The 115,343-nt window shown below is 45.5% G+C and carries 105 protein-coding genes and 2 pseudogenes (2 of these 107 cut by a window edge); 52 read left to right on the forward strand and 55 right to left on the reverse strand.

All coding sequences use genetic code 11. The annotated features are described in order from the left end of the window. The 3 genes from AAA952_RS08455 to AAA952_RS08465 all read left to right on the forward strand — a co-directional run. Positions 1 to 2,316, forward strand: the 3' portion of a protein-coding gene (locus tag AAA952_RS08455; protein WP_173246595.1) for an efflux RND transporter permease subunit. Its footprint begins 876 nt before the window's first position; only the last 2,316 of its 3,192 coding nucleotides appear in the window; its start codon lies off the left edge, out of view; it ends in the stop codon at positions 2,314 to 2,316. A 228-nt stretch (positions 2,317 to 2,544) separates the two neighbouring features. Then, positions 2,545 to 3,252: a TatD family nuclease-associated radical SAM protein gene (locus AAA952_RS08460; protein WP_263254789.1), complete on the forward strand. Its 708-nt coding sequence runs from the start codon at positions 2,545 to 2,547 to the stop codon at positions 3,250 to 3,252. Between the two features lie 190 nt (positions 3,253 to 3,442). Beyond that, positions 3,443 to 5,680, forward strand: coding sequence for a PAS domain-containing protein (locus tag AAA952_RS08465; protein ID WP_338256073.1), 2,238 nt, complete (start codon positions 3,443 to 3,445; stop codon positions 5,678 to 5,680). On the opposite strand, the gene AAA952_RS08470 is transcribed toward AAA952_RS08465, so the two are convergent. From AAA952_RS08470 to AAA952_RS08480, 3 genes are all read right to left on the reverse strand, one after another. Then, complete coding sequence (locus tag AAA952_RS08470; protein WP_028761621.1) at positions 5,661 to 7,064, reverse strand: hypothetical protein; 1,404 nt, start codon at positions 7,062 to 7,064, stop codon at positions 5,661 to 5,663. The two genes, AAA952_RS08465 and AAA952_RS08470, sit on opposite strands and share 20 nt — an antisense overlap. A gap of 95 nt (positions 7,065 to 7,159) precedes the next feature. Beyond that, positions 7,160 to 7,714 (reverse strand): hypothetical protein, encoded by a 555-nt coding sequence (locus tag AAA952_RS08475; RefSeq protein ID WP_113939813.1) that lies wholly within the window; start codon positions 7,712 to 7,714, stop codon positions 7,160 to 7,162. Then, positions 7,707 to 8,456, reverse strand: coding sequence for a winged helix-turn-helix domain-containing protein (locus AAA952_RS08480; protein WP_105250092.1), 750 nt, complete (start codon positions 8,454 to 8,456; stop codon positions 7,707 to 7,709). The genes AAA952_RS08475 and AAA952_RS08480 overlap by 8 nt, the downstream gene beginning before the upstream one ends. Positions 8,457 to 8,885: 429 nt before the next feature. On the opposite strand from AAA952_RS08480, the gene AAA952_RS08485 reads away from it, so the two are divergent. Then, positions 8,886 to 9,707 (forward strand): cytochrome C, encoded by an 822-nt coding sequence (locus tag AAA952_RS08485; RefSeq protein ID WP_338256076.1) that lies wholly within the window; start codon positions 8,886 to 8,888, stop codon positions 9,705 to 9,707. A 10-nt stretch (positions 9,708 to 9,717) separates the two neighbouring features. Continuing rightward, complete coding sequence (locus tag AAA952_RS08490; RefSeq protein WP_338256078.1) at positions 9,718 to 10,242, forward strand: hypothetical protein; 525 nt, start codon at positions 9,718 to 9,720, stop codon at positions 10,240 to 10,242. A gap of 193 nt (positions 10,243 to 10,435) precedes the next feature. Here the strand turns inward: AAA952_RS08490 and nhaD are convergent, their stop codons facing one another. The 6 genes from nhaD to tkt form a co-directional block, all read right to left on the reverse strand. Beyond that, entirely contained in the window at positions 10,436 to 11,905 is a 1,470-nt protein-coding gene (gene nhaD / locus AAA952_RS08495) for a sodium:proton antiporter NhaD (RefSeq protein ID WP_173246601.1), read from the reverse strand. A 233-nt stretch (positions 11,906 to 12,138) separates the two neighbouring features. Continuing rightward, complete coding sequence (locus tag AAA952_RS08500) at positions 12,139 to 12,876, reverse strand: DUF481 domain-containing protein (protein ID WP_028761626.1); 738 nt, start codon at positions 12,874 to 12,876, stop codon at positions 12,139 to 12,141. A gap of 205 nt (positions 12,877 to 13,081) precedes the next feature. After that, positions 13,082 to 14,149: a class II fructose-bisphosphate aldolase gene (fba, locus tag AAA952_RS08505; protein ID WP_028761627.1), complete on the reverse strand. Its 1,068-nt coding sequence runs from the start codon at positions 14,147 to 14,149 to the stop codon at positions 13,082 to 13,084. 224 nt (positions 14,150 to 14,373) lie between these two features. Then, positions 14,374 to 15,549, reverse strand: a complete 1,176-nt coding sequence (locus AAA952_RS08510; protein WP_113939810.1) for a phosphoglycerate kinase — start codon at positions 15,547 to 15,549, stop codon at positions 14,374 to 14,376. A gap of 134 nt (positions 15,550 to 15,683) precedes the next feature. After that, positions 15,684 to 16,700, reverse strand: coding sequence for an erythrose-4-phosphate dehydrogenase (gene epd, locus AAA952_RS08515; protein ID WP_338256084.1), 1,017 nt, complete (start codon positions 16,698 to 16,700; stop codon positions 15,684 to 15,686). A 116-nt stretch (positions 16,701 to 16,816) separates the two neighbouring features. After that, positions 16,817 to 18,811, reverse strand: coding sequence for a transketolase (gene tkt / locus AAA952_RS08520; RefSeq protein WP_338256086.1), 1,995 nt, complete (start codon positions 18,809 to 18,811; stop codon positions 16,817 to 16,819). 445 nt (positions 18,812 to 19,256) lie between these two features. Here tkt and metK point away from each other — a divergent pair, with 445 nt between their 5' ends. From metK to AAA952_RS08535, 3 genes and pseudogenes are all read left to right on the forward strand, one after another. After that, positions 19,257 to 20,408 carry a methionine adenosyltransferase gene (gene metK / locus AAA952_RS08525; RefSeq protein WP_028761631.1) on the forward strand — a complete coding sequence of 384 codons (1,152 nt, stop codon included), beginning with the start codon at positions 19,257 to 19,259 and terminating at the stop codon, positions 20,406 to 20,408. Positions 20,409 to 20,562: 154 nt separating this feature from the next. After that, a complete protein-coding gene (locus AAA952_RS08530) occupies positions 20,563 to 21,048 on the forward strand; it encodes a hypothetical protein (RefSeq protein ID WP_338256088.1) in 486 nt (161 codons plus the stop codon). 77 nt (positions 21,049 to 21,125) lie between these two features. Then, positions 21,126 to 21,451, forward strand: a pseudogene (locus AAA952_RS08535) (transposase); the annotation flags it as partial. 116 nt (positions 21,452 to 21,567) lie between these two features. Here AAA952_RS08535 and AAA952_RS08540 read toward each other — a convergent pair. Next, on the reverse strand, positions 21,568 to 23,982 hold the full coding sequence (locus tag AAA952_RS08540; protein WP_338256090.1) for a TonB-dependent receptor domain-containing protein: 2,415 nt from the start codon (positions 23,980 to 23,982) through the stop codon (positions 21,568 to 21,570). Positions 23,983 to 24,140: 158 nt separating this feature from the next. On the opposite strand from AAA952_RS08540, the gene AAA952_RS08545 reads away from it, so the two are divergent. Further along, on the forward strand, positions 24,141 to 24,545 hold the full coding sequence (locus AAA952_RS08545; RefSeq protein ID WP_338256092.1) for a GNAT family N-acetyltransferase: 405 nt from the start codon (positions 24,141 to 24,143) through the stop codon (positions 24,543 to 24,545). Positions 24,546 to 24,583: 38 nt separating this feature from the next. Here AAA952_RS08545 and AAA952_RS08550 read toward each other — a convergent pair whose 3' ends face one another. Together AAA952_RS08550 and AAA952_RS08555 are read right to left on the reverse strand one after the other, a co-directional pair. After that, on the reverse strand, positions 24,584 to 24,934 hold the full coding sequence (locus AAA952_RS08550; protein WP_338256094.1) for a hypothetical protein: 351 nt from the start codon (positions 24,932 to 24,934) through the stop codon (positions 24,584 to 24,586). Between the two features lie 61 nt (positions 24,935 to 24,995). Continuing rightward, positions 24,996 to 25,538 carry a GNAT family N-acetyltransferase gene (locus tag AAA952_RS08555; protein ID WP_338256098.1) on the reverse strand — a complete coding sequence of 181 codons (543 nt, stop codon included), beginning with the start codon at positions 25,536 to 25,538 and terminating at the stop codon, positions 24,996 to 24,998. Between the two features lie 168 nt (positions 25,539 to 25,706). Here AAA952_RS08555 and AAA952_RS08560 point away from each other — a divergent pair, with 168 nt between their 5' ends. Continuing rightward, positions 25,707 to 26,723 (forward strand): GGDEF domain-containing protein, encoded by a 1,017-nt coding sequence (locus tag AAA952_RS08560; RefSeq protein ID WP_338256100.1) that lies wholly within the window; start codon positions 25,707 to 25,709, stop codon positions 26,721 to 26,723. A gap of 36 nt (positions 26,724 to 26,759) precedes the next feature. Here AAA952_RS08560 and AAA952_RS08565 read toward each other — a convergent pair whose 3' ends face one another. Beyond that, a complete protein-coding gene (locus AAA952_RS08565; RefSeq protein ID WP_028759411.1) occupies positions 26,760 to 26,990 on the reverse strand; it encodes a hypothetical protein in 231 nt (76 codons plus the stop codon). Between the two features lie 72 nt (positions 26,991 to 27,062). Between AAA952_RS08565 and AAA952_RS08570 the strand changes: the two genes are divergently transcribed. Further along, positions 27,063 to 27,479 carry an META domain-containing protein gene (locus AAA952_RS08570; protein WP_330147430.1) on the forward strand — a complete coding sequence of 139 codons (417 nt, stop codon included), beginning with the start codon at positions 27,063 to 27,065 and terminating at the stop codon, positions 27,477 to 27,479. 73 nt (positions 27,480 to 27,552) lie between these two features. On the opposite strand, the gene AAA952_RS08575 is transcribed toward AAA952_RS08570, so the two are convergent. Together AAA952_RS08575 and AAA952_RS08580 are read right to left on the reverse strand one after the other, a co-directional pair. Then, complete coding sequence (locus AAA952_RS08575) at positions 27,553 to 28,887, reverse strand: dicarboxylate/amino acid:cation symporter (protein ID WP_338256106.1); 1,335 nt, start codon at positions 28,885 to 28,887, stop codon at positions 27,553 to 27,555. 209 nt (positions 28,888 to 29,096) lie between these two features. Continuing rightward, positions 29,097 to 29,393 carry a hypothetical protein gene (locus AAA952_RS08580; protein WP_105250106.1) on the reverse strand — a complete coding sequence of 99 codons (297 nt, stop codon included), beginning with the start codon at positions 29,391 to 29,393 and terminating at the stop codon, positions 29,097 to 29,099. A 213-nt stretch (positions 29,394 to 29,606) separates the two neighbouring features. On the opposite strand from AAA952_RS08580, the gene AAA952_RS08585 reads away from it, so the two are divergent. Continuing rightward, positions 29,607 to 30,050, forward strand: coding sequence for a GNAT family N-acetyltransferase (locus tag AAA952_RS08585; RefSeq protein WP_105250107.1), 444 nt, complete (start codon positions 29,607 to 29,609; stop codon positions 30,048 to 30,050). A 109-nt stretch (positions 30,051 to 30,159) separates the two neighbouring features. Here the strand turns inward: AAA952_RS08585 and AAA952_RS08590 are convergent, their stop codons facing one another. Both AAA952_RS08590 and AAA952_RS08595 read right to left on the reverse strand, forming a co-directional pair. After that, positions 30,160 to 31,455, reverse strand: coding sequence for an aromatic amino acid transport family protein (locus tag AAA952_RS08590; RefSeq protein ID WP_028761640.1), 1,296 nt, complete (start codon positions 31,453 to 31,455; stop codon positions 30,160 to 30,162). A 451-nt stretch (positions 31,456 to 31,906) separates the two neighbouring features. Then, a complete protein-coding gene (locus AAA952_RS08595) occupies positions 31,907 to 34,471 on the reverse strand; it encodes an acylase (protein ID WP_338256110.1) in 2,565 nt (854 codons plus the stop codon). Positions 34,472 to 34,729: 258 nt separating this feature from the next. On the opposite strand from AAA952_RS08595, the gene yjjX reads away from it, so the two are divergent. From yjjX to AAA952_RS08615, 4 genes are all read left to right on the forward strand, one after another. Further along, positions 34,730 to 35,290, forward strand: a complete 561-nt coding sequence (gene yjjX / locus AAA952_RS08600; RefSeq protein WP_263192596.1) for an inosine/xanthosine triphosphatase — start codon at positions 34,730 to 34,732, stop codon at positions 35,288 to 35,290. A 4-nt stretch (positions 35,291 to 35,294) separates the two neighbouring features. Beyond that, complete coding sequence (locus AAA952_RS08605; RefSeq protein ID WP_263265624.1) at positions 35,295 to 36,344, forward strand: bifunctional helix-turn-helix transcriptional regulator/GNAT family N-acetyltransferase; 1,050 nt, start codon at positions 35,295 to 35,297, stop codon at positions 36,342 to 36,344. A 238-nt stretch (positions 36,345 to 36,582) separates the two neighbouring features. Then, positions 36,583 to 39,045: an ankyrin repeat domain-containing protein gene (locus tag AAA952_RS08610; protein ID WP_338256115.1), complete on the forward strand. Its 2,463-nt coding sequence runs from the start codon at positions 36,583 to 36,585 to the stop codon at positions 39,043 to 39,045. A gap of 161 nt (positions 39,046 to 39,206) precedes the next feature. Then, positions 39,207 to 39,626, forward strand: coding sequence for a hypothetical protein (locus AAA952_RS08615; protein ID WP_263265622.1), 420 nt, complete (start codon positions 39,207 to 39,209; stop codon positions 39,624 to 39,626). A 140-nt stretch (positions 39,627 to 39,766) separates the two neighbouring features. Here AAA952_RS08615 and AAA952_RS08620 read toward each other — a convergent pair whose 3' ends face one another. Together AAA952_RS08620 and AAA952_RS08625 are read right to left on the reverse strand one after the other, a co-directional pair. After that, positions 39,767 to 40,972, reverse strand: coding sequence for a serine hydrolase domain-containing protein (locus AAA952_RS08620; RefSeq protein WP_338256117.1), 1,206 nt, complete (start codon positions 40,970 to 40,972; stop codon positions 39,767 to 39,769). Positions 40,973 to 41,224: 252 nt separating this feature from the next. Further along, a complete protein-coding gene (locus AAA952_RS08625) occupies positions 41,225 to 41,542 on the reverse strand; it encodes a hypothetical protein (protein ID WP_105250113.1) in 318 nt (105 codons plus the stop codon). 167 nt (positions 41,543 to 41,709) lie between these two features. Here AAA952_RS08625 and AAA952_RS08630 point away from each other — a divergent pair, with 167 nt between their 5' ends. After that, on the forward strand, positions 41,710 to 42,027 hold the full coding sequence (locus tag AAA952_RS08630; RefSeq protein WP_263183272.1) for an ankyrin repeat domain-containing protein: 318 nt from the start codon (positions 41,710 to 41,712) through the stop codon (positions 42,025 to 42,027). Positions 42,028 to 42,146: 119 nt separating this feature from the next. Here AAA952_RS08630 and nqrF read toward each other — a convergent pair whose 3' ends face one another. The 6 genes from nqrF to AAA952_RS08660 form a co-directional block, all read right to left on the reverse strand. Then, on the reverse strand, positions 42,147 to 43,364 hold the full coding sequence (gene nqrF / locus AAA952_RS08635) for an NADH:ubiquinone reductase (Na(+)-transporting) subunit F (protein WP_105250115.1): 1,218 nt from the start codon (positions 43,362 to 43,364) through the stop codon (positions 42,147 to 42,149). 77 nt (positions 43,365 to 43,441) lie between these two features. Continuing rightward, entirely contained in the window at positions 43,442 to 44,050 is a 609-nt protein-coding gene (gene nqrE, locus AAA952_RS08640) for an NADH:ubiquinone reductase (Na(+)-transporting) subunit E (protein WP_338256126.1), read from the reverse strand. Positions 44,051 to 44,059: 9 nt separating this feature from the next. Beyond that, entirely contained in the window at positions 44,060 to 44,680 is a 621-nt protein-coding gene (locus tag AAA952_RS08645; RefSeq protein WP_006080314.1) for an NADH:ubiquinone reductase (Na(+)-transporting) subunit D, read from the reverse strand. Continuing rightward, positions 44,677 to 45,483, reverse strand: a complete 807-nt coding sequence (locus tag AAA952_RS08650) for a Na(+)-translocating NADH-quinone reductase subunit C (RefSeq protein WP_131523704.1) — start codon at positions 45,481 to 45,483, stop codon at positions 44,677 to 44,679. Before AAA952_RS08650 ends, AAA952_RS08645 begins: the two co-directional genes overlap by 4 nt. Beyond that, the gene (locus AAA952_RS08655; RefSeq protein ID WP_338256131.1) at positions 45,473 to 46,705 is read right to left on the reverse strand and encodes an NADH:ubiquinone reductase (Na(+)-transporting) subunit B; all 1,233 of its coding nucleotides are present in this window, start codon (positions 46,703 to 46,705) and stop codon (positions 45,473 to 45,475) included. The genes AAA952_RS08650 and AAA952_RS08655 overlap by 11 nt, the downstream gene beginning before the upstream one ends. Further along, positions 46,705 to 48,078 carry a Na(+)-translocating NADH-quinone reductase subunit A gene (locus tag AAA952_RS08660; RefSeq protein ID WP_338256133.1) on the reverse strand — a complete coding sequence of 458 codons (1,374 nt, stop codon included), beginning with the start codon at positions 48,076 to 48,078 and terminating at the stop codon, positions 46,705 to 46,707. Before AAA952_RS08660 ends, AAA952_RS08655 begins: the two co-directional genes overlap by 1 nt. Before the next feature lie 454 nt (positions 48,079 to 48,532). Here AAA952_RS08660 and AAA952_RS08665 point away from each other — a divergent pair, with 454 nt between their 5' ends. The 3 genes from AAA952_RS08665 (at position 48,533) to AAA952_RS08675 (ending at position 51,181) form a co-directional block, all read left to right on the forward strand. After that, positions 48,533 to 49,573, forward strand: a complete 1,041-nt coding sequence (locus tag AAA952_RS08665; protein ID WP_338256135.1) for an NADP(H)-dependent aldo-keto reductase — start codon at positions 48,533 to 48,535, stop codon at positions 49,571 to 49,573. A gap of 354 nt (positions 49,574 to 49,927) precedes the next feature. Then, complete coding sequence (gene ompV / locus AAA952_RS08670; protein WP_168824821.1) at positions 49,928 to 50,701, forward strand: outer membrane protein OmpV; 774 nt, start codon at positions 49,928 to 49,930, stop codon at positions 50,699 to 50,701. Between the two features lie 21 nt (positions 50,702 to 50,722). Beyond that, on the forward strand, positions 50,723 to 51,181 hold the full coding sequence (locus AAA952_RS08675) for a CC0125/CC1285 family lipoprotein (protein ID WP_028761861.1): 459 nt from the start codon (positions 50,723 to 50,725) through the stop codon (positions 51,179 to 51,181). Between the two features lie 261 nt (positions 51,182 to 51,442). Here AAA952_RS08675 and AAA952_RS08680 read toward each other — a convergent pair whose 3' ends face one another. The 5 genes from AAA952_RS08680 to AAA952_RS08700 form a co-directional block, all read right to left on the reverse strand. After that, positions 51,443 to 52,735 carry an ATP-binding protein gene (locus AAA952_RS08680; protein WP_263163808.1) on the reverse strand — a complete coding sequence of 431 codons (1,293 nt, stop codon included), beginning with the start codon at positions 52,733 to 52,735 and terminating at the stop codon, positions 51,443 to 51,445. After that, a complete protein-coding gene (locus AAA952_RS08685) occupies positions 52,732 to 53,436 on the reverse strand; it encodes a response regulator transcription factor (RefSeq protein WP_105250123.1) in 705 nt (234 codons plus the stop codon). Before AAA952_RS08685 ends, AAA952_RS08680 begins: the two co-directional genes overlap by 4 nt. Position 53,437: 1 nt before the next feature. Next, positions 53,438 to 53,827: a DUF3019 domain-containing protein gene (locus AAA952_RS08690; RefSeq protein WP_173497302.1), complete on the reverse strand. Its 390-nt coding sequence runs from the start codon at positions 53,825 to 53,827 to the stop codon at positions 53,438 to 53,440. A 9-nt stretch (positions 53,828 to 53,836) separates the two neighbouring features. Further along, positions 53,837 to 54,676: a MipA/OmpV family protein gene (locus AAA952_RS08695; protein WP_028761859.1), complete on the reverse strand. Its 840-nt coding sequence runs from the start codon at positions 54,674 to 54,676 to the stop codon at positions 53,837 to 53,839. Positions 54,677 to 54,955: 279 nt separating this feature from the next. After that, a complete protein-coding gene (locus AAA952_RS08700) occupies positions 54,956 to 56,656 on the reverse strand; it encodes a methyl-accepting chemotaxis protein (RefSeq protein WP_338256138.1) in 1,701 nt (566 codons plus the stop codon). A gap of 347 nt (positions 56,657 to 57,003) precedes the next feature. Between AAA952_RS08700 and AAA952_RS08705 the strand changes: the two genes are divergently transcribed. The 4 genes from AAA952_RS08705 (at position 57,004) to AAA952_RS08720 (ending at position 61,468) form a co-directional block, all read left to right on the forward strand. Next, the gene (locus AAA952_RS08705) at positions 57,004 to 58,353 is read left to right on the forward strand and encodes an aminotransferase class V-fold PLP-dependent enzyme (protein WP_338256140.1); all 1,350 of its coding nucleotides are present in this window, start codon (positions 57,004 to 57,006) and stop codon (positions 58,351 to 58,353) included. Positions 58,354 to 58,422: 69 nt separating this feature from the next. After that, the gene (locus tag AAA952_RS08710) at positions 58,423 to 58,869 is read left to right on the forward strand and encodes a SufE family protein (protein ID WP_338256142.1); all 447 of its coding nucleotides are present in this window, start codon (positions 58,423 to 58,425) and stop codon (positions 58,867 to 58,869) included. Positions 58,870 to 59,045: 176 nt separating this feature from the next. Beyond that, positions 59,046 to 60,212, forward strand: a complete 1,167-nt coding sequence (locus AAA952_RS08715) for a membrane dipeptidase (protein ID WP_338256144.1) — start codon at positions 59,046 to 59,048, stop codon at positions 60,210 to 60,212. A gap of 83 nt (positions 60,213 to 60,295) precedes the next feature. Continuing rightward, positions 60,296 to 61,468 carry an AAA family ATPase gene (locus AAA952_RS08720; protein ID WP_173497297.1) on the forward strand — a complete coding sequence of 391 codons (1,173 nt, stop codon included), beginning with the start codon at positions 60,296 to 60,298 and terminating at the stop codon, positions 61,466 to 61,468. Between the two features lie 19 nt (positions 61,469 to 61,487). On the opposite strand, the gene AAA952_RS08725 is transcribed toward AAA952_RS08720, so the two are convergent. Continuing rightward, complete coding sequence (locus AAA952_RS08725; protein ID WP_309247088.1) at positions 61,488 to 61,730, reverse strand: cupin domain-containing protein; 243 nt, start codon at positions 61,728 to 61,730, stop codon at positions 61,488 to 61,490. 515 nt (positions 61,731 to 62,245) lie between these two features. On the opposite strand from AAA952_RS08725, the gene AAA952_RS08730 reads away from it, so the two are divergent. Beyond that, on the forward strand, positions 62,246 to 64,690 hold the full coding sequence (locus AAA952_RS08730) for a toxin-antitoxin system YwqK family antitoxin (RefSeq protein ID WP_338256146.1): 2,445 nt from the start codon (positions 62,246 to 62,248) through the stop codon (positions 64,688 to 64,690). Positions 64,691 to 64,849: 159 nt separating this feature from the next. On the opposite strand, the gene AAA952_RS08735 is transcribed toward AAA952_RS08730, so the two are convergent. Together AAA952_RS08735 and AAA952_RS08740 are read right to left on the reverse strand one after the other, a co-directional pair. Continuing rightward, complete coding sequence (locus AAA952_RS08735) at positions 64,850 to 65,224, reverse strand: PH domain-containing protein (protein ID WP_105250128.1); 375 nt, start codon at positions 65,222 to 65,224, stop codon at positions 64,850 to 64,852. Between the two features lie 198 nt (positions 65,225 to 65,422). Beyond that, positions 65,423 to 67,339 (reverse strand): annotated as a pseudogene (locus AAA952_RS08740) (peptidase U32 family protein). A gap of 203 nt (positions 67,340 to 67,542) precedes the next feature. Here AAA952_RS08740 and rluA point away from each other — a divergent pair. The 3 genes from rluA to AAA952_RS08755 all read left to right on the forward strand — a co-directional run bounded on the left by rluA (position 67,543) and on the right by AAA952_RS08755 (position 72,846). Continuing rightward, positions 67,543 to 68,220 carry a bifunctional tRNA pseudouridine(32) synthase/23S rRNA pseudouridine(746) synthase RluA gene (gene rluA / locus AAA952_RS08745; RefSeq protein ID WP_028761728.1) on the forward strand — a complete coding sequence of 226 codons (678 nt, stop codon included), beginning with the start codon at positions 67,543 to 67,545 and terminating at the stop codon, positions 68,218 to 68,220. A gap of 95 nt (positions 68,221 to 68,315) precedes the next feature. Further along, positions 68,316 to 68,777 carry a transcriptional regulator AsnC gene (gene asnC, locus AAA952_RS08750; protein ID WP_006080290.1) on the forward strand — a complete coding sequence of 154 codons (462 nt, stop codon included), beginning with the start codon at positions 68,316 to 68,318 and terminating at the stop codon, positions 68,775 to 68,777. Between the two features lie 208 nt (positions 68,778 to 68,985). Further along, a complete protein-coding gene (locus AAA952_RS08755; RefSeq protein WP_113939931.1) occupies positions 68,986 to 72,846 on the forward strand; it encodes a S8 family serine peptidase in 3,861 nt (1,286 codons plus the stop codon). 68 nt (positions 72,847 to 72,914) lie between these two features. Here the strand turns inward: AAA952_RS08755 and AAA952_RS08760 are convergent, their stop codons facing one another. The 9 genes from AAA952_RS08760 to AAA952_RS08800 all read right to left on the reverse strand — a co-directional run bounded on the left by AAA952_RS08760 (position 72,915) and on the right by AAA952_RS08800 (position 81,177). Next, on the reverse strand, positions 72,915 to 73,685 hold the full coding sequence (locus tag AAA952_RS08760) for an ABC transporter permease (protein WP_338256155.1): 771 nt from the start codon (positions 73,683 to 73,685) through the stop codon (positions 72,915 to 72,917). Further along, positions 73,682 to 74,620: an ABC transporter ATP-binding protein gene (locus AAA952_RS08765; RefSeq protein ID WP_113939775.1), complete on the reverse strand. Its 939-nt coding sequence runs from the start codon at positions 74,618 to 74,620 to the stop codon at positions 73,682 to 73,684. The genes AAA952_RS08760 and AAA952_RS08765 overlap by 4 nt, the downstream gene beginning before the upstream one ends. A gap of 203 nt (positions 74,621 to 74,823) precedes the next feature. Then, the gene (gene hpt, locus AAA952_RS08770) at positions 74,824 to 75,354 is read right to left on the reverse strand and encodes a hypoxanthine phosphoribosyltransferase (protein ID WP_338256159.1); all 531 of its coding nucleotides are present in this window, start codon (positions 75,352 to 75,354) and stop codon (positions 74,824 to 74,826) included. 7 nt (positions 75,355 to 75,361) lie between these two features. Then, positions 75,362 to 76,021 (reverse strand): flavin prenyltransferase UbiX, encoded by a 660-nt coding sequence (locus AAA952_RS08775; RefSeq protein WP_338256161.1) that lies wholly within the window; start codon positions 76,019 to 76,021, stop codon positions 75,362 to 75,364. Between the two features lies 1 nt (position 76,022). Further along, on the reverse strand, positions 76,023 to 77,417 hold the full coding sequence (gene mpl / locus AAA952_RS08780; RefSeq protein WP_338256163.1) for a UDP-N-acetylmuramate:L-alanyl-gamma-D-glutamyl-meso-diaminopimelate ligase: 1,395 nt from the start codon (positions 77,415 to 77,417) through the stop codon (positions 76,023 to 76,025). 197 nt (positions 77,418 to 77,614) lie between these two features. Further along, the gene (locus tag AAA952_RS08785) at positions 77,615 to 78,238 is read right to left on the reverse strand and encodes a hypothetical protein (RefSeq protein WP_338256165.1); all 624 of its coding nucleotides are present in this window, start codon (positions 78,236 to 78,238) and stop codon (positions 77,615 to 77,617) included. Positions 78,239 to 78,407: 169 nt separating this feature from the next. Continuing rightward, positions 78,408 to 79,274, reverse strand: a complete 867-nt coding sequence (locus AAA952_RS08790; RefSeq protein WP_338256167.1) for a sterol desaturase family protein — start codon at positions 79,272 to 79,274, stop codon at positions 78,408 to 78,410. A 131-nt stretch (positions 79,275 to 79,405) separates the two neighbouring features. Beyond that, positions 79,406 to 80,437 (reverse strand): DUF2804 domain-containing protein, encoded by a 1,032-nt coding sequence (locus AAA952_RS08795; protein ID WP_338256169.1) that lies wholly within the window; start codon positions 80,435 to 80,437, stop codon positions 79,406 to 79,408. Positions 80,438 to 80,652: 215 nt separating this feature from the next. Next, the gene (locus tag AAA952_RS08800) at positions 80,653 to 81,177 is read right to left on the reverse strand and encodes a porin family protein (protein WP_409437975.1); all 525 of its coding nucleotides are present in this window, start codon (positions 81,175 to 81,177) and stop codon (positions 80,653 to 80,655) included. Between the two features lie 227 nt (positions 81,178 to 81,404). Between AAA952_RS08800 and AAA952_RS08805 the strand changes: the two genes are divergently transcribed. From AAA952_RS08805 to AAA952_RS08820, 4 genes are all read left to right on the forward strand, one after another. After that, complete coding sequence (locus AAA952_RS08805) at positions 81,405 to 81,971, forward strand: YajG family lipoprotein (protein WP_263203674.1); 567 nt, start codon at positions 81,405 to 81,407, stop codon at positions 81,969 to 81,971. 29 nt (positions 81,972 to 82,000) lie between these two features. Continuing rightward, positions 82,001 to 82,585 carry a peptidylprolyl isomerase gene (locus tag AAA952_RS08810; RefSeq protein ID WP_028761870.1) on the forward strand — a complete coding sequence of 195 codons (585 nt, stop codon included), beginning with the start codon at positions 82,001 to 82,003 and terminating at the stop codon, positions 82,583 to 82,585. Between the two features lie 73 nt (positions 82,586 to 82,658). Further along, entirely contained in the window at positions 82,659 to 82,979 is a 321-nt protein-coding gene (locus AAA952_RS08815; RefSeq protein ID WP_028761869.1) for a hypothetical protein, read from the forward strand. Positions 82,980 to 83,262: 283 nt separating this feature from the next. Further along, positions 83,263 to 84,678 carry an AmpG family muropeptide MFS transporter gene (locus tag AAA952_RS08820; protein ID WP_338256175.1) on the forward strand — a complete coding sequence of 472 codons (1,416 nt, stop codon included), beginning with the start codon at positions 83,263 to 83,265 and terminating at the stop codon, positions 84,676 to 84,678. Between the two features lie 121 nt (positions 84,679 to 84,799). Here the strand turns inward: AAA952_RS08820 and AAA952_RS08825 are convergent, their stop codons facing one another. Beyond that, on the reverse strand, positions 84,800 to 85,285 hold the full coding sequence (locus tag AAA952_RS08825) for a YajQ family cyclic di-GMP-binding protein (RefSeq protein ID WP_006080274.1): 486 nt from the start codon (positions 85,283 to 85,285) through the stop codon (positions 84,800 to 84,802). A 156-nt stretch (positions 85,286 to 85,441) separates the two neighbouring features. On the opposite strand from AAA952_RS08825, the gene AAA952_RS08830 reads away from it, so the two are divergent. The 4 genes from AAA952_RS08830 to AAA952_RS08845 all read left to right on the forward strand — a co-directional run bounded on the left by AAA952_RS08830 (position 85,442) and on the right by AAA952_RS08845 (position 88,811). Further along, positions 85,442 to 85,804 carry a VanZ family protein gene (locus tag AAA952_RS08830; protein WP_338256178.1) on the forward strand — a complete coding sequence of 121 codons (363 nt, stop codon included), beginning with the start codon at positions 85,442 to 85,444 and terminating at the stop codon, positions 85,802 to 85,804. A 50-nt stretch (positions 85,805 to 85,854) separates the two neighbouring features. Continuing rightward, positions 85,855 to 86,811: a ketopantoate reductase family protein gene (locus AAA952_RS08835; protein ID WP_338256181.1), complete on the forward strand. Its 957-nt coding sequence runs from the start codon at positions 85,855 to 85,857 to the stop codon at positions 86,809 to 86,811. Between the two features lie 351 nt (positions 86,812 to 87,162). Next, positions 87,163 to 87,501 (forward strand): P-II family nitrogen regulator, encoded by a 339-nt coding sequence (locus AAA952_RS08840; RefSeq protein ID WP_006080270.1) that lies wholly within the window; start codon positions 87,163 to 87,165, stop codon positions 87,499 to 87,501. Next, positions 87,498 to 88,811: an ammonium transporter gene (locus AAA952_RS08845; RefSeq protein WP_338256184.1), complete on the forward strand. Its 1,314-nt coding sequence runs from the start codon at positions 87,498 to 87,500 to the stop codon at positions 88,809 to 88,811. The genes AAA952_RS08840 and AAA952_RS08845 overlap by 4 nt, the downstream gene beginning before the upstream one ends. Before the next feature lie 89 nt (positions 88,812 to 88,900). Here AAA952_RS08845 and AAA952_RS08850 read toward each other — a convergent pair whose 3' ends face one another. The 6 genes from AAA952_RS08850 to AAA952_RS08875 all read right to left on the reverse strand — a co-directional run bounded on the left by AAA952_RS08850 (position 88,901) and on the right by AAA952_RS08875 (position 95,135). Further along, entirely contained in the window at positions 88,901 to 90,421 is a 1,521-nt protein-coding gene (locus AAA952_RS08850) for an EAL domain-containing protein (protein WP_338256186.1), read from the reverse strand. A 160-nt stretch (positions 90,422 to 90,581) separates the two neighbouring features. Beyond that, positions 90,582 to 91,454: a DMT family transporter gene (locus tag AAA952_RS08855; protein ID WP_338256188.1), complete on the reverse strand. Its 873-nt coding sequence runs from the start codon at positions 91,452 to 91,454 to the stop codon at positions 90,582 to 90,584. 186 nt (positions 91,455 to 91,640) lie between these two features. Beyond that, a complete protein-coding gene (gene kdsA, locus AAA952_RS08860) occupies positions 91,641 to 92,489 on the reverse strand; it encodes a 3-deoxy-8-phosphooctulonate synthase (RefSeq protein WP_105250144.1) in 849 nt (282 codons plus the stop codon). 58 nt (positions 92,490 to 92,547) lie between these two features. Continuing rightward, positions 92,548 to 93,795: a DUF819 family protein gene (locus tag AAA952_RS08865; protein WP_105250145.1), complete on the reverse strand. Its 1,248-nt coding sequence runs from the start codon at positions 93,793 to 93,795 to the stop codon at positions 92,548 to 92,550. A 156-nt stretch (positions 93,796 to 93,951) separates the two neighbouring features. Then, positions 93,952 to 94,740 (reverse strand): SirB1 family protein, encoded by a 789-nt coding sequence (locus AAA952_RS08870; RefSeq protein WP_113939759.1) that lies wholly within the window; start codon positions 94,738 to 94,740, stop codon positions 93,952 to 93,954. After that, complete coding sequence (locus AAA952_RS08875; RefSeq protein ID WP_006080263.1) at positions 94,740 to 95,135, reverse strand: SirB2 family protein; 396 nt, start codon at positions 95,133 to 95,135, stop codon at positions 94,740 to 94,742. The genes AAA952_RS08870 and AAA952_RS08875 overlap by 1 nt, the downstream gene beginning before the upstream one ends. 119 nt (positions 95,136 to 95,254) lie before the next feature. On the opposite strand from AAA952_RS08875, the gene AAA952_RS08880 reads away from it, so the two are divergent. Beyond that, on the forward strand, positions 95,255 to 95,668 hold the full coding sequence (locus tag AAA952_RS08880) for a GNAT family N-acetyltransferase (protein WP_168824765.1): 414 nt from the start codon (positions 95,255 to 95,257) through the stop codon (positions 95,666 to 95,668). A 201-nt stretch (positions 95,669 to 95,869) separates the two neighbouring features. Here AAA952_RS08880 and AAA952_RS08885 read toward each other — a convergent pair whose 3' ends face one another. After that, the gene (locus tag AAA952_RS08885) at positions 95,870 to 96,073 is read right to left on the reverse strand and encodes a YheV family putative zinc ribbon protein (protein ID WP_263183047.1); all 204 of its coding nucleotides are present in this window, start codon (positions 96,071 to 96,073) and stop codon (positions 95,870 to 95,872) included. Positions 96,074 to 96,326: 253 nt separating this feature from the next. Here AAA952_RS08885 and AAA952_RS08890 point away from each other — a divergent pair, with 253 nt between their 5' ends. Then, positions 96,327 to 98,240 carry an ABC transporter ATP-binding protein gene (locus AAA952_RS08890; protein ID WP_219255811.1) on the forward strand — a complete coding sequence of 638 codons (1,914 nt, stop codon included), beginning with the start codon at positions 96,327 to 96,329 and terminating at the stop codon, positions 98,238 to 98,240. A 51-nt stretch (positions 98,241 to 98,291) separates the two neighbouring features. Beyond that, positions 98,292 to 98,753, forward strand: a complete 462-nt coding sequence (locus tag AAA952_RS08895) for a TIGR02444 family protein (RefSeq protein ID WP_113939753.1) — start codon at positions 98,292 to 98,294, stop codon at positions 98,751 to 98,753. Positions 98,754 to 98,837: 84 nt separating this feature from the next. Here the strand turns inward: AAA952_RS08895 and AAA952_RS08900 are convergent, their stop codons facing one another. The 3 genes from AAA952_RS08900 to AAA952_RS08910 all read right to left on the reverse strand — a co-directional run bounded on the left by AAA952_RS08900 (position 98,838) and on the right by AAA952_RS08910 (position 101,471). After that, positions 98,838 to 99,248, reverse strand: a complete 411-nt coding sequence (locus AAA952_RS08900) for a GFA family protein (RefSeq protein ID WP_338256204.1) — start codon at positions 99,246 to 99,248, stop codon at positions 98,838 to 98,840. A gap of 51 nt (positions 99,249 to 99,299) precedes the next feature. Next, a complete protein-coding gene (locus tag AAA952_RS08905; protein ID WP_338256208.1) occupies positions 99,300 to 100,895 on the reverse strand; it encodes a GMC family oxidoreductase in 1,596 nt (531 codons plus the stop codon). A 69-nt stretch (positions 100,896 to 100,964) separates the two neighbouring features. Beyond that, a complete protein-coding gene (locus AAA952_RS08910; RefSeq protein WP_105251529.1) occupies positions 100,965 to 101,471 on the reverse strand; it encodes a TAT leader-containing periplasmic protein in 507 nt (168 codons plus the stop codon). A 188-nt stretch (positions 101,472 to 101,659) separates the two neighbouring features. Here AAA952_RS08910 and AAA952_RS08915 point away from each other — a divergent pair, with 188 nt between their 5' ends. The 3 genes from AAA952_RS08915 to AAA952_RS08925 all read left to right on the forward strand — a co-directional run bounded on the left by AAA952_RS08915 (position 101,660) and on the right by AAA952_RS08925 (position 103,910). Beyond that, on the forward strand, positions 101,660 to 102,703 hold the full coding sequence (locus AAA952_RS08915) for a hydrolase (protein WP_338256210.1): 1,044 nt from the start codon (positions 101,660 to 101,662) through the stop codon (positions 102,701 to 102,703). After that, positions 102,687 to 102,932: a YheU family protein gene (locus AAA952_RS08920; protein ID WP_105251527.1), complete on the forward strand. Its 246-nt coding sequence runs from the start codon at positions 102,687 to 102,689 to the stop codon at positions 102,930 to 102,932. Before AAA952_RS08915 ends, AAA952_RS08920 begins: the two co-directional genes overlap by 17 nt. Before the next feature lie 90 nt (positions 102,933 to 103,022). Beyond that, positions 103,023 to 103,910 carry a phosphoribulokinase gene (locus AAA952_RS08925; protein WP_011847692.1) on the forward strand — a complete coding sequence of 296 codons (888 nt, stop codon included), beginning with the start codon at positions 103,023 to 103,025 and terminating at the stop codon, positions 103,908 to 103,910. Between the two features lie 694 nt (positions 103,911 to 104,604). Here the strand turns inward: AAA952_RS08925 and AAA952_RS08930 are convergent. Together AAA952_RS08930 and pepB are read right to left on the reverse strand one after the other, a co-directional pair. Next, a complete protein-coding gene (locus AAA952_RS08930; protein WP_338256216.1) occupies positions 104,605 to 105,114 on the reverse strand; it encodes a GNAT family N-acetyltransferase in 510 nt (169 codons plus the stop codon). Between the two features lie 207 nt (positions 105,115 to 105,321). Continuing rightward, on the reverse strand, positions 105,322 to 106,614 hold the full coding sequence (pepB, locus tag AAA952_RS08935) for an aminopeptidase PepB (RefSeq protein WP_338256217.1): 1,293 nt from the start codon (positions 106,612 to 106,614) through the stop codon (positions 105,322 to 105,324). 201 nt (positions 106,615 to 106,815) lie between these two features. On the opposite strand from pepB, the gene sfsA reads away from it, so the two are divergent. The 10 genes from sfsA to AAA952_RS08985 form a co-directional block, all read left to right on the forward strand. After that, positions 106,816 to 107,520, forward strand: a complete 705-nt coding sequence (sfsA, locus tag AAA952_RS08940; RefSeq protein WP_306684662.1) for a DNA/RNA nuclease SfsA — start codon at positions 106,816 to 106,818, stop codon at positions 107,518 to 107,520. 163 nt (positions 107,521 to 107,683) lie between these two features. Next, complete coding sequence (gene dksA / locus AAA952_RS08945; protein WP_006082967.1) at positions 107,684 to 108,127, forward strand: RNA polymerase-binding protein DksA; 444 nt, start codon at positions 107,684 to 107,686, stop codon at positions 108,125 to 108,127. A 169-nt stretch (positions 108,128 to 108,296) separates the two neighbouring features. Beyond that, positions 108,297 to 109,211: a tRNA glutamyl-Q(34) synthetase GluQRS gene (gene gluQRS / locus AAA952_RS08950; protein WP_338256223.1), complete on the forward strand. Its 915-nt coding sequence runs from the start codon at positions 108,297 to 108,299 to the stop codon at positions 109,209 to 109,211. Positions 109,212 to 109,230: 19 nt separating this feature from the next. Continuing rightward, positions 109,231 to 110,772 (forward strand): polynucleotide adenylyltransferase PcnB, encoded by a 1,542-nt coding sequence (locus AAA952_RS08955; protein ID WP_173497280.1) that lies wholly within the window; start codon positions 109,231 to 109,233, stop codon positions 110,770 to 110,772. Further along, a complete protein-coding gene (folK, locus tag AAA952_RS08960; protein ID WP_338256225.1) occupies positions 110,772 to 111,260 on the forward strand; it encodes a 2-amino-4-hydroxy-6-hydroxymethyldihydropteridine diphosphokinase in 489 nt (162 codons plus the stop codon). Before AAA952_RS08955 ends, folK begins: the two co-directional genes overlap by 1 nt. Before the next feature lie 56 nt (positions 111,261 to 111,316). After that, entirely contained in the window at positions 111,317 to 112,114 is a 798-nt protein-coding gene (panB, locus tag AAA952_RS08965) for a 3-methyl-2-oxobutanoate hydroxymethyltransferase (RefSeq protein WP_028761774.1), read from the forward strand. 24 nt (positions 112,115 to 112,138) lie between these two features. Beyond that, positions 112,139 to 112,984, forward strand: a complete 846-nt coding sequence (gene panC, locus AAA952_RS08970) for a pantoate--beta-alanine ligase (RefSeq protein WP_338256229.1) — start codon at positions 112,139 to 112,141, stop codon at positions 112,982 to 112,984. 390 nt (positions 112,985 to 113,374) lie between these two features. Then, complete coding sequence (locus AAA952_RS08975; protein WP_287481364.1) at positions 113,375 to 113,902, forward strand: DUF4124 domain-containing protein; 528 nt, start codon at positions 113,375 to 113,377, stop codon at positions 113,900 to 113,902. 553 nt (positions 113,903 to 114,455) lie between these two features. Beyond that, entirely contained in the window at positions 114,456 to 114,875 is a 420-nt protein-coding gene (locus AAA952_RS08980; RefSeq protein WP_338256236.1) for a curlin, read from the forward strand. Positions 114,876 to 114,889: 14 nt separating this feature from the next. Next, positions 114,890 to 115,343, forward strand: the beginning of a protein-coding gene (locus AAA952_RS08985; RefSeq protein ID WP_338256238.1) for a curlin. Its footprint extends 1,052 nt past the window's final position; only the first 454 of its 1,506 coding nucleotides appear in the window; the start codon lies at positions 114,890 to 114,892; its stop codon lies off the right edge, out of view.

Consider the following 115,343-nt stretch of genomic DNA (forward strand, 5'->3'; position numbering starts at 1 on the left):
GCCTTAGACATTGCAGACCAAGTTAAACAGTACGTAGAACAGCGCCGCGCCACACTGCCAGCTAACGCTCAACTCGATACTTGGGGTGATATGACCCACTATCTCCAGGGCCGCTTAGACATGATGATGTCGAACATGTTTTACGGTGCCTTGTTGGTGTTTATCATCTTAGCCATGTTCCTCGATCTGAAGTTAGCATTTTGGGTCATGATGGGGATACCCGTGTGTTTCCTCGGCACTATGTTGGTCATGCCGCTCGAACCTTTCTCCATGACGATCAACATGTTGACCCTATTCGCTTTTATCTTGGTGCTCGGAATAGTGGTGGATGATGCTATTGTCATCGGCGAGAGTGCCTACACAGAGGTCGAACGCCACGGTCACTCGGTTGAGAACGTGATCCGCGGCGCGCAAAAAGTGGCGATGCCCGCGACCTTCGGGGTCTTAACTACAATTGCGGCATTTATTCCCATGTTAATGGTTTCTGGCCCTATGGGGATTATCTGGAAATCCATCGGTATGGTGGTCATCCTCTGTTTAGCCTTCTCACTGGTAGAGTCTAAGTTCATTCTGCCAGCGCATTTAGCGCACATGAAGTTTAAAAAACCTGGCGCACCAAAGGGATTCTTTGGCCACCTAAAAGCCAATTTTAACGACAGAGTGCAATACTTTATTCACCACAGCTATCGCAACTTCCTCGAGCGCTGTATCAAACACAGATACAACGTGGTCGCTGCCTTTATCGGTGTATTGATTCTGTCGATTGCCTTAGTCGCCAGTGGCAAAGTGCGCTGGGTATTTTTCCCAGACATTCCCTCAGACTTTATTCAAGTTGAACTTGAAATGGATGAAGGCAGCTCCGAAGGTAACACCTTAAAAGTGGTACAGAGCATAGAAGAAGCCCTGTACAAGATGAACGAAAAAATGGAGAAAGATAACGGCTATCAAGTGGTGAAGCATAGCTTTATCAATATGAGCTCCCGTACCTCTGCCTTCATTTTTGCCGAACTGACGAAAGGTGAAGACCGTGAAGTCGATGGCGTGACGATTGCTGCCGCGTGGCGTGAACAATTGCCTGAGCTTTTGTCGGTTAAAAAACTCAGCTTTAACGCGAGCACCAACGATGCCGGTGGCGATATTTCCTTCAGACTGACCTCGAGTGACCTCGATGAACTGTCCGCGGCCTCTAAAGAGTTGAAGCAAAAACTCGCCAGCTACGAAGGCGTGTACGATATTGCCGACAACTTCTCCTCGGGCAGTCATGAAATTCGCCTGAAGATACGCCCAGAGGCTGAAGCCCTTGGCCTGACCCTTTCCGATTTAGCTCGCCAAGTGCGTTACGGTTTCTATGGTTATGAAGCCCAACGTATTTTACGTAATAAAGAAGAAATCAAGGTGATGGTGCGCTACCCATTAGAGCAACGTCGTACTGTGGGTTATCTTGAAAATATGCTGATCCGCACGCCAACGGGCACCTCGGTTCCCTTCTCGACCGTGGCACAAATTGAGAAAGGCGAATCCTACGCCTCAATTACCCGTGTTGACGGTAAGCGAGCGATCACCATCACGGCAAATGCCAACAAAAACATCGTTGAACCTTCAAAAGTGGTACAGGAAATCCAAAAAGATTACCTGCCACAATTGCAGGCCAAGTACCCTAAAATCCAAACTGCACTGGACGGTGGCAGTTTGGATGAACAGAATGCCATGGTCGGTTTGATGCAAGGCTTCTTCTTTGCGCTGTTCACCATTTATGCTTTGATGGCCGTGCCACTTAAATCCTACAGTCAGCCGTTAATCATCATGTCTGTGATCCCCTTCGGGATTATCGGCGCTCTGTTTGGTCACTTAATTCAGGGACTCGCGATGAGCGTGTTAAGTCTCTGCGGCATAGTGGCATTAGCGGGAGTGGTGGTGAACGACTCCTTGATTTTGGTGGACTTTGTGAACCGTGCGCGGGAGCAAGGGCAGTCGGTCAGACAGGCTGCGGTCGATTCAGGCTGTTATCGTTTTAGGGCGATCATCCTGACGTCACTCACCACCTTCGTCGGCTTAGTGCCTATTATTCTCGAGCGTAGTTTGCAGGCGCAAATAGTGATCCCTATGGCGACATCCCTCGCCTTCGGTATCCTGTTCTCGACCCTTGTGACGCTAATTTTAGTGCCCTTGCTGTACATCATACTCGACGACATTAAGCGCACTAGCAGCCGCTTCTTCCATTGGTGGTGGCAGCCTAAAAAAGACCATGAAGTGGACTTTACACCTGAGCATTTAGAGCCGCCGGTCCCCACTGACTATAAAAAAGACTATCTATAGGAAGTTAACTAGAAGCAGTTAATCAATGTCTTGAACCTTAAAAAGAGAGCTTAGGCTCTCTTTTTAATCCTCTGTGCGAGTCAATAACCTCTTAATCATCTATGTCATTTTGAGTCTGCTGCGAGTGGCTTGAGCTTTCAAGTTGCGATCTAGTTGACAGTTATCGCATCAGGCTTTCGCTACACTGTGTTTAAATCGTCAGCTATCGTTAGAATGAAACCCATCATTATGTCTGAGCATCTGCACAAGCAAAATATTGATAAACCACAAGTTGTCACCACAGAAACCCTAGCAAACGGTCACATAACAGATGAAGTCTGCGCAAATGAAACCTGTGCGACTGAAACGCTTGTCTATGATATTCGTCGCAGTCGCTACCTTAATATTACAGGTCGCTGCACCCTGCGCTGCGCGTTTTGTCCAAAACATAATGGCAGTAAACAGATCCACGAATATCAACTGGCACTGTGTCACCAACCTAAGCCCGAAGAAATTATTCCACTGCTTGGCGATGTTAAAGACTTCGAAGAATATGTGTTTTGTGGCTATGGCGAACCGACCTTAAATCTTCCAACCTTGCTGGCGGTGGCGAAAGAAATTAAACAAAGAGGCGGACGGGTACGTATTAATACCGATGGTTTAGGTAATTTAGTCCATAGGCGCAATATTTTGCCGGAACTAGCCAACTGCGTTGATAGTTTATCCATTTCCCTCAATGCGGATAATGAAGCCGCCTATATGGAACATTGTCGCCCCAAACTCGCCGGTTCTTATGCCGCCGTACATGCCTTCATCGCATTAGCGCCACACTATATTGAAACGGTACAAGTTTCGGCCATCGAAGGATTAGCGGGTGTTGATATCGACATCTGTCGTGAACAAGTTGAGTCCTACGGCTGCGAATTCAAGCATCGCATATTAGGCGCCTTAGGCTAAACGGCATTCTAATACAGCCAAAATCGACTGAAATACCCAAGCAGATAACACTGTCGATTACGTGAGTGGTACATGTGTGAATCGTCTTAACTTTTACTCAAGAAATCTTGCTGAGTAACTTGGCACTGTCGTAACAATTCTTTCGTGTTAACATAGCGAAATTAACAGTTCACCCACTCATAATCGGTTCATGCTGAAGAATAACCCAAGCACGTATCCCGCTGCGCCACTGCTCTCTTTAACCCAAGGGATCTATTGGTCGCATCAACGCTTACTCGCTATTGCAAGCCAGCTTTCTATGCTGGTGATTGGCATGATTATTTTAACTCACTTAATCATTACGTTAGGTGAACGACGCCTGCAAGAAGAGTGGGCAACGCAAAGATACAGTGAACTGCAAACCATAGGCTCATTGATCGCAGATAAAGTGTCTTTTCAGCAATTTCGAACCCAAATTTTCGCCAATGGGGAACTGCTAAAACAATACTTAAGCAATCCTACCGCCAAGCAACAACTTAAATTGCAGGAAAACTGGCAAGATCTAGTAAAACATATTCCTGAGTTACTCGGCATTGCACTGTACGATCCCCAAGGTAACTATAAATTCTCAACTCCCCCTAATTTCAATAAAGATGCCTTACCACCGACCTTACTTGGAGCGAGTCGGAGCATGGGTGGCAAGGAGGTCTATACCTCGCCCCTGGAATTTGTTCCGATAGACGGCATGCTTGAACCTTATATGTATCAAATGGCGTGGCTCGAGAAGCCCGATCAGAGTTCTATCGGTTATCTGGTGACATACAACTCTATGGTAAAAATGCTGGAGGCCATAAAACCAGCCTTTTCGAGCAATAAGTCCCCTATGTTAGTGCTAGATACTCAAGGATTACTCTATGCTGGCGCGAGCGATCTCGCCCCTCTAAGCAATATGCCAGAGACCTTAGGAGCAAGTTTAAGACAGAGCTATCCGGCCCTGTGGCGCGATATGTCCATGAGCAACTTTGGGCAATTCCACGGTGAAGAAGCCACTTTTGTTTACCTTAAAATCGAACTCACAGCCCAACCTGAGACCCACAGAGAATATTTTTTACTCTCCTATGTGCGCAACTCAGACATAGCTGCTCGTTTCTCACAATGGCAAAACATTGTCATTGTGGCATCGTTAATATTAACGGTTTTAGCCGCTTGGGTTGTACTACTCAGCCACATGTATCGCTTACAACAGCGTTCACGCCAATACAGTATTGATGTTGCTAATGGCTTATTTAATAGTGACATCGGCTTTATGATGGTCAACGAAAATGCCAGAGTCATCAGCGCCAATACTAAAGCGGCACAAGCGACCTTAGTACCATTAGATGAACTGACAGACCGAAGCCTACAGCGTACCTTATGCCTCGATGATAAAACCTACACGGAGTTAATGGAGCAGGTACATAAAACAGGTCAATGGTCTGGTGAAATCAGTCTAGAGAGTATCGATGGCCCTACTTTACGCGTTCATATCCGCCAAGCACCAAGGGCGAGCCGAGGCTCACCACATCTATTAATCACCCTTGAGGACATCAGTGAGTTAATCAGCAGCAAACAAAATGCTTTTCTCAGTGAGCTTTTATGCGATAACACAGTCGCGACAGCCCTCACAGATGCTAACGGTAAACTGATTAAAATCAATCCTGTATTCGATGCGTTAATGCAACTCAATGGCGATTTAAATCAAGATTTAGCGTCATTACTCGCGAATGATTTAGGCAATCAATGGCAGAGGATCAGCGCCCAAATTGCCATGCAAGGTCAGTGGCAAGGGCAAATTCTATGCTCACCTAAACAGGCGCATTCCAATTGTTTGCAAGCCACATTGAAGGGCCATGTGGCTGCCGATGGTGAGATTGATTATATCGTCTGCACTTTAGAGCAAGCCGCCGAGCGTGGCCGAGGCACAGAGAAGCGTAACCTTGTACCCCATCGCAGTACTATTCTGCTGAATTTGGCAGATTTAGAACGTTACTTTAACTCTCTGCCGCCACCAAGCCGTCTCAGTTCAAGCTTACTGTTAATGGATATCAATCCAGAGGGCATGCTAAGCCACATGAGTGATATCGACCAACTGGCAAATCGTCAGCAAGAAATAGAAGTGCAATTATTGCTTGAAATTCCAGCTAATTATCAAATTCTGCATTGGCAGCTAGGGAAGCTCATTGTGATGTTACCTGACACAGACGCCACCCATGCGCACAACTTTGCCCTCAATATGATGGAAAAGCTCAATGGTAATGGCTTAGGGGAAGGTATTAGTATTGGTATTGCGGGTTATCAAGAAGGCCAGACATTAGAGCAATATTTGAATAATGCCGAAGTCGCCCTAAAACGGGCGAAGCAAAATAACGATCAGAATATCGGTCAAGCCTTTACTCGTCATCAATCGTAGATTCGGGTGCATTAACTGAGTCAGGCAACTGACTCTGGGTAATTTCTATAATTGCCGAGCGGTTCATGGTGATTTTATAGCGGATATACTGCGGGGCTTCGCGCCCATCACGCAACACTAAAATCAGGTTGACTTGATAGCGCCGCTCAACCGATTCATAACTAATTTTGCCTTCAACTTCCTTATAAATCTTCGCTTTACCCCGTTCTAAATAACGGGCAAAAGGCACTAAGCTAAAGCTCACTTGCTCTTGAATAGTCGAATATCCCGCTTGGAACTCACTCTGATTCACCTTAGTGGCGATTTTATAGTGCAGAATTTCCGCATCGACCTTATTTTGGCTATGTCTGTGCTTTAGAATGTCACTGACTTTTTCGGGTAGATCTTGCTGACGCATAAACTCAAGCCATACCAACTGCTTAGCGATAACCGCCTGACTCGTAGTATCCCGTAAAATGCGGCTCCAACGTGGTCGACCCCGCTGAATAAATCGCCACATGGCATTGCGCACATCGTCCTTAAAGATTTCCCTGAAACCATAGATCACGGCCAAGGTCAGCACTAGCGCAATAGTAAAACCACTAAAGGCGCCCTGAGCTTGAATTATCAACGCAGACACGACCAACATCACTAATGCGGTCGCCAGTCCTGTCGTAAACTTTTTAAGGCCAATTCCTAAAGGCTTTAACTCTTCTTTGAGTACCACACCTTGTTGGATTAAACGGCGCAACAACAACATCTTGTTAGAGATACGGTTAGGATCTTGCTTAGTTTGCGCTGAGTTGTACTTATGCTCATCACGATAGGCACATTCATTACGGCAGAGCGTGAGTACCCGCTCTAAAATATCGTTGAAATCACTGGTACGAGTGGCATAAGCGAGCACTTTGAGTAACTGCTGCTCACAAAACCAAGACAAGTAGTTATCAGCATTTTCAAAGTAAGATTTCCATTTGGGATCACCTGGTTCGTTACGACGAAACTTTTTCAGCAACTGGGCAATTTGTTCGCGTAATTCGTCGAGGGCAAAATAAAAATGGGTTACATCTGTGATTTGATTGAGTTCTTTAACATCGTTTTCAACCGCAACCGCAAACTGATAGGCGAAGAGATTTAGGTACAACCTGAACTCTTCAACAGTACGGCGATTTAAACTGGCAAAACGCCCCTGCACCAGAGGTAAGTGCAAGCCTTCTGAATAGTATGAGCGACGTCCAACTATTGAGCTGTAGTAGTACTCTTCTTCATTGAGCGTGCGCGAGCCTATGCCCATTTCCTTAGGTAAAAAGAAATAGAGATCAAGCTGACGATTATCGCCCTTTTCCATCTGATGGCTGAACTTAATCGACAGGGATTCTTCTTGCTTTACACGTATCTTAGACACAACACCCTTTTCATGAATCCCTCACTGGAGACTCACCACAGTAATCACAAATCAATGAGCACTAATCTTAACTGAAATAAACTCAAATTCACTGATTAAATTCGACTATTTACGATTCTGCATCCACAAATGGTATTGCTAGGCTGAAAAAGGACCACGGCATAATCTTTGGTGTCATCCATATCTAACACCTCGATACTGAGATTGTGCATTTCCGAGTCATTAAAATGTAAGCTGCTGATATAGGATAGATATTTCATATGTTCTGGCCAATTTTTTTGCTTTTCAATTTCAGATTCCGTTTTCGTTTTAACGGTAACTTTATAGGTCATGCTATTGGCCTCAATACTGTCGACTTTGCCTTGCATTAAAATATTGCCCGCACTCGTACCGTCAATATTAAAGTAACGATAATTGATCTGCGTATTGTCAGCGGCAATCAAAACATCCACGAGTAGGTAAAATTTACCGTCACTGCTAACACTCGAGCTGCCGCTGGGATTGGCACTAGAATGGCGGTCGAATAATTCAGAGCTGCAATTTAGAATCATCGTCTGATTAGTAGCCGACTGTTTGTATATCACACCGCAAGCCATAATCAATGCCGACAAGATAACAATATTAATCGTCCACTTTAGCCATTTAGCCACAGATGTTAACCTCCTGCAGCCAAGCAGCATCGATGAAGGTTTTCGGTCGAGTGAAATCACTGATTTTAATATTACGGATCACTGACTGACCGAGTTTTTCGCCTCGAAAAGTAATATTAAGCACTTGTTTATCATGGGACAAAGAAGCATAAACATCAGCCCAATCACTTTGACCGCAGGCGATTAATCCTGCACTTAAGCGCTCACCTAATTCGAAGAGTAAAGTGTTATTAGTATTGGAATCAGCAAATAAGTGTAATCGTACTTGCTGGCCTGAAGCCAAAGGTAATATTGAAGTCATAAGTGCTTGGGTTGGCTTGCTGTGATCCGTATGATTCAAATAAAACACCGAAAACGCTAACATAAACCCGAATAACACTAAGGCACTCCACAAAGGCACTGTGTGCAATCTGAGGTAATTAACACCTCTAAACTCAGTCCCATTAGATGGTTGGAGTAAATAACCTTGGCCTTTCACGGTTTCAATCAAGCCCTCATATTGAGGTCCAAGAAAGCTGCGAAGCATAAAAACAGCACGGGCCACAGAGGTATCAGTTAGCGGCGGATGTTTTCCATCACCCGTCTTCAGCATGTGCTTAGAAACCAACTTACCTTGATGCTCAACAAGCAAATTAAGTACTTGTAACTCGGCTCGAGGAAGATGCCAAGATTCATCGCGAGACAACTCAATCAGTATGCCTCGTTCCCGATCAAACCTGCAGTCTCCCAATTGCATCAACATCCACTCAACTCCATAAAAACACAAAGTTAAGTCTATGCAAACTAACTAATGATTAATGTGATCTTGCTAACCCAAGTCAGCAAATAGTTAATTTTCGTGAGACGACCCCCACGTTCAGCGCTATTAGGTAAAAACATGCGTTAACTCACAGGAATAAATGCCATTTAGCACATGGGAAATTCGGCATAAATTTACATAAATATAATAAATATCGGGACGATGAGCACCTTGCAATCTGTTTAGTTAATTAAAATGCAGAATTTAAGTCGGTTAATTCTATTGTAGTAACGCTATTTACCGCTCATGTAAAAGGCAAATATCCTCCGGCGTAAATCACAATATTTATCTCAAGCATGCTTAGAATTTACGTCATCAATTTATCTTTAGCATTTGATAAATAGAAGTAATCCTACATAGAGGAAATACATAATGAGCATAAATAGACGTCAAGCATTAACCCGTATTATTGGTATTAGCACCGCTGCGGCAGGGGCAACACTCATGGGGACATCGGTTCTCGCGGCAACGAATGCCAATGGTCAATATCAATTAGCGATAGGAGAGAAACTTAAATACGTTCCACTTGATGCAATGGCAACAGCAAAACTGGCCTATGAAACGGGTGGTGGTTGTATGCACCAAGTTTTTCATGCCGTTGTGACTATGCTAGCCCAATCTAATAGTGCCGATGCAGACAAGTTCAAAACAATTCCAACGGCATTAGCCGCCTATGGTTTTGCAGGGGTAACGGGTCAAGGCACGCTCTGCGGTAATCTTAATGCGATAGGCATGTTAGTGAATATTTTAGATGACATTAATGGTCACAATAACGCCGTGATAGCTAATACCTTCCGCTACTACGAAAATACAACGCTCCCTTTATCTTCACCTGAATTTGTTACTGGTATTGGCTCGACAGCAGAAAAAACGGCTCTTGTGGGCAGTTCATCAAAAGCCAAGAGCGTATTATGTCACTCATCTATCAGTAACTGGTCAAAGTCTTCTGGCTTACCATTCGCGAAAAAAGGTGAACGCTGTTACCGCTTATCCGCGTCTATGGCTTATTACTTAGTCGATGTATTAAATCGTGCCTATCAAGGGGAGAATATCGGCGCCCTTGTTGGTAGTAAGCCAACACCAGATGCACAAGATTGCCAAACTTGTCACGGTAGTACTAGCACATTAGGCTCAGCGGCAAGTGTAAAAACAGACATGGAATGCACCACTTGCCATACAGGGCATTTCAATTAAGGAGACTGTGATGAAATACCCATTACTCACATTGACCCTCGCGACATTAATGCTCGTAGGATGTGGCAGTGACAGCAATAACACTGAGCCTGAAGATCCGCCGACACCGCCACCTCCCGTCGAAAATGCAATAAACATTGATGAAGCAACGCAGATAAATCTCAAGCTTGAGCAATTTGACTCGAGTACAGGGACAATTCAATTTTCACTGACGGATGCGCAACAAGAAGCGATCACTGCGGCGAAAACCTATGATATTTACTATTTTGGGTTCCCCGACAAAGCCAAGGAATCCTCGAATCCGAAGGCATGGAAACACTGGCATGTTACCCAAAATTATCGTTGCCAAAGTCTTGGAGAATGCAGCGGTAAATTAACCGAAGTCACAAGCGGTCAATACCAATTTGAGATAGCAGGCTTAGATTGGGCTCTGCAGGATCCAAGTGGTTCAGTGGCACAAATTAAAGTCGCGATTCAGATCTACGGCGCAAAAGCCAATAACGAGCTGGATTTAATTCAAGTGCTACCGCAATAATCCTTCCAATGACATATCCAAACAAATAGAGGCATCCATCGGATGCCTCTATTTTATTCATTGATATCTAGACGTTATGCGATTGAATTTTGTTAGATCGACGTTGTTCGCTAAATAATTCGCGATATTATCCGCTACAAAACGACTCACAAACGTCAATACAGTCCAAAAAGTGAATGAGCAGTACTTTTATTTAGAACATCGCAGCATTGAGCCACATATGTACTAAAATGCTCGCGATATAACCCAGCGCAATGACAGGTGTCCAACGCAAATGGGCACCAAAGGTGTAAATCCCCCTAGCTTGTCCCATTAACGCGACCCCTGCAGCACTGCCAATTGACAATAAACTGCCCCCAACTCCTGCGGTTAATGTTACTAGTAACCATTGGCCTAAGGCCATCTCAGGGTTCATCGTCAACACAGCAAACATCACCGGAATATTATCAACAACCGAAGACAACAGACCGATAGCCACGTTGGCATAGGTCGTATCCCAATTGGAATACAAAGCCTCAGATACTAAGCTCAAGTACCCCATAAAGCCAAGGCCACCCACACATAGCACTACACCATAAAAGAACAACAGGGTATCCCATTCAGCGCGGGAGATCCTGCTAAACACATCGAAGGGCACCACACTACCAAGCTGCTGAAGACGCTGCTCGTCCTGACGCAATTCAGCCTTTGCACGTTCGCGGGCAACGGAACGATTGAAGGTTTTACGCAGATAAAAACCAAAGAATTGTAAGAAACCTAATCCCGTCATCATACCCAATACAGGCGGCATACCTAAGAAGGAATGAGCACACACTGCCGTAGCGATTGTGAGTAAAAACAACGCAACAATTCGCTTAGCACCCGGCTTAGTATAAACATGCTCTTTTTCTGGCTCTGGCACGAAATGTGGGATAAACACACTCATAATGGCAGCGGGTAATGCAAAGTTCACTAAAGCAGGAATAAACAGATGGAAGAAATCGCTAAAGTGCACTAATCCTTTTTGCCACACCATTAAGGTCGTGATATCACCAAACGGACTAAACGCACCACCCGCATTAGCCGCAACAACAATGTTGATACAGGCTAGGGTGATAAACTTGCGTTGCCCTGCCCCCACCTTCATCACCACGGCACACATCAATAGCGCAGTCGTTAAATTATCTGCCACGGGTGAGATAAAGAACGCCATAAACCCTGTCAACCAAAATACGGTTCTTAGACTAAAACCACGGCCGACAAGCCAACCACGAATGGCATCAAACAAATTTCGCTCTTCCATAGCATTGATATAAGTCATCGCCACGAGTAAGAAGAGTAGAAGCTCAGCATATTCAAGCAAGTTATGTTTGAATGCCGCTTCCGACACTTCAGACATACCATTTTGTACATACACAAAACCTATCATGCCCCAGATAATCCCTGCCGCGACCAGCACAGGTTTCGACTTGCGTAAATGTAACGACTCCTCAGCCATCACCATTATGTATGCAAGTACAAACACAAAGACGGCAACATAACCCACACTCGAGGCGGTTAAATTAAGCCGTTCTATCCCTTCTGTCATAGCCCATGCTGCAGGTGAGAATCCGCTCAATATTGCAACGCAGAATAGACTCCATAACGCCATTCCACTGCCTTTAAACAACCGCTGTAATTTCATTAAAGTTCATCTCTACGTAGGAAATTACGTCGAAAATTACCATAGCTTCAGCATAGTAAATGTTGATAAAACGCAACTTTCTATGCATTACCCTATAACCAAAGGCATTTAAAACATTAATTTTTGTATAACTACAGCGATAACTAATAAAGAAACATTTAACTTAGTCTAAAAAGAGCCAATAAAAAAGCACCTCAAAGGTGCTTTTTAGTTTCTAAATCAGTGTCACAGCATTAGAAGGAATATAACAAGGTCATATTGGTTTCTGTATCTGTACTTTTCTTATTATCCAACGGCTCGCTGTTGTAGCGCACAATAATGGCAAACTTCATTGCTAATGCGCCGATAATATTCGCCGTTAACGAAGTTTCAGAGCGGGCATCGAGCTTATCACCGTAATCGGCAACGAAACGTTGTTGGAATTTAGAGGTGTCAGTGATTTCGGTTTCAAAGTTGATCACACCGTGAGCAACGACGCTGTCATTGGTGTCATGGCCTTCGATAAGTGCTTGCTCTGTATCAAGACGCTGATAGATATAACCTGGACCGACTTCGACATCTAAAAAGGTCTTACTAGTATCATAGAATCTATAACCATAACCCGCTGCGCCAGATAGCGTGTAATCATAACCTGTGAACGGATCAACTTCATAATTACCATTAGCAAACAAGTAGCTACGATCTGTCATCTTGTAGTTACCTTGTGCGCCCGCTAAATAGCGTTTCGCGGTAACAGAACCTGTATCCTCTTTATATAAACCTTCGAGTAAGTACTGATTCTCCCAATCGCCAAGCTCATGCTTAAGATTTAAACGTCCTTTGAATGATGAGGTTTCAGTGTTACCTGTGGTTAAGGTTGCACCAAGCTCAGCTTCACCTGCGAATGTCTCATCGCCTTTTACAAAATCGGCCCCAGCTGTCGCCATAAAAGGTGCAGTCATTAATAGTGCGGCGGTCAGTACTTTCTTCATGTTTATCCGTTCCTGTTCCGTTAAATCCAATCCCTATAAATATCTGTTCGTCCCAGCGATGCTGAATAAGCACATATTAATAAGGGTTAGTATTTTCCCCTGAAAATCTGCGCGATATTAACATTTACGATTAAAAAATGAAAATTGCAGCTATTTTAAGTATAAAAAAACCCGCTTTAGCGGGTTTTTATCTCAGCGATAACGCTTACATATTGATCTTAGGATCTAACGCGCCAGACTGATACGCTTTATACATTGCTTGTAAAGACAATGGCTTAATCTTAGATGCTTGACCTGCACAGCCGAAAGCTTCATAGCGAACCGTACAGATATCGGCCATGGCTTCCATTGATGCTTTCAGGAATTTACGTGGATCAAATTCACTTGGGTGTTCAGCTAAGAATTTACGAACGGCCCCCGTTGATGCTAAACGTAAGTCGGTATCAATGTTGACTTTACGTACACCGTGTTTGATACCTTCTACAATTTCTTCTAATGGTACACCGTAGGTTTCTGGGATCTGACCACCATATTGGTTGATGATCTTTAGCCACTCTTGTGGCACAGAAGATGAACCGTGCATCACTAAGTGAGTATTAGGAATACGCGCATGAATTTCTTTGATGCGGTCGATACGCAGTACATCGCCCGTCGGTTTACGACTGAACTTATATGCACCATGGCTAGTACCGATAGCAATCGCGAGTGCATCAACATGGGTATCGGCAACGAAACGCGCCGCTTCTTCAGGGCTAGTCAGCATTTGATCGTGACTTAAAATACCAGATGCACCAACACCATCTTCTTCGCCAGCTTGGCCAGTTTCTAAGCTGCCTAAACAGCCGATTTCACCTTCAACTGACACACCACACGCATGGGCAAATGCCACTGTACGACGGGTAACATCAACATTGTACTCGTACGATGCAGGCGTTTTGCCGTCAGCCATCAAAGAACCGTCCATCATGACTGATGACATGCCTAATTGAATAGAACGCTGACAAATATCAGGATCGGTACCGTGGTCTTGGTGAATACACACAGGAATATCTGGGTACTGCTCAAGAGCCGCTGCCATCAAATATTTTAAGAACTGTGGTCGAGCGTATTTACGCGCGCCAGCAGAAGCTTGCACTATCACAGGGCTGTCTGTTGCTTCAGCGGCCTGCATGATGGCACGCATCTGCTCTAAGTTGTTAACGTTAAACGCAGGCACACCGTATCCATGTTCTGCTGCGTGATCAAGTAGTTGTCGTAGGGAAATTAACGCCATTTTTTAACTCCAATAATAGGGTGATATCTATCACCGAGGTCGCTATCGTTTGGATGGATTTTTATACCCGCATTCAACTCTGTACCTTAAATAAACAACTTAAATTAAGTACCTTAGATGAATACGGGCGGTTTTTTTTATAATTTTTTACTTTTTATCAAAGCTTTGATGTTATCAGAGCTTATCGCGGCGTCTTATGCGCCGCGTTTTTTAAAACTTAATGATTAAGCGCCGCGCTTTTCTAACATAGCCACAGCCGGTAATTCTTTACCTTCGAGGAACTCGAGGAAAGCACCGCCACCAGTCGAAATGTAAGACACTTTATCGGCAATGCCGTACTTATCAACCGCAGCCAAAGTGTCACCACCGCCTGCGATAGAGAACGCTTTTGAATCAGCAATCGCTTGGGCGATACGCTTAGTACCTTCACCGAATTGGTCGAATTCGAACACGCCCACAGGGCCGTTCCACACGATAGTGCCAGCAGATTCGATGATTTTAGCCAGTGCTTCAGCGCTATCTGGACCAATATCGAAAATCATTTCGCCATCAGCGACTTCGCTAACCGATTTTAACGTTGCCGCTGCTGTTGGGCTAAACTCGCCCGCAACGACCACATCAGTCGGCACAGGAATATCGGCGCCACGGCTCTTAGCATTAGCCACTAAACGCTTAGCTTCGTCGATCAAATCCGCCTCATACAGCGATTTACCGACATTGTAGCCTGCCGCCGCAATGAAAGTATTGGCAATACCGCCGCCAACCACTAACTGATCAACGATACCCGAAAGACTTTCTAGCACGGTCAGCTTAGTTGACACTTTAGAGCCACCGACAATCGCCACCATAGGACGCGCAGGGTTATCTAACGCTTTGCCTAAGGCATCTAATTCTTGCGCCAGTAATGGACCTGCACAGGCGATTGGGGCAAACATGCCCACTCCATGGGTCGATGCTTGGGCACGATGTGCAGTACCGAAGGCGTCCATCACATAGACATCACACAGCGCCGCCATTTTTTTCGATAAGGCTTCGTTGTTCTTACCTTCACCCACGTTGAAACGCACGTTTTCGAACACAACCACTTCACCCACGGCAACGTCGACGCCGTCTAAATAGTCGGTCGCTAAACGCACAGGACAAGACAGGGCTTTTGCCAAATAATCGACCACAGGTTGCAGAGAATATTCAGCATTGTATTCGCCTTCGGTCGGACGACCTAAATGCGACATCACCATCACAGCCGCACCTTTTTCAAGGGCCAACTCGATAGTCGGTAGAGAGGCGCGCAGACGTGCATCACTGGTGACGACGCCATTGCTGACAGGGACATTGAGATCTTCGCGGATAAGCACGCGCTTACCTTGTAGATCCAGATCTGACATATTGATAATTGCCATGGTAACGCTTCCTTTTATAATCAAAAAACAAACTGTTTCACACATAGCCGGTATGAATTGACTGCCGCTCGGCGCTCGACATCCCGTCGAATTGGCATAAATTCAGTGACCCACAAGTGAATAATCTACTTTTATCAGCCTCGCTTGGCCGCGATCATCGCCAAACTCGTATCTAACATACGATTGGCAAAACCCCACTCGTTATCGCACCACAGGAGTAACTTCACCAACTGACCGGCGCTCACGCGGGTCTGGGTACCATCGACAATACTGGAGCGCGGATCATGGTTGAAATCACATGAGACTAAGGGCTCATCAGTATAGCCTAAGATGCCGTTAAATCGCCCATTGGCGGCTGATTCCAGCACCTGATTGACTGTGGCAATATCGACGGTTTTTTCTAAGGTCACGGACAAATCGATGGCGGTCACGTTGATGGTGGGCACGCGCACCGAAATCGCTTCAAACTTATTTTTCATGTGCGGCAAGATCCGCTCAATGCCGCGGGCAAGTTTAGTGTCGACAGGGATAATCGATTGGCCAGCGGCGCGGGTACGACGCAAATCATCATGATAAGCATCGATCACTTGTTGATCATTCATCGCCGAATGGATAGTGGTAATGGCACCGCTTTTAACGCCAAAGTGGCGATCAAGCACATCGATCACTGGCACGATACAGTTTGTGGTGCAAGAAGCGTTGGACACCACAGTATGTTCGGCGCGGAGTAAATCGTGGTTTACACCATAGACAATCGTGCCATCGACATCGGCTGAGGATGGATGACTTATCAGCACTTGTTTAGCGCCGGCGTGAATATGGGCTTCGCAGCTTTGACGATCGACTAATACGCCTGTGGCTTCATAGACAATATCTATGTCCATCTCGTGCCAAGGGAGTTTTGTGGGATCGGGCTCGTGGAGAATTTTTATCGCATCGTCGCCAATCAGCATATGATCATCAACAAGCTTCACTTTATGCGCAAACCGACCGTGGGTGGTGTCGTACTGGGTCAGATGAATAATGGCTTCAGGTTTAGCTAATTCATTAATCGCGACAATCTGCATTTGCTGCCGTTTTCCAGACTCATATAAAGCTCGGAGAATAGAGCGGCCGATACGGCCATAACCATTGATAGCGACTCGGATCATTGAGGTCTCAATTTCCTCTTAATACAAAAACGGCCTGCAAACGATTGCAGGCCGCATTATACAGATTAACACTTAAAAAGTTTAACCTTTTGTATTGAATCTAATCCCTTGAGCGATTAGCCCAATGATTTTGCAGCATTCAGCACATTTTCAACGGTGAAACCGAAGTGATTCAATAGCACGTTACCCGGCGCAGACTCACCAAATGTGGTCATGCCCACAACTGTGCCTTCAAACCCGACGTACTTGTACCAGAAATCGGTATGCGCCGCTTCAATAGCCACACGTTTAGTCACAGCACGTGGTAATACAGATTCTTTATACGCGGCATCTTGCTTATCGAACTCAGTCGTCGATGGCATAGAGACTACGCGAACGTGTTTACCTTGCTCAGTCAGTGCAGCGGCTGCATCCATTGCCAATTGTACTTCGCTACCAGTTGCGATCAGGATCAGTTCTGGTGTGCCCGCACAGTCTTGCAGTACATAAGCACCTTTAGCCACATTAGCTAATTGCTCAGCGGTACGCGCTTGAGCTTTCAGGTTTTGACGGCTGAAGATCAGTGACGTAGGTGCATTACGGCGCTCAATCGCAGCTTTCCAAGAAACTGCCGTTTCTGCCGCATCACATGGACGCCATACGGCCATATTTGGCGTCATACGCAGGTTAGCTAATTGCTCAACTGGTTGATGCGTTGGGCCATCTTCACCTTGACCGATAGAGTCATGGGTATAAACGAAGATGTTTTGAATACCCATCAGCGCCGACATACGGACTGCGTTACGAGCATATTCCATGAACATCATGAAAGTTGCGCCGTAGTTGATGAAACCACCATGCAGCGAAGCACCGTTCATAATGCCGCTCATGCCGAATTCACGCACGCCGTAGTAAATGTAGTTACCAGCTGGATCGTCTTGAATACCTTTAGAACCTGACCACAGTGTCAAGTTAGAACCCGCTAAGTCAGCAGAGCCGCCTAACAGTTCAGGCAACATAGCGCCAAATGCACCGATGGCATTTTGTGAGGCTTTACGGCTCGCAATACCTTCGGCTTTGTCCTGTGATGCTTGCACGAATGCCTGCGCTTTTTCTTCGAAATCAGCCGGTAATTCACCTTTCAGAACGCGACGCTCATATTCAGCAGCCAGTTCTGGGTGAGCAGCGCGATATGCTGCAAACTTCTCGTTCCACGCTGCTTCACGGGCCGCACCGGCTTCTTTGGCATCCCAACCGGCATAAACGTCAGCAGGGATTTCAAATGGTGCATGTGGCCAGCCAAGGAATTCACGGGCGGCTGCGATTTCTGCATCGCCTAGTGGCGCGCCGTGACAATCGTGGCTGCCAGATTTGTTGGGTGAACCAAAACCGATAATGGTTTTGCAGCAAATCATTGTTGGTTTATCGGTCACCGCTTTCGCCGCTTCGATAGCAGCACGGATTGCCGCGCTATCGTGACCGTCAACACCGGCAATCACATGCCAGCCGTAAGCTTCAAAACGTTTTGGCGTATCATCGGTGAACCAGCCTTCAACATGGCCATCGATAGAAATACCGTTGTCATCCCAAAATGCGACCAGTTTACCTAAACCTAAAGTACCGGCTAATGAACAGGCTTCGTGGGAAATACCTTCCATCAAACAGCCATCGCCGAGGAAGCAGTAAGTGTAGTGATCAACGATATCGTGACCATCACGGTTAAACTGTGCCGCTAAGGTTCTCTCAGCAATCGCCATACCGACAGCGTTGCTGATGCCCGCACCGAGTGGACCCGTTGTGGTTTCAACACCTGGGGTGTAACCGTATTCTGGGTGACCCGGGGTTTTAGAATGCAATTGACGGAACTGTTTTAGCTCTTCAATTGGTAATTCATAACCAGTCAGGTGAAGTAAAGAGTAAATCAGCATTGAACCGTGACCGTTAGAGAGGATAAAACGATCTCTATCTACCCATTTCGGATTGTTCGGGTTGTGCTTAAGGAAATCATTCCACAGCACTTCAGCAATATCTGCCATACCCATTGGGGCGCCGGGATGGCCTGAATTTGCTTTTTGAACTGCATCCATACTTAACGCACGGATTGCGTTTGCGAGTACTTTACGGGAAGACATGCTCTCTCCTGCTTGTTTGTGGGGTCTAGCGGGCAATTTGGATGCATATTTTCCCCTACATGCCAGTGTGACGCAAACTAAAATTACCATTCACTCAGCAAAAGATGGGCGAATATGTACCCAAACAACCTGAAGATGCAGGATTCAGGTCGCTTGAGTATACAAGTCGCAGAAACAAGCCAGTCACTCTACTGGCGTTTACTTAAGAGGGCATAGCAAGGATCACTTGTAATAGAGAAATAAATTCCTCAAAAACATAGTAAACTTAATGCTATGAAATATAAGTAAAATAACCTATTTATGACTGAGCGTAGTCGTTTTCAGGTCACAATCTGAGAGGATTTTTTATTATCGGGGGTGATCGGCAATCGGATTTAAACTAAAATAGCCGTCTAGATGTAGATGCTTCTACACGTTTGAATGCTAACGACGAGATTTTCCTACTATGGCAAAGCACTTGTTTACTTCTGAGTCGGTCTCAGAAGGTCATCCCGATAAGATTGCAGATCAGATTTCTGATGCTGTGCTAGATGCAATTCTGGCTCAAGATCCAAAAGCACGCGTAGCGTGTGAAACTTATGTCAAAACAGGCATGGTATTAGTGGGTGGTGAAGTCACTACCTCTGCCTGGGTTGATATTGAAGAAATCACCCGTAAAACGGTGCGTGAAATTGGTTATACCCATTCAGATATGGGGTTTGATGCGGACTCGTGCGCAGTATTAAACGCCATTGGTAAGCAATCACCCGACATTAATCAAGGTGTAGACCGCGCAGACCCTGCAGAGCAAGGTGCTGGCGATCAAGGGTTAATGTTTGGCTATGCCAACAACGAAACCGACATTCTGATGCCTGCACCTATCACCTATGCTCACGCATTAGTGAAACGTCAGTCTGAAGTGCGTAAAAATGGCACGCTACCTTGGTTACGCCCAGATGCGAAAAGCCAAGTCACTTTTGCCTATGATGATGGCAAAATTGTCGGTATCGATGCAGTCGTGTTATCGACTCAGCACAGAGATGACGTTTCACAAGCCGACTTAATTGAAGGCGTGATGGAAACCATTATCAAGCCAGTATTACCGGCTCAATGGTTAAACAAAGATACTAAGTTCTTTATCAACCCAACTGGCCGTTTTGTTATCGGTGGTCCAGTAGGCGATTGCGGCTTAACGGGTCGTAAGATCATCGTTGACACCTACGGCGGCATGGCCCGTCATGGTGGTGGCGCATTCTCTGGTAAAGATCCATCAAAAGTGGACCGTAGCGCAGCATACGCTGCCCGTTATGTGGCAAAAAACATCGTTGCAGCAGGTCTTGCTGATCGCTGTGAAATCCAAGTGTCTTACGCTATTGGTGTGGCAGAGCCTACCTCTATCAGCATCGAGACCTTCGGTACCGGTAAAGTGTCTGAAGAAGTGCTGATCAAGTTAGTACGTCAACACTTTGAACTGCGCCCATACGGTTTAACGGCCATGCTAGATTTAGCACGTCCAATTTATCAAGCGACCGCCGCTTATGGCCACTTTGGTCGCAGCGAATTCCCATGGGAAGCAACTGATAAAGCCGAAATATTGCGCGCTGACGCGGGTCTATAGTCTTAATTCATTTCAATTCTTACACTTAAGACCCATAAAAAACCGCTACCCAGCGGTTTTTTTATGTCTGACATTTAGTTAGATTAATAATGCTAAGACAAATATGGCAAAATAAAAGCAGTATATACACAGACCATTAGAGTGCACAGACCCCATGACCGATAACGCCATCTTATTACAGCAACTTCAATCTTGTGCATGGGCAGCCAATGTAGGTCAGCCAGAGGAAATAGCAAAGACATACGGTACATTAGAGGAGATCGCCGCTTTTCTTGAATCCGATCCTGAGGCCTTTTTTGAAACACCTTACGAAATCCACTATGAAAGCCTGTGTGTAACAGATCATGACTTGGCAAATTCGTTAAAAACAATGGCAGTAGTAAATGATGTGCATGCTTGGATTTCTGACAGCGAAGTCGATGAAATTGCTAAGTCAGCTTACCTCTCCACTTGGAAAATTATTCCAGTTGCAGAAATATGCGCGCTGACATCCGATGACGCTAATACGCTCGCAACACTGCTCCTAGCTGACGTTAAACTTTCAGCCTTTACGAGTGAACGCCTATCTTGGTATCTCTGTGGAAGAATCCCCTTTGGTTATATTGGTACTTACCCAAACGGGCAATGGCTGATTCTTTAGGCTTATACGCTAGCACCTTTAATGTTTCTGACTTCATCTAGGATCTATTGAGCTTTCGAGAATGATTTTTAGAGAGCATGCCAAGATTGATACTAACCAATGCACGCAGGGAAACGCTATTTCATTTAATGAACAGCACAGGCCATGTTTATGATAAACCTGAACATAGACAAATATTCGAAGGCATTCTTTAACGCCTTCTAACAGGTATCCCTTGACAAGATTTACCCAAAGAGTTGGGCCATTGGAGTACGGTCTTTAGACGGTTTTATTTATAGTCTAAAAAGACATTCAGGCCTATTTACTCAAAACCTTAGCGAACCTTGCTGACACGGAATGGTTTTTTATTGATGGCTCGATAGTGCGGACTCACCAGCACAGTGCAGGTGCACTGAGTAATGAGTAATGAGAGTTACCCTATTGTTTAATTGATAGTGGATACCTTTATCAAACGGGTAACTCTCAGTTTTATCTATCGCCCATGAATATCAAATAATGGCTAATGCACAGGGTATTCGTTTAGAAACGTACATTCATACCAACCCAGAAGTTACGGGCCTTATCTTTGTTATTAAAATCATCAACGTAAGATGCTGTGTATCCATTTTGGCCATTATCGTCAGAGACACAAGTGGTGCTAGTGTCACTACATTCGGTGAAGACAATATCGTATGAAGTAAAATCTTTATCAAACAAGTTATTTACTCGCATGTTGAAGGTGACAAACTCACTCGCCTGATAAGAACCACCAAGATGGAACACGTTATAACCCTTATAGTAAAGTGCAGCATCATTAATGATATCCCAAGAGCGATAACGTTTAGCACGGTATTCTGAGGTCAAGAATACGTTTAATGAGTCGGTCAACTCCCATTTTAATGTCGCGTTTGCCATATGCTTGGCACTGTTGCCGAGTGGACGACCTTGCTCTGCACCGCTTTTCTGCTCGCTATCTGTGTAGGTATAATTAGCATTTAACGTTAAGGCATCTAGAATTTCCCAACGTCCCGCGAGCTCAGCACCTTGAATAGTAACTTTATCTATGTTGACTGTTTTGCTACTGACTGCATAACCTAAATCAGCATATTCACCCGCATCGGAACATTCTATGCTCGTACCTTTACCACAGGGTTGTGAAGCAATCTTATCGTCAAAGTCATTTTTAAAGATAGTGACGTTAAAATTATGGCCATCTGGATGAGACCAATACAGGGCGACTTCGCTGGACACACTGGTTTCAGCTTCGAGATCTGGGTTACCAAATTGCGGTGAGGTTCCTTGGCCACCAAAGCCAACGACACCATCATACAATTGTGTGGTTTTAGGTGTTTTAAAACCTGTGCTCACCCCACCTTTTACTGTCCACTCATTATTAATGGTGTAAACACCGTATAGACGTGGGCTGAGTTGGTTGCCAAATATTTCATGATCATCATGACGTAAACCCGCAGTAACAGATAAATCAGAAGTCATGCTCCATGTATCTTCAGCAAAAACAGACCACATATTATGTTCTTGTACTGCACCCGGCGTACCTTCTTCCATACCAAATACACCGTCTTTCAACTCACCACGAATCACCTGCGCACCCGTCACTGCGACATGATTTCCTGCAGCTTCAAATGGAATATCGAGTTTCATATCAAGCGTATATTGATTACTTGCCATTTCGCGTTTAGGTCTAGGCAGGAAAGTGGATTCAGCAATCGCTTTACGTTCGGCTTCAGTCATGCCGGTGTAATCCCCTTTACCATCAATCATCTGCAGTAGTAATACTCGTTCAGCAGTGGTAAATGGCAGTGTGCGGCCATTATTTTGTGTGTCTACATAGGATAGTGACACAAAGCTTGTACCAAAATCCCAAGCACCTTCATGGGTTAACGCCCAAGCATCACGGGTAAATTTTTGAGTCTCGCTGTAACCCGCTCGCGGATTTGATCGTCTTGCCCATTCACCACCGCTGGCTAGACAAGCAGCCTCACGGGAACCTACGCCGCCTTTACAGAAGTTACTGGCAATCCAGAGACTATCGATATTATCAACAGTACCAAGCGGATACTCGCGTTCACCGTTATCATTGATCAGTGGCGTATTATCATAATCTTGAGATGAGGAATCTAAATCAAACCAAATTTTGTGATGTTCATTTAGCGTCCAACTTAAACTCCCACCTAACATATGATTTTCGTTATCGACGGTTTTACCGCCACCACCAAAACCGAGTGAACGAGTGCGTACTTCTCCATTGGGATAATCTACTGGTGCATACTCTGGTGTAGACCCCATTCGATCATAAATACTGCCATGAATCGATAACCCAAGAACGCCTTTAATGAGGGGACCCATCACGCTGAAATCGGTAGTGATATCTTCGCCATAGGCATCATTGGTTTGATGAGTTCGGCTGTGAGTGATAGAGCCAGACCATTCGTCGCCCACTTTTTTAGTGATGATGTTCACCACACCACCTAGAGCATCTGCACCGTATAACGTTGATGCTGGCCCACGAATAACTTCAATTCGATCAATAGCATCAAGTGGTGGTACATGACCAAATTGATTGCCACCAAAACTGTTTGGATAAATATCACCATGGTTATTCTGACGCTTACCATCGACAAGGATTAAGGTATAGTCAGATCCCATACCGCGTAGACTGATGGTACCTTGCCCTGTTTTATCACGGGTTTCACCAATATCAACCCCTTCCAAGTCACGCACTGCATCTAGGAGAGTGGTATAAGGTTTTATCATCAAATCTTCTTGGGTGATAACAGAAATACTGGCAGGTGCATCAACCAATTTCTGTTCATATCCAGAGGCAGTAACAACCATAACTTCCATTTTTCTGTCGGGAGCCTCTTCGGCTTGGACAAAATTACCCGCAAATACAGCGGTAATGGCAACTGCCAAGCAAGTTTGACGAAATAACATAAACCTCTCCTGTTTAGTAAACTTAGTTTACAAATGTAACCCACAAATGATTTCGCGAATGATAATGATTAACATTAGTGAGATCAATCAAAAGTTGAATACAACAGAAATAACATTTACGTTTATAAAGTAATCACATTCCAGAAAGAGTTTTTGACATGAACTTTGAAGTTATGAGTGAAGAAAATATCGCGATTGTGGATGCGCTGGTAGACGGCGTTCGGCAATATAATACTGGGCTCTTAGGACCAGAGAAATCAGTGCCTTTGACTGTCATAGCACGCGATGAAACTGGCAAGTTGATTAGGGGTGTGGGTGGACAGACTATCTATAAAAACTTCTTAATCAATGTTGTCTGGGTTGATGACCAAACCAGAGGCACAGGGCTTGGGCGTAAACTGATGGCACTTGCAGAAGCAGAGGCGAAACAACGCGGTTGCCTAGTAGCCCAAGTGGATACCTTATCGATTCAAGCCCCAGTATTCTATGAGAAACAAGGTGTTGAGATCATAGGCATAGTCACCACAACCCCTGAGCGCTACTTTCTAATGAAGAAATATTAATCAAAAAAGCGATTGAGAAACAGGCTGAATAAGCGCACTTAGCAATGATCGAAATGGGCATTTTGCATGCAGAGTAGACCGATCTGCTCTTGGGATAAAATGGCGCACTCTAGCGCCTTTTTCGTATTAATGCGGCTGACTTGCGCATCGCTCAGTTGCGTTATCGTCGCAGAATAGGCATTGATTCGGCCACAATCGAGCCAAATATCTCCCACTTGTACCCAATAATGTTGCAATGCCCCTAAGTCAGATAAAAACTCGACTTCAAATCCCCTCGCCTCGTACTCATGGTGAGCGCATTCTGATAAGACTAACCTCAAGCTGTCCCAAGCCGATAAATTGACCTTGGCATAAGTCGCTAATAATGACTCAACAAATTGCACATGCATGTATTTATCTCCGTTATTGATATCAGTAGAGATTTAACCCTTTATTCTTATCGTCGAACAACTAAGCTTGGGTCTTTGCCACCATTAAATAATAATCTCTTGCCGAAACGGTAAAAAAATCCACAACCTGCATGTGCGCTTTACCCGAGTGAGCGGCAAAGGAACGTTCATTATCTTCAGCAATAAAGGTCAACATATAGCTAAAATGCGGAGCAACTTGGCGACGAATTTCATGGACTAATGCCTCGAAAATCCCTTGCCCACGGTAGGCTTGCTGCACCCATATCGGCCCGTATTGGCAAGAATTGACCTTAGTTAATTTAGGTCCATCCCAATCGAGTTGCCCTAAACGATTCAACAAAGTGCGGTAAATGGGCCAATGTTCGAAAAATCCCCAACGGCCTGCAATCACATAACCGACGATCTGCTGTTCTACCAGTGCCACTACGACCCAATGATGCTGCACTAATTCGCTCAATTCACTGTGGGAAAAAGCTTGCCCTTGTAACCCCATACTGGCGGAAGCTAATTCATCATTAAGATGTTTTTTCTCTAGCATCGCTAATAAATCAACATCTTGAGGTAAGGCTAGTCTAATTTTCACAGTATTCTCACAGCATTCTTTCGGCTTTTGGCCCAATTTCAGCCCGCCAGTATACTCGGTTGGGTTAATAGGCACAGCTAGAACAGGGTATTATTTAGTGCCTTGATTTGCTAAATCCCCTTTTATTTCCCAAACTTAATGAATATTTAGCCCTAGTTAGGCGTTTGTATGTTGCCCGAAACCATTAATCCCAACTTGAGTTTACTTGATAGCGACAATCAACAAGTGAATCTCACTCGCTGGATGCACCAATGTGAGCTCATCAAAAGCTATTACAACGCCAACACGGTTTTCATATTCCAAAAAATCAGTGCAGGGTTTGAGATCATCGTCAGTTCAATCACTGAAACACCGCAATTTACCGCAGGCACTTTATATCCACCAGCACTCGAACTCTTCAAACAGATACAAAACAGCCAACCTGATGGTTTATATCAAAACCTCGGCAGCTTTATGTTAGAGGATTTACCAAGGGATTTTGATGGTATTCAGCATATTCTCTCGCGCCCTATCGCTTGGCCGGATGGTAGCCAATTTGGTGCCCTGTGTGTACTCAACCCGCATATAACAGAGCCACTAGTCAATGCCGCTATGCTCGAACCATTTCAGATTTTACTGCAACAGGAATTATCCCTTCTGTGTCAGAACCATAGAATTGAATCCCTTTCGATGCGCGATCAAGAAACGGGCATGCTCAACCATTACGGCTTCTTGATGATGGCACCAAGGCAGCTCAATTTAGGCCGCCGCTTTGGCGCCCATGCAGGTATCATCTTCTTTGAATTACTGAGCACGGATAACACTCCAATACCACTCGAAAATAATCACCACAGACTGTTAGGCAAGTTAATCCAAGATACGATAAGAACCGCTGACGTTGCCGCCCATTACAACAGCACTCAATTTGTGGTACTTGCTTTTGTGGATGGTGAACGGGATGTTCTACATATTATGAAGCGAGTAGAAAAGCAGCTAGAACAACAAAACCATCAGCTAAAACTCGATGTGAGTTACAGTTTTTTTACCCCAGAATCCAGCGCCAAACTTGCACCTATGATGGAACTCGCACGGGGTAAACTCGATTCAATGCGCCCACCTGTATCCCAAGCCGCAGACACGCCAGTAGAACCCGCCATTGACTCAAGCTTGTACGATAATCCCGCCGCAGATTCGGCAGAGCTTTGATTTAATGAAATTTAGGCTTAATTAGGCAGTACAAAATTACTTGGAATGCTCATCTTGGCGCTTCGCCCATTGGATAAACAGCACCACAGGATAGGGCGACATTAAGACCAACCCTAAACCAATCAGACTTGAGATTAATAACATGCCGCTTATCTCTAGACTCCATTGCGTCAACATATAAAAACCAAGTCCACAAACTAGCATCAATACACCTAACCAATGTAAAAACTTCAACAAATTCAGAGTACTTTTAAATGAGCCTGTCATATAAACCCCTTTAGATCTTACGAAAAACTTGTCACACTATGGCCATAATCATGGAAAAAAGGAACCGCAACGATGTTAAAACAAACATTCATCTTAGGTGCATTACTCTTAGGCATCACAGCCTGCCAAAGTGCCGATATCACCCAAAATGAGACCATTCCATTAGAAGGCAACTGGCACATTGAAATGGTCCAAGGCCAACCGACTATCGATTACAGCCCAGCGCAAATCACCTTTGAGGCCGAAGGTAAATTACATGGCAACAACAGCTGCAATAACTTTTTCGGTCAATATACTCAGCAAGGCGAAGAGCTTAAGCTATCTCCTGCCGGTAGCACAATGAAAGCCTGCGTGGATGCCCTAATGCAGCAAGAGCACAAAGTGATGCAAGCTATGCCATTAGTTACCAAAGCAAAATTAGTGCAAGGCCGACTTACCTTACTTAACAGCGACGACAAGCCAGTGTTAGTGTTAAGCCAAATGAAGTAACCATAAAACTTGTCAGCATAAAAAAACCGCCAATGGCGGTTTTTTTAGTTAACGAACCAGCAATAAAAGCTCCCTATGCTTTGACACTCTTAGCCGCTGCAATTTCGAGGGCAATATTCTGTTCGGCTATTACGGCGCTTTGATCTATGTCGGCATTATAATGCGCCATATCCAACTCATCTTCAGACTTTGCAATGACAGTCGTCGCCACTAAGTCACCGGAGACGTTTACCACAGTACGCACCATATCTAAAATACGGTCAATTCCCGCAATCAATGCCACCCCTTCTAAGGGAAGCCCTACGGTTGTGAGTACTAAAGTCAACATCACTAAACCCGCACCGGGCACACCCGCAGTACCAATAGAGGCCAACGTCGCCGTTAAAATAATGGTGAGATAATCGACGACAGTCAGGTCGATACCAAACGCCTGTGCCACAAACAGCACTGTGACCCCTTGGTATAATGCTGTGCCATCCATATTGATTGTGGTGCCTAGCGGTAATACGAAGCTAGAGATCTTCTTATGAACCCCCAAATTTTCACTCGCACACTTCATACTCACAGGAAGCGTGCCCGCAGAACTCGATGTGGTAAACGCCACTAACATGGCATTGCTAATCCCTTTAAAAAACTGCAGCGGGCTTAACTTCGCAAATCCGCGCAGTAAAAAACTATAGAATCCAATCACATGAATAATACAGCCAAGGTACACAGCAATAATGACTTTGATCAGTGGCCAGAGCATATCAATCCCATACTCCCCCGCTACCCAAGCCATTAGCCCAAATACACCGTAGGGTGCGAGCTTCATCACCATGTCGGCCATTTTATACATGGCCTCAGCTAAACTTTCGAACACTTTAATTGCAGGTTTTCCATGCTCGCCAATCAGCACTAAGGCGATACCTAAAACAATCGCAAATACTATAACTTGCAAAATTTGCCCGCTTGCTAAAGCCGCAATAGGGTTCGTCGGCACTATGTCGATCAAAGTATCGACTAAAGAAGGTATTTCTTTGGCAGTTTGAGCCGCGCCATCTGCCAATGACAAACCTAAACCAGCACCGGGTTGAAGAACATAACCGACAATTAAACCGATAGTGATCGCGATAGCCGTGGTAAAGAGATAAAACGCAAAAGATTTAAAACCAATACGCCCCATCTTGTTCGTATCTTGCATCGAAGTGACGCCCACAATCAGTGAGCAAAACACCAATGGCACAATCAGCATCTTAATGGAATTAACAAACAAGGTGCCTATCGGCTTTAAGTGAGTCGCTTGCTCGCCGAAGATGATGCCCACTAAAATACCTAGCACCATACCGATAACAATTTGCAGCCACAGCGGCACTGACATCCAGCGAGACCAAATACGGCCTAATGCTGACGACTTTTGTTTTGTCATATTGATAACCTTGAATTCGAAACTATGATGGGGCAAAGACCAAAACTAGCGCGCTAGTTTCTCAGTCTAAATGGGGCAATCGCCGAGTCTAGCAGAGGGGTTTTAATCGAGGGATGATCTGGGTCACGTTGAGCTAAACCGCCTTAAAATCAGTAATATTAACCAAACCAACTTTGTTAAATTGGCTGCTGAGATGTTAGTTTTCCTGCTTAAGCATCAAAATATTCTGTGACTTTTTTTGGTGCTATTTGCTGACGATAAAGCGACGCAGGCGGTTGCTCACGCTCAATCAAATAACTCCAATAATCGTCATCAAAACCACTGAAAATAAAGTCGGACTTACCGTTAGCTTTTAAGACCAACCACCACCAAACTAAACCCCATAAACCGAAGCTCAACAGCGTTAAAATAAAATGCAGAAGATGATTTATCTGTTCATCAGCAGCAATATCATAGACGGGTAAAATTTTAAGTTTATAGCGGCGAGTAGACTTAATAAATCCCATCATTAACTCACTTAGTTCAGCGAAAGGACACTAAAGATAAGCCTAGCAGATAAGACTTTAGTCGTACAAATATCCACAGCAATAAATAATATCAGTGCCTAACTTGCCACAGCCAAACTCGTTATCCCTCGTCGTTCCATGATAAAGTGAATCACAAAATGTTGTTTACTAAGCAAGAGCGGTATTGCCAAATAACCGCCTAGGAGTTGTAGTATGTTGATTCGTAAAGCTAAGGCTCAAGACCTAATCGCCTTAGTGCAGTTTAATCAGGCCATGGCCCAAGAAACCGAAGGCCTAGCCTTAGATGAAGCGACACTGACTCGAGGTGTGGGAACGCTACTTGAGAGCCCGCAAAAAGGGTTTTACCTGGTCGCTGAAATCGCAGGTGAGCTAGTCGGCTCGCTCATGGTGACATTTGAATGGAGCGATTGGCGTGCGAAGGATTATTACTGGATCCAGAGTGTGTATATTCGCCCGAAAAATCGTCGCCAAGGCATCTATGCCAAACTCTACAGCGAAGTCAAACAACTGGCCGAAGCCAATGGTGGTGCCGCAAGCTTCCGTTTATATGTCGAGCAAGAAAATCTCGCCGCACAGCAGACCTATCAAGCGTTAGGGATGAAGCAGAGTTACTACTTAATGTACGAAGAAAAATAAGCGATTCAAATGTTATACGTAATAAAAAAGGATCGGGCCAATGGCACGATCCTTTTCTTTTTACGACTCACGATTCACATTCAAACCGCGTTTCTACTAAGATTAAAACTTAACGAAAGAAGCCAAACAGAATAGCCGTCATTGCCAATAAACCCGCTATAACCACGAAGATATTGCTGATGCGACCACGGTGCGCTTTTAATGCTGGCACTTTGTATACAGCGTACATAGGCATCAAGTACAGGATAGCCGCGATAATTGGGCCACCTAAAGCTTCAATCATATTCAAAATACTTGGGTTTTTGATTGCCACGGCCCAAATCGTCACAAACATAAACACCAGAATAAATTTGTTGATTTTTTGCTCTGAAATGCCTTTTTTATTCGTGTCTAACTGCTTAACAATAATCCCCTTCATGCCTTCTGTCGCGCCCATGTAATGGCCAAAGAAAGAAGACACAATCGCGATAAAGGCAATTAATGGACCAAAGTAGCTCACAAAACCACTTGAATGCACGTTGGCGAGATAAGACAAAATCGGTAGATTCTGAGCTTTCGCTTCGGCCAATTGTGCTGGCGATAATGACAGCACACAAGAGAACACAAACAACATCACAAAGCCCACTAACATCATGGAAGTATTACGTAAAATAACATCAGCTTTGCGAGAAGCATTCGCGCCATGGTCACGTTTCAATGACACAGAAAACTGTGAAATCGCTGGAGAATGGTTAAAGGCAAACACTAAAACTGGAATCGTTAACCAAACTGTGCCTAAAAATGCACCCGCTTCTGGTACAACGAGTAAAGCATCCATTTTCCATTCAGGGATCAGGTAGATAGACATAAAGGCCAAAATACCCACCAGCGGATACACCAGCAATTGTGTCACTTTGAGCATGAATTTCTCACCTGCGACCATTACAGCCATCATACCGAGGATCAATACACCCGATAGAATGAAGCGTGGTGGCGATGCCATGCCTAACTGATTGACGATAAAGCTATCAACAGTGTTGGTAATACCCACACCGTAAATTAATACAATCGGGTAGATAGCAAAGAAATACAGTACGGTAATGGCTTTACCCGCGCCAACACCAAAATGCTCTTCAACTACTTGAGTAATGTCGCTACCAGGAATGCTTGATGAACAAACAAAACGAGATAAACCACGGTGGGCAAGATAGGTCATAGGACCAATGATCACTGCCATTAACACAAGAGGCCAAAAGCCGCCCATGCCCGCATTGATAGGTAAAAATAAAATTCCAGCGCCAACGGCAGTGCCGAACAAACTCAACATCCAAGTCGTGTCTTGGCGAGTCCAAGGTAAGTGTTTCGTTGAATCTAGATTCTGTGTGCTTTGAGGTGTTCCAAGAACACTGGTCGCATCTTTTTGCATATAAAAGTTACCTTACGGTGTGACTAGCATAATAAATTCGCGCTAAGGATAACCAAAAAAAGCCCATAAAAGTTGATCTGACACGGCTTTATGTAAGGGAATTTCATAATAAACTGATATTGAGATCTAGATCGCTGATTTAATGTAATAAGTTTTCAATACAGCATCAAAACATATACATAAAAAGCCACTTAAAAACACAAGATATTCACCTCAAGCCAAATCCAGTGACATTGCATAAGCGCCGAGAAAAACAGCTAACCGGGCATATGTCACAAAAATCAATAAAACGAGACTAGTCGACGCATACTCACACCTAAGGTAGATCGAGATCACAGTCGTTAATGTTAAATTTTTACAAATCGCTATCAGTCGCAAACACGCATAAAAAACGGCTCATCCAGATTCAACTCCGAAGTGAGCCGCTAACGATTAAAGCGCAAAATCTGACTTATGGTTTTTGTAGTGTCAGCTCAGTTGTCGACACTACAGCAGGGGCTATGTCAGCCTCTTTGAACAACAAAGGACGGAAGCTTTTAGCACTCGAGTACAAGATACTTTGATCAGCAAACGCAGGCGTTAAGATATTACTAGACTCAGAGTAAGTTAAAATCCCCCGCGCCACAGGCCCCTCGTCGGTAAAGTTCACCGCCATCATCCAACTTGACCCGTAACGCACTTGGTATCCTTTCGCCGTTAAGCCAGAACTCATCGCCTTGCCAGTGACCACATCCATCACAGCAGCGTATTTGTGCTGCGGGATCAAAGTGTCATCACCCGACAAACTGGTTGAAAACACGTTGAATCCACCTTCAGCATTATGGCTACCCGGCCAAGGTAAACGCGACCCGCTTGGCGTTCCATCTGGCAGAGATTTCTCCACAAATTGCACATCCCCCAATGGCGCATCTAAGGCAAAGCCTGCGGCCTCAAGGTTAAGCGCACTGTGAGCCAAGGCCTTTAAGGCACTACCATCCGTAGTCAAGGTTTTAGGTGTCGTTGCCGCATTAGCGGGATCGAATCCTTGGGTCAACATAGTTGTTTGGCTGAATAGATGGGCAAATTCACGTAGTAAAGCACCACCTTTACTATCGTTATCTTGCTTACCGTTCCACGCCTTTAATGCCGTACAAGCCGAAGAGATATCCTTAGATAAACTCGCCGACACTACCACAGGTGTACTGCCTTGGGCATCACACTGAGCAATCAAGTCAGGCAGCACTAACTCGGCGAGATAACTGCGATTCGACAGCACAGCCGCTTCGAGTTCTTCCAAGCTGAACTTGCCATCAGCCCCCGCGGCGTCCTGCATTAAACTCAAGCCCATCCGTGTACGTAGTGATAGCTGTCCAGCCTCTGCGCCGTACATAGGCGAGAAGTAAGTCAGCGGTTCATTCAAGTTAGTCGACCAAAAGGAGTCATTGGAGTTTTGCACAAAGTCGCTGCGCTCAAGCTTGGGCGCACGCTCATAGGGCGTAGGACCATCGAAGCTAAACAACGAAGTGTTACCGGGTAAAATCGTAAATCCGGCTTTTGCCTTAGCCGCTTTAATATCCGGTGAGGTTTTTAACAACACAACTGCAGATTCGGATAATCCTGGTACTGTTGAGTCGTCGATATAGAAAGCATTGCCCTCTTTATCGGCGTACATAGTGTTATTGAAGATGACGCCATCGTAGTCCTTAAATGCCTGTTGGAACTCTTCTTTGTTCGTGGCCATGTTCATGGCTAACCAATGGTCAACAGGATCCATAGTCCCCATATTGGCATCTTGGATCATAAAGGCACTGCCATCATCCCAACCGAAAGGCGCTAAAGCGGGAGGAGCTTCGACCATAGGGCCTTTGGCCGTAGTATAAATATCTTTCTCGGCGACCAGCATGCCCGCAGGACCTGCATTCACTAGAACCGATACTGTCTCTTTGGTGATCGGCATAGGTTTACCATCAAACAAATACTGCATCCGATCACCCGAGACTAACTCAAGGTTATACATCACAAAATGCTCAGCGGTAGAGAAGGTATGAGTCCAAGCGAGATCTTTATTGAAACCAATATTAATCGGTCCTGGCATACCCACTAACGAGCCGCCCATCATATCTAAATGCCCTGGGATCGTAATATGGGATTGCCAAAAGCGCAGGTTACCCGTATGCGGGAAATGCGGATTACCTAGCACCATGCCCTTACCATTTTCAGTTTTATCCTTGCCTAAACCCCAACCATTTGAACCTAAATCGCGGGGATTGGTTTCTGGTGTCGTGATACGAGCCGCGCGGGCAATCAACTTAGACTGCATATCGGCCACAAATGTAGTTTGGTCTTGGCTAGGCGCGGGCCCAACGATACGCGGCATGTATTCCTGTGCATCTCCTGGGTTAGCATAAAAAATCAGATCGAGAAAGTTAGCTGCGCCCGGTAATAAGGCGATAGAAAACAAATAAGTCACCACATCTTCTGGCACTATGGGTTTCACCCAAGGCTGACCGCCACAGAAAGGTTCTGCCGTTTGTGTTCCCGCTTCGACATCAGCAAGATATTGGTTATAACCAGAGGTAAAACCTTGGATAAGTGCCCGAGAGTTTTCACTAAATTTCGGCCATTTTTCTTCGGCTTGTGCTCTGATCTTTAACGCTTTATAGGCAAAATCTGAGATAAGGTTACCGTTATCTTCCGCCGTGGGTTGACCAGTAGTGAAGTCAATCGACGCATGGGGACCAAAGTACATAGAACGCTGTGAGTTCGCCTTGATAAAACCATCGGCTAATACACATAAGTTGTCCTGTGCCTGCGCATAACCGCTACCAAAACCTAAACTTTCTAAGTTGTCAGCTTGGATATGCGGCACGCCATAGGTCGTACGGCGAATACTGGCTTTGAGTAAACCATTGGGGGCAAAAGCTTGCAGTTGAGTTTCAGGTTCGGTAGGCGTAGTGCTATCTTCGCTATCGTTACAGCCGGTCAGTATTACACCGCAGGCCATTCCCATAGCAATCACGAGTTTGTTGAATTTCATTATTATTATCTCTTGGTTTTGGTTCCTTCAATGACATAGCCTTACTGCCTATTCCAGCCCAAATTACTGAAGGAGCAATAGTTGCATGTCGCTTCCTAGTCCCTAAGGCTGGCTATTGCCTCCCCTACTGTTGGCTTTTTTACTGAGCTTCGCCGACGACTGTGGCAGAATAGAAAACCCAAACGCTTAGACACCTCAGACCATTTAAGCAATGATTCAAACGAGCGTCCACATTAAAATCCAAAATAAATAACTTATATGCAACAAAACATTATTAAGATAAAAGTGGGTTCTAAAAACCCAGTAAAAATCAACGCGGCAACTAACGCCATAGCACAGCTGTTCCCTGAGAGCATCATAGAAGCCAGCGGTATGGATGCCCCTTCTGGTGTTGCGGCGCAGCCAATGACAGATCTCGACACTCGCCAAGGGGCGATCAATCGGGTGCGCTATTGTCAACAGCAGGACCCGCAAGAGACTAAAGCCGATTACTATTTTGCGATGGAAGGCGGTGTCGATTGTTTCGACTTTGGCCCTGCCACATTCGCCTATATCGCGATTGGCCATAAAGACCAGCTTGCCATTGGCCGCAGTGCGATTTTACCTTTACCAATGCAAGTTTATCGGGCATTAGAAGCGGGGGAAGAACTCGGGGATGTCATGGATAGGTTGTTCAATACAATCAATATTAAGCAAAAAGGCGGTGCCATAGGTTTACTCACCCACGGCCATGCGACCCGTGAAAGTAATTACACCCAAGCGATTATTCTCGCCATGGCGCCATTATTGAATCCTGATATTTACACAGTCGATTGTTAGTAATATGTTGCAAGAGGAATTAAAGCCCGCTAACTTAGTTGTGACATGCAACCAAACCTATTCGACTATGGCTCAAACAGACGCACCATTGGCTCAAGATCCCGCGAAGCCTGTGACTCAAACTAAGCAAACGACTGAGTCAGGCTCATCCGCCCAACTCAGGCATTTGTCTCGCTATCTGGTGAGAAATTTAGGCATGCTCAACGCCGCCTTTGGGGATTTACCCCTTTCGCCCGTGCAAGCCCATGCCCTGTTTGAGATAGGCAAGCAGCCCCTGACCATCAAAGAGCTTGCAAGCAAACTCAGCATTGATAAGTCCAATGCGAGCCGCGCTATCAAGCATTTGATCGATAAACATCTTGCCCAGAGTCAGGTGCACCCACGGGACAGTCGCTGCTTAGTTGTGCAACTGACACCTGCGGGTAAGAAGTTACTCGTTAAATTGGATACTCAACAAAATCAATTGTTCCAAGGGATCTTAGCCCAACTGACTCCATTGCAAACTTCACAAATCGAAGAGGCCCTCGTGTTATATAATCAAGCCGTACATAACGCCAAGCAGCAAAGTGGTTGCCACATTCGCCAAGCCACAGCCCAAGATGATGCCGCAATTGCCAAAGTCATCCGCGATGTTTCGGCCGAATACGGCTTAACCGCGGATAAAGGCTATAGCGTGGCGGACCCGACCTTAGATTGCCTAAGCCAGATTTACTCCCAAGCGGGCGCCAACTATTGGATTATTGAATTAGAGGGCCGCATTTTAGGCGGCGCCGGTATTGCGCCTTTAGCTAACAATGATGGCGTCTGCGAACTGCAAAAAATGTACTTTATGCCAGAAATCCGCGGCAAAGGACTCGCAAAACGCGTAGCGTTAATGGCACTCGATTTCGCCCGCGAAACGGGTTATCAAAGCTGCTATTTAGAAACCACCGCTGTACTAAATGAAGCCGTAAAACTCTATGAGAAATTAGGCTTTGTACATCTGTCAGCTCCCCTAGGGAACACAGGCCACGACGCCTGCGAAATGCCGATGCAGCTAGATCTTAATCAATAGGATATGAAGCAGAATTCCAATCAAAGTAACAATGCCAAACTGCCATGATTAAACTTGTTTGGCATTATCAATTTGTATCAGCAAATGTTATTCAGCAAGATGATTTTAATTATCAGTCTTAGGGCATAGTTTTTCTTAACTTAAATGCATTAAAATATGGCAATTTACCTCACTCAATTTTTAATAAATTGAAAGGCGTTTGATACCATTTTGTTAACGGCATTAAATAGGGAACATTATGCTCAGTTGGATTTTTAGTGATAAGAAACTCACACTTCGGGAAATATGCCTAGATAACACGCTTTCGACCTCGGCTAAAATAAAGAAAGTTGATCAATTTCTTGCCGATAGTGGAGATCTCAACTTTATTGATCTCAATATTTCGCCCTGCAATATATTAGTTCCACTATCTTGCAGTCCTCAGTCCGATTTAGTGCTTATAAAATACTTGCTTAGCAAAGGCGCTAAAATTGAATGTAATGGTTTCAGTGCCTTGCATTCGGCTATTGAATATAACAACTCAGAACTCGTTACCCTATACCTAGACTCTAGTGCCAATCTTTACTTTCAAAATCAATATAGTAATTGCTGGCTCAACTATCTATTTCATCCTAATCCGCAATATATCTATCAAGACCATCAACGTAGAGACATGATCGACCTTCTACTTGCAGCTAACTTAGATATCAATAAACCGGTGAGCTTTTGGACTAATGGTGAATTAAATCACCCACTAGAAATATTATATGATGAACGCAATAAAGATCTGTTCCTGCATATCATTAATAAAGATATCCCATTAGACATTGGCAAATTAAGCCTAATTGAAAACATTATTTCTTCGAGCGAATTTTGGGGAGTAGAAACATTTTCTCCCTTAGTTAAACGCTTCCCTGCATTTAAAAAGTCACGCTATATTATGGCCAACGATAGCAGCTTCTGGGATGATGCTAATCTATTAGAACTGTGCGTTTACGCCAAAGCGCAAGACTACACTGAATACCTGTTAGACCATTATCCGCAGCTCAAAGCCGATTCTCACGCCAAAAGTTTGGTCTATGCGGCATTGACCTCGGAATTTGACCTTAGGATTATCGAAAAACTGATTAAGGCCACCGTCGATATCAATCGCATCTATAGAATGACACCGCCTGATGCCGACCATTCACCCTTGCTCAACCAATATATTAATAATGCCCAATTTACCGATCCGAATAAACGGAGTTACATCTACCAAGCCCTTGAACTGTTGCTCAAATATGGCGCTAATCCAAATGCCGAATTTGTGAATACGGGTAAACCCTATGAGATGTTAGTCTGGTCGAATTTACGACTATTGGTTTATCCAATGGTCGAAAAGAAAACCTTTCTGCCCGAGTTTTTCGATCTGTTCCTGCAATATGGTATGGATATCAATAAAAAATTTGGGGCGGTGGATGAACCAACCTTACTCACTATCTGCCAGCGTGGTTCAGGGAAAGAAGATCAAGCAACGCTTATCCAAGTGATGGAATATCTGCTCACCAAGGGGCTAGATTTAAGCCTCACCAATATCTACAACACTAACTATGTGTCCGCGGCGGCTATCTCCTGTCGAAGCCAACTACTTGAATGGCTCATTCACCAAGGCGGGGATATTTTTACCCATTGCGGTCACGATAACTCGCCCATTCTACACAAGGCGATTTCGACCTACTGGTGGGATGAAATTACCGGCCCTATGCGGCGAAAAACCGTAGAACTCTTACTGCGCCATGGAGCAAAGTTAGAAGAATTCTCGGTGGATGAGCAATTTACGCCATTAATGTGCGCCAGTTACTACGGCGCACAGTCCTGCGTAGAGGCGCTACTCGAACATGGCGCCAACCCCAATGCCATCAATGCCGAAGACACCACTCCTGCCCTTTGCGCTGTGATAGGTGGCAGTTCAATCGAGTTCCCCCGCTTTGAATCAACAGCTGTGCGGATCTTAAGACTTTTGCAGCAATATGGCGCCGACTTAACCGTGACCAATAGCTTAGGCAATAGCCCGCTACTAGCAGCTATTGAGCAAGAATATAAAGAGATTTTCGAAGCGCTGCTGCAGATAGCCTCCTACAGTGAAACTCAGCTTGAGCAAGCACTCAGCAAAGCCCTGCCGCAAAGCTATTTCCAGCGCCGCCTGCTACAAACACTGGGGCGCGAGATACCGCCAGCCCCCACAACCATAGCCCACAATCGCGCAATACCAGCAACTGCTTCGAGCAATGCCGATCCTATGACGGCCAATCCGCAAGCATCTGAGGGGAATGTGACACCTGCCTCCGTCAAGCAAACCAAATTAGAGGTGAGTAATGCGGCGGCAAATCGAGATAAAATCCCAACGCTATTCGATCTCAAAACCAAAGTGCAGAGCTTTTTTAAACTGATCGCCACCGATCCCACGATCACAGTTGAGCAACTCAATTCGGTGAGAGTCCTTATTGATCAATTGATAGAAAAGCTCGATAACTTTAGCTTTTTCCGCAATCAAGCGACAAAGGCCGAATTTGAGGAAGGTGTTCAAGAATATATCGATGAAACAGTCGAAGAAATTAACGGAATTATCGAGGATGATTATCCAGCGCTTACCGAAGCCTTAGTCGATTCAGTTTGGACTATTTTGCAGTACTTTAGGGTTGATATTGATATCGAGACCGCACTTAGAAAGCGCTTTTGGTAACTGTAAGTCACAGATTAACGTCTCTTTGTTAGGGACGTTAATCATTAAAATAGAGTTTGAATTCTCTGTTAGCTAACAAACTTACACCCTTAACTAAAGAAAATGGCTCTTTAAAAGACACCAGTGCCGATAAAATCTATTCAATGAGGAGATTCAACCATATGAAACATCAAGTACTATTTGGTATAAAGTCAACAAGTAAAGATGAAAAAACAATTCATAATAAACTCAAAGAATTTCTAGTATTAATAGATAGAAAAACATCTACAGCTAAGAACCCTACTATGCTTGAGAGTTTTTTACCATTCAGGATAAAACATTACCATTGGAATCTAAATAAAGAGACAGGCACATTCATTAAATTATTTCCCAATGTAGATCTTGATGCAAATACTTTCGCACCATCAAAACCAGAATGCAGCTGGTTATTGAGTATCATTTTCCACAAAGATTTTCCTGGATACGAAAGAATTAAATCCGAAGATTATATAATTAGCTTGTTAGACTCATTGAACTATGAATATGAAATGATATATGAAACAGATAGTCGTGATTCAATTAAATATGGCGACATTAAGTAGTAAAAGACTATATTTATTCCCTTAACGCGGGAGATAGTAGCCATTATCTCCCGCAGAAACTATATCTTAGAAATCTTTTAAGTACTAAAGTACCATGCTTAATATCAGCATAAGGGCACTTATGTCAGTAGTCAGTTTACTCAAATCACTGGTGCAAGTGATGTTTTAACAAGCAGTAACTGGCTACGAATGATTTGACGTATCTGATTATGCAGTTCAAATACTCGAGCGCGATCATTAAGATTTAGCGATAGATTTTCCAGCATCACCAGATCCAAATTAAATTCAGGATAATGAAGTGTCATCGACATATAGCCAGATAAATAGCCCGTATGACTGTATTCGACGAGACCATCGTCCTTATTGATCCTCACCCCATAGCCATAGCGCATATTCGGCCATAAGAATTGGATCTCGGTATACGCCGTTGTCATCCGTTGATAACTCTCTGCGCTCATCAACTTGCCAGAATGTAATAGATGCTGAAAGGCGGCATAAGCTGGCGCTGAGGCAATAAGTCCGCCAGCGGGCAACAAAGCTTCATCAAGCACTAAGTCAGAGGGGGAAATCACCTCGCTTTCCTGTAAACCTACGGCGAGTAAAGGCACTTTAGCGCGAATAGTCTCAATACTGCCAAGCTCAGCACTCAGGCCATTAAGCTGGTATCGCGTTGCAAACTGCGCCACTTGCTCGGCAAAGGATTGGTGATTGACCTTCTCAAGCACTTGCCCAAGCAGTGAATAACCAAAGTTGGAGTATTCAAATTGGCTACCCGGCTCGAATCGATTAGCCTTACCCAGTTTATCGACACCCGATGTATGAGTTAGCAGTTGGTGCAGCGTAATCCGCGCATCATATCGACTGGTATTCAATGCATCCGCACTTGGATTTACACCTGCATCCATGCCTTTTAGCGCCTTATTATTCCCTTCAGCATCACCAAAAAGATAATGATTAAGCGAACGGTTTACCTCGAGTTTCCCCGCATCGACCGCCTGCAATATCAAGGTTGCAGTGATTTGTTTAGAGAGCGATGCCATCACAAAGCGCGAATCTTGACTAATGCCTTCGCCCTTTTGTAGTTCAAGCTGCGGCTTGCCCTGCTCAAGCAGGATAACACTGCCACTAAATGGCTGCGGCGAATCCTTTATTGCGGTTTGGATTAAGGTCTTGATCTCCGCCACCTTCGATACTGAAGATGCGGTTTGGCTTTCAACGGCAATCGAGTTACTGCCTTGCCCGATTTGCTCTTGTTCAGCACCTGTTTCTAATAACAGACCAAAACTATTGGCACTTGGGAATAATAAAAAACCAGTCAACAGGGTACTGATAACACTCAAGCGCATGGGTTATCCTTAACGTAATTAACAAATAATGCTGCCTGCTAGAAAAAAGCAAGCTTATCACAAGCGCTTTTTATGGATAATACAATTTAATCTTTACAATTGAATTATAAAGGAAATATTCCATATAAAAATGACACAACAAAGTGATACCTAGGGCGACGAAGCTAATCCGAGCCGTATAAACCAAGTGGCAGTCTGCCCCAGTTTGTAGACTGAATATCTCAAGTTGAAGCTAATACACATTCAAAATGGCTATAAAACGACAATAGTAATAATTATCGCACCTAACATATATAAGCCTGCAGAAAGTGATATCGATTTTAGCGGGCTAAACTCCTCAACTTCCAACGTCTGTATATCTTCAATTTTGACTAGTTGCCCTTCTCCCTCGATCTGCTGTTCCGTTGCACTTTCGACTTGAAATTCCATTTGTTCGCCAGATATTGTGGTGACTTTGACCTTTTCACCTATGTAGCTGGATACCGATTGAGAATCCAATTTAACTTCATTGAGTGAAGAGCATGCGCTGAGGGAGAAACAGATAAGTGATACTACTGCTAACTTTTTCAAACAAGCCTCCTAATCCTACAACTATTACATCCATGATAAGTTATACCTGTAGACATAAGCATTTAGGTATAAGCTATTCAGCTTACGGAGTTTCGCCCACAAGTTAAAGAAACCTAGGCTAAATCCACTTAAATTAAATCCTTTGGATGAGGTTAAATAGCTATCAAATGAGCACTGAACTCATCGATGCGGTTAAAGCCAAAGATACGCTTGCTGTAAAGCGTATTATTGCCAATGGCGCTAATCTTGAAGGCGTGGACAATGGCGGGATGACGGCACTCTTGCATGCCTGTGAGTTGCAGTCTTTTGAACTGCTCAAATTATTGGTGGATGCGGGGGCCAATGTGAATCATCCAAACTCGCAGGGGTATCATCCGCTCGATATTGCTTACTGGCAGGGTGAGTTTCGCATGGGACGCTATACCGCTGAGAGTGAGCGCATGGTGAGCTATTTAACCCGCCACGGCGGCAAATCCTTTAGCTAGGTGAGGTGCTAAATAGCATCAAGATGCGAAAGCTAAAAACTGCGAAATGATAAAAAGCCCTATAAACAAAAATCGCGTTAAGCTGGGCCTAACGCGATTTTTTATTACTCACTTACAACCTAATCACCAAAGTCATCGAGTAGGATATTTTCTGGCTCAACGCCTAGGCTTTCAAGCATCTTAATCACTGAAGAGTTCATGATTGGAGGACCACACATGTAGTACTCGCAGTCTTCTGGTGCCTTATGATTTTTAAGATAATTCTCATAAATCACATTATGAATAAAGCCAGTGTAGCCAGTCCAATTATCCTCAGGCAATGGCTCAGATAACGCCACATGCCAGACGAAGTTGTCATTCTCTGCCGCTAGAGCATCGAAATCCGCTTGATAAAACACTTCACGGGTCGAACGAGCACCGTACCAGAAGCTCATTTTACGTGTGGTTTTCTTACTCTTAAGCTGATCGAAAATGTGTGAACGCATTGGTGCCATGCCGGCACCGCCGCCGATAAACACCATTTCTGCATCGGTTTCCTTCACAAAGAACTCACCGAATGGCCCTGAAATGGTCACTGTATCGCCCGCTTTCAAGTTGAAGATGTAAGATGACATCTTGCCCGCTGGCACATTGGCCGATGGTGGCGTCGCAATCCGCACGTTCAGCATAATGCGGCCCTTTTCATCGGGATAGTTGGCCATAGAGTAAGCGCGCAACACTTCTTCATTAACGGTAGAGACAATGTCAAACAGACCGTATTTGTCCCAATCGCCACGGTATTTTTCAGGAATATCAAAGTCAGCGTATTTCACCACATGGGCTGGCGCTTCAATTTGAATATAACCCCCCGCTTTAAAGCGAACATCTTCACCTTCGGGTAACTCAAGCAATAACTCCTTGATAAAAGTTGCCTTGTTATCATTAGAGATCACCTGACATTGCCACTTCTTCACCCCAAAGATTTCTTCGTCGAGCTCAAGTTCCATATCGGTTTTCACTGAGACTTGGCAGGCGAGACGACAACCTTCTTTAGCCTCTTTCTTGGTGATATGGCCCATTTCAGTCGGCAGAATGTCACCGCCGCCCGATTTGATTTTCACTCGGCACTGACCACAGGTTCCGCCGCCACCACAGGCAGACGGAATAAAAATACTCTGACTCGCCAAAGCGCCGAGTAACTTGTCACCCGCGGCAACTTGAATGCTTTTTTCGGCATCTTCGTTGATGCTGATCGTCACTTCACCCGTAGCCACTAATTTCTTTTTGGCGATTAGAATCACTATCACCAATAGACAGACCACTAGCGTGAACATGCCTATGCCAATTGCCATTTCCATCGTATTACCCTTTTCTAGCTCTTTTCTAAAAAGAATCTGGTTTCACTTTCTCAATTCTTGGCTCGCCTACTGTAGCGTTACAGCGAGATCCCTGAGAAAGACATAAAGCCCAGCGCCATCAAGCCTGTAGTAATAAAGGTGATACCAATACCTTGTAAGCCTTCGGGAATCGCGTTGAATTTCATTCTTTCGCGCAGTCCCGCCAGCAGTACAATCGCCACCGCCCAACCAAGACCCGAGCCCATCGCAAACACCACTGACTCACCGAAGTTGTAATCACGGTTCGCCATAAAGATCACCCCAGCAAAAATCGCGCAGTTCACTGTGAGCAAAGGTAAAAAGATCCCAAGGGAGTCATACAGGCTAGGAATGTACTTATCCAAAAACATTTCAAGGATTTGCACTAACGCCGCAATCACACCAATGAAAGTGATCAGTTGCAGGTAACTTAAATCGATACCGGGTAATCCCGCCCAAGACAGTGCGCCAGGTGCGAGCACTTTGGCGTAAATCAGCTGGTTTAACGGCACGGCTAAGGTCATCACCACAATCACAGCGACACCTAGACCAAAGGCGGTTGACACCTTTTTAGACACGGCCAAGAAAGTACACATGCCCAAGAAGAACGACAGCGCCATGTTGTCGATAAAAGTGGCCTGCAAAAATAGATTTATATAGTGTTCCATATCTGCTCCTTAACCCCGTTTCCGCTGGATCACATTGATAGTCCAGATCAACACACCAATCAGGAAGAAGGCGCTCGGTGGTAACTTGAACATCTCGTTTGGTAAGTACCAGCCGCCGTTTTCAATGGTGGTAAACACGCTATGACCGAATAAATTACCCGTCCCTAACAGCTCGCGTACAAAGGCGACGCTGATCAAAATCAAGCCATAACCTGTCGCATTACCAAGCGCATCGACGACCGCTAAATGCGGTGGATACTTCATGGCGAAGGCTTCTGCGCGGCCCATGATGATACAGTTAGTGATAATTAACCCAACGAATACAGAAAGTTGCTTAGATAACTCATAGGCTACATCCTGCAGAACCATGTCGACGATAATCACCAAGGAGGCGATAACCGTCATCTGCGCGATAATCCGCACACTGGTCGGGATAAAGTTACGGATGGCAGAGATAATCAGGTTAGAAAACACCAACACAAAGGTCACTGCCAGTGTCATCACCACAGCGGTTTGCATTGAGTTACTGACCGCCAGTGCCGAACATACGCCCAGCACTTGCATTGCGACGGGGTTATTGGCAAACACTGGCCCCGTTAACATGTCACGCATGGATAAAGTGTTGCTCATTTTGCCTCTCCCAACTCACCTTGCAATTCACCCTGCGCTGCCGACGCTTTCAGCTGGTTGAAGAAGGTTTGAAAACCTTCAACGCCAAACCAAAACTCCATTGCGCGCTGCACGCCGCGGCCCGTCATGGTCGCGCCACTCACCGCATCCACACCGTGAAGATCGCCTTCTTTAACGCCACCCTTTACAAGACGTATCGCAAATTTGCCTTTTTCATCAAATAATTGCTTCCCCTTCCACAACGATAACCAATGGGGATCGGTCACAAAGTCGCCGATACCAGGGGTTTCACCGTGTTCGTACACAACTAGCCCTTTAATGGTGTTGAAATCGGGTTCAACCGCCACATAACCGTAGATCATCGACCACAGACCTTTACCGTAGAAAGGCACAACCACGCTGTCTAACTTGCCGTTGGCATCGAGCACTTTAAACACGCGGGCATCGTTCGCACGGGTTTTAATCTTGGCAATATCTTTTTTCGGCGCACTTGAAGTCTCAGGATTAATTGCCGCCATACGCTCATCGAAATCGAGGACGTTAGCGTCTGAGTCCACCTTGCCTGTGTCTAGGTTGATCAATAATGGCTTAACAGATTTAGCAAAAATCTCTCTAAACTCATTGCCCTGACCTAAGTTCACATCGGCGGCCATCAACACATAGCGCTGCACTTCGTCACGTTTTTTGGCGACTTTACGTTCTTTCAATATGCCTGCTGTGCCTGTGATCATAAAAGAGCACAGGAGGCAGAGCGTGATGGTGAAGATCATGGTCCCCACCACAGTATCTTTCTTAAATACCATGACGTTTTAATCTCCGTTTGATGTTGGCGCGGGCCACCAGATAATCGAACAGCGGCGCCCAAAGGTTGGCGAACAGAATGGCTAACATCACGCCCTCAGGCATTTTGGGGTTAGCAACACGGATAAGCACAGTCATAAAACCAATCAAAGCACCGTAGGCAAACTTGCCTTGACGAGTGTACGAAGTGGTCACAGGATCGGTGGCCATAAACATCATTGCTAGCGCAAAACCGCCAGTGACAAGATGCCAAGTCCACGGCATTGCCATCATTTGATTGCTGCTAGAACCGATGTAATTACAAAGCGTTGCTGTCGCTATCATGCCCAGCAACACACCGAGCACAATGCGCCAATCCGCTAAGCGGCTGATCAGCAATAATGAACCGCCGATCAAAATCGCTAAGGTGCTGGTTTCGCCAATCGCGCCCACGGTAAAGCCAAAAAAGTTGTTCCACCAGTTAGGATCGCTAAAGGCGCTAAACCAAGAGTAATCGGCAAAACTCAACTTGCCCGCTGCGGTTTGTGCCAGCGCCGTTGCACCAGAGAAACCATCAACGGCAACGAGCTGTTTAATGGTTGAAACTTCAGATGGATAGGCGAAGTAGATAAAAGCCAAGCCCGCCAGCGCAGGGTTAAGGAAGTTATATCCCATGCCGCCAAACAGCTCTTTAGCCACGACCACACCAAAGGAAATCCCCATGGCCACCAGCCACAACGGTGTCGATACTGGCAAGATTAAGGTAAACAGCAGGGCCGTCACGAAGAAGCCTTCGTGCAACTCTTGACCACGAACCCGCGCAAACACCACTTCCCAAAACAAGCTGGTGAGCAGTGCTGTCAGGTAAATCGGCAGATAAAAACTAAGACCATAGAGGAATAAACCTAATATCCCAGTGTCTTGGCTAAGGCTGCCAAACAGGGTATTAAAGATTTCTAACTTCCAAATATCTGGCGTCGATAATCCTCCCGCGAGCGCAAGCTGTGCCTGTAGGCCAATGTTATATAGACCGAATAAAATGGCGGGCAGTAAACACAAACCGACTAGCGTCATGGTACGTTTCACGTCAATCGCGTCACGCACATGCACTTGGCCCTTAGTGCTACGACCATTGGTAATGACGAGTGAGCGCAAAAAGCCCTTCATCGACTTACCCGTTGCGTAGTACTCTTGTTGTAAATCAGAGGCGTCCTGTAAATCAGGTTTTTTCACTTGTTTGGTCATTAACCTTCCCTCTCAATAACATCTAGACAGGCACGTAATTCTTTACCAAAGTCATATTTGCCGGGACATACGAAGGTACACAGCGCCAGATCTTCTTCATCTAACTCCAATGCACCTAAGGCCTGCGCCTCGTCGGTATCACGCACCACTAAGTCTCGAACAAGCAAGGTGGGTAAAATATCCAGTGGCATCACGCGATCTAACTGACCAAAAGCCATCATGGCGCGAGCTGAACCGCCCTGATGAGTCGTAAACTCGAACAATTTAGTTGCACCAAACAGACGTGATGTTACGGCACGAGTGATGGAGAATTTGTTAGAACCACCGCGTACCCAAGGGAGAACATGGTGCTGCGAATCTTCGCTCAACACTGATACTTGGTTGTGGAATCGGCCTAAAAAATCATGTACGCCCGCCGCGGTATGGCCAGATAACACAGATCCCGATACCACGCGGTTATGGCCAGGTTTGATTTCATCACTCACTAAGGCACTTAGCTCAGCGCCCAACTGAGTGCGCAGTAAACGCGGGTTCAGCACGCTCGGGCCACCTAAGGCGACGATGCGGTCGGTATACAACTCACCGGTTTGGAATAACTTGCCGTAGGCAATCACGTCTTGATAGCCGATATGCCATACCTGACGTTCTAAACTCACTGGCAAAGTAAAGTGAATATGAGTGCCCACTAAACCCGCAGGATGAACACCATCAAAGCGGCGCACCTCAAGTTGTGGTAATGCTTCTTTAACAATCGCTTCGCCCTTATCCTGGCACAGGTAAACCTTGCCTTCGGTTAAGCGGCTCAACACCAGCAAGCCAGCTTTAAAAGCCTCGGTTTGCTCGGCGATAATCAAACGGGGATCTGCGGCCAGTGGATTAGTATCGATAGCGGTGACGAAAATACCTGCTGGCATGCTATCGAGCGCAGGCACGCGCGAGAAAGGCCGAGTACGCAGGGCAGTCCATAGACCGCTTTTCACTAATTGCGCCTGAACGGTTGACCTTGCTAAAGCGGCGATGTCTTGATGGATATCGAAGGAAATCTGCCCATCGCGGTTTTCACCGTCATCACAACGAATGACGACTGATTGTAGAATTCGACGCTCGCCGCGGTTAATCGCTACGACTTGGCCACTAGCGGGTGCAGTGAACAAGACTCCAGGCGTTTTTTTGTCTTCAAATAGGGCTTGGCCCTTTTGAACAAAATCACCCTCTTCGACCAACATCGTCGGCTTAAGCCCAACGAACTCTTCTCCCAGAACAGCCACTTGGGATGGCTTAGCACCGAGTTCAATGACCTGTCGCGGCTCACCAACAATCGGCAAGTCGAGGCCTTTTTTGATCGTTACAATTTGGTTTGAAAAATCTGCCATCACAAATATCAACCATGAAAAATTTTTAGATAAATTTAGGGTAGAGATTTGTTAACGCAGATTCCGATATTGGCGTCACATTCCGCCGCAAATTCGTAAGTTAGATACGTAAATTTACGCAATTTTGTGACACAGATTCACATCCTTACTTACTGTAATCTGCAAATGTAGTTTTATAACAATTTATTCATAAATACGTCATTACTGATTTAGCCATACCTAAGGTTTACAAAAATAAGCAAAAATCTCCATTTCAGTGTAGTAAAGCGCTAAAACCGTTAAAAGAGCAACTCAGCGAACAAACCTCAACCAATGGCATGCCTCAAAATGGGGCAGGATGGCTAAACTTGCTGGCTATTTTTAGCGCACTAACATTTCAACCTATGGTTTAACCTTTGCTTTACAGCAAAAGCTTGGTAGCCTCAAACTAAGAGAGTTTCCGTAGGAGAAATAGATGGAATACAGACGCATACCGCATTCTAATCTTGAGGTCAGTAAAATTTGTTTGGGCACTATGACTTGGGGCGAACAAAATACCCAAGCCGAAGCGTTTGCACAGCTGGACTACGCCATAGGCAATGGCATCAACTTTATCGATACGGCGGAAATGTATCCCGTACCACCTAAGCCGGAGACCCAAGGGGAAACCGAGCGTATCCTAGGGCAATATATTAAGGCCCGCGGTAACCGAGACGACTTAGTGATCGCCACTAAAATTGCCGCACCGGGGGGTAAAAGTGATTACATTCGCAAAAATATGGCGCTGGACTGGAACAACATCCACCAAGCGGTCGATGCGTCTTTAGCACGTCTCCAAATAGACACTATCGACCTTTATCAAATCCATTGGCCTGACCGTAATACCAACTTCTTTGGTGAACTGTTTTACGATCAACAAGAGCATGAACATCAAACACCGATACTTGAAACCCTAGAAGCGCTCGCCGAAGTGATCCGCCAAGGTAAAGTGCGCTATATCGGGGTGTCGAACGAAACGCCTTGGGGCTTGATGAAATACCTGCAACTCGCCGAAAAACATGGCTTGCCGCGTATTGTGAGTGTGCAAAATCCCTATAACTTGCTTAATCGCAGTTTCGAAGTCGGCATGAGCGAAATCAGTCACCGCGAAAACTTGCCATTACTGGCCTATTCGCCACTGGCCTTTGGCGTCTTGACGGGAAAATATTGCAACGACCAATGGCCTGAAGGCGCGCGCCTGACCTTGTTTAAGCGTTTCGCCCGCTATACAGGTTCGCAAATGGCTCTGGAGGCTACAAAAGCCTATGTCGATTTGGCCCGCGAGTTCAAACTCACACCCGCACAAATGGCGTTAGCTTTTGTTAACTCACGTAAGTTTGTCGGCTCCAATATCATAGGCGCCACCGACTTATATCAACTGAAAGAAAACATCGACAGTTTAAAAGTCACCTTATCACCAGAGCTATTAGTGCGATTAAACCAACTGTCCGATCAATTTAGATTACCTTGTCCTTAGTCTCTAGGCTTAGTCGGCGAGTTGTTTGAATGACTGACCAATAGCATCGGGTCAAATCCCCCTGATGCTATTGATTTCAAATAGCTTTAGAGGCATAACTTTTTACCTTTATATCACCTCATCAATGCGCTCTCTCCTCCATTCAATCAAAAGCTACCTATTACTTAGTCTTCTTTATCTTATCCCTCCGGCTTAGCAAAAGGTCATCGTCTTCAGCTCCACGAGCTCACCAGCGCCAGGCTATGCGAGAAGGCTGCGATACATGGTCTAGGTTACATTCGGATACAGAGTCCTTTTAAGAAGTGAAATATAGTGGCATCACAGTCACTAGACAGATGTCTTAAGGATAAAAAAATGAAAAAACTTTGCTTTGTAATCACAAGTGTTTTGATGTCGAGCCACGCGCTTGCTGAAAGCAATACCTACATTCGTAACGGTAATATCTATAGTCATCAAGATCAGTTCTTTGCTGGCGCAGGTGTTGCTACTGGTAGTCAGTTTTATAAGGGTCAAGATCACCAGACAGGTGCCTACCTCAATGGCGGCTACCACGGTGAAGACTTCAACGCCGATCTGTCCGGCATCAACTACCGCTTTTTAGGCACGAACGATAGTGCCGTTAATTTCAGTATCTTTGCCGTTGCCAATCCAGGCTTTGATGCCGATGATGCGGATATTTTAACGGGCATGAAGGATCGCAAATTCAGTGGTGATCTGGGTTTAAACGCCGACATTCATTTAGGAAATGGCACGCTATCAACCAAATTCCAACACGATGTCACCAATATTTATGATGGTTTTCAGGCTGATATCACCTATTACCATCCAATAAATGTAGGCTTCGGTGATCTGGTGCCTTATGCGGGTGTGCACTACTTCAGTAAAGACTTTGCAAACTACTACACAGGTGTGACGTCATCTGAAGCTACGGCGCAGCGCCCTGCCTATCAAGCCGACGGCACCTTTGCATATAAGCTAGGCTACGCTTTGGTTATTCCAGTCACTAAGCATTTAGATATTACTCAAGCCACAGGTTACTCGCACATAGGTGCCAACATGGCAGACTCTCCGCTAATAGACAGTAACAACCAGTGGGTGACTACCCTTGGCGTGAACTATAGCTTCTAAACAACCTGACGAGACAAGACCATGACACTTATCAGAAAAACGTTTTTATGTGCTGGATTAGCTCTGATGCTTTCAGCTTGTGCCACTTCCTACGATACCGAAAAGCAATTTTGGTCTTTCGGTAAAGGATTTGAAACCGCACAGATTGCACCCGATAGCTGGCAGATAAGCTTTGTTGGCAATACCAACACTGACCGCGCATTGGCCCGAAAGTACGTCATGCGTAAGTCAGCAGAGTTATGCAAACAAGCGGGTTATAACTACTTCACTTTTACTCACGAACAAACCGATCGTGATGCAATTGGCCAGTTTGGAGTAGGAGCGAGCGCGAGTAAGGATATCTTGTGGGGGAGTTCAACGATGAATCAAGAAACCTCTGTCATGGTCGAAGTCACAGGTTTACATAGCAAGCCAGAAAATGCGAGTTCCCGCATCTATGAAACAGATTACATACTTAACAATGTCAATGTGAAAAGTTAATTGCTCATCAAAAATGCACCAGTCTAGATTCTCGTTAGGTATCAAGGCTGGTGCGTTTTATTTATAAATCCCCCCTGTTTAGCACCAATTCGTTAGGTACTCATTCGTATAGTGAGTTGAGTCATTCTGCCTCTGTCTCTAAATCAACTCAGCAGATTAGATGACGCAGGCCTAACCGCATTGCTCGCTTCAGCTCATGTTAAAGAAACAGACAAAAACGACTCAAACCTCGCATTACACCAATCGTATTAAACCCCAACTTTAAACTTCAGCCTTGAATTTTAGTGACATGCGAGCCCCACCCAAGTCAGGAGCACGGCCAATACGTAATGGCGAACCCATCCAACAACCAATTCTATCGACAATCGCCAGACCCATGCCATGACCGGAATTTCCGCGGCTATGCTGACCACGCACAAAAGGTTTAATCACTTGAGCAGATTCCTGTTCATCTATGCCAGGGCCATCATCGTCAACGTGTAACCACGCAATCCCATCTTCCGATGCCAACATCAGCCGGATATTGGCACGGCCAAAACGCAGCGCATTACTGAGCAAGTTATTCACCTGCATTGACAAGTACTTAGGATCTGTTTTGATGTTCAACGGTATTGGGCAGGTGATGAGTTCCACTGAAAACCCTGAGTATACTTGGCCTTGATACTTTTCCAGCAACCAAGTATTAAGCTCAATAGGTTGCCAATCAGGTTGGATATTCGCCTCATCGAGACGGGCATAGCTGAGCAGTGTCATGACCAACTCTTCCATAGTGTCCAGATCGCGGTTCAATCGCTGAAAATACTTCACCCTAAGTTGTTCGCTTTGGGTTTCTTCTAACGCCGCAATACCAAATCGCAGCCGCGCAATCGGAGTTTTTAAATCATGGGAAACTGCCCGACTAAGCAATTTATTGTCATCGATCAATTGCTGGATGCGATCTGCCATGCGATTGAATTCGCTTTCTATTGTGCCTATATAGGACGCTTTACTGACCACAATTCGCTGCTGTAATTCTCCCATACCAAATGCTTGAGTCACCTTACTGAGATTAACCAGTTGGCGGATTAAAGGAGACACCCACACCAACAAAATCACCACCACACCGCCATAAAAAAGCATGGTATACAGCTTATTCGCGTTAAAACTCACATCGGCTGGCGTCACTATCTGGGTATTGATATTCAGCACCTGACCCGTTTTAGGCAATAAATAGTGCAAAGAGATGCCATCATCGGACTCCAGCAGTAATGATTCCCCTGAATAAAACTCTGTTTTTAGTGCTGAGGGTAAGACAAAATCCGCTTCATTCACCAAAGACAATTGATCTGCATTTCGCTGATTCCAGTTGTCTATAAACGCATTATTGGGGGCGGGATCGTTATCTAACGTTTGCGCCAGTGAGCCGCCCAGCAGTTTTAATGCCGCGAGGTGAGTTGCTGGGCTAGGCGTTTCATTATCAGGATCAATAAGTGTTGCAAACTCACTTATCGACCAGCCTAGGCTGGCAATGGCCACCAGCACGACCAACACCAGAGAAGTCATTAACTTCTTCATAAAGCTTGCTCGGCCTCATCGCGGCAAAACAAATATCCCTTGCCACGAATGGTTTTGACTTTATAGGGCTGACTCAACGCTTCCTGCAACTTCTTGCGTAAGCGCGATATGCGAATATCCACCGAGCGGTCTAGGCCATCGTATTCAATGCCCCGCAGTTGAGCCACCAATTCATTGCGACTCACTATCGTGCCCGCCTTCAATGCCAGCAGCCACAAGACATCAAACTCATTGGCATTCAAATCCAGCGGCTGTTTATCAATAGTGACTGATTTTGCCGTCGCATTTAACACTAAAGAATCAAACACTAATTGCTGCTTTTGCTCCTCATCACTCACTCTGCGTAACAGAGCTTTTATCCGCGCTAACAGCACCTGTGGTCGAATCGGCTTAGTGAGGTAATCATCAGCCCCGGCATCTAACCCGCGGATTTCATCGCCGTCCTCAACGCAGGCCGTCATAAATAAAATGGGCCCAGTATAAAATGCCCTGGCCTCCTTACACACATCAAAGCCATTCTTAACGGGCATCATCACGTCGAGTAGCACTAAGTCAGGCATCTCATCGGCTATCATCTCTAAGGCAAAATCACCTTGGCTGGCCACTGTGACTCCGTAACCGTGATCCAGTAAATAATCACTGATCCACTCTGCCAGTGAGGTATCGTCTTCTACGACTAAGATATGCTTTGCAACTGACATATTAGAATAACCTCCAACCGGACTGACTCTGTTTAGGGGCCTTATAAACCCATGTCACGACCACTTTAACTTGCGCGAGCGGTTGCACATCATCATTACGGATAAGACTAAAAGTCGCCGTTTTATCCCCTTCAAAACTATATTGATATTCTTGCAAAGCTTTGCCAGTCCAGCAGGTTAACTGGTGCTGACGGTCTGTCAGTATGAGGCAGTACTCGCCGCTCGCGGGTGTCTGCCATCGGAACAATACATCTTGATAGCAAGTTTGCCCTTTATGCAGTGCAATGCAGCGTTCTGGGGTTGCGGTAAAAATAACGGCATCATCCTGACTCCAAGCCAAAAAAGGCGCGCTCAGCATCACTACCGCTAACAATGGATTAAATCGGTTCATGCCCTCCTCCTAAAATACATAGCTAAGAGAAGCATTAAAATACGATGTATAACTCGCTTGATTGAAGGGACTGTCGGTCACTTCTTGGGATAACACATTGAAGCGATACATAGCCCGAAAGACAAAATTTTCACTCAGCGGATAAGCAACTCCTAACTCCATGCCGTAACTGAAAGAGCTATCCGGCCGATACTCAGGAAAGCGTTCAGTGGCTTCTTCCTTACTGATCCCAAAAAGATAGCGATTCAAGGTGGCAGATGAGTAACCTACGCTCCCCAATACGTGAAAATTCCAATTACGAACCTGCCAGGACTTACCCAATCTGGCAGAACTTTGAATACCTTGATCATCATAATAATCAGATACTAACCTATACTGAAAAACATAGTTATCGCCCCAATAACGTGTGGCACGAAAACCGGCACCAACATAGAGAGAATCTTCCGATAGTAGATAAGCATTGCGGCCAGCTTCATCCAGCGTACTGGGATCCACATCAGGACGGGACCAAGAACCTTGTAAGTTAGCCAATAGCAGTTCTAATGACCAATCCTCTGAGCTCCAAAGATTAAATCCCAGGTTAATGCCATCTTGAGATTGATGGATCATCTCAACAAACAGCCCTTTGTACTGGTACATGCCACTGACTAACAGCGACAACTGTGCAGAACCAGAATCCGTTTGCCGAACATCGACTTGATTAATCCCGTAAACACTCATGCCCAGCTCAAAATCACCGCCGTCGGCAAGGCGATTAGTTCCTCCAGTAACACTGCTCGCAATATCTGATGCTGCAGCGGTTCGAGGAAGAATGCTCAGCGTTAACACAAGAAGCCAAAGAATACGCATGCCCATTTAATTCACATTTTTAGTCGTTATTTAGCGCTACATATTACAACAGTTTGTTGCAAGCCACTGCACAACCAGTATCATTTTTACGGCAATTGTGTGTCGGATAACAAGATAGACCTATATCCCAAACAACTTGAATCCTGCATCTTCAAATTGTTTGAGGATATACTCACCTCACATTGAGTTAAGGCACAAATGAGGCTCAAGCTAAGATGAAGTGGCGCAGTTAAGTTAACCGCTGTCGTCGTTAGCACACTGAATTATGGGCTAATACATTTAAACAACTCGCACCTTAAACTGCTGCATCGTTTCCCTCAATGAATTCGCCTGCTTAGACAGTGACTCACTGGCTTTCGCGGTTTCGTTAGCGCTGCTGAGTACCAACTCACCCGAATCACGAATCGCATTAATGCGCTCACTAATATCTTCGGCGGTCACGGCTTGCTCCTCACTGGCGGTCGCGACTTGAGTATTAGCCTGAGTCAGTTCAGTCAACGCATCTAAAATCTCAAATAAGTGCTGCTTGGCTTGATTAACGAGCAGTGATGACTCACTGATTTGCTTATCGTTATCGGCGAAGGATTCGACTGAGGATTTGGCGTCTTTCACAAGTGTTTGGATAAGATCGCTGATCTCCTGCGTGGCCGTTTGACTGCGCGTTGCCAATGCCCGCACTTCTTCGGCAACGACAGCAAAACCACGACCTTGATCTCCCGCCCGCGCCGCTTCAATCGATGCATTCAAAGCTAATAAGTTCGTCTGCCCCGCAATCGCATCGACCACTGAAACAAAGTTGAGGATTTTTCCCGTACTCGCCTGAACCTGTTGAATAAGTTGATTTGAATACTGGGCGCGGGCAACCAACTGCTTCGAGATTTTTTCGCTCGCATCGACAACCTCACAACTTTCTTTCACTTTATGCTCAGCTTGTCCCGCTGAGTAAGAAGCGGTTTCTGCACTACTCGCCACTTCAGTGATCGTTGCTGCCATTTGGGTCATAGAGGCGGCGACTTGGTCAGTGTTATCCTGCTGCCTCAACATAGCCTCACGATTATTCTCGGCCACCGCATTAAGCTCAGTCACCATAGATGCAATTTCTTCACTTCGAGCAATCACTTGGCCAACAGTTTTACTTAAAGTCCACGCCATTTGATTCATACTGACGGTAAGTTCGCCTAATTCATCCTTGGAATCGACGCGCAGCTCTTGGTTAAAGTTGCCCTTTTCCATCATGGCGGCAGAATTACGTAACCGATTGATAGATTTGACCATGTATTGACTGCAAGCAATACCAATCAATAATCCTATGACTAAAGACACTATCGAAATAATCGTTAAGCCATAAATCGCCCTGAGTTCTTCTTCCTCTGTTACTGAAACCGCAGCTTGAGTCATCAGCGCTAAACGTTCTACGAATTGACTTAGCTCAGCATTAAACACATTTTGCGCTTCCTCTAAAGATTCAACCCGCTTAGCTAAAGCGGTATGGTCTTCTTTTTGCTGAATACCCGAAATAACGGTGCCAAGCAGGACTTTATAATCTGCAAAATGTTGAATGATCGTGTCAATATCTTGATTTAGCTGCTGTGTTTTCTCACGTACTTGAGGAGTTTTAGCGTTTTTTAATGCCTCTCCAAGCATGGTTTGAGTCGAGAGCAACTCCGTGCTAATGTCTTCATTGTGCTGAACAACATCCGCAATAAAAGCCGCTAGAATGAGTGGACTGGATACGGCGTCAACATCCGCGGCACGAAACGCTTTTTCTAGAATGACAGAGCTTTCAAGCTGCTTAATGGTGATGTCAGTCGATAGCCTGACTAATGGAATATTCTCTTCTGCAATGCCATGAATTTCCTCCGATACACGCTGCATTTTCAACAGACTAAATCCAGACAAAATCAAGATCAGCACTAACATCACCCCAACGAGGGCGATCATCTTATGTTTAATCCGTAAGTCTTTTAAAAGCTTCACCATAAAACTACTCTCCAGCAAAACACTGACAACGAAGGACGTCCAATTTAGGATAGTCGGAGTTTTAACTTTCGGTGGATGAATTAAGCGTAAAGTATTAGCTGAATTTAAAAGAAAAACTTAAACATTAGAAAAATCGCATCATAGCTAAGCTCAATGATGCGTTAGAGTCTAAAACCGTTTAAGGCGTGCGAAATATCTATTAGGCAACAGTTTGAACAGACCTTGGTGAAATTAGGTGTTCAATACCACTGTCCAATACCAACGCCTCAACAAACCGCTAAAACTTGCATTCACATGGCAGATCACAGAAGATCCCTTGGCCTTTTTCATTGCCTTTAGCCTCATCTATGACTCAACCTGCATCGCCTACGCCAAATACTGTGACTAACACAGCGACGAATACAATGGCTGACATTGAAACATCCCATGCCTCGGCGAATGCTATGCCTGATACCACAGTGACACTTGGCTCATCTGAAGCATATCAGCAAAATGCTCAGATTCGGTCGCAATTCCCAGCGTTAAATCAAATGCTTGATGGTTATCCCCTATGTTATCTCGACACAGCAGCCACCAGCCAGAAGCCGCAAATGGTGTTAGATGCCATGGCACAGTTTTACACCAACGACAATGCCAATGTGCACCGTGCAGCGCATCAGTTATCAGCGCGTTCGACCTTAAGCTATGAGAAAGTGCGCGATCAGTTGCAGCAATTTTTGAAGGCAAAACGCCGCGAAGAAATCATTTTTACCCACGGCACCACAGAATCAATCAACTTAGTCGCCTTTGGGCTGACACCCCAATTAAATGCTGGCGATGTGATATTAATCGACGCCGCCGCTCACCACGCCAATATCGTGCCTTGGCAGGAACTGGCGAAACGCACAGGGGCAATCATTAAACCAATCCCGCTCTGTCAGGATTGCCGCTTAGATATCAACGCCTATAAAACCTTGCTCGAGTTAAAGCCTAAAATCGTCGCCCTGTGCCATGTTTCCAACGCCCTAGGTACAGTCAATCCCGTGGCTCAGCTAGTGCAGTTAGCGAAAAAACAAGGTGCTATCACCTTAGTTGATGGCGCACAGGCAGTTGCGCATTTAACGTTGAATGTGACTGAAATCGATTGTGATTTTTACGTCTTCTCAGGGCATAAAATGTATGGTCCCACTGGTGTTGGCGTGCTTTACGGCCGTTTCGACGCGTTAGATAGTCTCGCGCCACTATTAACTGGCGGCGAGATGATTAAACGCGTGAGTTTTGAAGCGACAGAATTTGGCAACCTGCCGAATCGCTTAGAAGCGGGCACGCCGCCGATTGCTGAAGTCATAGGTTTGGGTGCGGCCATTACATTTTTACAAACCGAACTCATGCCGCAGGTTCAAGCTTATGAAGCTGAACTAGTTAACTATTTACAAAGCCAATTGCGCGCGCTCGGTGAAGTGCATTTATACGGCGCCTTTGATGACAATATCGGCGTCGTCGCCTTTAATCTTGCCGGTGAACATCACCAAGATGTAGGCATTTTGCTGGACCAACAAGGGGTTGCCGTTCGTTGTGGCCATCATTGTGCCATGCCATTAATGCAGAGCCTGAATCTTAAGGGCTGTTGCCGTGCCTCTATCGGTATCTACACCAATAAAGACGATATCGACCGCTTTATTGCCGCGTTAGCCTCGGTAAAAGACTTGCTGCTGTAATCCAGCATTTAGCCACTGCTCTACCCAACTCATACGATGCTCAAAATAAGTGAGACAGGATTTAGCCCTATGACAGATTCAATCATGCCTATGCCAAATGAGGCCGATTTTCACTATTTAGTGCAAGATGCCGAAACCTTACTGGCGCGTTTTACCAATGCCCCTAACTGGCAGGAAAGATATCGCCAAATTATGTTGTTAGGGAAAGACTTACCAAGCTTAAGCCCTGAGCTTCGCATCGAGGCCGCTCAAGTAAAAGGCTGCGAGAGTGATGCGTGGATTTACCATCTAGAACAGGCTGGCAAACACTATTATTTAGCCGACAGCGATGCCCGCATCGTTAAGGGATTGATTGGATTATTACTTGGTGCCTGCCATGGCAAAAGCCGCGCTGAAATCCAAGCATTTGATCCTACAGCTTACTTCAAACAATTGGGCCTAGAAGGTCAGCTCAGCCCATCGCGCACTAACGGCCTTAACTCACTGGCAAAAGCAATGCTTGAAGCCACTCGATAATCATAACCCGAGGGTTTTCATTTACTGCGACAAGCGATAACTGAAACCACTCGGCAACAACAAATAATCACAACTCTTGCTCAGGGGCAAAGGCCAAAAAAGGGATTTAATCAAAGACTTCTACGCCCTAAAAAGGTATAAAGAAGTTACATTTGCGTTATTGATAGGAACCGAGCATGCCCATCAAGGCAGTCAATCACTACCGTCGTACACTCCTTAAAGGTCTTGGCGCAGCAACTCTGTTAAGTCCACTCGCCAGTTTACCTAGCTTTGCCGCCGCACAGAGGCGGATATATGTCGATGGTTTATCCTTCCTACCCGATGACTTAAGTGATGTAACCGCCGCTAAACTCGATGCCTATCTTTGCGATATTTCGGCTATTGAGACCATAGAACAAGCCGATGGCACTCAAAACTACAAACGCACTTATAAAGCTTGCATGGAAAGCATTAAACAGGCCGCTAAACGGGTGAGTGATCATCCCGATATTTTGTTGCAAGGCCTGAGGGGACGAGATATTCAACGTGCACGCGACAGCCAGCGCACTGCGGTATACTTTCAAATCCAAGGCGCAGATTGTGTCGAAGAAGACAGTGAAGCTAACCAGTGGGCGCGGGTAAATGAGTTTCATCAACAAGGGCTACGCGTACTGCAGCTCACCCACCATTACGGCAATACCTTTGCTGGTGGCGCCTTAGACAGTGATGCCAGTGGCGGACTCAATAAACCACTCACGGCCCACGGGCACGAGCTTATCGCCAAACTCAATCACGCCAATATCTTGATCGATGTGAGTCACTCCAGCGCTCAAACCGCTTTAGATGTCGCAAAAATCACTAAATCACCCATAGTTCAAAGCCACGGCGCAGCGCGCGGTATAGTCAACCATGCCCGTTGTTCCCCCGATGAAGTGATCCGCGCCATCGGCGATAGCGGCGGCGTATTCGGCGTATTTATGATGAGTTTCTGGCTTACCAATAATGCCGTGCCCACGATTGATGATTATATTCGACAACTGGAATACGTTATGCGTGTTGGTGGAGTGGACTGCGTGGCAATCGCTAATGACTTCCCGCTCCGAGGCCAAGAAAACCTACTGGCACTCGGCAATGACAACGCCAAAGGCATTAAAGAATATCAAGAATGGTGGTACAGCCTGAGGGCGAAAGGCGTGCTAGGTTTTGATGCAGAGCCCAGACATGTAGTGATCCCCGAGCTGAATCATATCGATCGCATGAGCCGTATCGACGATGCCTTAGCCAAGGCGCGCTTTAAATCTACTGATCGCGACCGTTTTATGGGTGGTAACTGGCAAAGAGTGCTCAACAAAGTGCTACTGTAAATGCCATTGTTTTATCGCCCTATTTGATTTACGTTGTCGAAAAATTTACTGGCTTATCAGCTTGTTTCAGTCTTGGATATTCTATGCTGACCACACTTGCTATTTTCAATTATCGCTCTCTGCGTGAAATCGTCTTACCCCTAGGGCAACTCAATTTGATCACTGGGGCGAATGGCAGTGGTAAATCGAATCTATACAAGGCACTACGTTTACTCGCACAAACGGCGCAAGGCGGCGTTGTCAATGCTTTAGCCCAAGAAGGCGGACTCGACTCCAGCTTTTGGGCGGGACCAGAAAACCCCACCAAAAGTATGCTAGCGGGCGACACCGCCATTGAAGCCACCGTCAGGCAAGCGCCAAAACGCTTAAAGCTCGGCTTTGCTGGCGAGGACTTTAGCTATCTTATTGAACTCGGTTTACCTAAACCCGACGCCACCACGCTGTTTGGCTTAGATCCACAAATCAAGCGCGAAGCCATTTGGAACGGACCTAAGTATCGACCCTCAACTGTATTGGTTGAGCGCCGTGGTCCTATGGTAAAGAGTCGCAGTGCTGACGGACAAGGCTGGATAACCTTAGGCGCACACCTGCAAAGCGGCGATAGTATTTTTACCGAACTTGCCGATCCAGAGCGCAGCCCTGAAGTGCTAAAACTTCGCGATAGTATCCGCGCATGGCGCTTTTACGATCACTTCAGAACCGATGCAGAAGCGCCAGCCCGTCGTCCACAATTAGGTACAGCCACGCCAGTATTGCACCACGATGGGCGCGACCTTGCATCAGCAATTCAAACCATTTTTGAGATAGGTGATAAAACGGCTTTTGACCATGCGGTCAGCGATGCGTTTCCCGGTGCTGAGGTTCGCATTGAACCTCAAGAGGGCGGCATTTTAGTGCTCGCATTTCATCAGCATGGTTTATTAAGGCCACTCAATGCCAGTGAATTGTCGGATGGCACCCTGCGCTATTTGCTGTTAATCGCCGCCCTACTCACCCCAAGACCGCCAGAGCTTATGGTGTTAAATGAGCCAGAAACTAGCCTACATCCCGACTTATTACCTGCGCTTGCACGCTTAATCGCTAAGGTATCGGAAGAGTGCCAGTTGTGGGTGGTTTCCCATGCTAATCGGCTTATTAATGCCTTAAGCCAATTTGAACACTGCAATACCTTGGCCTTAGACAAAACCTTAGGCCAAACGCAGATCCAAGGCCAAGACTTACTCAATACACCCAGTTGGCTATGGCAGAATCGTTAACCTGTAGCCTTAGCCTTAATCAATCGTAAAATACCGCAAGCCATAGGGTTTCTGAACTTATAGAAGTCGAAGCGACTCGATGTTTTTGATGGGGCGGAATCGTTAAGTAATCACCAGGAGTTAGCGTAACGGGTTCACCTTGTTCAAATTCAAGCGTCGCCTCGCCTTTGAGCAGCATCACCCATTCATGCTGAGTTTGATCGTACCATTGACCTTCGGGTAGATACCCAAACCACCTGAAGATGCAGGATTCAGCGGGAATTTAACGCACTTTAGGCAAGGCGGCTATTTGCAGACCTAGTGGACTAAGTTAAAAATAGCCAACACGGCATAAAGTGCGTTAAAACCCGCCGGGACGGAGCGCTTAGGGCACTCCACTTCCGTGTTGCATCAATTCAGAAGGTGACCGACATTCTGTCATTGATGCGCCTTGAATTGAAGCACCCTAAGCGCTCTGAAACTCGTATCTTCAGGTAGCTTGGGTATATTGCCCATTGGAAACGATGCGCTCAATGGTCACAGTGTTATTGCCGCCAGTTTTTCAAACACTTCGGCCGATAAATCTGTGGGTAATTTTGCAAAAAAGTTATCAAGCATTTTGTCTTTATTCCTCTGCTTTTATTAATGTGCCACTCTGATTAAACGGTATTTTGAGCAATCAAGCATTGAGAAACGAATCCATAAACCGCTATGATATGCGCACAGAAATACTCAGTTGCCATGAGTATCCCTCAGATAAGCCTATCGTTTTACATATGGATATGGAGATTTCCCCCAATGTCGTTGTTTCGCGCACTCAAAGCCAAGTTATTTCCCTCAAACCAAACTAGCCGCGATCCAAAAGACATTCATCTTCAAACTGAATCACAAACACTCAGCCAAGAACAAGATTTAACGCAGGAGCCGTCAGTCGCTGCGCCGCTATTCCAGCGTCATTTCAGCTTAAAAATCCATGCGACAAAGGCAGACGCAGCTTCTTGCGAAGAAAATGCCGACCACGGCTTAACTCTCTATCACTACGATACGCCCCAAGTCATAGAACTCTTAGGCTGGGAAAACGCCAATGAATGCTGCGACTTCCACCATACCGAATTCGACCGCCTCGAAATCAGCAATCAATTCCCTTTCCCCGAGCAGCACTTTTGGCTCGACAAGGTAAAAGTGTGCAGTATCACCCCCAAAAAGAACTGCCAAATAAAGGCGTTGTGGCAAGTTGAGCTTAACAATCTCGATGCATTATTGATAAGCCACTTTACCCTAGATGCAGACAATATAGTGCAAGGCGATATTCAAGATTACGCCAGCCTAACAGGCCAACTGCACCGCACTTTTCACCAACTCAATACTGAAGATGGTGCGGGTATACTTAGAATCATCACCCAAAGCCCAGGGCTTACCCAAGCCGTCGATTCAAACTATTTTGGCGAACGTAATGGCGTGACCCGCCAATTCAATGCCCTAGGTACCCTGTTATTTGAAGGCAACTTTATTAATGATCAGCAACTTGGAACACAAACGTGGTATGACCATGATGGCAAGATCAACCAAATAGAAGATCGCCATCCCCAAGGTCAATTTATTCAATACTTTTATGGCAATGGTCAGCTTAAAGAAACCGCCGAACAAGATGGCAATGGCTATTATATCAATACGTTAACTCGCTACTATGAATCTGGACAAATACAGCTGATCCGGCCCTTAGTGCAAGATGTTATCCACGGAATTGAAAAACAATATTACCCTGATGGTTCACTAGAAGCTGAAAGATATTACAACCAAGGCTATGAATATGAAGCCGTTTGGTATCATCCCAATGGAGCGATTAAACAAAAAGTGTTTAACGATGTGACGGGCAAAGTCATTGAAGAATTTTACGACTCAGGTAAGCCTGCATGGCGTGAACCCTTCAATACCGAAGGCCAATTACATGGCGAACATGCAAAATGGTATCCCAATGGTCAAATTGAAGAAAAAATCTATTTTGAGGATGGTAAAGAACAAGGCATGGCCCTTTGGTATCATGACAATGGTCAACTCGCCCTTGAGATCTATCTTGAAAAGGGACTCAGGGAAGGTCTATTTAGAAGCTATTATAAAAGTGGCGTGCTTTCGGCCGAAGGCCAATATAAAAATAACCTCTCGGTAGCCCCTTTTATTGAATACCACGAAAACCAGCAAATTCAGATGTACCTACCGCACACACAGGGCAACCGTGATGGCACTGCTCGCTGGTTTTATGAAGATGGCACGATACGTACAATTTCTGAATATGAAGTTCGTGATGGCCAAGGCTACCTCAGAGAATCCAGTTTTTATAACAAAAAAGGGGTCCTCGAATCCTATCAAAGTCACTCAAATACCCGCTGTGGCTATCATCTTGAGAATAATCAAAGGGAATACTATCAAGAAGGTATTGCCGATACTCGCATCGAATACTATGAAGATGGTGCCATTCGCTGGTTGCTCACACGAACTCAAGGGGATTTATTTAGCTCTAAATCCTTGTCCCCTCAAGGTTTAATTCTAGAAACTGGCACAATTCAAATTATCGATGGCCGTTACCTCGATGTCGGCCATTGGCAACGGTTTACGCCCCAAGGACAAGTGTATCGCGAAGTCTGGCTAGATGAACAAGGCCAGCTTATAGAAAGCCGTCACTACTTTGATGCTAATCAGCCTCTATCGACTCAAGAAGATGACGAAGCAGAATGGGATAACGCAGAGCCCCGTAATTATGGCTATGATAATTGCGACATCAGTGACTATGATGAAAGCGAAGACGAGGGTGATGACTTTGATTATGATCGTGCTGATTGGGAAAATGACGGGCTAAACCAGCGTTCAGACAACAGTGAACACAGTGCTAGCCATAGTAGCAATAGCGCATATTTGTCCCGCAACAAGTATCACAGACTCAATGGCGATGCCACAGCGAAACAAGCACAAACACAAGCCGCAGCGGATGTTGACGCCAAAGAGCCGATATTGTCTTACCACTTAAAATTTGACGACGAAAGTAAGCTTTATTCAATGAAGCGCTATCATCCCAATAGCCACATTGCCGAAGAAGGTAATTTACAGATCCAAGGAGAAGAGCAATTCTGGGTCGGCATCCACAATCAATACGATGAGCAAGGCAAACTCAAGCTTTCCGAAACCTATACTATGGCCGGCGAACCGATAGAGCACTCCACTAGCGCAAGTAGGATAGTGTTAAATTAATCAAGCAGATTTGAATCACACTCGATAGCGAGGATAGGTAAGCCCTGATAAAACTTGGCTTACCTTACTCACATTAACCGTCAGCTTGCGATAACAATTCCAAGCTTGATAGCACTAAATGAATCTAAGTCGCAGCACTAAAACTAAAGTGCAAAAAAACTAAAGTGCAAAAGTGGCAATAGTCTTTTGAATACCCACGACATCCGTGCCACGCTTGAGTTCTTTGACTAAAGGTTCACTCTGGCCTGAGATCCAAATTTTAAGCTCTGCATCCATATCAAAATGCCCTGTCGTTTCCACTTCAAAATGGGTAATAGATTTATAAGGTATTGAATGGTAAGTAACCTTCTTGCCTGTAAGTCCCTGCTTATCAATTAAGATCAGGCGTTTATTGGTGAAAATAAACAAATCACGGATCACTTTGTAGGCGAGTTTTAATTCTTCTTGAATGCCCATGATAGGCCTTAATTCCTCGGCTAATTCCTGTAAATCAACCTCAGCAGCATTACCGAGTAAACCGTCTAACAATCCCATTTTAACATCCCTTATTATTGATATTATTTTCAATAAGATATCTGCTCATTACCGAATGTGCAATATTGGGCTTTGATGAAAATATGGGAGTAGCTATGGTGAGGGCAACATAGATATAGGTAGGCAAATTAAGCGCGCGGATGCAGGCTGAATGGGTGTGAGGAGCATTACACTCTGCAATGCTCCTAATAACAAATATTAAAGGTGCTTCTGGCCTCGCACTTGACGGTTTTCGCCGACCACCATCATTTCGCATTTAGGGCAGTCGAATACCAACTTGAGCACATCATTGCCGATTTCAAGCACCATAGGATCGGCCTTGATCCCCGGCACTTCCTTCGGACACAGATTGAAGTTAAAGCGTAGGCAATGCTTAGTGATCATTAATGGCACATCTTCGGTAACGCCATTTTTCTCATAGGTATCTTGAATTTCAATCACGCCGTGGCGTTGATAAAAATCCTTGGCCTTTTCGTTGGCAACGTTGCCTAAGTAACTCAAATGCTTGACGGGATAGACTGCATCTTAATTATGTTTCCACGGCAGTGGACGCACGTAGCCTTGCACACGAGCAGCCTCTAGAGCGGCCACACCATCACGGCGCAGACCATTGAGCACAGACGCAGGCAAGAACCAAGCTTGGGCCGTATCGATACTAATGCTACGAGCAACAAAGTCGGTACTGCCGAGCTTACCCAGCTGAGTACGGGTATTTTGTAAGGTCTTATCGACATCAGTCGCAGGCGTCTTCTCGACCGTTAAATTGACTGTGGCGCTTAGGCCATAGATATCCGTCAATGTCAGTGCGAGTCCTTCTTGGGTGTCGCTCAACCGTAAATCGACGCCGATAATCCGTTTAGAAGATTCTTTAGATAACAGGGCTTCGAAGGCTTGGTTATGGTTACGGTACAAAGTCATGCCGACTTTTAAATCCTTTGGCACCTGCAATATATGCAGTTTTAACCCTTCGGCACGGTTAACCCGCAGGCCTTGCAGCTTGTCATCGGACTGCTTTGCCATGGCAAAATTCGCGGGGAAAAACGCTAAGCCATCGCCGTTATTAAACTCATGGCTAGAGCTCACTTGGATAAAGTCTTTACCTATGCTGACCACTTTACCGACTTCTTCGCCTATGTATTTGGGCGAGCGGAAATCTTTAATTCCTTGGCTACGTTCGTTAACAAAGTAATCTGTGCTGCCACGGTTAAAGGTCTTTTCTGGATCGGGGATAAAAGAATGTTCACAGCGGCCGTGGGACGAAGCCTTAAACTCAGGGCGACGCGCCATAATCGCATCCAGCTTTTGGCGATAATGCGCGGTGACGTTTTTAACGTAACTTAAATCTTTTAAGCGACCTTCAATCTTAAACGAGCGAATGCCCGCATCGATGAGCGCTTCAAGGTTTTCGGTTTGGTTATTGTCTTTTAAAGACAATAAATGTTCGTTCTGCGCTAACACATCGCCTTGACGGGTTTTAAGATTGCCCGGCAGACGGCACATTTGCGAGCATTCACCGCGGTTAGCACTGCGGTTACTAAAGGAATGGCTCAAATTACACAAACCACTGTAAGCCACGCACAAAGCACCGTGGATAAAGAATTCGAGCTGCATATTAGTATGCGCGGCGACATCACGGATTTGGCTTAAGCCTAATTCACGGGCGAGCACCACCTGAGAAAAACCAACTTGCTCTAAGAACGACACTTTTTCTGGGCTGCGGTTATCCATTTGGGTACTGGCATGCAGGGCAATCGGCGGCAAATTGAGCTGCAATACACCCATGTCCTGCACAATCAGCGCGTCAGCACCCGCTTCGTACAATTGCCAAATGAGTTTTTCGGCGTCGGCCAGTTCGTTATCCATCAAAATGGTATTGAGGGCGACGAATACCTGAGCATGGTATTGATGAGCATAAGTACACAGGCGCGCGATATCTTCAACACTGTTACCCGCCGTTGCCCGCGCACCAAATGCAGGACCACCTATGTATACCGCATCGGCACCATGGCGTATGGCTTCGATACCGTAGTCAGCATTTTTTGCAGGCGCCAATAACTCAAGACGGTTATGGACGTGAGAAAGATTCTCGGGAGTGTATATCTCTGGCTGGCTCATGGCTTCACAGACTCAAAATGATCGTTAACGAAAAGGACGGGAGTATAACAAAAACTCAAATACAGCTCTATCAGCAAATCATCAACTAATCCGCTTTACTTTTGTCAGCGAGGATAATGGCACAGCCGATCTTTGGGCCTCACACTTGCACCCTCAAGCCGAGCAGAGTATCTTTGCCCCGCATTGACGAATAGGCACTATTTATGACTGATTTTATTTACCAACCACCGACCACTCCTTGGCTCGATATTCTTTATCAAGATAAAGACATTATCGTCATCAACAAACCTTCAGGATTGTTGTCTGTGCCCGGTCGCGACCCCGCCCATTACGACAGTGTCTATGCCCGGGTAAAAGCAGAGCATCCACATTGCCAAATCGTCCATCGCCTCGATATGGCGACCTCTGGTGTGATAGTTGTCGCCCTTATTCGTAGCGCCGAGCGGGAATTAAAACGTCAGTTCCACGATAGAGAAACCAGCAAGACCTATTATGCAAGGGTCGCAGGCCATGTCAAAAATGACACTGGCAGCGTTGATTATCCACTGATCTGCGACTGGCCAAATCGCCCTAAACAGAAAGTCGATCATCTTGTTGGCAAACCGTCTTTGACTCACTACCAAGTAATGAGCCGCGCCAAACGCTCAACGCTGGTTAAACTGATGCCAATCACAGGCCGCTCACACCAATTACGGGTGCATATGATGGCGCTAGGACATCCGATCTTAGGTGATGGTTTTTATGCCGACTCACTGGCAAAATCCTTAGCGCCTCGACTATTGCTGCATGCAGCAGAGCTCACCATCAAACATCCCTACTCGGGTGTCAGCATGACTTTTAGCGCAGAAGTGCCTTTTTGTGAGCCTTTGGGCGAACAATGATCACTAAAATCAAATAATACGGGCAAAATTGGTAGCAATTCCCCATAAAAAAACGTAACTTTATGACAATTCACTACGTTATAGAGAGTTTATTTATGGATACCGCATTTCAGCGCGATCAACTCGATAATCATATCCTCGAAGCCCTAATGCAGGATGCCCGCACACCCTTTGCCGAACTCGCTAAACGCTTTAGCGTTAGCGCCGGCACTATCCATGTTCGGGTAGAAAAAATGAAGCAAGCGGGGATCATTACAGGTGCGCAAATCACGGTAAACCCTAAAGCCCTAGGCTATGACGTTTGCTGTTTTATCGGTATCAACCTTAAAAGTGCTGGCGATTACCCCGCCGCTATCGCCAAACTCAACGCTCTCGAAGAAGTCGTTGAAGCCTATTACACCACAGGCAACTACAGCATTTTCGTAAAGGTCATGTGCCAATCCATCGACGGCTTGCAACACGTGCTCATCAATCGCATCCAATCTATCGATGAAATCCAATCAACAGAAACCTTGATCAGCCTACAAAACCCAATCGTCAGAGCGGTTAAGCCTTAAACAGAAAAAAACAGCAAACTACCTGCAAACAACATAACAAACCGCAAAGTGTGATTAACATCTTTTTTATCGCAAAAGTGTTAACCATACGATATATTTGTGTTACAACTTCATTGCTGCCGCCAAAGAGCGCAGCATAAACTATAACAATTCAGCTACAAGCACATTTAGTAAAGTGCTGAAAGCATTAATTGACAAGGAAGAAGTTGTGAAGACAAAACTATCGATCGCTATCTCTGCTGCACTACTCTCAAGCGCAGCTATTGCTAACAGTGAATTTACATTTAAACCTTACTCACCCGAGATCACATCTCACGATAAATTTAGCAAACCTAAAGTGGCAACAACAAATTTAGGTGCACCACAACGTTTTATTGTTGAAATGGAATCTCCTGCACTCGCTAAATACCAAGGTGGTATTGGCTCGTTTGCTGCAACAGCTTCAGCAAAAAAAGGTCAAAAAATCAACGTACAGTCAGCTGAAGTAAAAAGCTACACCAATCATCTTACAAAAGAGCAGAACAATTTTTCTTCTGCTCTAGCTAAAACAGTACCTAATGCAAAAATAGAACGCCATTTTCAAACATTATTTAATGGTGTCACTGTTGTTGGCCAAGGATTAACCGCTGAAAAACTGGCTCAAATGCCAGGTGTTAAATCAGTCTATCCAGAAACCATGTATGAAATAAACATGGATGCTTCTCACCAAGTTATTAATTCCCAAGCAATGTGGGAAGCAGTTTCTGGGATGGAAAATGCAGGTAAAGGAATTAAAGTCGCAATCATTGATGGTGGCATTCGTCCTGAAAACCCCATGTTTACTGACGCAGGCTTTACCGCACCAAGTGGAAATTTACCATCGGATGACTATTGCTCGACTGTTGATGCATCTTTCTGTAATAACAAACTAATCGTTGCGCGTTGGTCACAACCTACATTCCCTGTTTGCGCTGATGAATACATGAGCCCACTCGGTTTTGGTGGCCATGGTACTCACGTAGCAGGAACCGCCGTTGGTAATAAAGTATCAACAACCTTCAAAGAAATCCCTGTTGAGTTATCAGGCGTTGCTCCAGCTGCATACTTAATGGTTTATAAAGCTCTTTATAGTAAAGCTGACTGTACTGGTGGTAGTGGTTCAAACATCATGTTAATGGAAGCCTTAGAACATGCTGTTAATGATGGCGCAGATGTAATCAACAACTCATGGGGGGGGAGTGCTGGTAGTGATCCAGCTAGCAGCCCATACAAAACCATGTTTGAAGCTGCAGAAGCTGCGGGTGTTGTTGTAGTTAGCGCTGCCGGTAACGATGGTAATGGTCCTCAAACTATCGGCTGCCCTGCTTGTATTGAATCAGGAATAACTGTTGCTAACACTACAACAGGGCGTTTTTTCGCTAATAGCTTTAATACCGGTGGTGATGATTTACTTGCTATCCCAAGTTCTGATGCAGTGCTCTCAGAAGATATTACCGCTCCAGTGATTGCGGCCGTTAATTTAGATGCTGAAAATGCCAATGGTTGTGATGCCTTTGCTGCTGATTCGTTCAAAGATGGCATTGCATTGATTTCTCGCGGAACATGTAACTTTTCATTGAAAGCAACAAACGCAAAAGCTGCAGGCGCTAAAGCCCTTGTAGTTTATAACAATGCGGCAGGTGCGCCGACGACTATGTCTATGCCTGGCGAACCATTCCCTGCAGTTATGATTACGAAAGATGCAGGTTTAGCTGTAATCGAAGCAATGGGAGATACTGCAACAACTGGTACTATAGTTGCAAAAACTAAACGCATCATGGTTACTGAACTTGCTGATAATCTAAATAGCACCAGTTCACGCGGTCCTGATGGCAACCAAAATATTCTTAAACCGGATATCGCAGCACCTGGTACCAACATTCTGTCAGCTTTTTCTCCTGATGATGGTGGTGAAGACTTTAATATGATCTCTGGCACCAGTATGGCAAGCCCTCATGTTGCAGGTGCAGCAGCTCTTATGAGCCAACTGCACCCAGAGTGGAGCGCAAATGATATAAAAACGGCTCTCACTTCTACGGCTAAATATGAAGACATTCTCGATGATGATGCAACAACCCCAGCAACTCCATTTGACATGGGTGCAGGTCGCATGGATTTAGATGCTGCAGCCAAGGCAGTATTAACCTTTGACAAACCTTCAATTGCTTCAGACTCTTGCGTTGGTCCATGCACCTTCACTCGTACTGTCTATAACAAAAGCGATGCAACGACATCTTGGAGCTTATCAACTTCATCAGATAGCACAGGCATCACAGTATCCCCCTCTACCTTAGAACTTGCCGCAGGAGCCTCTGCCACGTTTACTGTAACCGTTGACTCAACTTTCGCTGAATATGGCGAGTGGATCTTCGGAAACATATTAATCAACAGCACGGAAGGGTTACAAAATGCTCATTTACCTCTAGCTGTTTTAGCTAAAGAATCAAGTAATGCATCCTTAATTTCTACACTTACAACCAAAACAGATATTACTGCGAGTGATGTGATCCCATTGGTTGCAACTGTGAACAATAATGTATTTGCAAATACAGTCACAGTAACAGCGCAAGCGCCTAAAGGTACTAAACTAACCTCAAAAGATGATGTAAAAGTCACTTTAGCAGGTGCAACACAAAATGGATTGCAGGTAAATGAAGATTTAGGGGTTGTCACATGGGTAGGCCAACTAGATTTACCTAAAATGGCAACAACAAAAGGTGCTCAAAGATTTCCAAGTATCGTTGGCTTAGGTGTTGTCCCCGTTACTTGCCCTGAAGGCTGTGATGAACAAGCCTTTACTTTTACAGTTCCAAGCTTTAAATACAACGGTGTGAGCTACAGCAAAATAACAATCTCAGACAATGGATTAGCGATTGTTGGCGGCGGAAGTGCAAGTGGTACTTTTGCAAATAAACAATTACCAGATAGTGGTAACCCAAATAATATCCTTGCTCCATTCTGGTCTGATTTCGACTTATCAGATAAGTCTGTCGGCGATACTGGTGGTGGTGATTTAGCCGTTGGTGTATTCACTGATGGCGCTGGGGTGAAATGGTTAGCTTTAGAGTGGAATAAGGGCAAACTCTATGGCGATACATCAGGTAACGCTTATACATTTAGTATTTGGATTAGGACAGGTGATACTGAAGAGGTTGTCTTTAACTATATCAATATTCCAAATATACCTGCAAACGTCACTATTGGTGCTGAGAACGTAGGCGGTACTATTGGGACGACTTATAACTTTAATGGTACAGGTGGCAGCATTGCAACTGGTGATGCACTAACCTTAAAAAATACAACAGCAGGAAATGTCACTATTAACTACGATGTTAAAGCAACAACTCTCAATGTTGGACAAGCCGATGTAATTGAAACCAACGAAGAAGCTTTAGTCTCAATTGATGTCTTACAAAATGATACCAAACCAGATATGAAAGTTGCTCGAGTATCAATTACAGGTGATGGCATTACGGCAAACGCCCAACGCATTATTGATATCATGCCAAAAGGTGTATTAGGCAGCTTAGCTATTGTACAAGCACCTTCACACGGCACTGCTTCAATCAATTCCGCAGGTGGAATTGATTACACTCCAGCGAAAGATTATTTCGGTTCAGATATGCTTAGCTATACATCTGCAGACGAAGATGGCAATACTGGCGAAGCTACCACCGTAACGATCGACGTAAAAAATGTGAATGATGCTCCAGTTGTTGCACCACAGCCTCAAAGCGGTGTTGCAGGAAATGCAATCACACTAAAACCCAATCCGTTAGACGTTGATGGAGATGTTTTAAGTTATGTTTGGGCTCAAACAGGAGGAAAGACCTTAGACTTTACTCCAACAAACGAAAACATAACTGTTACTCCATCTGAAGCAGGAACTTACACGTTTACCGTAATAGCGAATGACGGAAAGCTCCAAAGTAATCCAGGAGAACTAGTACTAACAGTTAAAAGTAAACCTGATAGTTCAGGTGGCGGTGCTCTAGGTTGGCTAACCGCCTTATTGTTACCACTGGCGGCAATGCGTCGTCGTATGAAGTAACGAGTTGTTGACACTAAAAAGGGAGCCTTAATGGCTCCCTTTTTCTATTACGCTCTAAAGAAATATGTCTAGGAACGCAGGCCGATTCCGCGCGAGACTAAGTAATACGCTAAGGTCCAAAGTGTGACACAGAAACCGATCATAATGGCGATGGACAATGACACGCTGATGTCGGCGAAGCCTAAAAAGCCATAGCGGAACACGTTGATCATATAGACCACAGGATTGAGTGCCGACACACCTTGCCAGAAAGGGGGCAAGAGTGACAGGGAGTAAAATACACCGCCAAGGTAGGTTAATGGGGTGAGCACAAAGGTAGGGATGATACTGATATCATCAAAACTCTTTGCAAAAACAGCGTTGATTAATCCACCCAGTGAAAATAACACTGAGGTTAAAAACACTGTCATTACCACTAAACCGGCATGATGCAAGCTAATGTCGACGAAGAACATGGCCACAAGCGTCACTATTAGGCCGACACACAAACCGCGCGCCACGCCGCCACCAACATAGCCAGCAATCAACACATAATGGGGCACAGGAGCCACCATCAGCTCTTCTAAATTGCGTTGAAACTTGGCACTGTAAAATGAGCTCGCCACGTTCGAGTAAGAGTTAGTGATCACCGACATCATGATCAAACCTGGGGCGATAAACTCCATATAAGATACGCCGCCCATCTCTCCAATTCGGCTGCCGACTAAGTTACCAAAAATCAAAAAATACAAAGTCATGGTAATCGCAGGCGGCACTAAAGTCTGGATCCAAATTCGCGTAAAACGATTGATCTCTTTACTTAAAATACTTTTAAAGGCAATAAAGTAGAGCTGATTCATGCGGAGGCTCCTTGAGTTTTCTTCACGAGTTCAACGAAGAGTTCTTCTAACCGATTAGACTTGTTACGCATCGATAGCACTTCAATATTGGCTGCGCTCAATTGGCTAAAGACATCGTTAAGATTATGCTCTTTCGCTACATCCACCTCTAAGGTATGAGAGTCGGTTAAGCGACAAGCCATGCCATCGAGCACGGGGGCCGTTCCAGTATCGCGACGAAGATCGAGAATAAAAGTCTCCATATTCAGCTTACTCAGCAACGCCTTCATGCTAGTGCATTCCACTAAAATACCTTTATCGATAATGCCGATATTACGGCAAAGCATTTCCGCTTCTTCAAGGTAATGAGTGGTCAGGATGATCGTCACGCCCTGCTGGTTTATTTGTTTAAGAAACTCCCACATAGAGCGGCGCAGTTCAATATCCACACCTGCGGTAGGTTCATCTAAAATCAATAATTTAGGTTCGTGCATCAGAGCGCGCGCAATCATTAACCGTCGCTTCATCCCGCCGGATAATTCCCGCGAAGGGCTATTGCGCTTTTCCCACAGATCCAGTTGGCTTAAGTATTTTTGGGCACGCTCAAGGGCGATAGGTTTTGGCACACCATAGTAACCCGCTTGATTCACCACAATTTGCAGCACGGTTTCAAACTGGTTGAAGTTAAACTCTTGTGGCACTAAACCAATGCAGAGTTTGGCGTGTTCTAGCTGCTTATCGATATCATAATCAAAGACTTTGACCGTACCTGAACTCTTCTGCACTAAGGAGCTAATAATACCAATCGTGGTGGATTTACCCGCACCATTGGGGCCGAGCAAGGCAAAGAAATCCCCTTGATTGACGGTGAGGCTGATGCCTTTAACCGCTTCGACGCCGCCTTTATAGGTTTTTTTAAGCCCTTCGAGTACCAGAGCATGGGTAATATTCGCCATATTTGTACCGATCCTTACACATTAGAAAGTAATAAGATGGTGCTAAAAAACACAATTACAATGATAGGTTGCAGAACTAAAGCAAAAAATTAGCTAATTGATTGAAAAGAAAATCTTTAATGATTCAATCATTAATACTTTTTATATTGCCGCAAAAAGCAAAACTCCCGCCTGTTGCGGGAGTTTTAAACTGTATCGGACACTTAATCGAGTGATACGACTTTGGCGATATAAGGTAGATTGCGATACTGCTCGGCATAATCAATACCATAACCTACGATAAACTCATCAGGGATAGTAAAACCGATAAAATCGACCTTCACATCCACTTCTCGACGCTCAGGTTTATCCAACAGGGTGCACAGTGCAAGACTCTTAGGCTCCCGCAGTAACAACATCTCGCGCACTTTGCTTAACGTATTACCTGAGTCAATCAAGTCTTCCACAATCAATACATCGCGACCGGCGATATCTGATTGCACATCTTTCAGCACTTTCACATCCCGTGAGCTGGTCATAGCATTGCCATAACTGGAAACCGACATAAAATCGATTTCAACATGGCCTTTAATGCGGCGACACAGGTCAGCCATAAAGACCACTGAGCCTTTTAACAAGCCTACCATCAGCAGACGTTCGCTGTGGGCATAATGGGCATTGATTAGCTCTGCCATTTGATCCAATTTCTGGCTTATCTCTTCTGCAGAGATCATCACTTCGGTGGTGTGTTTCATATAAGTCTCAATTGTCGAGGTCGCGGTTAGACTGTTTGTCATAACCCCAGCGACTCGTTAATGCATGGTCAACGCCCAAATGATCGAGAATTCGAGCGACCATGAAGTCTACCAGATCTTCTACCGATTTGGGATTGTGATAAAAGCCGGGTGCAGCGGGCATAATGGTCGCGCCGAGGCGAGAAAGGCTTAACATATGCTCTAAGTGTATGGCACTAAAAGGAGTTTCCCTAGGTACTAGGATAAGTTGGCCACGCTCTTTAATCACCACATCAGCGGCGCGTTCGAGTAAATTATTACTCATTCCGGTAGCAACTGCCGCTAATGTCCCCGTTGAGCAAGGACAAATCACCATTTGTTTAGGTGCAGCGCTACCCGATGCTGGCGGCGAAAACCACTCATCTTTGCCTAATACCACTAACTCGCCAGCAATAATCACGCCTTTTTCGTGCAGCAAAGCCAACAGTTGGGCATGGGCTTTGTCACTGTTGGCGCTTAACTGTAAGCCGTGTTCCGTCGCCAATACCACTCGAGCGGCACTGGAGATCATCAAAAACACTTGATAACCCGATACCAACAGACACTCGAGTAACTTAAGCCCATAGGGAGCACCCGAGGCGCCCGTCCAAGCTAAACTAATCGCCTTAGTCGACTTTGCGTAGCCCATCTTAGCTAACCTGCTCTACAGTTGAAGCCTGTTCTAATGCGGCCAGCAGCTTCTTATGTAACCCACCAAAACCGCCGTTACTCATCACCACTATGGTGTCGCCTGCTTTGGCGGTTGCTGCGACTTTCGCGACCACATCATCAATTTGATGTAACACAGTCACAGGGATCACCGCCGCTTCCATAGCTTCTTTCATATTCCAGTCGATGGTATCGGCTTGATATAAAAAGGCTTCGTCGGCTTGCATCATAGAAAAAGCTAAAGTGTCTTTATGGACACCGCTCTTCATGGTATTTGAGCGCGGCTCGAGTACCACAGTAATCTTGCTCTGCCCAACCTTAGCCCGCATGCCTTTTAATGTGGTCGCAATGGCCGTCGGATGGTGGGCAAAATCGTCATATACGCTCACACCGTTAACGGTTCCGAGTAATTCGAGTCGACGCTTAGGTGGCATAAACTTAGCTAAAGCTTCAATTGCAGCACTCGGCTTAACGCCCACGTGACGTGCGGCAGCAATGGCCATCATGGCGTTTTCAATATTGTGTTGACCAATCAAATCCCATTCGAGAATACCTTGGGACTCGCCATCAAAAAATACTTCAAAGCGATGGCAATCATCACTTAACGCTTTGCCATACCAACCGCTGGTCGATTCGGCTGAATGATAGGTTTCTTGCTCACTCCAACAACCCATATCAATCGTTTGCTTAACGGCATGGGAATCGGCGGGCCAAATGATCTTGCCTTCACCAGGAACGGTGCGAACTAAGTGGTTGAACTGCTTTTGAATCGCAGCCAGATCGGCAAAAATATCGGCATGATCGAACTCAAGATTGTTGATCACTAAGGTACGTGGATGATAATGCACGAATTTCGAACGTTTATCGAAGAAGGCACTGTCGTATTCGTCGGCCTCAACGACAAAGAAAGCGGTCTTGCCTAAACGTGCCGACACACCAAAGTTTTGCGGTACGCCACCGATTAGGAACCCAGGCTCATAACCACAATCATCTAAAATCCAGGCTAACATGCTAGATGTCGAGGTTTTACCGTGAGTGCCAGACACTGCCAGCACCCAACGCTCTGGCAAAATATGATCGGCTAAAAACTGCGGGCCAGAGGTATAAGGGATGCCAATGTTCAACACGGCTTCCACACAAGGATTACCCCGGCTCATGGCATTACCAATGACAACTAAGTCAGGATAGTGCCCAGCTTCACCCAGCTGGCTAGGATCAAAACCTTGAATAAGCTCAATGCCTTGGTCCTCTAGTTGCGTGCTCATTGGAGGATAGACATTGGCATCCGAGCCCGTCACTCTGTGCCCTTTGGCCCTAGCCAATAACGCTAGACCACCCATGAAGGTTCCACAAATTCCTAAAATATGTACGTGCATACCGCTCGCTCTGATGTGTTGAATTCACCGCCATTCTAATCCATCGGGCGACAGATTGGCAGGTAACAATCGGGGAAAAGCACAGCAATCACAAATGACAGCTTCTAATCAGTGGATTTCACATTCGAGTTGCAGAACTGAGATTTTTAGATAACAGGTCAACTAACACAAGGCCAAAAACTGTCGCAATAGAGGTACTAACGTAAGTCACGGTAGAGCTGAGCGTGCTGGCTACGGTGGCGACTAAATAAGAATTGACGCAACGCTTCACGCTCTTCGGTTTCGGCCTGAAACTTAACGAAGGCCAGACCTTTCTCGCTACGAATAGGCTCGATATCGACGCGCATAGTCTCGCCATTGGGCAATTGTAATTGCAGATCTTTACTGCCTAACAATTGCTTAAATTGCTGCTGTGATTTAGCACGGATGGCCATGCCAGAACTGGATAACGAGGCAACAGACCATTGCTCACCTTGATCGTGGTCGAATATCCACACATCATCGGCCTGAGTTAACCGCCAACTGCGCTCCACTCCCGAGGCATCTAGCACTTCAGGCACACCTAAAGTAGGCTGAAACTGTCCAAAGTCATCCACTTTCATCAGTAGTGGAAACCAGAGTTTATAGGTCCCGACTTCGGCCAATAGAGTGAGTTTTGCCTTACCGAGAATCGAGGCGATAACTTGCGGCACTTCAGTTGTGACTGTGAGCACGTGATTGACTAGGGGATCGTTAGTCAAGGCTGTGCCCACACGAGTCGGCGAAAAAAGTTCGCTAAAACAAGCAAGCTCCTCCGCGGATAATCGAGGTTCATCCATCATGATAAGTCCTCCCGAGTTAAATTCCTTCCCCCAAAAAGTACCACCAAAGTATGGGATTGTACATTTTTACACCAAAACAGTGGCAAAAAACGGAATATAGGCTAGCAAGGCTAAATTCAAGACTCTATTAGCCATTTGCGCTATTTAACTTGGAAAATGCAGTGGATTGTTATTCCTCGCTTTTTAAACTGCTGGAAGGCGGAGCAAACAAGATACGTAATCGTTGTTTAACACTCAAGCCTGTCGCGGTAACCTCAGCAAACATGTCTCGCCATTCGCTAAAAGTCACTTTAAAGGGATTAAAACTATTCACTGGCTTAGTAATGCCGTAAATCACAGTCTCCACTTCGGGCTCAAAGGTACCAAACAGCTTGTCCCAAATAATCAGCACGCCCGCATAGTTCTTATCTATATATTGGGGATTACGACCGTGGTGCACCCTGTGATGTGACGGTGTATTGAAGACCCATTCCAGCGGTCCGAGTGATTTAATCGCTTGGGTATGCACAAAAAATTGCAATCCCAGATTGAGTAATACCACAAACACCACCCAGTTTGGATCGAAACCTATGACCACCAGCGGTAACCAAAATACCCACATGCCTGCAAAGGGATACATTAAACTCTGACGAAACGCCGTGCTAAAATTCATATTCTCAGAGCTATGGTGCACCACGTGAGCCGCCCACATCCAGCGGACTCTGTGGCTCGCCCTGTGGAACCAGTAATAACAAAAATCCTGCGCGACCATCAAGGTAATAAAGCTCAATGGGCCCATTTCAATATCGAATAACTTCCAACCAAAAATCGCCAAATACAGCTTAGCGATCAGCAAACCAGTGAGTAAATCAGCACCTTGATGCATGGCCGCGAGGCTGAAATTACACAGCACTTCTTGGCCGCGATAACGTGCACTTAACGGTAGCTTTTGTCTTTTATCGCCAAAGTACCATTCCAGCAAAATACACACAAAAAACAAAGGTGCAAGCACCAGCAGTAACAATTCTGGGTGCTGGATCAGCGAGGCGATATCCATATAAGATCATCCTGTTCTATTTTTATTTTATGATTATTTTTATTGTTACTTTTATAAAAACTCTAACTGCATTCTATAAACCGCATTCAACGCCACAACGCAGGCAGCTGCGATCCGTTAGTAGCCGTTAGCTACCAGCGGGCATAATGATCTTCGGCGAGTCCCAGAACATTATTTAACTGGTAACTGTGCCCTTGATTATCGGTAATCGTGCCGCTGAAATGACCGATGAATTGGCGGAAATTACTCTTAAGCAAGAGCAAATTACGCTTTTCACTGCGACAATTGCGCGCCGCAAACTGCAAATCCACTTGGCCATTTTGACTGTAGACTCGCCAAACCTCGGCGCCGAGCGTGGCATGGCGATCAAACTCAAATTGCACTGGCCCGAGTAAATGACGCTCGCCATTAATCCAAAAGACATTTTCAGTAGCCCCAGTTTCATTAACACCCGCCGCTAAATTAAGCCCCATAATGCCCTCATGGATCCGCGCGTTAATTGACGCCCAGCGCCAACTGGTATCACGGCGCATGTAACCCGCTGAAAAATCATAGCCTGCTAAAGCTTGATTCAGCGGCTGCGGCTCATGACCCACAGTCAAACTACCTTTAACGGTCAAACCATTATGCTTTTGTGTGTAAGTCCAGCCGTTGTATCCAGTAGGACTACACATGGCCATAGGCAAACTTAAGGGGGCTGAGTGTAAAGTAACATCGGCTTGAATGTTCTTAGTATCAATGATTAACCGCCAACCGCCCTCTACAATCTCAAAGCTTAACTGCGCCCCTTTACGGCCAATACTACTTCGGCCCTCGGCTGGCGATGGCGTAATTTGATAGCCAAACCTCAAAGGTTTTAACCAATCAAGCTGGGTGAGTGTGTTGGTTTTTATATCGTATAAATAACAAAAAGCACTGCCGACGTAGGCAATATCGGCAAGCGCGATGCCTAGGACATAACGCGGCGTGACCAAAGAGACAAACTGAAATTGTTTATAATCGAAATGCTTAGCCCACGCTGAAGCAGGTTTATCCATGGTATCGAAATAGGCAAAGTCCGCTAAACCTAAGGTTTTGACTATGCCATCGAAATGACCAAAATGGGGTAACCCCTTCGGATTGATCAGGTTATCTGGGGCGATTTGCGTTGCTATCGTTAACATGACTAAGCCTTACAAAAAAGACGCGGGAGCATCTATGCTCTCTCATTCTAAACATCGAATTTTTACTCTAACCTGTCCCCCATTGCATTAAAAGAGTGCAAGGACAAAATGTTGTCATTTTGTTGCCAGTCAGTATTCGGTTTAATGTTTTAAATTCCTTGTTTGTAAAACGATTAAAGCGCCTAAAGGCGCTTTAATCGTTGGATAAGGAAAGATTAGAATCGGTAGCTAATACCAAAGTTGATCCCCTGTAATTCAAGCTCTTTCATCGGGATATATTGGTATTCCAAATTCAAACCGAATCCTGACTTAAATCGATATTGCCAGCCTGCAGCGCCATAAAAACCGACATCATCCGAGTCCATATCTTGTTTATCTATCTCATAGCTGACTTGAGTGTAAGCAGCGCCTAATTTGGCATACAAGCTGTTACCACGAGACAAAGCATACTCACCGTAAGCCGCGGTTCTAACACCTTGGTAACGTAAATCTTTTATCTCACTGATGACGCTAACAAGCGCACTCGCCACCCCACCTGAACCCGCTAAATAACCCGCCTCAAACCCAAAATGCTCGTTGAGCATATAGCGGTAATATAAGTCGCTGGTTAAGGTGTCACCCGCATCATATTTACCGTTCTTAGTTTCAAATTCTTGGGTACCGTAACCTAAACTACCACCCAGTATATGGGCAGAATCGCCCGCGAGCGCATTGGAGCTCATCAGGCCTGACGCCAGCATCAGGCCAACAAATAACGAAGTGAATGATATTTTTTCCATATTTAACCTGCCTTCCATGCCTTGTAACTATGCGAATAAATGATGTGAATGCACAGAAAACACGGATGTGAATAATGAGCACAAGATATTAGCAATAAAAGCTGTACCTCAACTGAATCACGGTGTTCTGTGGCATCAAAAGTGATTTCTGGTATGCTGTAGCCACTTTTACTTGTACGAGAGATCCCATGAAACGGCTATTACTGACCTTGACTTTCCCCCTGCTGTTCGCGGGCTGTGCCAGCCAAAATCCGACTCATATGGCTTTCAGCCCTCAAGTGCCCAATATCAGCCAACAAACGGCGCAACTTGTACCTATCGCTCTTGAAACGGTAGATACACGCACAGTCGATTATGTTGCTCGTTTTATTGAAGAAGGGACAAAAACACGTTTAGTTGGCCCGAGCGAACCGCCTAAACTGTTACTCGATGAAGTATTCCGCGCAGGTTTTGCTCAAGCGGGCTACCAAATCGACCCAAGCGCAAGTAATTCAGTGCAAATTCAATTAGAAGAATTGCAAATGGATATCACTAAAAAGACCTTTGGCTATGAGGCAAAACACAGTGTGTTAATCGCAGTTCAAGCCAAAAATTCCACCCAAGAGCTGGTAAAACGCTATAAAGCCAAAGGCACTTTAAAAGGTCCTTTAACGCCCGATTTTGCAACCTTAGAACTGGATATGAACAAATTGCTCGGCCAACTTACCGGCGAGATTCTAAACGATCCTGAGCTTAATCAGTTTCTACAAAAATAACAGCGTCAGTTTATTATAAGGAAATCAATATGCTCCGTTGGATATCAGCCCTCTTACTCATCTTTATGAGTCATCATAGCCTCGCACTCGACATTCAGGCCGATACCTTGTATCCCAGAGTCGAATTTGATACTAGCTTAGGCAAAATAGTGGTCGAGCTAGATAGAACTCGTGCACCAATCACTGTCGATAACTTTTTAACTCATGTCGTTAAAGGCGAATACGACAACACAATATTTCACCGCGTGATCAGTGACTTTGTGGTGCAAGGCGGCGGACTCACCCCCAAGTATGAAGAGCTCCCCGAGGGTAAGCCGATAGTCAACGAATCAGGAAATGGCCTAACAAATAGCATGGGCACTATCGCCATGGCACGTGAAAACGAGCCGCACTCAGCCACTCGTCAGTTCTACTTTAACGTAGCCGACAACACTAAACTCGATCCCTCTAAACGTCGTTGGGGTTATGCCGTATTTGGTGAAGTGATTGAAGGTAAAACCGTCCTCGAAGCTATGGCTGTCGTTGAGACCGGAACTAACACTAAGCTCAATTGGCCCGATGTTCCTGTTACCCCTATCATATTGAAAAAAGCCAAATTATTACCAAAACAGTAATCAAAATATAATTTCGAGCAAAAGCGCTAATTTTGCATCTATACTGTGATAGTAAACAGAAAGGAGGCAAACGATGACGGCAACTGAGTTCATCGATAATAAAGCGCCCCAACTCGCCTTCTATGGAAAAGCGTTTTTGAGTGAAGAACTCGACTTCCATGAAGTGCAACTTTACTTATGGGACACGTTAGAAGAATGGCAGCAACTGAATTCGACTGGCGAAGCGCAAACTGAAACTGAAAAAGTGTTTTGGCACTTGCTCCACAGCTTTAACAGGTGGCCTGACTGTGTGATCCGCGGTAATCAATATCTGCGTAAGCAAGTAAATGATTGCTGTGACTACCTGAGTTTAGGCGGCCGAGTGCCGCAGGGATGCATCGGGATAAGACCTTAAGTTCAGCATTCCTATCGATAAAAAATGGCCCTGTAATAGGGCCTTTTTATTTCGTAAACAAATTCCTCGTGTGTACATTATTACGCTCTCCTTACTATCAAGATCAATGCTGGCGATAAAGATAAGCGATAAACTTTTAGCTACAAGCAGTTAACTCTCGAGCCATATTCAACCATCTTATAGTGCTAAACGGGACTCCAAAGTAAAAGGAATACCATTAGCCCTTGAACCCTATGGCACCTTACCCGTAAGCTAAGCGGATTAAACACTTAGACTCATGCCTATGTCCGCAACAGGTTTTATTCAACGTACACTCGATGCCCTCAGTGTCTATTATCACAAGCGGGTTTTGATCCTGTTATTACTGGGTTTTTCTGCTGGTCTACCATTAATGCTGGTATTTTCAACGTTATCCTTTTGGTTGCGTGAAGCTGGTGTTGATCGCACTTCAATCGGTTATTTCAGCTGGATAGCCTTAGCCTATGCGTTTAAATGGGCTTGGTCACCCTTAGTCGATCGGCTTTCATTGCCGCTGCTAACTCGATTTCTAGGCCGCCGCCGTAGCTGGATGCTGTTCGCTCAGTTGTTATTGGTTGGTGCCATCTTAGGCATGTCTTTTAGTGACCCTCTCAAAGATCTCGAGCGCTTGGCACTGTTCGCGTTAATGGTCGCCTTTGCCTCAGCCACCCAAGATATTGTTATTGATGCCTTTCGGATTGAATCAGCCCCAGAAAAGATGCAAGCCGCACTAGCAGCGGCCTATCAAGTGGGTTATCGCAGCGCCATGATTATCGCCACCGCAGGTGCTCTAACCATAGCGGCTTGGGTTGAACCCGGTAACACGGCATACAACTTAGTGGCATGGCAAACTTCTTACCTGATTATGGCGGGCTTGATGTCTGTTGGGATTTTGACCACGCTTTTTAGCCGCGAACCCGAAGTCGATACCCGCGCCGCCGATGCCACTGAATTAGCGCTAAAACAACGCTTAAGTGCACGTTATCCTAGAATTATCGCAGCGGGCATATCTTGGGTATATACGGCCAGTATTTTACCCTTTATCGACTTTTTCAAACGCTATGGCCGCAGCGCTATCCTTATCTTATTACTGATTTCTTGCTACCGGATCTCGGATATTGTGATGGGGATTATGGCGAACGTCTTTTATGTGGACATGGGATTCACTAAGGAAGAAATTGCCTATTTGAGTAAAATCTATGGCCTGATCATGACCTTAGTCGGCGCAGCCTTCGGCGGTGTTTTGTTAGCCCGCTTCGGAACTATGAAAATCCTTTTCCTCGGTGCCTTACTGGTTGCCGTAACCAATCTGCTATTTGCGTGGCAGGCAGTGATTGGCTACAACGTGCCCTTTTTAACCTTTGCTATTTCCGTGGATAACTTCAGCGCTGGGATAGCCACGGCGGCATTTATTGCCTATCTCTCGAGTCTCACTAGCAACGGCTACAGTGCAACGCAATATGCCTTACTGTCTTCGATTATGTTGCTTTTCCCTAAATTTATCGCGGGCTTCTCGGGCGCTTATGTCGACGTATTTGGTTATGTGAACTTCTTTGTCGCCGCCAGTGTTATTGGCTTTCCGGTGTTGTTTTTGGTTATCTTAGTCAACAAGTATGCGCCGCATCCAAGCACATCATTAATGGATGATTCATCAAAAAGTGCACCAACAAACTCGGATTAAGGTCTCATAGCACTTATGTCATCAATATAAAAAAGCCCTCACACCTTAGTGTGAGGGCTTTTACATTTAAAGACGAAATGGCAAACGCGATACTGCATCACGTTAAACCAATTCTGCTCGATTAATCTTTAAAGTTATCAAATTGGAAAGGCTGGCCTAACTCAGACTCACGTGCCAACGCCATGACAGCTTGTAAATCGTCACGTTTTTTACCTGTAACTCGTACTTTCTCGCCCTGAATAGACGCTTGCACTTTAAGTTTGCTGTCTTTAATTAGCTTGACCAGTTTTTTAGCAATTAAGGTTTCTATACCTTCTTTAAACTTCACTTTTAGGGAGAAGGTTTTACCGCTGTGGATGGCTTTCTCATCGACTTCCATCGAAGACGGATCCACATTACGTTTGCTCAGTTGCATACGTAAAATGTCCACTAATTGTTGGCATTGGAAGTCATCTTCAGCGGTTAACGTGACCACATGGTCCTTATATTCGACGTCAGCCGTTTTACCGCGGAAATCGAAACGTGTCGCCAGCTCACGCTTAGTATTATCAACCGCATTACGCAGTTCAACTTCATTCACTTCTGACACAATATCCATTGAAGGCATAATTTTTTATGTCCCATATCAAATTAATATGCAGCTAGTTTACCCACACACAGGCCTAAGTTGAAGGTAAAGCCTAGAATAAAAGCGTAATCATGGGTGACTTTAGCCACACATTTTCCTATCATTGCCCCACTCTAAGCTAATACAAACATATTTGTGATAACTAAAAATACCCTATTTAAGCTGGCTTTAGCCGTAGCCTTTGTCGTGATCAGTTATCTGGTATTTTCCAGACCAACCTATTCGCAAAGTATCCCGAATATCGACAAGGTCGGCCATCTTGGGAGCTTTTTTTGCCTCTCCTATCTCACCTATCTTGCTTTCAAACCTAAGTGGTATTGGTTATCTCTCACACTGGCATGCTACGCCATTTTAATTGAGTTAGTGCAATCACGTTTGCCCTACCGTAGCGCTTCTGTGGGTGACGTTATTGCCGACTTTTCGGGTATTGCACTGTTTTACTTTTGCAATTGGGCCTATGGCAAATACTTCCGCGCAGCGCAATTACGAGAAGATTAACTCAGGTGCTTCAAACTGGTACTGATAACAGATACCTTAAGGCTACACATATGACTCATGCAGTGAACATAAATCGCGTGGTGGATATTGCGATTTTAGGTGCTGGTGCCGTTGGGCAGCTTATTTGCCACCAACTGACAACAGCGGGCATGAGTGTTGGTCTTATCGGCCGCGATTCAATTGCATCTATACAGCAGACACTTAGTGTCACTCCATTAGCGCTGGCCAATGATAATCAACAGAAAACACACGCACTCCAGTATTCTGTGCCTATCTTAGCGGCCAATGCGCTCGATAATATCCGCCTCGTGATTGTCTGCGTTAAAGCCTATCAAGTGCTCGATGCGCTCTCCCCCTTACTCAAGCAACTGCCTAGCCAATGTCATATTTTGTTATTACACAATGGCATGGGGCCTCATTTAGCGCTAGCACCGCTGATTAATGCGCAAGCCAATGGCAGAGGGCTAAGCCTAGGGACAACGTCTCAAGGGGTGTTACGCCAAGCCCCTTGGCTGATTAAGCAAACCGGACAAGGGCTGACTCAGCTGGGGCATTTCACAGGCGCTGAACTGACGGAGCATTATCGCAACGCTTTGCTGGCTGCCATCCCGAGCAGTGAATGGGTCGATACGATTGTGCCTTGCCTGTGGCAAAAACTCGCAGTCAATGCCGCCATCAATCCGCTCACGGCGCTATATCAATGCCCCAATGGCAAACTAGCTGAGCCAGATTTTAGTGAAATGATTAAGGGTATTCTCGATGAGTTAGTCCTAGTTGCCGCACATGATGGCGTGTCGCTTGATAAATCATTTTTGCACGACAGGGTCTACCAAGTGATCCGCCTAACAGCTGGGAACTTCTCGTCGATGCACCAAGATATTGCGCATCAAAGGCGAACCGAGATAGACCAAATTAACGGCTATATCTGTGAGCGTGCACAAGCACACGGTTTAAGTGCGCCAGTCAATGCCGAGCTTTGGGCGCGAGTCAAACAGCTAGCAGTTTAAGCGAGCACAACTAGCCTAGTTCAATTAAAGTTAACCTAATGTTTAATCAAGATAATCTGTAAATCACGATTTAATTCCCCGCATTCATGCAGCGCATTAAAACGCTGACTCCCCTCGCTTTATATTCACTCGACACTATCTGCACTGATACTTGCCAGCAGAACTCATCTTGCACCAATAAAACGCACCAAATCAGGGCGGTTTGATTCTGTTTTGCACCGTTTTGCATCAATTCATGATGCTATTTCGGTGCGACTTAATGTTAACGCAATGATAATAAATGCTTTGTTTATATGGCCTGATTCCTGCTTTATTCCAATAAATTGAGTCTGAAGTTTGTTGGAGAGAAAATTGAAACTGGTCACCGCAATCATTAAACCGTTCAAATTAGACGATGTACGTGAAGCCTTAACTCAGCTCAACGTCCATGGCATGACAGTCACTGAAGTGCGCGGCTTTGGCCGCCAAAAGGGCCATACAGAATTGTATCGTGGCGCCGAATACGCAGTGGACTTTTTGCCTAAGATGAAACTCGAAGTCGCCATTCACTCCGATCAAGAAGAAGCCGTTATCGAAGCCATTATTGCCGCTGCCCATACGGGTAAAGTGGGCGATGGCAAAATCTTTGTGACCGAACTCCAACAAGTCGTGCGCATTCGCACTTCGGAAGAAGGAGTGGATGCCCTATGATACTAGCGAACTTCAGACTCAGTTTTAAATATCTATCGATATTATTCAGTATGTTGGCGACCAATGCTGTCGCCGATGAGGGTCAGTTCAGCGCAGCGAATACTGCGTGGATCTTAAGCTCATCCGCGCTGGTGTTGTTGATGACCTTACCCGGATTAGCCTTATTTTACGGCGGTTTAGTACGCAGTAAAAACGTACTCTCGATATTGATGCAGTGCTTCTCTATCGCCGCCCTTGTCTCAGTTTTATGGTTTGCCATAGGTTATTCGCTCGCCTTCGATGCGGGCAATAGTTTTATCGGTGGCTTAGGTAAAGCATTACTGTCAGGCATTGGCCGCGATAGTCTCAGTGGGGATATTCCTGAGCCCCTGTTTATGCTATTTCAAATGACCTTTGCCATCATAACGCCAGCTTTAATCATCGGTGGCTTTGCCGAGAGGATGAAATTCTCAGCCGTGCTCATCTTTTCAGGGGCTTGGTTATTATTGGTTTATGCGCCGATCACCCACTGGGTGTGGGGCGGAGGCTGGTTAGCACAGCTAGGACTGTACGATTTCGCGGGCGGAACCGTAGTACATATTACAGCCGGAGTTGCAGCGCTCGTGGCGGCTAAAGTACTAGGTCCGCGCAAAGGATTTTTAAACTCGGCGATTATGCCGCACAACCTGACCATGACAGTCACAGGTGCGGGCATGCTGTGGGTCGGTTGGTTCGGTTTTAATGGTGGTAGCGCACTCGGCGCCAATGGCACCGCTGCCATGGCGATTTTAGCAACTCATCTCGCCGCTTCTATGGGCGCGATGACCTGGGCAGCAATTGAGTGGATTAAGTTTGGTAAACCCAGCGCCCTTGGCATAGTCACCGGCATGGTAGCAGGCTTAGGCACTATCACTCCGGCGTCTGGTTATGTTGGCCCAGCGGGTGCATTAGTGATTGGTTTACTCGGCGGGATCGTGTGTTTTTACTCAACGGTTTATATCAAACAGAAACTTAAGATCGATGACTCCTTAGACGTTTTCCCCGTACACGGGGTTGGCGGTATTCTCGGAACTCTTTTGGCCGGCGTGTTTAGCTCGACCCAATTAGGCGTCTTTAGCGGCTACGGTTTTGCAGCCGTGAACGAAACCATGATAGACCAACTTGGGGTACAGATTATCGGGGTCGCGGCAACATTCACTTATACAGCTGTGGTCACTTGGTTGCTATTCGTGATCATCCGTAAGCTACTTGGCGGCCTTCGTGTCAGCACAGAACAAGAAGTTAACGGCTTAGATTTATCGGAACACGAAGAAACTGGTTATAGTCTTTAATCAGAACCTCGAGCCAGAACCTTTAGTTAAGACAGTTCAATAGCCATAAGGGCACCAAGGCGCCCTGATGGCTGACTTACATCATGATGCTACTTTTTGAAATGTTCGACTAACCATAACTTTAAATCCGCCAGCTTCATCGGCTTAGCAAAGAGATAACCTTGTAAAAAATGGACTTGGCGACTGGTCAAATAGTCCGCCTGCTCCTGCGTTTCAACCCCTTCAGCCACCACCACATAATTCATCTTGTGGGAGAGCTCGATAATGGTATCGAGCACGTGGGAAGTCACAGAGTCCTGCCCTATGGTATCGATGAAGCATTTGTCGATTTTCAAGTAATCCAATGGCATGGTTTGTAACAAAGATAAGGTTGTTTGCCCAGTACCAAAGTCATCGATAGCCACTAAAATCCCCAACTGGCGTAAGCTTTCAATGCGCTGGCAAATATCCGGCGTTAATAATTGCCGTTCGGTGATTTCGATTAAAGGCTTAACGCCAATACGATCCAAAGAATCCCGCAGATGAATAAATTTCGACTCGATATCATCTTGGGTGAAATGCTCTGGCGCCACGTTGAACGCGACTCTAAAGCCCGATTCAACCCTCATATTAGCAAAATCTTTTAATGCCTTTTCGAAGATATAATTGGTCAATGGAACAATCAACTTGCTCTCTTCGGCGATAGGAATAAACAAATCAGGCCGCACTAAGCCCATTTGTGGGTGCTGCCAACGCACTAATGCCTCGACTCCTTTGGCCTTGCCGTCCTCAGCACAGATAACAGGTTGATAAACCAAAAAGAACTCTTCGTTCTCTATCCCGCTACGAATATCATCAGCAAGGGAGTGACGAGATAACCGTGAATAGAGCACAAACAAGATAGAACCAGTAATCAAAATAATGCTAAAGGGTAGTGAGATGGCAAAAAATATCCAAAAAAAATGCCTAAAAAAAGCAGGTGACATTTCTAGTAACACTGAAAAATTGTGCTCATCAGAATCTAAAGTCATTACCTCATTTTTGATAAATCCGAGTGACTCTGGAATCGTTTTTCCATTGATGGATAAAGCGACATTGATAACTGCGCTGGGAAACACATCGGGCTGTACAAAGGAATCTACTAAATATTTCCCTTCAATAATCACAGCGGCGCCGTGTTTAGATTTAGGATCCCATTTAGATGACACTATCGCGGGCACCTCAGGCATAAAAGGCGTGCCCGCAATAATAAACTGATTAGATATTTCAAGATTTTCGGTAACACTAACAATGCTCAGGGGAATATCAATATCACCGGTTTTAGATGAGCAATAAACGCGTTGTGAATCAAATATTAAAGCCGAACGAAAGTAAGGTTGGAACAACATATAGTTGTATAACTCTTGACACTCAGAATCCTTCAATGCCAATGCATAATGGCTGATTTCATCGGCATGAGAGATCAAAGTATCTATGTGATCTACATAAATAGCCCCCACACCTTTGACTTTATCTTCAACAAAATACTGTGCAGAAAGATAACTTGCGACAGCAGCAATTCCAATTGGAAACAATATGACTGCCAGCCATTGCCATAATGACAGATTTAATTTTGCTAACTTTTTTCGCATATATCCTTAACTCGCACAGCGCTCGGTTAAAAATGGTATCAAAATCTATGGAGCAAGACGTGTGTATATTTGTATCTCAGCGAATGTTTGCTTGATATAAACACACTGAATCGAGTTCTATTTTAGTCTAAAAAACCAGCATACCTTCTATTAATTTAGTCTATTCCCACATCACCAAAATAGCGGCGATAGCGATCAAGACTAACCCTAGCATATCTTTTATCTTTACTTTTTCCTTCAGCCAAAAGGTGGCAATCAAGATCATAAAGAAAACTTCAACTTGGCCTAAGGTTTTAACATAGGGCACAGCCTGCAACGACATAGCACTAAACCAACCGATAGAACCTAAACAACTGGCGGTGCTTGTCAGTAAAGTCAACTTAGGTCGTTGCCATAATGCTATCAGCGTAAATTTATCCTTAAGCAACAAATAACTGACTAACAGCGAAGTCTGTAGGCCTATCACAAATAACAACACCCAAGCTGCGCTATGGGGAAAACCCACATTCAAACATAAACTCGCCTCTCGTACCCAAAGCGATGTCAGCGCAAACGAAGTACCGCAAGCCAAACCAATCAATACCGTATTGAGCGACAAGCTTCGAAGGCCTTGTTTGGCACTCATGAGAAAAATTGCCACACCACCCAACAACACTCCCGACCAACCTAAAAGGGATAAATGCGTCCCAAAAAACACTGTGCCTAAGATCGCCGCGACCACAGCTTCACTCTTGGCTAGCCCAGCACCAACGGCAAAGTTCTGTTGCTTGAACAGTTTCACCATCAAGCCCGTCGCGAGGATTTGCATCGCCGATGCTCCAAGAATAAAACCGATAAAACGGTCGCTAAAATCGGGGATTCCGACATCCTGCCAAAGATATAAGCTTGCCAGATACACGGCGGCAATCGGCCCAGCCCAAATAAAACGCGCTAAGGTCACGCCCGCAACACTCACTTCTTTACTCAGCTGGCTTTGAAACGCATTACGCCAAGCCTGCATAAATGCCGCCAGCAAAGTGAGTAAGATCCACATAAAGGTATTCCGTAAAGAATCTGGTCGGCTATAAACAAGATTGTTAGGCAAAGCCCATCATAAAACATTAATGTTTCAGATAGCTACAGAGCTATACCAATCACATTCCTCGACTGAAAAACAAAAGCCCCGAACGAGTCGAGGCTTTAGGATTAAGTCACTAATTCATTAAGTCTTAGCTTGCGATTACTTACTGGTATCGATTGGCTCGAAGGATTTCACCAAATCGTCGATCGCTTTCATTTGCTTCAGATAATTTTCTAACTGATGTAAAGGCAGCGCACATGGGCCATCACACTTAGCGTTATCAGGATCGGGGTGCGCCTCAATAAATAGACCCGCTAAACCCAGCGCCATACCACTGCGTGCTAACTCGGTTGCCTGTGCACGACGTCCACCCGCTGAATCTGCACGACCACCAGGGCGTTGCAGCGCATGGGTCGCATCAAAAATCACTGGATAGCCAGATTGCTTCATCTCATCCATGCCCAACATATCAACGACTAAGTTGTTATATCCAAAGCTTGAACCACGTTCACACAAGATGATCTCGTCATTACCCGCTTCGTTAAACTTAGTGATGATATGGCGCATTTCATGTGGTGCTAAAAACTGTGGCTTTTTCACATTGATGATAGCGCCAGTTTTTGCCATCGCGACAACCAAATCTGTCTGGCGAGCTAGAAATGCAGGTAACTGAATAATATCAACTACTTCTGCCACTGGCGCACACTGATGCACTTCATGCACATCGGTGATCAAAGGTAAATTAAAGGTCTTTTTAATCTCTTCAAAAATCTTTAAGCCTTCCTCCATACCTGGACCGCGGTAAGAGTTGATCGAAGAACGATTCGCCTTATCAAAAGACGCCTTAAATATATAAGGGATCCCCAGCTTTTGAGTCACTTCGGCGTAGGTTTCAGCAATCGACATAGCGAGATCGCGAGACTCAAGCACGTTCATGCCACCAAACAACACGAAAGGTTTATCGTTGGCAATCTCGATTGAACCTAGGTTTATGATTTTATTACTCATCGCAACTTCTCTCTAAAATGCTGGAACCTTTCCCAGCGGTGAATAGGAGCTAAGGCGGTTATACCGCAACTAACTGTAAAATTTGACCACAAATCCATGCCATATAGGTTCCTAACGCATAACCTAATACGGCTAACAGTACGCCCACGGGTGCTAAAGCGGGGTGAAATGCCGCCGCAACTACAGGGGCTGACGCAGCGCCACCCACATTCGCTTGGCTGCCTACGGCCATATAAAATAACGGGGCTTTAATCAGCTTAGCCACCAATAACATAAAGCTTGCGTGAACGATCATCCACACAATACCAATTAAAAAGTACAATGGCGTATCGAGCACCTTACTCACATCCATATGTAGACCAATGGTCGCAACTAAGATGTAAAGGAAGGCTGAAGCCACTTTTGATGCCCCCGCCGCCTCTAAATGACGCACTGGGCTGAATGACATCGCCAAACCAATCGTTGTGACTATCACCACTAACCAGAAGAATTTAGAGGTTAAACTGTAATCTGCGGTCCAAGGATAGTTCACTTCAAAAAATGGCCCCAGAAAATCAGCGGCAATATGAGCAATACCTGTGATACCAAAGCCTACAGCGACAATCAGCATAAGATCGCGCAGATTAGGAATGCGTGCATTTTCAGCGTGATACTTTTCAACTTTATCTTTTAACGCTTCAATAGCAGAAGTATCCGCACCGGTTTTAGCATCGATCTCTTTCGCTTTTGAGGCCAGAAACAGCAGTACTGCCATCCAAATATTGGCGACTATCACATCGACTGTCACCATCACAGAGAAAATATTACCGCCCACGTCATAAATCTCTTTCATTGCAGCTTGGTTTGCGCCGCCACCAATCCAGCTCCCCGCTAAGGTCGTCATACCACGCCATACCGCATCGGGGCCATCGACCCCAATTAAAGAAGGTTCAATAACCGACACCAGCAACAAGGCGATAGGGCCGCCGATAACGATACCGACAGTGCCAGTTAAAAACATGATCAAAGCTTTCGGCCCTAAACTTAAAATAGCTTTTAAATCAACGCTTAAAATCAATAAGACTAAACAAGCTGGCAGCAAATAACGGGATGCTACAAAATACAGTTGTGAGGTATTACCATCGATTACCCCAAAGGTATTCAGTAACGATGGCAAGAAATAGCACAATAAAAGGGCGGGAATAAAACGATAAAACTTCTGCCAAAAAGGATGACTACTGCTACTGGTATAAAATACAAAACCTAGAATTGTCGCGAGTATTCCTAACGCCGTGGCATCGTTCGTCACTAAAGCCGTGCTTGTCATGCTAATTTCTCCCTGTCGATACAGTTATTATTTTTATTAGAGACTTAACTTTTAAGTCCCTGGGTCAAACTTCCATCTGCCCAGTGTTATTATTTTTGCGGATTGAATTCGTTAATAAAAGTTGAATAAATAAGAAGAGCCCCGAAAGGCTCTGCTTTAGTGATAAACCTCGGCGTGTTCGTTTAATTCTTTGAGCTGCATCTTCACTATCTCGATCACGGGATCGTGAGGACTATTATCAACAAAATGCTGCAGATCGGCGGCGGCCACATTAATACAACCCAACTGCTGTGCAATAAATGCCCGCTCACGATTCAAATGCACATCGTCAACATGCCATTGCAACAGCAGGCTGCAACACTCCATCGCTGCCTCAAATTGATGCGACACTATGCAACCCGCCTTAAGCTCATGCAGCATACGCGTCAGCAGTTTTTTCACCGTTGCAGGCTTTAAGTAACTTGCCTTAAGCTCAGCAGCATTACCTAACTCGCCGCGCACTAACACGTGCAACTGGTGACGGGTGAGTTCCTTGCCCGTTAAAGGATCCAAATAACTCACTTCACCGCCAATCTTACAACGCAGAACCGTATTGCCAGGTAGCAATATGGGGTCGAGTTCAAGATCTAACTGCTTCGCCAGCAACATCAATACCGTCGCCAGCGTTGTACTATTACCTTGGCGACTAATTAAGCAAGTACCTAAATCTGCCGCCTCGGTACTGAAGTAGTTCTCACGAACACAAAAACCTAAATCCTCGTAAAACCAATGCAACAGCGCATTAAAACGCTGTTGTTGATCAACCAAGTAATGACTTAATACGGCTCCCGCCATTTCAAACCAAGCCCATTTAGCGGCTTCAAGTTTAGAAAATCCAAGGTGCGCACCTACATCCAATGCCGACTCGGGCAATGAAATGCCATCTTGCAGAGTGTAGTTACCCATTAACCCAATAATACCGCTTGTTTAAAATGAGCCAATTTAGCAGCATAAACCAACCAACCTATCGCGCCTAAGTAAGCAAACACTTTAAACAATTTGTTTCTATTCGCTTTTATGGCAATGGCGCCTAGGACAATGTAAGCAACTACAGCACCGATTTTTTCGGTCATCCAAGGATCCACAAAAGGAAATTGCTGGATCATAAAACACAAAGTTAAGCCCGACAGCAGTAGGAAAGTGTCGATAACATGGGGCGCTATCTTGAGCAGTTTCTTCTCCATCAGAGCCGATTGGCGCAGATGCAGGACAAAGCGAACAGTAAGCAGTAACACGCTCAACGCGATAAAGGTAAAATGCAGATGTTTAACCGCAGGATATAGACTGTAAAAAGTTTCCATTACGATACTTATGGCCAGTGACAAAGGCGCTAGTTTACCCTAATCCTTGGCGGCATACCAATGCCTATCAGCCTAGATATTCAGAGCTAACATCATAAAAAATCAAACGAGAAGTGACGATGAATTTAAGCTTAATTAACGATGAATCAACCGAGTTCGCCGACGCTATAAAACAAAAAATTGTCGAGTTCAACCAAGTCCAATGGCAGGGGCTTAGCCGTAAAAATCTCGGCCTCAAATTACAAGATACCGAAGGTAAACTGTTAGCGGGAATAAGCGGCAAAACCTTCGGCAATTGGTTGTTAATCGATTATCTGTGGGTCGATGATTCTTTAAGACACCAAAGTATAGGCACGCACTTATTGTTAGCCGCAGAAAGCCAAGCAAAAGAACGCGGCTGCCAATTTGCCCTACTCGATACCTTAGATTTTCAAGCTAAGCCCTTTTATGAGCGCCACGACTATCGCGTGCAGTGGATACAACAAGCCTACCCAGAAACTGGCAGTAAATTCTTTATGGTAAAAGTGTTGTGATGTTTAAGGTAAGCGGTCATAACCGTCCCAATGCTTAGGCTACCATTTCTGATATCTAACTCAGACCGTTTCAATGAACTTGAGCTAATTGCGAGTGGTTAATGATTTGCGCACCTTTTACTCGCAAAGCTACAAACGGAAAAATAAGACATAGGACAGGCGTCCTCAGCCGAAGCAACCCAATTGAATTAAATCTTCAACCTAATCCGGTTTAAACACGCCGATCACTGCCCCGGTGGCTTTTTCTGTCACCTTTTCATCGGTTTGCTGTTCACGGTAATCACACTCTGTGCATTCAACGGTTTCGATGCCGTTTTGTTTGTAGAGTAAAATGCTGTCTTTGGCGCTGCATTTTGGGCACTTAGCACCGGCTACGAAACGCTTTTTGATTTTAGTGTTTGTCATAATAGATAAAGGACCAGATAGCAGGGCCAAGGGACTCGGCCGAAGAAATTGCCGCTATTTTGCCACACTGATGATTGAATGCCAGTGTTACCTGAAAGTATGAGGCCTTAGGTCGATGTGATGCGATTCGCTAAAGATCATCCTGAAAAGTCGAATAATTGTCCGAGTTATCGGGTCAGGCTGTGGTTTGATACGGGGTTGTACGCTATTATCTGTGCCCTGACGAATTTACGTTCTAACCAAGTTGTAGTTAATGATCAGCATCAACCAAGCGCAATTAATCCGTGGTAGCAAAACCCTGCTAGATGAGACCTCTCTCACGATTTATCCCGGCCATAAGGTCGGTTTAGTCGGTGCTAACGGCACAGGCAAATCCTCACTGCTCGCATTAATTTTAGGTCACTTAAGCCTAGATAAAGGTGAATTTAGTCTGCCTTCTGGCTGGCAAATTGCCACTGTGGCCCAAGAAACCCCTGCGCTCGACGTCTCGGCACTGGAATATGTGATCGATGGCGATAGCGAATATCGTCAATTAGAAGCCCTATTACACAAGGCCCAAGAAGATAACGACGGCAATGCCATCGCACTCTTACACGGCAAAATCGACGCTATCGGTGGTTATGCGATTCATTCGCGCGCGGGTTCATTGTTAGCGGGTCTGGGCTTTAGTGAAGCTGAGCAAAGCAATCCAGTGAAAAGCTTTTCGGGTGGTTGGCGTATGCGCCTCAACTTAGCCCAAGCGCTACTGTGCCGCTCTGACTTATTACTCCTCGACGAACCGACCAACCACTTGGATTTGGATACCATGTACTGGCTCGAAGGTTGGATTAAGTCCTATCAAGGCACGCTGATTTTAATCAGCCATGATAGGGACTTTATCGATGAAATCGTTGATGAAATCGTCCACGTTGAAAATCAAAAACTCAATTTCTACAAAGGCAATTACAGTGCCTTTGAGCGCATTCGTGCCGAACGTATGTCGCAGCAACAGGTTGCCTTCGAACGCCAACAAAAAGAACGTGCACACATGCAGTCCTTCGTTGACCGTTTCCGTTACAAAGCAAGTAAAGCCAAACAAGCGCAGAGCCGCTTAAAGGCGCTAGAGCGCATGACTGAGTTGTTGCCGTCTCAAGCCGATAGCCCCTTTTATATGGAGTTTCGTGCTCCAGAAGCCCTACCCAATCCACTGATTAAGATGGAGCAAGTCGCTATCGGTTATAGCGATAAGCCAATCCTGAGCAAGGTGCATTTAAACTTAGTGCCGGGTGCCCGCATTGGTTTACTCGGCCGTAACGGCGCAGGTAAATCGACATTAATCAAGCTGTTATCGGGTCAATTATCGCCAATGACAGGTTTGTATGAACCTAATCCTGGCGTCAATATCGGTTACTTTGCCCAGCATCAAATTGAATTTTTGCGCCTCGACGATACGCCGATGCAGCATTTAGTGCGTCTGGCTCCTAATGCCAGAGAGCAAGAGCTACGCAACTTCTTAGGTGGTTTTGGTTTTAACGGCGATATGGCGCTCTCACCTGTACGACCCTTTTCCGGCGGCGAGAAAGCCCGTTTAGTGTTGGCGCTATTAGTTTGGCAACGCCCTAACCTATTGCTGCTCGATGAACCCACCAACCATTTAGACTTAGAGATGCGCCACGCCCTGACAATGGCATTGCAAACCTTTGAAGGCGCTATGGTTATCGTATCGCACGACCGTCATTTACTGCGTTTAACCTGTAGTGATTATTATCTGGTCGATCAAGGTGAAGTGCGCGCTTTTGATGGTGACTTAGACGATTATCACCAATGGTTGCTCGATGCGGCGAAAGCCAACTCGAATCAAAACAGCACCAGCGACGAGATCAAACCTGCCGCCGATAAAAAACAGCAAAAACGCCTCGAGGCCGAGATCCGCCAAAAGGTATCGCCGCTCAAGCGCAAACAAACTAAGTTAGAAACCGAGCAACAAAAGCTGAGCGAACGCCTCGCCGAGCTTGAACACTTGCTCGCCGATAGCGAATTGTATGATCAAGATAACAAAGCCAAGCTAACCTCGGTACTAACCGAACGAACGAGCTTGACGCAAACCTTAGAAGACAGTGAAATGCAATGGCTCGAGTTGCAAGAAGAGATAGATGCAATGGAGCAAGAGGTCATGGAGCAACAATAACTCCAGCGTTCTTTTACATAAAAGTCAGTAGCAGCAATACAAGGAAATAGTATGGCGGTTTTAACTCAGTTCGACAGTCAACTCTGGCAATGGTGTGATATGAGCTATGCGCAAAACAAAGCGCTCTGTCTCGAATTGCAAAATAGCTGTCAGGTGAACGTCAATCTACTGCTACTGGCGCAATATTTAGATATCACTATGGATGTGTCTGGGCCGCAGCAATACAGCACAGACCAATGGCAAACGCTGATGAATGCCGTAGGTGAATGGGATGAAAGATTCCTCATGCCCTACCGCAAATTACGCAAACTCGCTAAGTCCAGCCTGAATGAACAAGAGTATCAGCAGATGCTCGCCGTTGAGCTGATGATGGAACGTAAAGCGCAGCGAACCATCTTGAATAAACTCAATGAACTCAGCCCAAGCGGCCAAGCAACGAATCTGGTGAGCTACTTAAGCCTGTTTGGACTCAGTGACATTGACGCCAACGAAATCGGCCTCATCGCGCCCTGATCTAATCCAAACAAATCACGTTAAATCAAGCACAGCTAAGTTAGATCGAGTTCAATCAAATTAACACTATGATCATCTGAGCCGCTAACAGCTGCGTGCTTGTGGATAGCGTTGACAGTTATCCTCAATCACCAACCAATTCAACTGACTCTCAGTATAAATATGGTACCTAGGCTGAACTTGGTTAGCGTCGTCCAGACTCGCTATGCTCAAGGTCGAGTAATCGGGATATTGAATATGTCGGTAGGTTAACGATGTACCGCATTGGTCACAAAATCCACGGCGAATAAACTCAGACGATGCGAACTCTGTCACCTGACCTTTAAGCCAAATCACTTGGCTGAGTTTAAAATCCATCCAAGCCCCAAATGCAGAGCCCGTGCTTTTTTGGCACGAACGGCAGTGGCAATAATCCGCATCAAAGGGTTCACCTTCAACCTGATAACGAATCGCCCCGCATAAGCAACCACCTTCCCGTAATGTGTTTTCAGACATTCACACCCCATCAAGCTTTATCAAGCTAAGCTGCATTTTGATAAGATAACATCAGGCTTTACCGTCAGTGAGCTTCTGTGCGAGTGCGGTGGCATTACGTGCCGTGATGCCATAAATCGACAGCTGCGGGTTAGCGCCAAGGCTGGTCGGGAAGATAGAGCCATCCATTACAGATAAATTTTCTAAATAGTGCGACTGACCATAACTGTTGACCATAGAAAGCTTTTCATCTTCGCCGAAGGGACAACCGCCCATCACATGGGCCGATGCGACGATAGTGCGCAGTGGCGCGAGTGACATCTGCGCAATGCTCTCTTTGGCGTCTTTCCACGAGGATAAGTAAGGCATGCCATCGCTGATCGGCAACACTTTTAAGGCGCCCGCCGAGAATTGTAACTCCGCCATACTAGCAAAAGCGCGTCTCGCGGCCCGCCAAAAAGCATCGGTCAACGGATAATCTAAAGTAAAGCCCTTATCCGTTAAGTGTACTTCACCGCCTTGACTGTCGGGATGATAGCCATCGCGGATCAAAGCGATAGTTACTTGTAACTGGTTGAACTGTGACATTAACTCTGCATGACTCGTACCATAACCTAGGGTTTTAGAGGCAATTAAAATCGGGTGCACTGGCGGCACTTCGAGTTTATAACCCAGCTCACCATCGGCGCCATTGTTCCATACAAATTCATCGGAATAGATAGATTGCGGCGCACCGCTATGGCCATTGATCGAATCGGCAAATACGCCGCCGGATAACAAAGTAGGATGTAAAAAGGTGCGTTTACCCAAAAGTTGGTGGGGATCGGGCACTTGCGAACGCATCAAAATCGTCGGTGTATGGATAGCACCCGCACTCAAAATATAATGTTTAGCCTTAAATAACAGCTCAACGTCAGTGGGTCGTAAATTCACATCCAGCGCCTGCGCCTTTAACGCAAACACTTGGCCATTATGGTGCTCAATCTTAGTCACTTTAGCTCGACTGATCAGCTGCGCGCCTTTCTCAAGTGCCGCGGGAATCGTGGTGACTAACATAGATTGCTTCGCATTGACCGGACAACCCATGCCGCAATAGCCAGTATTCCAGCAACCCGCCACATTGCGTTTAATCACTGTGTATTCCCAACCAAGATTGATACAACCTTGCTTCAGGGCGGCATTATTGCGATTAGGCTCATAGTTCCATTCATGGATATTGAGCCGCTGCTCCATTTGCTCAAACCAAGGATCTAAACTCTCGCGATTAAGCCCAACAACCGATTTATGTTGCGCCCAAAAGGCTAACGCCTCGGTCGGAGTGCGGATTGAAGTGGTCCAGTTAACAGTGGTTGAGCCACCGACTGCGCGGCCTTGAAAAATGCCAATCGCCTTATCGGCGGTTTTCATCGCCGCAGCTTGTTGATACAAGTTGGGGTAAGCGACTCGCTCTTCCATATTAAAATCGCTGGAGGATTTTAGCGGTCCCGCCTCAATCATGATCACGCTCAGCCCAGCTTGGGTGAGGATTTCAGCCGCCACACCGCCGCCAGCACCTGTGCCGACAATAATCACATCAGCTTCAAACTGCTGGTTTTCTTGCAATTGGCTCGCATCCGTGTGCAACCAACCAGAGTTTAAACCATTCACTATAGGATCTATGATTGCCAACTTGAGTGCTCCACTGTCGCGGGTAAAATGCTTATTATTCGGCGTTTGATTAGGTTAAAAATGGACTCGCTATTTGAACAGTTCAGGCTTGGCATAATGCAGGCGGCTCCAGTGCTCAGGACAAGCGTAGTAACTTGCCATCACTAATTCCCGCAATCCAAGATAAGCCGTTTGTAACAAAGCAAAATAACTGTGGCGCCAGGTTTCTAACATATCAGTTAACTCGGCGGGAGAGCGCATCAATAGCGGCGTCATGCTCGAGGTGAGTACCAGTAAACCAAGACGATTTTCGAGCATATCGAGCAGTTCAAATAACTCGGTTTGCTGCTCATCGGGTAACACAGCAATCGACTGTTTGATGGCATCTAAAGTGCGGTTTTGCGCCGCCAACTTATGGATGGCCACATCAGGCAAGGCGCCGTCGAGCATCACAGGTAAAAGCACGCTAAACAACAAGCGATAATCTTTGCCTTCGCTATCCTCGGGCAAACTAAACTCAGGAGAATAGAGATTAACCCCTAAGGCTAACGCCGCCGTACCGGCAAACGCGCCCATTATAAAGGTTCGTCGCTTCATCTCTATCTCCTAATTATCAACCTAAATGTCGGCCTAAATATCAGCATAAAAAACAATTGTGCTACAATGGCCGCGAGTTTATACCCAAGCGACCTCAAAATACGAATTTCAGCATTTTGAGTTGGTTTGGGTATAAATTAAACACACGTTTTAATTTTCAGCAATAGCCGATACCAAGATAAACATCTATGCCAAATTCCTTTATGCCACCTTGGTGGGCCAAGAGTCCCCATATACAAACGATTTTACCCGTATTCACTAAAGTGGCCAAACCAGCATTACAGCGGCAGCGCTTAGAGTTACCCGATGGCGATTTTATCGATTTAGATTGGCAGGATGTTCCACAGTCTGGCAAACCGATAGTGGTGATCATCCACGGCTTAGAAGGGAGTGCTCAGTCCCATTATGCGCGGCGGATACTGCAAGCCTGTAAGGAACAGCAACTCGCAGCCGTCGTGCATCATCACAGAAGTTGTTCGGGTGAGGCCAATCGCCTCGTGCGCAGTTATCACAGTGGTGACACGGACGATTTACAGTTTAGTCTATCAACACTGAAAAGCGCGTATCCGCAATCGCCCTTATTAGCCGTAGGTTACAGTTTAGGCGGCAATGTGCTGACTAAGTATCAAGGCGAATATCAGGATGATAGTTTATTAGCCCGCGCAGTGGTTGTCTCGGCGCCGCTGCAATTGTCCGCCTGCGCAAAACGTTTAGAAAATGGTTTTTCGAAGGTATATCAAAGCTATTTAATCAAACAGTTGCAGCAAAAAATCAGCCATAAGCTGAACGATCCCGACTTAGCCATCTCTATGCCGCTGAGCCAGTTGCAGGTCGACCGTTTAAATACCTTCTATGATTTTGACGATAAAGTCACAGCGCCATTGCACGGCTTTGACGGCGTCGACGATTACTATACGCGTGCCAGTGGCTTACCCTTTGTCAGCCGCATTACTAAACCGACGCTTATCATACATGCTAAGGACGATCCCTTTATGACCGATGAAGTGATCCCCCAATCAAGTCAATTGTCGGGCTATGTGGAATACGAACTGCATCCCTATGGCGGCCATGTCGGCTTTATTGAAGGCGGTACACCTTGGAAACCGCGCTTCTACCTTGAGAGACGGATTTTACATTTTTTATTAGGCGATCAAAGTGTTGACTCACTTAGCGCAGACCCAATCAACGGCGACAATATCACCCAAGGAAACACCGATGCTCATTCCCTATGAAACCCTGTTACAACTCCCCAAGGAAACGCTCGCCAATGTGATCCGCGAATATCTCTTAGGTCAAGTGGAGGATGGCAGCTTTGCCAGTCTCGATGAACAGGAGCTTGCTCAGGCGATAGTCCAATGTCAACAAGCACTTAAGCAAGGTAAGCTGAAATTAGAGTACAGTGAAGACGATGAATCCTTCGCCATACGTTCAGCGGAACAAATAGCACAGCAGCAAGATTGACCAGTCCTACCTCTGTACCGTATAAATAGTACTCGCGTTTTTATCGCTTACCCATAAGCGGCTCTTTTGGTTCCTAGCTAGGTAGAAAAAATGTCAGCAAAACATCCCATTATTGCAGTTACAGGCTCATCAGGCGCGGGAACCACCACGACTACCACCGCCTTTAGCCATATTTTTCGCCAACTCGGGATCAACGCCGCCTTTGTCGAAGGCGACAGTTTTCATCATTTTACCCGCGCCGAAATGGAAGTCATGATCCGCAAATCCCAAGCTGAAAACCGCAATCTTAGCTATTTTGGCCCAGAGGCTAATAACTTTGCTCGTTTAGAGCAATGTTTTCGCGATTACAGCACCACAGGCCAAGGTGAGACCCGCAGCTATTTACACACCTTCGATGAGGCAGTGCCTTTTAACCAGATGCCTGGCACTTTTACCCAATGGCGACCACTGCCTGAAAATACCGATATGCTCTACTACGAAGGCTTACATGGCGGCGTAGTTACTGGTGATGCCAATGTCGCCCAGCATGTAGACTTGCTGATCGGCATGGTGCCCATAGTCAACTTAGAGTGGATCCAAAAAATTATCCGCGATACTTCGGAGCGTGGCCACAGCCGTGAAAAAGTCATGGGATCAATTGTGCGCAGTATGGACGACTACATTAAGCACATGACGCCACAGTTCTCCCGCACTCACATTAACTTTCAGCGAGTACCGACGGTCGATACTTCTAACCCATTTAGTGCCAAAGATATTCCGAGCTTAGACGAGAGCTTTGTGGTGATCCGCTTCCGCGGTATCAATAATGTCGACTTCCCCTATTACCTCAATATGATCCAAGGTTCATTTATGTCACGGGTCAACACACTCGTCGTCCCCGGCGGCAAAATGTCGCTGGCGATGGAGCTGATCCTCACACCTTTGATTAAAGATTTGATGGAAAAACGTCAGCAACTTAATACCCCAGAAGCGAACTGAAACCTTGAGGATTTGTGGGCAAGTTTGACTAAAGGCTAAGGAAATAAAGTCTTTTTTTGCAATGGATTAAGTTTTATTTAAGCCACTCGCGCTAATCTTATCGGCATCGGGATTTCAGGCGAAAGAACGATAGTTGGCATACTCTTGGGAGTTAATTCCCCCATCTTGATCTGTTGATTTCCTTGAGTATGTCAGCAACCTTTTTAACGAAACTATATAAGTTAATTCCGCATCCATGCTTGATCTGTTGATTTCCTTGAGTATGTCAGCAACCTTTTAACGTAACTTTAAGTCTTCAGAGTTAATTCCACATCCATACTTGATCTGTTGATTTCCTTGAGTATGTCAGCAACCTTTTATGAAGAATGAATTCCACATCTATGCTTGATCTGTTGATTCCCTCGAATATGTCAGCAACCTTTTTAACGAAACTATATAAGTTAATTCCGCACCCATGCTTGATCTGTCGATTTCCTTGAGTATGCCAGCAACCTCTCAGAAAATAGGTTCTAGACTTTAGATTCTAGGAAAACAGAACGTTCGTAAACTCACTCACAGAACGCTGCGCTCACCGTAAGAGCAAAGCCTGTTGCATAAATCGTGAATCAAAAAGTGACGTTCTGTAGCAGTTTGCTGCGTGCCGTTATCCGTAGCTGCAACGCGGCGTTCTAGCAGCAGCGTTTTTTACTGCGCCCTAACAGGCCAAAGACCGCCCTAGATTTTTATACATCACCATGCACTCTAAGACTATGCCTCTGGGCGAACAGTAAATAGATTCCTCCTCTAAACCTTCACCACCAAAACCACAGTGGCGATAGAAATCCACCGCATTTAAAGTTGATTCTAATCTGAGCTGGGCAATCCCCTGATTAAAAGCCATAGTTTCAATAAATTGTAGCAATACCTTGCCGACACCTAACCCCATAGCATCGGGTGAAACAAACAAGGCTTCTAACTGAGCATAGGGTTCATCCAACATGGCAGTGCCGACCACAGTCTTAAGCTGCGACTCGTCAGAGGACAACTCTGCCACATAAAAATGTGCATCGACGATACGGCTAAATTGCTCGGTCAGTTCGCCCTCGGTCCAAATCACCAGATCGCCCGCATCATAAAATCCGGCGCAACCTTTATTGATGGCCGCATTGCGGATATCCCAGCAGGCCTGAGCATCCACTTTCGTTGCTTTTCGTATAGTTATCATCATGTTTTCCAATTAAAAATGCTCAGCCATAACATGCCATGAAGCCGCTAAAACGCCAAGTAAACGAGTGTTCTAATCTTTCAGCCAATAAAAAACCGCCCATAGGCGGTTTTAATCAAAGCTACAGAACCTTAATGGATCTTTAGCTAACATATCTGACTTAGTCTTAGCGCTAGGCTTAGCCCTTAACCAATTCACTAGCTAGGCTTAGCCTTTAATCAATTCACTAATAGTCAATACGCCGTGGGTCGTTGCACCCGCGCTCCACATGGCAGAAGCTGAATCTTCAAAAGCGCCAGCTAAATCCACGTGTAACCATTTAGCTTCGGGTGACACGAAACGCCATAAGAAACCAGCGGCATTAGAAGCACCACCTGCACCGCCGCCTTTCATTGCGCGGCTGTTTGCGGTGTCAGCATAGGCAGATGGACACATTTCTTTGTGCCAAGGATCCAGCGGCAGCGGCCATACGCGCTCGGCAACGCTAGTGGCTTTTTGCTGGGCCAGTTGCAACACATCCGCCTGTGGCGAGAAAATCGCGTTGTAGTTAGAACCCACCGCCATCACAGCGGCGCCTGTAAGGGTCGCTGCATCGATAATAAAAGGTGCGCCTGTAGCAGATGCAGCTTGTAGGCCATCGGCCAACACTAAGCGCCCTTCCGCATCTGTGTTCACCACTTCAACTGTTACACCATTTTTGTAGGTCAGAATATCACCTAACTTATAGGCGCGACCGCTGATCAAGTTTTCAGCACAACATAAAAAGAGTTTAACGCGTTTGTTGAGGCCAGACTTGATCGCTAAACCAAGTGCTGCAGTCACAGTCGCCGCGCCGCCCATATCGCATTTCATGCCTAACATGCCTTCAGAAGCTTTGATGCTGTAGCCGCCAGAATCAAAGGTTATCCCTTTACCCACAAGCGCCACAGACACAGGTGCATCGGCGGCTAATGGGTTGAAGTCTAACTCTAACATTGCCGGTGGACGCTCACTGCCGCGACCGACGGCATGGATACCAATCCACTGTTCTTCAAGCAGCGCTTCACCTTCGATAATCCGATAACTCACCTTGTCGCCACCAACCTCAGCCAACCATTTTGCTGCTTGTTGGGCGAGTTTCACTGGCGACAGGTTCTCAGGCGTATCGTTGATCAGTTGACGGGCAAAAGTCGCCACATCGAGTCGACGTTGCAATTCTGCTTGCACAGACTCATCACCACACCAATAAATTTGATAGCCTGGTTTTGCCGTCGCGAAACCTTGGGCAAACACCCATTGGCTATTGAGGTCCCAAAACTGCCCAGCTAATTCCACACAGCTAATACCTTGATTGCGCAGTTTACGGGCCGCCATTTGAATTTGACGCAGCTCATCGCCACCTGCTAAATGAATTTGCGCACCGTCGGCAGTATAAGTTACATCAGCCTTGCCCCAGTGCGCGGCGGGTGCCTCTTTGGTTAATTGCACTTTCATCAATTCAGTTACTTTTAGTTCACTCATTAGGGATCCTTATTTTTCGATTCGTTTTAGAATAATCAATCAGAACAATCAATCAGCAATCAGAACAAACTTTATGGCGGCAGTTTACTGCTAGCAGACGATGACGCAAAGCGATTGGCTGAAGTTACTCAGGTAAAATCTGTAAACATTTGCGAAATTTGCTAGGCTTTGCGACCTAGAACAGCCGAGATAGGTCTACCGATGGAATTTACTCCGCCACTACAACAGGGCATTTTACTGCGCCGCTATAAACGTTTTCTGGCCGATGTGCAGTTAAGCGACGGCAGTGAGATCACCCTACATTGCCCCAATACCGGCTCTATGCGTAATTGCCTGTATCCCGGTGAAACCGTATGGTTTTCTACCTCTGATAACCCTAAACGTAAATATGCCCATACGTGGGAACTGATGACCACGCCAGATGCAGGCTTAATCGGTATCCACTCGGGTCAGGCGAACACCTTAGCCGAAGAAGCCATCAATAAAGGTATCATCAAGGAACTCACGGGTTATGATAGCCTCAGCCGTGAAGTCAAATACGGTGATGAAAATAGTCGCATCGATATCCTACTACAGGGTGCTCAAAAACCCGCCTGTTATATAGAAGTCAAAAGTTGTACTTTGCTCGAAGATGGCCAAGGTTATTTTCCCGATGCTGTAAGCCTACGCGGTCAAAAACATTTACGTGAATTGATGCACATGGTGAGCCAAGGCCATAGAGCCGTATTGCTATTTGTGGTGCAGCATAGTGAAATATTCAGTGTTGCCCCCGCAGCACATATCGACCCTGAATATGCTAAGTTACTGAAAATGGCTGTATTATCCGGCGTTGAAGTGCTAGCCTATCGCTGTAAAATCTCCCCTACAGAGATTCACCTAGCCCAAGCCTGCGATGTACGAGTATGATGTTAAGGCTGAGTTAAATTTGATTTCATTTGAATTAGCGAACATAGTCAAAAAATTCAATCAAAGCAGAATGAAAAGTTTGCCTCGATGTGAAGATTCTGCTATAGATAGCGGCCGTTCTTAAGGACGCCCTACAAACGCAAATGATTACAGGAGATGCGTTATGCCTGAAGGCACCAAAAAACTTGGCGTACTCGCTATCGCAGGTGTAAATCCTTACCAGGAAAAGCCGGGTGAGGAGTATATGAACGCTAAGCAACTGGGTCACTTCAAGACAATTCTTGAAGCTTGGCGCAATCAGTTGCGTGAAGAGGTCGACCGTACTCTTAGCCACATGCAGGACGAAGCCGCAAACTTTCCCGATCCTGTTGACCGTGCAGCACAAGAAGAAGAGTTCAGCCTCGAACTTCGTGCTCGCGATAGAGAACGTAAGCTGATCAAAAAAATCGAAAAAACACTGCAAAAAATTGAAGAAGACGATTTCGGCTTCTGTGATTCTTGCGGTATCGAAATCGGCATCCGCCGTCTCGAAGCGCGTCCAACAGCCGATCAATGCATCGACTGTAAAACGCTTGCAGAGATCAAAGAGAAACAAATGGCTGGTTAATCAATCATACTGGGCGGGGATTTCCCCGCCTATTTGTTTCTAGCAACTCGTAAACTCGACGAGCTTACGCCAAGCTCACTCCAATTTACCCCGATTCGCTTTTCTCTTAGCATCCCTCTAAAATACATCCACTTTTACCGTCGCGACTTTAAAACGCCATCTAGTTGTTATGTCAAAGCCATTACATTCCGATTTATCCAGCCAGCCCTATGTCGGCCGCTTTGCGCCTTCGCCTTCGGGTGCCTTGCACTTTGGCTCGCTTATCGCCGCCCTTGGCAGCTATCTGCGCGCCCGCTCGCTAAAGGGTAAATGGCTAATTCGCATCGAAGATATAGACCCACCGCGGGAAGTCAAAGGCGCCGCCGATGATATCTTACGCACCTTAGAAGCCTATGGATTTGAGTGGGATGATATGCCTCTGTATCAAAGCCAGCGCACAGCGGCTTATCAATCGCAAATTGACTTGCTGCTCGCCCAAGATAAAGCCTATTTCTGCCAATGTAGTCGCAAGCAAATTCAAGCCATGGGCGGCGTCTACGATGGCCGCTGCCACCGATTGCCACAAACCCAGTCTGCAAATCTTGTTAGGTCGGGTGCGGTGCGAATCGTCAACACGGCGCAAGTGCAAGAATTTGATGACAATCTAATGGGCCATATTTGCGTAGATAGCCATTTTGCCGCAGAGGATTTCATCATCAAACGCAGTGATGGTCTGTACGCCTATCAACTGGCCGTGGTACTCGACGATGCTTATCAAGGGGTCACCGAAGTGGTTCGAGGCTGCGACTTAATCGAGGCCAGTTGTCGCCAACTGAGTTTGTATCAAAGCTTTGGTTTAGCCGCACCGCAATGGCTGCACTTGCCACTCGCCTGCATAAGTAAAGGCTTTAAGCTCTCAAAACAGAATCATGCACAGGCAATTGATACACTTAATCCACAGGCGAGCCTCAATGCGGCACTGGCATTTTTAGGCCAAACACCCGTCGAAACCCGCGGCTCTGTGGCGCAAATGCTCGCTCAAGCCGTGGATCAGTTTCAATTATCCACTATACCGCAACAATCTGAGATACTGATCGAGCCCTGATATACTCATTAGGCCGCATTTGGTATATGATAGCCGCCAGATTTTTAATCAAATAACAGATCATATTTCGAGGTGTCCCATTTTTCGCCGTATCAGCCAATTCTGCAAACAGCTATTTGAAGACGCGCCTAAAACGACCGCTCCGACTCCAGCTCAGATTGAACCAACAACACCTGAACAAAGTTCCGGTGCTTTGAGTTTAGAGTTAGTACCAAGAGATGCCCATACCATCTCGCGCAAACAAATCAGCGAGAATGCCCTTAAGGTATTATACAGACTGAATAAATCTGGCTTTAAAGCCTATTTAGTCGGCGGCGGTGTACGCGATTTACTCTTAGGGATTGAACCGAAAGATTTCGACATAGTGACCAATGCAACACCAGAAGAAATCAAAAAATTATTCCGTAATTGCCGTGTTGTCGGTCGCCGTTTCCGCTTAGCGCACATTGTTTTCGGCCGCGATGTGATTGAAGTCGCCACCTTTCGTGGTCACCACGGCGAAAGTAATGAGAAAGTCTCTAAAGCCAATGCCGAAGGGCGTTTGCTGCGCGATAACGTCTATGGCGAAATCGATGAAGATGCCGAGCGCCGCGACTTTACCGTCAATGCCCTCTATTACGATATCAGCGATTACTCGATTCGCAGCTATGGCGGCGGTATGGCCGATCTCAAAGCTGGCACACTAAGATTAATCGGCGATCCTGAAACCCGTTACCGTGAAGATCCGGTGCGTATGTTAAGGGCGGTGCGTTTCGCCACTAAACTCAACATGGGTATCGAAACCGTCACAGCCGCACCGATTAAACAATTAGCGCCGCTGCTCAAAGATATTCCAGCAGCACGCATGTACGAAGAAGTGTTAAAACTCTTCTTTGCAGGCAAAGCCTTAGCCAACTTCGAATTAATGCAAGAATACAAGTTATTCGCGCCGCTGTTTCCGCAAGTGGCCGCTCTGCTAAAAGATGATCCTAAAGGTACGACCATGAAAATGGTGCAAGCCATCATGAAGAGCACAGATCAAAGAGTTAACGAAGATAAGCCGGTCACACCTTCATTCTTCTATGCTGCGCTTCTCTGGTATCCACTGCGTCAACGCGCCGAGGATATCGCGGTTGAAAGTGGCCTGACGTTATATGATGCCTTCTTTGCCGCCATGGGCGATGTGATGGAGCAGCAATGCCAAACCATTAGTATTCCACGCCGTTTTAGTACGCCAGCAAAAGACATTTGGCAGTTACAGTTACGCTTTGATCGTAGCCAAGGCACCCGCGCCTTTAAACTAATGGAACACCCTAAGTTTAGAGCAGCATACGATTTACTCTTACTCAGGGGCGAAGTCGAAGCGGGTAATGTCGCTAAAAGTGCCGCTTGGTGGCAACAATTTGTCGAAGCCGATGAAACAGAACGTTTAGCCATAGCGCGTAGCGGCAGTAAATCGCCAAACCGCAACCGTAATGCCACCCAACGTCGTCGCCGTCCTCGTGCACCAAATGCCGATGGTTCAGCGCCGACGAGCGCACCTAAAGCGAGTGGCACACCTAAAGTTAAAACGGCTGAATAATGCCCCGCGTCTACGTCGCATTAGGCGCGAATCTCGACGATCCCAAGGCGCAATTGGACAATGCCGTGACGGCATTGTCCGCCTTAGCCTTAGGCAATAGTCTCGTCGTTTCTCCCTATTACCATTCGACGCCCATGGGCGATGTCGTGCAACCCGATTATGTAAATGCGGTGGCGAGTTTCGATACTGATCTTGCGCCATTAGCTTTACTCGATGCACTGCAGCATATTGAAAACACCCAAGGTCGAGTCCGCCTAGAGCGTTGGGGGCCTAGAACCTTAGATCTCGATTTACTCTTGTATGGTAATGAGAACATTGACATTCCTAGACTCAAAGTGCCCCACTACGGCATGAAAACGCGCAGCTTTGTGCTCGTGCCTTTAGCCGCAATTGCACCGGATCTGATTCTGCCGTGCAACACTGCCATCGACAGTCTTATCGATACAAAAATGTTGGCCGAGTTACAACAACTGGGCATTGATCATTGAAGTCCGTCCTCAGTTAGCTTATAACACCACTTCTATTTGGTTTGAAGATCATCCATATGTCTAAAATTACTAGCTCAACCCTGTTGAAATACAAACAGGAAGGTAGAAAATTCACGGCACTGACAGCCTATGATGCCAGTTTTGCCAGCGCGTTCGATAGCGAAGGTGTCGATGTGCTGCTGGTCGGCGATTCTTTGGGAATGGTTCTCCAAGGCCATGACGATACCCTGCCCGTCACTACTGCAGAAATCGCTTACCATACTCGCTGTGTTCGTCGCGGTATAGAACGTGCCCTGCTGATCGCCGATATGCCCTTTATGAGTTACGCCACGCCAGAACAAGCTATGGTCAACGCCACTGAGTTAATGCAAGCTGGCGCGAACATGGTCAAAGTCGAAGGCGGACACTGGTTACTCGAAACCGTCACTAAGCTCACCGAACGCGGTATTCCTGTATGTGCCCACTTAGGCTTAACGCCTCAGTCGGTTCATGTGTTTGGTGGTTTTAAAGTGCAAGGCCGCGATGCCGAAAATGCCCAGCGCATCCTCGACGAAGCTAAGGCTTTAGAAGCCGCGGGGGCTCAACTACTCGTAGTGGAATGTATCCCTGCGCCTCTCGCTGCGGCGATCACTCAAGCCTTAACGATTCCAGTCATTGGAATTGGCGCAGGCGCATCGACTGATGGACAAATCTTGGTGATGCATGATGTGTTAGGTATTTCAAGTGGTTACATTCCACGTTTCTCGAAAAACTACCTAAAACAAACCGGTGAAATTCGTTCTGCGGTACGTGCTTATATCGACGAAGTTGCCCAAGGAACCTTTCCTGGCGAAGAACACACTTTTAACAAATAACAGATTTATGCAAGGTAAGGCTCAATGATCACTAGCGCCCATATTGATGATATTCGCACTCAAGTGCGTGCATGGCGTGCCAAGGGCGAAACTGTCGCCTTTGTGCCGACCATGGGCAATCTCCATCGGGGACACATCACCTTAGTGAAAGAAGCGGCTAAACGTTGTGATCATGTGGTGGTATCGATTTTCGTCAATCCAATGCAGTTTGGCCAGAACGAAGATCTCGATGCCTACCCACGCACACTCGCCGCCGACAGTGAATCCCTCACCGCCGCGGGCGCTGAGTTGCTGTTTACCCCAACGCCAGCCGTGATGTATCCCAAGGGCTTAGCGCAACAAACCTATGTTGAAGTGCCAGGTATTTCAGATCTGCTCTGCGGCGCTAGCCGTCCGGGGCATTTTCGAGGCGTTGCGACTATCGTCTGTAAACTATTCAACATAGTACAGCCCGATGTGGCACTCTTTGGCAATAAAGACTATCAACAGCTATTAGTCATTGAAACTATGGTTGAAGACTTGTCATTACCGATTGAGATTATCGGTGTTGATACCATACGTGAGGACTCAGGTTTAGCCATGAGTTCGCGCAATGGTTATCTCACCGCCGCAGAAAAAGCCGCTGCACCAGCATTAAAACAGGCGATAGATGCTATGGCTGCAGGGATCAAACAAGGTCAGAGTGTTGATGCTGTCACCGAGCAAGCGAAAGTCAGTTTAATTGCGGCTGGCTTTACGCCGGATTATCTGGAAATTCGTCATGCCCACACGCTTGAGAAAGCACAGAGCCAAGACCAAACCTTAGTCATTTTGGCCGCAGCCTATATAGGTAAAGCGCGACTTATCGACAACTTAAGGTTCGATCGCTAATCTCTTAAGCGTTATCAATAAATAAAAAGGAGCACTCGCTCCTTTTTATTTACCCAATGCTCGACCAGAAGCTATTTTCTTCTTTAGAATCAATCCCAGCGCCAAAAATTTGAAGCGTCAAAAAACTGGTTTTATCCCTAAATTTACGCCATAGTATGATGCAGATGTTAATTTAAGGTAAATGATTAGCGGCAGACATTGACGAGTGAATTTGACCTTCTAATGATGCATGGCTAATCCTTTAATTTATTGGGCTTAACAGCCGGTTAAGCCTAATAAAAAACGGTTATAAAGGCATAATAATATAAACGTCATAATCATTATTTATCATGCTTAATCAAACAATTAAATCATAATAGCTATGCAAGTGTACAAAGGATTTGTGGCCTCATGGCAAGACTGATACTCACCCTAATTTGTGTTATTTTGCCCACTGCAATACAGGCAAATACCATTTATAAATGCCGTAAAGATGACAAAATTGTCTTTAGCCAAACCGCTTGTCCGCAGGAATTTAGCCAACATAAAATCGAATACCAGTTAGGGATAACGACTGAAGTAGACTCTGATAAAAGGGACATTCCTGTCGATCCCTTACACACTCTACTGAATAGCCGAACCATTTCTAAAGAAAAATTATTGCAATTACTCGACGGCGAGATATATCGTCTTAAGCAGGAAAATAGCTATTTTGAAATTCTGCGCGCCAGTGAATTGCAGAAATTAGAACGTAAACGTTATTGGCAAAATAAAGAGAAAACCGATCCTGAATACATTAACGAAATGGACGATATCAATACTCGCTTCAATGCGTTAACTGTGAGTAATAACAGTGCGATGCAACAACTGGAAGACCGTAAAAGCCAAATCAGTACCGAAGCATTCCATGAAGAATTAAATAAACCAGAAAAGCACTGATCTCGCATAAAACAGTAGTATTAATCTTTTCTCTACCCCATTAAAGAATTCAATCATAATAATGGTTAATTTTCCGCTCACAGTAATGTCCCTTTGTTTAACCTAGGATTCATTACCGCAAGGACAAGAAGCCTGTTGTTGCACACAGGGTAAATGACATAGGTTGCTACAGTTAATTAAACTCCTCAGCAGTTTCTCGCTGGCACAAACGCGTGCTTTTTTATCAAGAAAATGCAAACGCGATAGTCGATGTATTTCCCTTCACTTGTTATTGCATTGTTTAAAAATCAAATACTCGCTTCACAACAAATACGACTTAACTACTAGGACAACTAGGCTAGACCCCTTAAATAAAAACACATCAATAAACATATAAAATCTATTTAATCAATACGATATAAATATAGCTATCATTTACCTTCCGTTAATCCTTTCTAGAATAAATACCCGTTTGGCCAATTGCGACATATTAACGGGACTCGTATCTTCAGGTCTGAATTTGGGATGCAAGTTGCTTTAAGCAGCCCAAGATATTTGATGCAAGGAGTCACCCGTGCCAAATACCTCTATACGCTTTTTGGTGCCGCTGATCTTGCTCTGTAGTTGTATGACTTCAGCACAAGAGCTGCATGTCAACGAGTTACCCGTAACCCTTCAGGCATTACTGGAACGTTCCGGTCGCGATAACCTTATCGAGCTGGTTCAACAAGGCACTGCCAACCAAGGATTACTGTTCCAGTCAGGCAGCGATAACAAGGCCGATGTAACACAAGTGGGCAATGATAACGATGCGCTAATCACACAGATTGGTTCAAACAATGAAGTCCAACTACTGCAAGTCGGCAGTCAAAATACGGCTTCAGTGACACAAATTGGCAATGACAATCTCGTGCAACTGAACCAACTAGGAAGCGGCAACTTTTCGATTCAACAGATTGCGGATGGTGCTGCAATCTCAATAACTCAATATTAAACAGGGAGCGTCACATGAAATCACAAGCTAAAAAATCACTTATTGCTTTGGCCATTGCAACAGGTTTAAGCGGTCAAGCTTTTGCTGCCAGTACAGTGAGTGAAATTAGCGTAGTACAGTCAGGTCAAGCCCAAGACACTTTAGTCTCACAAACGGGTGGCCTTAACGCTGCAGCGGTTGTACAAACAGGTAGAGATCAAACCGCAACCGTCATCCAAGACGGTGTGTGGCATGAAGCGGCTATTAATTCAACGGGTGATGATAACAAGGTCCAAATAACGCAACAAGTTGACTGGCATGTGGCAAGTGCAAATGTTTTAGGTGACAACAACAATGTAAATGTGTCGCAAGATGGTTTCTTTAACCAAAGCAGTAGCGATGTTACTGGTAACGATAACACGGTATTCGTTAACCAATTAGGCGAAGTCAACGAAAGCCAAGTTGAAATCACTGGCGCTGAAAACAGCG

It is taken from the genome of Shewanella sp. M-Br (assembly GCF_036245925.1).
GTDB lineage: Bacteria > Pseudomonadota > Gammaproteobacteria > Enterobacterales > Shewanellaceae > Shewanella > Shewanella oncorhynchi.

Excerpts from the sequence above, each read along its gene's own strand:
- rluA (WP_028761728.1), top strand. The coding sequence starts at position 67,543 with ATGACTGATTTTATTTACCAACCACCGACCACTCCTTGGCTCGATATT.
- AAA952_RS08760 (WP_338256155.1), bottom strand. The coding sequence starts at position 73,685 with ATGAATCAGCTCTACTTTATTGCCTTTAAAAGTATTTTAAGTAAAGAG.
- AAA952_RS08665 (WP_338256135.1), top strand. The coding sequence starts at position 48,533 with ATGGAATACAGACGCATACCGCATTCTAATCTTGAGGTCAGTAAAATT.
- AAA952_RS08585 (WP_105250107.1), top strand. The coding sequence starts at position 29,607 with ATGTTGATTCGTAAAGCTAAGGCTCAAGACCTAATCGCCTTAGTGCAG.
- AAA952_RS08865 (WP_105250145.1), bottom strand. The coding sequence starts at position 93,795 with ATGACAAGCACGGCTTTAGTGACGAACGATGCCACGGCGTTAGGAATA.
- AAA952_RS08480 (WP_105250092.1), bottom strand. The coding sequence starts at position 8,456 with ATGTTGATGCAATTGGGAGACTGCAGGTTTGATCGGGAACGAGGCATA.
- mpl (WP_338256163.1), bottom strand. The coding sequence starts at position 77,417 with ATGCACGTACATATTTTAGGAATTTGTGGAACCTTCATGGGTGGTCTA.
- AAA952_RS08680 (WP_263163808.1), bottom strand. The coding sequence starts at position 52,735 with ATGAAGAAGTTAATGACTTCTCTGGTGTTGGTCGTGCTGGTGGCCATT.
- AAA952_RS08895 (WP_113939753.1), top strand. The coding sequence starts at position 98,292 with ATGGCGGTTTTAACTCAGTTCGACAGTCAACTCTGGCAATGGTGTGAT.
- AAA952_RS08490 (WP_338256078.1), top strand. The coding sequence starts at position 9,718 with ATGAAATACCCATTACTCACATTGACCCTCGCGACATTAATGCTCGTA.
- AAA952_RS08910 (WP_105251529.1), bottom strand. The coding sequence starts at position 101,471 with ATGAAGCGACGAACCTTTATAATGGGCGCGTTTGCCGGTACGGCGGCG.
- AAA952_RS08710 (WP_338256142.1), top strand. The coding sequence starts at position 58,423 with ATGACAGATTCAATCATGCCTATGCCAAATGAGGCCGATTTTCACTAT.
- tkt (WP_338256086.1), bottom strand. The coding sequence starts at position 18,811 with ATGTCTTCCCGTAAAGTACTCGCAAACGCAATCCGTGCGTTAAGTATG.
- AAA952_RS08605 (WP_263265624.1), top strand. The coding sequence starts at position 35,295 with ATGTTGCAAGAGGAATTAAAGCCCGCTAACTTAGTTGTGACATGCAAC.
- AAA952_RS08700 (WP_338256138.1), bottom strand. The coding sequence starts at position 56,656 with ATGGTGAAGCTTTTAAAAGACTTACGGATTAAACATAAGATGATCGCC.
- AAA952_RS08870 (WP_113939759.1), bottom strand. The coding sequence starts at position 94,740 with ATGGGTAACTACACTCTGCAAGATGGCATTTCATTGCCCGAGTCGGCA.
- AAA952_RS08545 (WP_338256092.1), top strand. The coding sequence starts at position 24,141 with ATGAACTTTGAAGTTATGAGTGAAGAAAATATCGCGATTGTGGATGCG.
- AAA952_RS08900 (WP_338256204.1), bottom strand. The coding sequence starts at position 99,248 with ATGTCTGAAAACACATTACGGGAAGGTGGTTGCTTATGCGGGGCGATT.
- AAA952_RS08835 (WP_338256181.1), top strand. The coding sequence starts at position 85,855 with ATGACTCATGCAGTGAACATAAATCGCGTGGTGGATATTGCGATTTTA.
- folK (WP_338256225.1), top strand. The coding sequence starts at position 110,772 with ATGCCCCGCGTCTACGTCGCATTAGGCGCGAATCTCGACGATCCCAAG.
- ompV (WP_168824821.1), top strand. The coding sequence starts at position 49,928 with ATGAAAAAACTTTGCTTTGTAATCACAAGTGTTTTGATGTCGAGCCAC.
- AAA952_RS08720 (WP_173497297.1), top strand. The coding sequence starts at position 60,296 with ATGCTGACCACACTTGCTATTTTCAATTATCGCTCTCTGCGTGAAATC.
- nhaD (WP_173246601.1), bottom strand. The coding sequence starts at position 11,905 with ATGAAATTACAGCGGTTGTTTAAAGGCAGTGGAATGGCGTTATGGAGT.
- AAA952_RS08630 (WP_263183272.1), top strand. The coding sequence starts at position 41,710 with ATGAGCACTGAACTCATCGATGCGGTTAAAGCCAAAGATACGCTTGCT.
- AAA952_RS08595 (WP_338256110.1), bottom strand. The coding sequence starts at position 34,471 with ATGAAATTCAACAAACTCGTGATTGCTATGGGAATGGCCTGCGGTGTA.
- AAA952_RS08920 (WP_105251527.1), top strand. The coding sequence starts at position 102,687 with ATGCTCATTCCCTATGAAACCCTGTTACAACTCCCCAAGGAAACGCTC.
- AAA952_RS08690 (WP_173497302.1), bottom strand. The coding sequence starts at position 53,827 with ATGAACCGATTTAATCCATTGTTAGCGGTAGTGATGCTGAGCGCGCCT.
- AAA952_RS08890 (WP_219255811.1), top strand. The coding sequence starts at position 96,327 with ATGATCAGCATCAACCAAGCGCAATTAATCCGTGGTAGCAAAACCCTG.
- AAA952_RS08975 (WP_287481364.1), top strand. The coding sequence starts at position 113,375 with ATGGCAAGACTGATACTCACCCTAATTTGTGTTATTTTGCCCACTGCA.
- AAA952_RS08685 (WP_105250123.1), bottom strand. The coding sequence starts at position 53,436 with ATGTCAGTTGCAAAGCATATCTTAGTCGTAGAAGACGATACCTCACTG.
- AAA952_RS08880 (WP_168824765.1), top strand. The coding sequence starts at position 95,255 with ATGAATTTAAGCTTAATTAACGATGAATCAACCGAGTTCGCCGACGCT.
- AAA952_RS08465 (WP_338256073.1), top strand. The coding sequence starts at position 3,443 with ATGCTGAAGAATAACCCAAGCACGTATCCCGCTGCGCCACTGCTCTCT.
- AAA952_RS08850 (WP_338256186.1), bottom strand. The coding sequence starts at position 90,421 with ATGCGAAAAAAGTTAGCAAAATTAAATCTGTCATTATGGCAATGGCTG.
- AAA952_RS08620 (WP_338256117.1), bottom strand. The coding sequence starts at position 40,972 with ATGCGCTTGAGTGTTATCAGTACCCTGTTGACTGGTTTTTTATTATTC.
- AAA952_RS08580 (WP_105250106.1), bottom strand. The coding sequence starts at position 29,393 with ATGGGATTTATTAAGTCTACTCGCCGCTATAAACTTAAAATTTTACCC.
- AAA952_RS08765 (WP_113939775.1), bottom strand. The coding sequence starts at position 74,620 with ATGGCGAATATTACCCATGCTCTGGTACTCGAAGGGCTTAAAAAAACC.
- AAA952_RS08785 (WP_338256165.1), bottom strand. The coding sequence starts at position 78,238 with ATGATGGATGAACCTCGATTATCCGCGGAGGAGCTTGCTTGTTTTAGC.
- AAA952_RS08590 (WP_028761640.1), bottom strand. The coding sequence starts at position 31,455 with ATGCAAAAAGATGCGACCAGTGTTCTTGGAACACCTCAAAGCACACAG.
- AAA952_RS08845 (WP_338256184.1), top strand. The coding sequence starts at position 87,498 with ATGATACTAGCGAACTTCAGACTCAGTTTTAAATATCTATCGATATTA.
- fba (WP_028761627.1), bottom strand. The coding sequence starts at position 14,149 with ATGGCGTTAATTTCCCTACGACAACTACTTGATCACGCAGCAGAACAT.
- AAA952_RS08735 (WP_105250128.1), bottom strand. The coding sequence starts at position 65,224 with ATGGGATTGTTAGACGGTTTACTCGGTAATGCTGCTGAGGTTGATTTA.
- AAA952_RS08775 (WP_338256161.1), bottom strand. The coding sequence starts at position 76,021 with ATGGGCTACGCAAAGTCGACTAAGGCGATTAGTTTAGCTTGGACGGGC.
- AAA952_RS08805 (WP_263203674.1), top strand. The coding sequence starts at position 81,405 with ATGAAACGGCTATTACTGACCTTGACTTTCCCCCTGCTGTTCGCGGGC.
- AAA952_RS08705 (WP_338256140.1), top strand. The coding sequence starts at position 57,004 with ATGACTCAACCTGCATCGCCTACGCCAAATACTGTGACTAACACAGCG.
- panB (WP_028761774.1), top strand. The coding sequence starts at position 111,317 with ATGTCTAAAATTACTAGCTCAACCCTGTTGAAATACAAACAGGAAGGT.
- AAA952_RS08820 (WP_338256175.1), top strand. The coding sequence starts at position 83,263 with ATGTCCGCAACAGGTTTTATTCAACGTACACTCGATGCCCTCAGTGTC.
- AAA952_RS08885 (WP_263183047.1), bottom strand. The coding sequence starts at position 96,073 with ATGACAAACACTAAAATCAAAAAGCGTTTCGTAGCCGGTGCTAAGTGC.
- AAA952_RS08485 (WP_338256076.1), top strand. The coding sequence starts at position 8,886 with ATGAGCATAAATAGACGTCAAGCATTAACCCGTATTATTGGTATTAGC.
- AAA952_RS08925 (WP_011847692.1), top strand. The coding sequence starts at position 103,023 with ATGTCAGCAAAACATCCCATTATTGCAGTTACAGGCTCATCAGGCGCG.
- yjjX (WP_263192596.1), top strand. The coding sequence starts at position 34,730 with ATGCAACAAAACATTATTAAGATAAAAGTGGGTTCTAAAAACCCAGTA.
- AAA952_RS08795 (WP_338256169.1), bottom strand. The coding sequence starts at position 80,437 with ATGTTAACGATAGCAACGCAAATCGCCCCAGATAACCTGATCAATCCG.
- AAA952_RS08610 (WP_338256115.1), top strand. The coding sequence starts at position 36,583 with ATGCTCAGTTGGATTTTTAGTGATAAGAAACTCACACTTCGGGAAATA.
- asnC (WP_006080290.1), top strand. The coding sequence starts at position 68,316 with ATGGATACCGCATTTCAGCGCGATCAACTCGATAATCATATCCTCGAA.
- AAA952_RS08790 (WP_338256167.1), bottom strand. The coding sequence starts at position 79,274 with ATGGATATCGCCTCGCTGATCCAGCACCCAGAATTGTTACTGCTGGTG.
- AAA952_RS08930 (WP_338256216.1), bottom strand. The coding sequence starts at position 105,114 with ATGATAACTATACGAAAAGCAACGAAAGTGGATGCTCAGGCCTGCTGG.
- AAA952_RS08915 (WP_338256210.1), top strand. The coding sequence starts at position 101,660 with ATGCCAAATTCCTTTATGCCACCTTGGTGGGCCAAGAGTCCCCATATA.
- nqrE (WP_338256126.1), bottom strand. The coding sequence starts at position 44,050 with ATGGAACACTATATAAATCTATTTTTGCAGGCCACTTTTATCGACAAC.
- AAA952_RS08655 (WP_338256131.1), bottom strand. The coding sequence starts at position 46,705 with ATGACCAAACAAGTGAAAAAACCTGATTTACAGGACGCCTCTGATTTA.
- AAA952_RS08695 (WP_028761859.1), bottom strand. The coding sequence starts at position 54,676 with ATGCGTATTCTTTGGCTTCTTGTGTTAACGCTGAGCATTCTTCCTCGA.
- AAA952_RS08675 (WP_028761861.1), top strand. The coding sequence starts at position 50,723 with ATGACACTTATCAGAAAAACGTTTTTATGTGCTGGATTAGCTCTGATG.
- AAA952_RS08730 (WP_338256146.1), top strand. The coding sequence starts at position 62,246 with ATGTCGTTGTTTCGCGCACTCAAAGCCAAGTTATTTCCCTCAAACCAA.
- dksA (WP_006082967.1), top strand. The coding sequence starts at position 107,684 with ATGCCTGAAGGCACCAAAAAACTTGGCGTACTCGCTATCGCAGGTGTA.
- AAA952_RS08645 (WP_006080314.1), bottom strand. The coding sequence starts at position 44,680 with ATGAGCAACACTTTATCCATGCGTGACATGTTAACGGGGCCAGTGTTT.
- AAA952_RS08825 (WP_006080274.1), bottom strand. The coding sequence starts at position 85,285 with ATGCCTTCAATGGATATTGTGTCAGAAGTGAATGAAGTTGAACTGCGT.
- pepB (WP_338256217.1), bottom strand. The coding sequence starts at position 106,614 with ATGAGTGAACTAAAAGTAACTGAATTGATGAAAGTGCAATTAACCAAA.
- sfsA (WP_306684662.1), top strand. The coding sequence starts at position 106,816 with ATGGAATTTACTCCGCCACTACAACAGGGCATTTTACTGCGCCGCTAT.
- AAA952_RS08575 (WP_338256106.1), bottom strand. The coding sequence starts at position 28,887 with ATGACAAAACAAAAGTCGTCAGCATTAGGCCGTATTTGGTCTCGCTGG.
- AAA952_RS08660 (WP_338256133.1), bottom strand. The coding sequence starts at position 48,078 with ATGGCAGATTTTTCAAACCAAATTGTAACGATCAAAAAAGGCCTCGAC.
- AAA952_RS08540 (WP_338256090.1), bottom strand. The coding sequence starts at position 23,982 with ATGTTATTTCGTCAAACTTGCTTGGCAGTTGCCATTACCGCTGTATTT.
- AAA952_RS08875 (WP_006080263.1), bottom strand. The coding sequence starts at position 95,135 with ATGGAAACTTTTTACAGTCTATATCCTGCGGTTAAACATCTGCATTTT.
- gluQRS (WP_338256223.1), top strand. The coding sequence starts at position 108,297 with ATGTCAAAGCCATTACATTCCGATTTATCCAGCCAGCCCTATGTCGGC.
- AAA952_RS08570 (WP_330147430.1), top strand. The coding sequence starts at position 27,063 with ATGTTAAAACAAACATTCATCTTAGGTGCATTACTCTTAGGCATCACA.
- AAA952_RS08500 (WP_028761626.1), bottom strand. The coding sequence starts at position 12,876 with ATGAAGAAAGTACTGACCGCCGCACTATTAATGACTGCACCTTTTATG.
- AAA952_RS08855 (WP_338256188.1), bottom strand. The coding sequence starts at position 91,454 with ATGTGGATCTTACTCACTTTGCTGGCGGCATTTATGCAGGCTTGGCGT.
- metK (WP_028761631.1), top strand. The coding sequence starts at position 19,257 with ATGGCAAAGCACTTGTTTACTTCTGAGTCGGTCTCAGAAGGTCATCCC.
- hpt (WP_338256159.1), bottom strand. The coding sequence starts at position 75,354 with ATGAAACACACCACCGAAGTGATGATCTCTGCAGAAGAGATAAGCCAG.
- AAA952_RS08615 (WP_263265622.1), top strand. The coding sequence starts at position 39,207 with ATGAAACATCAAGTACTATTTGGTATAAAGTCAACAAGTAAAGATGAA.
- AAA952_RS08800 (WP_409437975.1), bottom strand. The coding sequence starts at position 81,177 with ATGCTGGCGTCAGGCCTGATGAGCTCCAATGCGCTCGCGGGCGATTCT.
- AAA952_RS08550 (WP_338256094.1), bottom strand. The coding sequence starts at position 24,934 with ATGCATGTGCAATTTGTTGAGTCATTATTAGCGACTTATGCCAAGGTC.
- epd (WP_338256084.1), bottom strand. The coding sequence starts at position 16,700 with ATGATCCGAGTCGCTATCAATGGTTATGGCCGTATCGGCCGCTCTATT.
- kdsA (WP_105250144.1), bottom strand. The coding sequence starts at position 92,489 with ATGAGTAATAAAATCATAAACCTAGGTTCAATCGAGATTGCCAACGAT.
- AAA952_RS08815 (WP_028761869.1), top strand. The coding sequence starts at position 82,659 with ATGACGGCAACTGAGTTCATCGATAATAAAGCGCCCCAACTCGCCTTC.
- AAA952_RS08560 (WP_338256100.1), top strand. The coding sequence starts at position 25,707 with ATGTTGCCCGAAACCATTAATCCCAACTTGAGTTTACTTGATAGCGAC.
- AAA952_RS08510 (WP_113939810.1), bottom strand. The coding sequence starts at position 15,549 with ATGGCAATTATCAATATGTCAGATCTGGATCTACAAGGTAAGCGCGTG.
- AAA952_RS08460 (WP_263254789.1), top strand. The coding sequence starts at position 2,545 with ATGTCTGAGCATCTGCACAAGCAAAATATTGATAAACCACAAGTTGTC.
- AAA952_RS08650 (WP_131523704.1), bottom strand. The coding sequence starts at position 45,483 with ATGGTATTTAAGAAAGATACTGTGGTGGGGACCATGATCTTCACCATC.
- AAA952_RS08565 (WP_028759411.1), bottom strand. The coding sequence starts at position 26,990 with ATGACAGGCTCATTTAAAAGTACTCTGAATTTGTTGAAGTTTTTACAT.
- AAA952_RS08530 (WP_338256088.1), top strand. The coding sequence starts at position 20,563 with ATGACCGATAACGCCATCTTATTACAGCAACTTCAATCTTGTGCATGG.
- panC (WP_338256229.1), top strand. The coding sequence starts at position 112,139 with ATGATCACTAGCGCCCATATTGATGATATTCGCACTCAAGTGCGTGCA.
- nqrF (WP_105250115.1), bottom strand. The coding sequence starts at position 43,364 with ATGGAAATGGCAATTGGCATAGGCATGTTCACGCTAGTGGTCTGTCTA.
- AAA952_RS08810 (WP_028761870.1), top strand. The coding sequence starts at position 82,001 with ATGCTCCGTTGGATATCAGCCCTCTTACTCATCTTTATGAGTCATCAT.
- AAA952_RS08715 (WP_338256144.1), top strand. The coding sequence starts at position 59,046 with ATGCCCATCAAGGCAGTCAATCACTACCGTCGTACACTCCTTAAAGGT.